The organism is Nonomuraea sp. NPDC049709 (assembly GCF_040674815.1).
In the GTDB taxonomy this organism is placed as follows: Bacteria; Actinomycetota; Actinomycetes; order Streptosporangiales; family Streptosporangiaceae; genus Nonomuraea.
In genome coordinates, this window is the sequence record NZ_JBFANM010000055.1 from 1 (window position 1) to 83,119 (window position 83,119).

The window sequence follows — 83,119 nt, forward strand, 5'->3', positions numbered from 1 at the left end:
TCGCCGGTGGTGTTGAGGAAGACGACGGCCTGGTAGCCGGCCAGGTTGGCGCTGGTGAAGGCGGTGGCGTCCTCGGTGGCGGTGACGGTGAAGCCACCGGCCGCGCCGAGCTCGCGGATGGCCTGCAGGCCCGCCGGGATCGAGTCGTGCCGGAACCCGGCGGTCTTGGAGAACACCAGCACCTGATAGGCCGGATCCACCGGAACGGCGGTCAAACCGGCCGCCACGAGCGCCAGGGTCAGGAGTCTGTGCAGCATCGCCGCCTACCTCGTGGTTGACAGGAAACCGTGACCGGAGGTTGTGGGTACGGGACTCGCTCTCGACCGTCGCCGCTCCGGCGGACTACGTCAAGACATGCGGGCCCCTTGCCCTGAAGGGAGATCGCGGAGACACTGCGTTCGAATCCGTGATCGAGACGGGACGGGAGGCGCCATGAGATGGCGTGCCGCGATCGCCGCGCTACTGATGACGCTCGTCCTGGGGGCGGCCGAAGCCCCCGGTGACCCCTCCTACGAGATCTGGCTGGTCGACCAGTCCGACACCGCCGGCCTCACCCACGGCGGCACCGTGTACGTCTACGACGGCGGCGACGTCACCAGGCGCCTGTCCGCCGCCCGCCCGGCCGCCGTGATCGACCTGGGGGGCGCCACGTCGTCCCTGTGCCTGGCGAGCACCGGGCGCAACCCGGTCCGGCCGCACATGATCGTGTTCAACAAGGCCGACACCCACGCGGCGCTCGCCTTCGTGGCCAGCGGCCATGTGGTGATCTTCGACGCCGCCGCCCGCCGCCCGCTGGCGTGCCTGTCCACCGAGGTGGGCGCGGGCGGGGCCCGGCAGGCGCACGCCCTGTGGCCCACCGAGGACGACCGGTACCTCGTCATCGCCAACCAGAACGGCAAGAAGCTCGAGCGCATCCGCACCGACTACGCGACCGGCGCGTTCGCCCAGGAGCCCGCGGCCACGCTCGACCTGGCGGGCTGCACCACCCCGAGCGGCGCGCCGTGCCAGGTACCGGGCATCCGCCCCGACAACGCGCCGATCTGCCCCTTCATCGCCTCCGACAACGGCCCCGTCTTCGTCAGCCTGCGCGGCGGCGGCATGTTCGTCGTGGACTGGCGGGCCACGCCGATGGCCGTCGTGGGGGAGTACGACGAGGACCACGTGCCCGCGAACGGCTGCGGCTTCGTCGAGGCGAAGGGCACCGTGTTCGGCGACGGGGGCGGCGGGACCGCGGCCAACCTCGACCAGTTCAGCGTCTTCCGGGTGCCGCGGAGCGGCTACTCCGCCTCGAACCCGCCGAACACGCCCGCCGTGCAGCGGCTCTACGACGACGACACACCCGAGCGCGACGCCCACGGGACCGCGGTCAGCGCCCGCGAACGCCACGTCTGGGTGGGCGACCGCGACGCCAACGTGGTCGAGGTCTTCGACGGCCGCACCGGCGCCCGCGTCAACACGGTGCCGCTGACGTCGCCGTACAGCGCCGACCCGACGGTGGACCTGTTCGCCTCGTCCCCCGACCGGGCCTGGGTGTTCGCCTCGACGCGCGGCCCGACCCCGCTCTCCGGCGACCCGCACTCCTCGCACGGCACCGATCCCGGCCTGCTGATCGTCCGCATGACGGACGAGGGGCGCGGCGGGCAGGTCCGCGGGCTGATCCCGATCAGCAACGTGGACGCGGCCGGCGCCGAGCGCGCCGACGCGCACGGCATCCGGGTGCGGAACCTGCGCTGACCCGCCGTCAGACGAGTTCGCTCTTGTAGAAGATGCTGGCCAGGCGCGCCTTCTCCACGCCCGAGGCCAGCCCGAGGCACAGGCGCGGGGCGCCGGAGACGATCTGGATCGCCATGCCCTCCGGCTCCCGGTAGTCCAGCGACTTGCCGGCCACGCTCCGCGCGCGCTGGACCTGCGACGGCTGGGCCACGTCGTGCAGCTTCGCCGGAGTGCCGGCCTTGACCGCCGCCAGCGAGTACACCGCGTAGCGGAACGTGCTTCCGCCCCGGTAACGCATGATCAGCCGGTTGGTCGACGGGTCGATCGCGCACGTGGTGTTGTTGGCGCCGGAGATCAGCGTGTACTTCGTGAGCGCCGACGACGTGGTCGTGAGCGTCTGACCGTTGACGAACCTGAACCGAGCCAGCCTGCTGCCCCGCGAGGTCTCGCCGTCGCTCACCCCGTCGGTCTCCGTCCACAGGTACGCGGACGTTCCCGCCGGCTCGACCCCGATCTGGACGCCGTGCCCGAACCCGTCGAGGGGGCGGTCAGGTCGAACCGGCCCTCCGCCGCGGCGGCCGAGGCGGGCGCGGCGGCCGCGAGCGCGGCGGTCGCGGCGGCTCCCGCGCCGAGCTTGAGCAGGCCCCTGCGGGTCACGGGTGCATGAGAGGTCATTTCCGCGTCCGCTCGGCCGGCCGGCATTGGGCGATCAATCACCCTAGCGGCCGGTTCGTGACCTGTGCTTACGGGGACAGGCCGAACCGCGTCAGCACCTTTCGGCCGTCCGTCACGACGACCTCGAGGCCGTCCTCACCCGCGGTGAGGGCGAGCTCGTCGTCCCCGTCGCCGTCGTAGTCCCCCGACGTCAGCGGCACGGCCAGGCCCAGCCCGCCGACGGCGCCGCCGGCGCGCAGGCCGCCCGCGCCGCCCCAGAACATCCGGACCGGGCGGGCCGGGGCGCCGGCGGAGCCGCCGAAGGCGAGGTCGTCGCGGCCGTCGCCGTCGAAGTCGCCGGCGACCGCCCGGCCCGCGGTGCCCTTGAACGCCTCCGTGCGGCCGTCCCCGTAATAGAGGGTCAGCGTCCTGTCGACCGAGGGCTCCTCCGTCTCGTAGCCGGGCTCGTTGTTCCGGCTGCCGTCGTCGCCGACGGCCACGTCCCGCGTGCCGTCGCCGTCGAAGTCGCCGAACGCGGCGGACATGCCCGGGTTCAGCCTGCGGCCCGCCTTCGCCAGGCCGCCGGGCCCGGCGTCGAGCAGCCAGCCGGCGGTCTGCTCGCCGTCGTCGCCCTCGTACACGATCAGCCCCGTCGCGCGCCGCCCGTCGATCCGGTCCACGCTCATCCGCCAGAACTCCCCGCCGGTCGGCGACGGCTGGACGCTCCGGCGGCTCGGGCTCCCGTCGCGGCCGAACGGGCCGTACAGGACCGCCAGGTTCGTGTCGGTCCGGCCGCTGCCGGGCGGGCTGGACATCGCCACGTCGGCGGCGCCGTCGCCGTCGAAGTCACCGGCGACGGCCCGGTAGGTCGCCACGTCGCTCTCGGCGGGCAACGCCACCGGGGTCGGCGGCCTCCCGGCCCCGAGGCCGCGCGGATCACCCCACATGACGTACGGGCGCATCTGCTCGTCGCGGTCGCCGGGCCGGCCGTAGCCCAGCACGTCACCGAAGCCGTCGCCGTCGAGGTCGGCCCTGATGCCGGAGTCGATCTGCCAGGAGAGGAACGTGTCCGGGGGGATCACCGTGCGTTCGCCCTTGCCCAGGCCCCGGGACGAGCCGTGGACGGCCACGAGGTGGCGCCGGTCCCCGCGCCGGTCGCCGACCTCGACGACCAGATCCGCGCGCCCGTCACCGTCGATGTCGTCGGCCCGCCCGCCCTCGGCATGGCGCGGTGCCGGGCTCGTGGGTGCGGGGGAGACCGTCGTGGACGGGGACTCGGACGCGGACGCGGACTCGGACGCGGGCGCGGATCGGGGCGCGCCGCCGCCGCATCCGGCGAGCGGCAGGAGCACCACCGCCAGCCAGACCGTCACCCTTCGCAGCACAGCCCTTGAGCTTAGTGCGCCGTCGCGACGGCCACCGTTCTTGCCGATGGCTGACCATTTGGTTAGTATGCTGATCATGCGGTCAGCCAACAACGACGAGGACCTCACAGCGCGGGCCCGGATCCGGAACGCGGCCCTGGAGCTGTTCGGCGCCGAGGGCGTCAACCGGGTCAGCCTGCGGGCGGTCGCCGCCCGGGCCGGCGTGTCCCATGCTCTCGTGCTGCACCATTTCGGCACCAAGGAGGGACTGCGCGAGGAGTGTGACGCCTACGTGATCTCGCTGGTGCGCGGCGGCCCGGGGGTGGAGGCGCTGGACGACGCGGCGGGGCTGGGGGCGCTGCTGGACGCGGGCACCTCCGTGCGGCGTTACCTGGCGCGCGCGTTCCTCGACGGCACGCCGGCGGCCGCCGCCCTGTTCGACGAGATCGTCGAGGTGACCGGGCGGTGGCTGGAGGAGGGCGTGCGCGAGGGGTGGGTGCACCCCAGCGAGGACCCGCGGGCCCGGGCGGCGATCTACGTGACGTGGCTGCTGGCCCCGCTGGCCTTCGGCGAGCACCTGTCCCGGGTGCTGGGCGTGGCCGACCTGCACGGCACGGACGCGACGCTGCAGTACTCCAGGGCCGCCATAGAGATCTTCACGCGTGGCCTGTTCGCCGACGACCGGGCCCTCGCCGCCTGGGACGCGGTCAGGAAAGAGCGGGGCGCACCGTGAAGGCACCGATCCTCCCCACATTGGAGCGACCATGACCAGCATCACCGGCCTGCTGACCGCCACCGACCGGGACGCGTTCCTGGCCGGCCTGGCCGAGGAGGGCCCGGTCCGTCCGGGCACGTATGTGGACGGCACCCCCATCTGGCTGGTGACCGGCTATCCGGAGAGCGTCACGGTGCTGACCGACCCCCGGTTCAGCAGCGACGTCACCAAGCAGGCCAAGATCGACCTGGCCGCGGCCGCCGGGCTGCCGGAGGACGTGGCGCCATACCTGATGCACACCCTGGGCGTGTACGACCCGCCGGACCACACCCGGCTGCGCCGGCTCGTTTCACGCGAGTTCACCGCCCGCAGGGTCGAGCACCTGCGCCCCCGGATCCAGGAGATCGCCGGTGAGCTGTTGTCCGGCCTGCCGGCGGAGTTCGACCTCATCGAGCGGTTCGCGTACCCGCTGCCGATCCAGGTCATCTGCGAGCTGCTCGGCGTCCCCGCGGCGGACCGCGACACCTGGCGGGCCTGGGCCGCCGACCTCGGCGCCCCCGACCTCGACCGGATCGCGTCCGGGGCCAGGGGGCTGGTCGGCTACATGCGCGGGCTGATCGCCGCCAAGAGGGCCGCCCCCGCCGGCGACCTGCTGTCCGGGCTGGTACGCGTGCAGGAGGACGACGGCGACCGGCTCAGCGACGAGGAGCTGATCTCCATGTCCATCAGCATCCTGGTCGCCGGCCACGAGACCACGGTCGGGCTCATCAGCCAGAGCGCCTGGCTGCTGCTCACCCGCTCCCTCGAACTTGGGGCCGTCCCCGAGGCGGTGGAGGAGTTCCTGCGCTACGGTGGCCCCGCCGAGATCGCCGTCATGCGCTACACCCTGGAGCCCGTGGAGATCGGCGGCGTGACCATCCCGGAGGGGGAGGCGGTGCAGGTGGTGTACGCGGCGGCCAACCGGGACCCGCGCCGCTTCGACCGGCCCGACCGGCTCGACCTCCGCCGCCAGGACAACGGCCATCTCGGGTTCGGGCACGGCATCCACTACTGCCTGGGGGCGGCGCTGGCCCGCGCCGAGACGCAGATCGCGCTCACCACCCTCCTCGACCGGTTCCCGGCCCTGGAACTGGCCGTGCCCGCCGGCGAGATCGGCTGGCAGCCGGGTTTCAAGCGGGCTCTCACCAGCCTCCCCGTCCGCACCTGACCGGCCCCTCCGGCGCGCTCACACGAGGAGGAGCATCAGGCTGACGTGATGGGTGAGGGTAGGGGAGATGGCGCCGCCGGTGGCCATCCACGCGCCGCCGAGCAGGACCGGCCCGGTGAAGCGGGAGTCCGGGGGCGTCTGCTCCAGCAGTGCCTGGACCCGGCGGGTGACGTGCGATCCGGCCAGGGCGAGCCCCCGGCGGGTGCGGTGCGGGTCGGCCAGGGTGGGCCCCCGGGAGTCGCTCGCCTGCGCCAGCGCCACCCGGGCGATCGTGCGGGCGGTCAGCACCCGATCGCCCACCGCGCGGGCGGCGTCCTCGTCGGCCCAGCGCTCCAGGGCGTAGCGCAGCGCCCGGTACGGATACGCGAGGCCGGGGAAGACGCGGGTGCAGGCCGAGCCGGCCATCAGGTAGAGATGGTGCCGGCGCCGGATGTGGGCGGCCTCGTGCCGGAGGACGACCTCGAGCTCGCGCCGGGACAACAGCTCGACAAGCCCCCGGGAGAGCACCACCCCGCCGTCGCGGCCCGGCACGGCCAGGGCGAAGGGCCGGTCACCGGGGACTACGCCCGTTCCGAGAGCCCTGGCGTCGCGGAACTCGGCGCGCCACTTCAGCACCGTACGCCCCACCGCCACGGTGATGAGCATCAGGAGGGCGGCGGCGGACACCCCCACGGGAAGGGGGACCCGGCCGTGATCGGCCAGGGCGCGGCCGGCCAGGGTGGCCTGGGCGGGCGACTGCGTGCTGATCGCCAGCACGACGAGGAAGGCCAGCGACCCCAGCACGGCCAGCGCGGAGGCGCCGGTGAGCAGGAGCAGGATCCGGGCCGTCCAGGCGGGGTGCATGCGCGGCTGCCGCCAGGCCACGACGAGGGTGCCGAGGGCCAGCAGCACCGTGGGCGCGTACGTCGTCAGGTTCACGGCCGGCTCCCCGGCTCGTCGAGCAGCGCGCGCAGGGCTTCCTCCTCCATGGGGCTCAGACCGTGGACGAACTGGCTGAGCACCGCCGACGGGTTGTGCGCCAGGCGCAGGTGGCCGAACATGCGCTCCGCCGCCAGCCCCGATTCGTCGGCGGTCAGCCGGTAGCCGTAGGCCCGCCCCCGCTTCTCGCGGTCCACCATGTTCTTGTCCAGCAACCGGAACAGGATCGTGTTCACCGTGGTGTAGGCCGGAGCGCCCTCCAGCCGGTCACAGATGTCGGCCGGTGAGAGGAACCCTTCGGCACCGGCCAGCACGGCGAGCACCTCGGCCTCCAGCTGTCCCAGCTTCCGACGCGACATCGACTGCACCCCGATCATCCTGTACTGAGCGTTCGAGCGCGTACTCCCGCCGCTTTTTGCCAAGCGGTTCGGATCGCACCCGCCAAATTTACGACATCTGTAATAGAACGGAGAGGGACGCGATCGGCGGGCGCGCACAACTATTACACGTGTAGTAGCTTGTGGTTCATGCCCCCGTTCCGGCCGCGTCAGGCGCGTCAGTCCTGCCCCCGCGTCCGCCGTCGGCCCGGATGCGATCCCAAGGAGCGACATGGCCAAGGCGGGCGACGCCCTCCATCGCGCATTCTTCGGCCTGCTGTCCCGTCTTCCCACCGCGAGCGCGCAGGCCTCGCTGCGCCGCTACTTCGACTGGTGGCACCGCAAACAGGACCCGTGGCACTACACCAGCGACACCTATGAGAAAGACCGGCACGCCGCCCTGCTCTCGTGCCTGCCCCGGCGCGACTACGGCCGCATCCTCGACGTCGGCTGCAGCGAGGGCTTCTTCACCGATCTCGTGGCCCTGTCCCATCCGGGCGCGGAGACGGTCGGCGTGGACGTCTCGTCGCAGGCCGTGCACAGCGCGACCGTCCGGGCCTCCTCGCCGGCCCGCTTCGAATGCCTGGACATCCGCCACCAGGCGCCCACCGGGCAGTTCGACCTGGTGATCTGCACGGAGATGCTCTACTACGTGGGCAACGGCCGCATCCTGCGCCAGGTGTCGCACCGGTTGAGCGGGCTGCTGAGCCCCGGCGGCGTGCTGGTGGCCTCCCATCCGTGGCCCGAGTCGAGGCGGCTGCACCGCCACTTCTCCCTGGCCGCGCCGCTGCGGCCGATCGGGGAGCGCGTCATGCCGCACGCCGACCGCTCCTACGCGATCTCCCTGTACGAACGCAACGGGCGGGCCTCCCGCCCGCGCGACGCGGTGGGCGACCGATGAAGATCACCGTCATCGCCGCCTCCGACCTCGGGGCCGGCGAGCTGGACGCCTGGCGGGCCCTGCTGGGAGCAGGGCCCGGGCTGGTCAACCCGTTCCTGTGCCCGGAGTTCACGGTCGCGGTAGCGCGGCAGCGGCCGTATGTCCGGATCGCCGTGATCGAGGACGGCGGCCGGATCGTGGGCTTCTTCCCGTTCGAGCGCCACCGGTTCGGCACCGGCAAGCCCGTCGGCGCGGGCCTGACCGACGCGCAGGGCGCCGTCCTGGCCCCCGGCGTCGAGCTCGAACCGGCCCGCCTGCTCAGCGCGTGCGGCCTGAGCGTCTGGGAGTTCGACCACCTGCGGCCCGACCAGTTCCCCGCCCACCACGCCAGCCGCCACCCCTCACCGATCATCGACCTGCGCGGCGGCTACGACGCCTACCTGGCCCACCTCACCCGGACCTCCGCCAAGACCTACTGGTCCACCGCCTACAAGGAGCGGAAGCTGGGGCGCGACGCCGGCGAGGTGCGGCACGACTTCGGCGTCGCCGACCCGGCCGTCCTGGGCACGCTGCTCGACTGGAAGAGCCGGCAATACCAGCGCACCGGCCGCACCGACCGCTTCGCGCAACCGTGGATCACCCGCCTGGTCCACGACCTGCTCCGCGTCGACACCCCGGGCTTCGCGGGCGTGCTCGACATGCTCTACGCCGGCGACCGGCCCGTCGCCGGCCATTTCGGCCTGCGCAGCGACACCGTGCTGGCCGGCTGGTTCCCCGCCTACGACCTCGCCTTCGCCCGCTACTCGCCCGGCCTCATCCAGCATCTCGCCATGGCGAGGGAGGCGGCGCGCGCCGGGATTCTCGTCGTGGACATGGGCCGGGGCGACAAGGAGTACAAGGACAAGCTCAAGAACGGCGAGTTCGAGGTCGCCGAGGGGCGGCTCGCCCGGCCGACCGTGTCGGCGGGCCTGCACTGGGTGCGCCGGACTCCGCTCCGGGGCCTGCGCAACACCGTGCTGAGCAGCCCGCGCCTGCTCCGGCCCGCGGACCGGATGCTCAAGGCTTACGGCCGGCTGCGCACGGGCCTGCGCGGCAGCTGACCAGAGCCTCCCCTCCGGCGGAAGGTCGAGCCTCCCCTCGGGCGGAAGGTCGAGCCTCCCCTCGGGCGGAAGGTCGAGCCTCCCCTCGGGCGGAAGGCCGGGGTGGGAGCCGGTGGCCGGTCAGATCACGCACGTGTCCCCGGGCTCGTCGTGCAGCGCGGTGGCGCTCTCGACCATGCGCCGGTAGTCGGGGCACTGGGTGAAGTCCTCGGCGCCGCACTCCATGAGGTGCTCGATCAGCCGCTTCGACGCCGCGATCTCCTGGAGCTTGCGTTCCAGCTCGGCGTGCTGCGCCTGGAGGAGCGCGCGGCGCTCGGCCCGGCCGGTGGCGTCGAGCACCTCCCGGATCTGCTCCAGGCTCATCCCGCCCGCCTTGGCCCGGATGATCGTCAGGACGCGCACGACGTGGTCACGGGTGTAGCGGCGGCGCCCGTTCACGCGGGCGGCCGGCGTCAGCAGGCCCATCGCCTCCCAGTGGCGCAGGACGTGCGGGGCGAGATCGAAGCGCTCGGCGAGCTCCCCGATCCGCATCGAATCGCTTGACCTCATGTTGACATTAACTTGCAGACTTGCCTCCACGTCAACCGAACGGAGGCCTGACATGGACGCAGGCATGTACGACGTCGCGATAGTCGGCGGCGGCCCGGCCGGCATGGCCGCCGCGCTCACCCTGGGCCGCGCCCACCGCCCGGTCCTCCTGGCCGACGCCGGGCACGGCCGCAACGCGCCGGCCGAAGCGGTGCACAACTTCCTGACCCGCGACGGCACACCCCCCGGCGAGCTGCGCGAGCTCGGCCGCAAGGAACTGGCCGCCTACCCCTCGGTCGTGATCCGAGAGGAACCGGTCGCCGGCGTCCGCGTCGTGGGCGGCGGCGTGTTCCGGCTGGAGCAGGAGGGCGGGGGGACAGCGGACGCGCGGCGGCTCCTGCTGGCCACCGGGCTGGCCGACGAGCTCCCCGGCCCGCGCGGCGTCGAGGCGCTGTGGGGCCGCTCCGCCTTCCACTGCCCGTACTGCCACGGCTACGAGTGCACCGGCAGGCCGGTCGCGGTGATCGGCGCGGACCCGGCCCGCGTACGGCTGGCGCTGCAACTGAGCCGCTTCGCCGGCGACGTCGCCCTGTGCACCGAAGGCGCGCCGCTCGACGCCACCGCGAGGGCCAGGCTCGAGGCCGCGGGGGTCACCGTGCGCTGCGAGGCCATCGCCCGCTTGGAGGCGACGGGCGACCGGCTCGACCAGATCGTGTTCGAGAGCGGCCCGCCGTTGGCCAGGGCGGCGGTGTTCGTCGTCAACGTGCCCCGCCAGCGGTCCGGACTGGCCGCCCTCCTCGGCTGCGCGTCCTTCCCCGACGGGTGCGTGGAGGTGGACGAGTTCGGCCGGACCAGCGTGCCGGGCGTGTACGCGGCGGGCGACATGGCGCGGCGGGCCACCGTACCGGTGCCGCTGGCCGCCGTGGTCAGCGCCGCCGCGAGCGGCACCGTCGCCGGCGCGGTCCTCGACCAGGACCTGCTCAGCGCCGACTTCGACCTGCCCGACCCGTTCGCCCGGAAGAAGGGGTGAGCCTCATGTCCGAATTCACCCGGACGGCGCCGCCGAAGGCGGCCAACGTGCGGCTCGCCACCGCCGGCCTGCTGATCGGCATGCTGCTGTCGGTGCTCGACCAGACGGTGGTGGCCATCGCGCTCCCCGACATCGCCGCCGACCTGGGCGGCCCGGACATGATCGGCCCGGATACGAGCGGCATGGGCACGAGCGGCATGGGCACGAGCGGCATGGGCACGAGCGGCTGGGTCGTGACCTCGTACGTGCTGGCGTCCACCGCGACCGGCGCGCTCTACGGCCGCGTCAGCGACCGGTTCGGCCGGCGGGCCGTGTTCGTCGGCGCGGTCGCCCTCTTCGTGGCGGGCTCCGCGCTGTGCGGGCTGGCGCAGACGATCGCGCAACTGATCGCCGCCAGGACCGTGCAGGGCATCGGAGCCGGGGCGCTGTTCGTGCTGCCCACGATCGCGCTGTCGGAGCTGTACCCGGCGCGCCTGCGCGGCCGGGTCCAGGGCCTGACCGGCGGTGTCTTCGCCGTGGCCAGCGTGGGCGGGCCGCTCGCCGGGGGCGCGATCACCGACGTGTGGGGCTGGCGCTGGATCTTCTACATCAACCTGCCGCTCGGGCTGCTCGCCATGTCGCTCGCCGCGTACGCGCTGCGGCTGCCCGCCCCGGGAGGTGGCGGCCGGGCCGACGTGGCCGGGGCGGCGCTGGTCGCGGGGGCCATGGTGAGCCTGCTGCTGGTGGCCGAGTGGGGCGGTCGCGTCCTCGCGTGGGGTTCCCCCGTGATCGTCGCGCTGATCGGCGCTTTCGCGGCTCTGGTGGCGCTGTTCGTGTGGTGGGAGCGGCGGGCGGCCGACCCGCTCTTCCCACCGCGGCTGCTGGCCGACCCGGCGCTGCGCGTCGTGCTGCCCGCCACCGCGCTGCTCGGTGCGCTGCTCGGCGGGTCGATCGTCTACCTGCCGACCTACCTGCAGGCCGCTTACGGCATGGGGGCCACGCAGGCGGGCCTGGCGCTCAACCCGTACGTCCTGACGTTCATGGCGGTCTCGTCGCTGGCCGGTGCCCGCATCGGGGCCGGTGGCCGGTTCAAGCCGTACCTGCTGGCCGGGGCGGCGATCGTGGCGCTGGCCTTCGTGCTGCTGGGCCGGCTCGATCCGGGCACCGCCTACGTCGTGCTCGCGGTGGAGCTGGGCGTGCTGGGGGCCGGTTTCGGGCTGCTGATGCAGAACCTGGTGGTCGTGGCGCAGAACGCGGCCTCTCCCGCTGACCTGGCCACCACGACCTCCGCCACGGTGTCCGTACGAGGGCTGGGCCTGTCGCTCGGCGTGGCGGTCTTCGGCACCCTGCTCACCCGGGAGCTCCAGGGCCGCGCGCCCGGCCCGCAGGCGACGGCCGCGGCCATCCCCGACGTCCTGATCTGGGGCGCTCCGGCGGCACTGGCCCTGCTGGCGCTGCTGGCCCTGCTCCCCAGGAGCGAGCGCCGTGCCGGCTGACCGGGCACGGTGCTCAGCGGAGGCAGGATCCTCGGACGGTGCTCAGCGGAGCGAGGGCGCTCGGACGGTGCTCAACGGAGCGAGGGCGCTCGGACGGTGCTCAGCGGAGCGAGATGAACAGTGCCTCGCCCACCTTCCGGTAGCCGACGCGGGCATAGACCTGCGCGGCGGCGTCGTCGGCGGGTGTGAGGTAGAGCGTCGCGATCTCGGGGCCCGCCGCCGCACGCGTCAGCGCCGCCGTGACCGCCCGCCCGATCCCCCGGCGCCGGTACGGCTTGCGCACCGCGATGCCGGCGACCTCGGCCACGCCCCGATGCGGGCTCCCGACCTGACCGCCGCCGACGACCTCCCCGGTCTCCGCGTCGACGGCGGCGGCCACGAGCCCACCGCCGTCCAGGACCCGCCGGAGGCGCTCGACGTCGTGGTCGGTCGCCTCCGGGGCCTCGAACGCCTCGTTCATCACCGCGGCGACCTGCCTGAGCCGCGGCTCGTCACGTACGAGCTCGACGCGTACCGCGCCCGGCCCGTCCGCATCCGCCACCCCGTCCGGCGAGCACACCAGCAGCGGGTAGCGGGCCTCGGGCGTGAACCCGGCCGCGAGCAGCGCGTCCTCCACCTGGGGCGCGGCGGCCGGCACGTATTCCAGCCGCGGCGTCCGGCCCCGCTCGCGGAACAGCGCGACCAGCCCGGCGACCTCGTCAGGGGTGGGCGCGCTGTCGTCGTCGGGGATGGCGTAGTTGAAGGGGAGCGCGTCGTCATGCTCGTCGATGCGGGCCACGAACGGCCCGGTCCGCCGGGCCTGCGGCCCTGCCATCGACCTGAGATAGGCATGTATGTCGGCTGCCAGCACGCGAGATCCCCCCGATACGTCGGTCAGCACAAGTTAGATCCCCGGCGGATCCGGCGACAACTGGTTTGCCGCGGCGGGCGGTCCGTGGCGCCGTGATCCGCTGCGGCGGGCGTTCGCGGCGCCGGCCTACCGCCCCTGGTCCGAGGCGATGCGGCCGCGCAACATCGCCTCCATGACCCGCATGAAGCGCTGCGCCCGGTCACGCCCGATGACGAACGGGTTCCCGCCGGACCCGCCGCGCAACTCCTCCATCCGGGTCAGGCCGTAGTCGCTCTGCCCGTGGTTGTTGAGCTCGACGTCCACGCCCGCCTGCCTCATCCGTGTGGCGAACGAGAGCACGGAGGAGAGATAGGTCCGCTTGTCCGCGGTGGCGGTGGGCGGGTTCGTCCCACCCCACAACATCGCGGTGTGCCGCCGGCCCTTCCAGCGCACGGGGAAGATCGGTGAGACGGTGCCCGGGGTGTGGCCGGGCGTGTGGTGGAGGGTGACCGTCGTGTCGCCCAGCGTCAGCCGCCGGCCGTCGGCGATCTCCAGGTCCCGGTCGGGGGCATGGGCCGGGGAGCCGGCGGCGACGAGGTCCCAGTCGGCCCGGGCCATCATGACGCGGGCGCCGTACCGGTCGGCGAGGTATTGTGCGCCGCCGAAGTGGTCGCTGTGGCCGTGGGCGGCGACCACGTACTTGATCGTCGAAGGGTCCACTCCCACGGAACGCAGCCCCGGGACGATGACCTTCCTGGCCTCGTCCGGCGAGCTCAGCGCGTCGATGAGGATCACGCCGGCGGACGTGAGGACCGCCGTGGCCGAGACGAAGCCGGTGCTCAGCACCGCCACGTTGTCGAAGATCCGCAGCGGCTTCGGAGCCTTCACGGACGGCGCCTGGCTGCCCGGGGTGAGCGCCCTGAGGAGGGCCCGCGACACCGGATCGTCGCCGGCCAGCCGGGCCGCGCGGGCGTAGTGGTCGCGTGCCGCCTCGGGCTCGGCGGCCGACGCCTCCGCCGCATGCCCGGCCAGCGGCAGGAGCGTCGCGGCCGCCAGCAGCGCACGGCGGGACGGGACGGACAACTCGAAGGACATACGGGCGATACCTGCTTTCACTTCGCGGCGGTGGACGTCGATCCCGCCCAGCAGAGCAGAGCCGATCATGTGGTGTCCAATATTGGTATCGCTCACGAGCCGATACGGGAATCCATATCGATCCAGGTCAGGACGGGCGTGTTCCGGCCGGTCGGCCGTCCGCGTCGTGCACGTCCCCGCCTCGGGCCGACAGCTGTCGCTACGGCAGGCGGTATCACGTCATGATCACAGTCATTTCCATAGATCGCCTTGGTAGCATGATCACGCAACTCTCCCCATGCAGAGAGAGATGGTCATGAGCGACAGTCCCGGACCTGTGGATCACAAGCAGGAAGCGCTCAACGCACTCGCCGCCGCTCGCAGTACGTACACCGACAGAAGCGACACCCCCAATGCGATGGTGGAGCTCATCGCCGACCAGATCCCCGCGCTCGTCCACGCCCTGCTGTACGTCGGAGATCAACTCGCCGCCAAGGGGGAGACCCCATGACCGCGGTGGCGGCGGCTGCGGCTTGTGCCCGCAGGGCGTAGAACACCCGCGATAGGAAATCTCGGGATTGGTTCGGCGACGCGTCATCCGCGCCGTTCGATCTCGCGAATGGACGGTCTGCTCGGCGATCTCGGCCGCGTTGCGCGCCCTCGTCGTGGCCGACCCCGACCCCACCTCCGTCACGACCGCGCTGTTCGCCCTGTCCCTGCTGCCCTGCCCCGACGAGGCGGAGGGCAGCCTCGCCACCCTGGCCGCCAGGGTCAGCCGGCGCCGCCTCCCGCCGACGCGCCCGCCCGCGCCGCCGCCCTCATCGCCAGGCCGGCGGTGGCCGAGCCGGTGGAGGCGTTCCCGATCGCGGGCGACCTCCTGGAGACCGTCCTCGACGAGCCCGGCGTGCTGCCGGACGAGCTCACCGGGACGCAGCGGGAGGCGCCGGCCGCCATCGCCGACCTGGGCGAGGAGGCGTGGAGCTGGCTCGACCTCTGGGAGATCCTGCGTTACTGGGGTGTCCCCGACGACCGCGACCGGCTGGCGGCCTACCTCGCGTAGACGCCCCCTCCGGCCGGGCCGGGCGGTGCGAACGGGAGGCCCTTAGCCCCCGTCCGGCCGGGTGAGCAGGCGTGCGGCCAGCAGCGACGTCCAGATCAGGACGAGCGCGATCGCGACGGCGAAGGCGATGTTGGCCGCCCGGGAGCCCTGCAAGGCGAACACCGAGACCCAGCCCGCCAGGAAGAGCGCCCCCGTCGCCGCGCTGAAGGCCGCCCAGCCCCGGTTGCCGGCCGCGGCGAACCGCCGGGCGAACACGAAGCACGCGGCGATCAGCGCGAGGAAGGCGATTCCGGCGACGAGGAAGTGCATCATCCCGCTCACGCTCACGGTCGTCGGCGGCCCGGCCGGAGTCCCCGGCGGGAAGCCGTCGGAGGGGTCGGCGGAGAAGAACGCCGCGGCGACCATCCCCGCACCGAGGACGCCGATCAGCAGCGGTCCCCACGTTCGCCCCGGCCCGGCCGCCCGGCGGAGCACCTGGCGCAGCCCGATCGCGCACGCCACGAACAGCAGGCCGGTGGCCATGAAGTTGGCGATCTGGATCCAGCCCTGCGCGCCGTTGCTCAGCATGCTGGCCGGGTGCCGGCTGATGTCGTACCCGTCCCTGGTGAGCATCTGCAGCAGGACCACGACGATGTAGAGCGGGCCGGCGACGGTTCCGGAGATCAGCAGCGCCCTGGTCGGCTCGCCGACCCTGGCGGTGGCGAGGTTGTCGGCCATCGGTCAGCCGCCCTGCTCCGGCGCGAACTGCTGCACCCCGAACGCGATCGCCGCGGCGATGTCCTCGTCGCTGGTTCCCCACGCGGCCTGGACCGCGGCGCCCCAGGCATGGCAGCTCCGGGTGGCGAACTCCTTGGCCTCCGAGGTGTCCTCCCAGGTCGCGGGGTCGAACGTGACGCCGCGGAGGTGGAGGTCGAGGCCGAGCAGCGTGAGGTCCCAGCCGCCGCCGATCCCGATCGTGCCGCCGGGCCCGTACGTGCGCACCAGCTCGTCGACGATCTCGGCGGGCGAGGAGTGCACCAGCTCCAGGACGGTGCCGCCGCCGTCGGCCGGCGCGAGGCGTACCTCGACCTCGGTGAGCATGCCTTCCCCCAGGGCCCAGGTCACCTTGATCAGGGTGGGCTCCTCGCAGCGCAGGATCGTGCCGCCGGCGTTGCCCTTGAGCTGGTACGTGCCGCCGAGCCGCAGGTCGCCGTCGATCGGGGCCAGCCACCGGCCGATCCTCGCGGGGTCGGTGCAGGCGTTCCAGACGTCGTCGATCGTGGCGTCGTACGTGCGGCGCAGCAGCAGCGAACGCCCCTTGCCGGTGGTGAGCGGATGGTCGCCGACCTCTCGGTGGGTGGCGTTGATCTGGTTGACGATGTCGATCACGGTTCTTCCTCGCTCTCCGTAGACGGTGGGCTGCCTGGAGACGGCGTCCCGGCACTGTCCTCAGGCTGCCGGCGGCGCTCACGCTTGCCGCGCGAGAGTTCGGTGGCCAGCGCGTCCAGGCGCTGGCTCCAGAACCTGTGGAGGCGCTCCAGCCAGATGTCGGCCTCCCGTGGTGGCGTGAGTCGACGGCGTACGGGTGCCGCTCTCGCACCGCTTCACCCCGGCACCTCGTACGGCACGACAATCTCACTCTCGACTTATATAAGTCAAGGGTGAACAAGAAGCCCCCGGTGTTCGGGGAGCGGGCGGCGCCTGCGGCGGCGACGAGCGGCATCCGCGCCCGGGCGCGGATCGCCGCTCGCGAGGGCGCGCGTCGCCAGGCGGGTGGGCGAGCGCGGAGATCTGGTCGGCGGCTGAGAGGGGGAGTCGATCGGCCGGCACGGCACGCCCAGCGGTGCCGCTGTACGGGGTGGGCCGAAGGGCGGGATCCGTTCCCGTCGCGCGACCACCAGCGGCTTCAGTGCCCGGATCTCCCCGGAACAGCATAAATGCGGGAATAGTGCGATTCATCGAATGTCTTGGCGCCGTCTTGGTCGCTCCCGCCGCGCCACGAGTCCGTCTCCAAGTCGGCGCCAACGGCCGGCGCCGAGTGGCGGGTGGGCCGGTGCGGCCCCGCCCTCCGGCGGAGGGGTGTCGGCGGCGGCGATGGGGCCGGGTGGTCGGCTGGGGCGCGTGTGCCCGCCAGGGAAAATGCGCGTAAATCACCGCAAAAATCTCATACCACGCAACGACAAAACTGATCCGTCTCCTACGCCGTGCACGGCGGGCGTGTGCTAGCCTGTTGGGCGTTGCAGTTGTGTTACCCATAAAGACTTTTTGTGCGCCTGAGCAGTGCTTGGGTTTCGGGCGCGTTTTGTTTGCCGGTCATTTCCGGATGGGCTCATCGCGGCGACACGGAATCCGCGCAGTGCGAATTTCGTTTTCCTGCACTATCTCAAGGAGATTGACATGGCAACCGGAACCGTGAAGTGGTTCAACTCGGAAAAGGGCTTCGGCTTCATCGCGCAGGACGGCGGCGGCGCCGACGTCTTCGCTCACTACTCCAACATCGTCGCCAACGGCGGCTACCGCGAGCTCACCGAGGGACAGAAGGTGTCCTTCGACGTCGTCCAGGGCCAGAAGGGCCCGCAGGCGGAGAACATCGTGGCCGCCTGACCTGGCGCATGCCATGAGGGAGCCGGGCCCGTACCTACGGGCCCGGCTTCTTCGCGTAGTAGACCAGGCGTAGACCAGGCCCGCTCCGTCATGCGGTCGGCCGCTCGTCCGGAAGCTGCACGGCCAGCAGCGCGATGTCGTCCTCGTTGGCCTTGTCGGCCAGGGTGATCAGCTCGTCGCAGATCGTCTGCACGTCCGCGCCGGCCAGCGTGCCCGCCTGCCTGCGCAACCTGGTCATGCCCCGGTCCAGCGGCTCGGTGCGGCGCTCGATCAGCCCGTCGGTGTAGAACAGGACCGTCGAGCGCGGCGGCAGCGCCTCGACCGCGTCGGCACGGGAGAGGGTGGGGTCGAGGCCGAGCAGCGCCGAGCGCCCCTCCTCCAGGAACCGGGTGCCGCCGTCACGGGTGATCAGCAGGGGCGCGGGGTGACCGGCGTTCGCCCAGCGCAACCGCCACGGGCCCGTCGCAGGGCCTTCCAGGTGGGCCAGCACCATGGTGGTGAGCAGGTTACCGCCCACTCCGCCGAGCACCCTGTCGAGGTGGGACACCACCTGGCTCGGCTTCTCGCGGCCGTCGAAGGCCAGCGCCCGCAGCATGTTGCGGACCTCGCTCATCTGCGTGGCGGCGGTGATGTCGTGGCCCTCCACGTCGCCGATCACCAGGGCGGGGGTGCCGTCGGAGAGCCGGAACGCGTCGTACCAGTCGCCTCCCACCTGCGACGACTCCCGGGCCGGCAGGTATCCGGCCGCCAGGCGGAGCGGGCTGATGTCGGGGAGCCTGGGCAGCAGGGAGTGCTGGAGCCGGGTGGCCATCTCGTGCTGCAGGCCGTACAGGCGGGTGTTGTCGACGGCGAGGGCGGCGCGATGGGCGAGATCCTCCACGATCGGGACATCCGCGTCGGTCAGGGGCGAGCCCGGTTCGAAACGGGCCAGGGTCAGCGCGCCGAGCGCGTTGCCGCGTACGCGCAGCGGGGCCACGATCGCGGAGTCGGCGGCCAGCAGGCGCCGCAGCCGCGTGCGCGCCTCTCCGAGCTCGACGTCGGCGGGGGTCGTCCCGGGAGCCGTGAGCAGCAGCGCGCCGGACGTGCGCAGGATCGGCAGGAGGAGGTCCTCCAACTCCAGGGGCAGCGGCCCGGTCTTGCTGTGCAGATGGGCGAAGCGCGTCTCCGGGCCGCTCATCGCCACGCTGACCCGCCGCACCGTCTCGCCCTCGACCAGGTCGACCGCGCACCAGTCGGCCAGACGGGGCACGAGGATCCTCGACAGCCGCCGCAGCGCGGTGTCGCCGTCCAGGCTGCTGGTCATGGCCAGGGACGCCTCCGAGAGCACGCTCAGGTAATCATGGATCTCCAGCCCCATCACCGCCTCCATCCCACCACGATCATTCCATGGCCACCGGGCGGGGAGACGCGACCCGCGAGCGGGATCGGGTGGCGCGAGACGGATCGGCTCCCCGAGCGACCGCCCGTGTCCTTGGCGTGCCTGCCCGCCGTGGGCGGGGGCGCGGGCATCCGCCGCTCGCTCGCGCCATGGGCGGGCTGTGGTCGGCCGGCCCGTGACCACGCCGAGCGGGCGCTGGGCCGGTACACCGAGCTCGGCGTACCGGAGCCGGCGGGATCGGGACGCTCCTGGCGGGGTTGAGCCGAGGCGCCGGGGCGGGAGGGTAGCCGCAGCCCTCCGGCCTGCAAAGACCAGGGAATGATCACCGCTGCCGGGCTACGGGGCGGCGCTGCCGGGGTAGGCCCACACGGGCCGGGAGCCCGCCACGGACGAGCGGGCGCGCGTGCTCGCTCGACGGGGGAGTGGCCTTGTGAAAGTCGTCGTCGACCTGACGCGCTGCCAGGGATACGGGCAGTGCGCCTTCCTCGCGCCGGACGTCTTCACCATCCGGGAGGAGTCGCTCCTGTACGACCTGGACCCCGGCGACGAGCATCGCGAGCACGTGCTGCGCGCGACCGCCGCCTGCCCGGTCCAGGCCATCCACCTCGACCGGTCGGACACGCTGCCCGTCCCGCCGCAGGAGCGCCCGCCGGCCGGGCGGAGCGGCGACGGCCGCATCGTCATCGTCGGGGGCTCGCTGGCCGGGGCCCGGGCCGCCGGTGTGCTCAGGCGGGAGGGCTTCACCGGGCCGCTGACGGTGATCGGCGGCGAGCGCCACGAGCCGTACGACCGGCCGCCGCTGTCGAAGCAGGTCCTCACCGGGCAGGTGCCGTCCGACCACACCATGCTGCCCCGCCTGCGCGAGGTCGAGGCCGAGTGGCTGTGGGGGACCAAGGCGACGGGGCTGGACGTGGCGGGCAAGCGGGTGCGGCTGGCCGACGGCCGCGAGATCGCCTTCGACCGGGTCCTGCTGGCCACCGGCACCCGCGCCCGGCCCTGGCCGAACGAGGCCGAGGCCGCGCTGGAGGGCGTGCACACGCTGCGTACCCTGGAGGACGCGGCCCGATTGCGCCAGGCGCTGGCCGCCCGCCCGCGCCGGGTGCTCATCCTCGGCGCCGGGTTCACCGGCTGCGAGATCGCCTCGGTCTGCCGCGAGCTGGACCTGCCGGTGACGGTCGTCGAACGCGGCCCCGCACCGCTCGTCAACGCCCTGGGCGGCGTGATCGGCGACGTGGCGGCGCAGCTCCAGCGCGAGCACGGCGTGGACCTGCGGTGCGACACGACCGTCACGGCCCTGGAAGGCGACGCGGACGGGCGGCTGCGCGGGGCCCGCCTGTCCGACGGCAGCACGGTGGAGGCCGAGGTGGCGGTCGTCGCGCTCGGCTCCATCCGCAACGTCGAGTGGCTGCGGGACTCGGGGCTGGCCGCCGGCGTGTGGGGCGTGGCCTGCGACGCCGGCTGCCGCGCCGTGGACACCAACGGCCTGGTCACCGACGACATCTTCGTCGCCGGCGACATCGCGCGTTTCCCGCACCCGCTCTACCAGTACCAGTTCATGACGCTGGAGCACTGGGGCAACGCGGTCGCCCAGGCCGAGATCGCCGCCCACAACATGGTCAGCGACCAGGCGCACCGCTGGCCGCACCTGTCGGTGCCGGTGTTCTGGTCCAGCCAGTTCGGCGTCAACATCAAGTCGGTCGGGGTGCCCACCTTCGCCGACGAGATCCTCATCACGCAGGGCTCGACGGACGAGCGGCGCTTCGTCGCCGTCTACGGGTACCAGGGGCGCGTCACGGCGGCGGTCACCTTCGACCAGGGCATGTGGCTGGAGTTCTACCAGCGGCTGATCGAGCGGGCCGCGCCGTTCCCGCCCGAGTTCCGCCACGTCGACCAGCGCGGGACGGCGGGGCCGGTGCCGGCGCGGGTGCCCGAACGGCTGGTCGCCACGGCGGGGGCGACCGTCGTGGTGACCGGGCACGACCCGGCCGAACGCCGCGCCTCCCTGCTGCACACCCCGCACAGCTGACCCCGATCGCCGGACAGCAGAGAGCCCGGACAGCACGGCGTTCAGACAGCACAGCGTTCAGACAGCACGGCGTTCACAGCACAGCGTTCAGACAGCACAGCGTTCAGACAGCACAGAGCCCAGGCAGGAGTGATGCGGGCCATGACATCGCAGAGCGTCTTCGAGCGGATCCTCGATCCGGCCGGCCGCGCCGATCCCTACCCGCTGTTCGGGCAGCTCCGCGCGACGCCGGTGGCGCGGCAGGAGGACGGCACGTACGTCGTCAGCACGTACCGCGAGATCGTCGAGCTGCTGCACGACCCGCGCGTCAGCTCCGACCGCCGCAACCTCGCCTCCGCGGCCGAGCCGCCGGATCGCTACCCGGCGTTCATCGGGCTCGACCCGCCCGAGCACGACCGGCTGCGCCGCCTGACCATGCGCCACTTCGGGCCGCCGCATTCGCCCGGCCTGGTCGACGGACTGCGGCCGGCGATGCTGCGGATCACCACCGAGCTGATCGACGGCATCGCGGGTAAGCGCCGGGCCGACCTCGTCGACGAGGTCGCCTACCCGCTGCCGGTCGCGGTGATCTGCCGGGTGCTGGGCGTGCCGCAGGAGGACGAGCCGCAGTTCCACGCGTGGGCCGACCAGATCATCGAGACGCTCGGGCCGGGCGAGGAGGACCGGGCCGAGCGGGAGCGGGAGCGCCAGGCCGTGTCCAAGCAGCTGGAGGGCTACCTCGCCGGGCTCGCCGAGGTCCGCCGGGAGCAGCCGGGGGAGGACCTGCTGTCCGGGCTCGTCACGTACCGGGGGGCCGACGGCGCCATGACGCCGCAGGAGGTCGTCTCCACCTCCGTGCTGCTGCTGATCGCCGGCCACGAGACCACGATCAACCTCATCGCCAACGGCATGCTCACCCTGCTGCGCCACCCGGACCTGCTGCGGCGCGTCCGCGACGAGCCGGGGCTGGTCGTGCCCACGGTCGAGGAGCTGCTGCGCTACGAGCCGCCCGTGCAGATCATCTCCTCGCGGACCGCCCTCGACGACATCACCATCGCCGGCACCACCATCCCGGCCGGATCGCCCATCGTCCTGGCGCTGGCCGCGGGCAGCCGTGACCCGGCCCACGTGAGCGACCCCGACCGCTTCGATCCCTGCCGCCCGCGCAACGAGCACCTGGGCTTCGGCGGCGGTGTCCACTACTGCTTCGGCGCGCCGCTGGCCCGGCTGGAGGCCCAGATCGTGCTGGCCGAGCTGGTCCGCCGGCTGCGCGATCCCCGGCTCGTCGCCGACCCGCCTCCGTACCGGCCGAGCCCCGTCCTGCGCGGGCCGCGGCACCTGCTCGTGGACTACGACGGCGTCGATCCCGCGTGAGAGGGTGAACGCGTTCGTCGACGCGCACGAGGAGCACAAATGAAGATCGTGGAGCTGACCTCGGTTGATGGGTACATCGCCTTCGACCTGGACTGCCCGTTGAGCGCGGGAGGCACCCGCCTGGCCCCCGACGTCACCCGTCACGAGGCCGAGCTGCTGGCGCGGGCGATGACGTACAAGTTCGCCGTGCTCGGCGAGCGGATCGGCGGGGCCAAGGCGGTGCTGCGCGCGAAGCCCGAGGAGCGCGCCGAGACGGTGGCCCGATACTGCCGGGAGATCGCCCCTCTCGTGGCGAGCAACACGTTCCTCACCTCCTCCGACCTGGGCACCCGTACGGAGGACTTCGCCACGCTGCCCGGCTACCGCGCGGACTCCGTCATGCACCAGGAGGCCGACGGCGCGCTGCTCGACACGACGGTGACCGGTCTCGGCGTGGTGGCCGCCGCCGACACGGCCCTCGGCGGACTCGCCGGGCGCACGTTCGCCGTCGAGGGGTTCGGCAAGGTGGGCGGCGCCGTGGTGCGGGAGGCCGCGCGGCGGGGGGCGCGGATCGTCGCCCTGTCCACCGTGTACGGCTGCGTGGCCGACGAGTCGGGCCTCGACGTGGCCGCGCTGCTGGAGCTGCGCGCCGAGCACGGGGACGCCTGCGTCACCCGGCTCGGCCTGCCCGTCCTGCCCGCCGGGCAGCTGTACGAGGTGGCCGCGGACGTCCTGGTGCCCGGAGCGAGGACCGGGGCGCTGAACGCCGCACGAGCCGCCCGGGTGCGCGCCCGCGTGGTCGCTCCGGCGGCCAATGTCCCCTACACCCCGTCCGGGCTGCGCACGCTGCGCGAGCGGGGCGCCGAGCCGCTGGCGGACTTCGTCTGCGGCGCCGGGGCGACGATCGGCTACCTCGCCGAGCTGGCCGGCCGGCTGACGGACGCCGACTCCCTGCGGGACCTCGTGGCGGAGAAGGTCGGCCTGCTCACGGCCACGGCCCTGGAACACCCCGGCGGCGCGTTCGCCGGCTCCCGCGCGCTGGCGGAGGAGTTCCTGGCCGCCTGGTGCGAGCCCGCCGGGCTGCGCGAGGGGCCGCCGCTCGCACCGGAGCAGGCCGTGGACGGCCGGGGTCAGGCGTACAGCCAGTCGACGTAGGTGTCGTCCCGGGGGTCGCGCACGCGGAACAGCTCGTTGCGCAGCAGCCGGCCGACGCCGTCGAGGTGCCACATGTCTCCCCAGATCCGCGCGGTGTCCTGCACCCGCGCGGTGCGGACGGTGCGCTCGGCCTCGTAGCTCTTGAGCGCGCCGGCCAGGTCCGGCTGCGCCCCCAGCTCGGCGGCCAGGCAGTACGCGTCCTCGATCGCCTGGCACGCCCCCTGGGCGAGGTACTGCAGCATGGGATGGGCGGCGTCGCCGGTCAGCACCAGGCGGCCGTCGGTCCAGCGGGAGATCGGCCGCCGGTCGTACATCGGCCAGCGCCGGTCCCGCCACAGGGACCTCAGGCTCTCGTGCACGGCCGGGCCGCAGTCCGCGAAGGCCGCGTCGAGCTCCTCCGGCCCGCCCCAGTCCTCGGCTCCCGGCTCGTAGGACGGCGACCTGAAGACGGCGACGGTGTTGAGGATCTCGCCCCGGCGCAGCGGATAGCGCACCAGGTGGCAGCCGGGGCCGATGTGCACGACCACGTTCCGGGCGGTCTCCGCGTCCAGGTCGCGGTCGAGCTCGGCGATGGGGAAGGCGCCGCGGTAGGCGACGTAGCCCGAGCAGATCGGCTCGTCGTCGCTGAACCTGGCGCGCAGCCGGGAGCGCAGCCCGTCCGCCACGACCACGAGCCCCGCCGCGTGCTCGCCCAGGGAGCTGTGCACCACGGCACCGTCCGCACCGGGGACGGCGTCGAGCACCGCACAGCCGGGCACCAGCTCGACGCCGGCCCGCAGGCAGGCGCGGGCGAGGATGTCGAGCAGGTCGCCGCGGTGGATGGCCACGTACGGCGCGCCGAAGCGGGTCTCGAAGGCGTCGTCGAGGTCCAGGTGGGTCAGGTCGGTCCCGTCGAGGGCGTCCTTGAACAGCAGCCGGCGCGGGGTGACGCCGGCGTCGAGAACCTGCCGCAGCAGGCCCCATTCCTTGAGGATGCTGGTGGCGTTGGGCGCCATCTGCAGCCCGGCGCCGACCTCGGCGAACTCCGGAGAGCGCTCCAGGACGCGTACGGTACGCCCGGCCCGGGCCAGGGCGTGGGCGTCGCGAACGGCCGGTCCGGGCCAGGGCGTGGGCGTCGCGAACGGCCGGCCGCCCAGGCCCGGGTTGGCCGGCGCGATCGCCCGCCGCTCGCCGCCGCGCCCCACCGGGACCAGCTCGCCCGCCCGCTCCGCCATCGGCAGCAGCGCGGTCCACCGCCACGGGTGGGGCACCGCCTTGGACCTCGGGGACAGCGGCATGAGGTCGCCGATCTCCGTCCACAGCGGGATCAGCATTTCTCGCTCGAAGCCGCGGTACAGCGCCTCCAGCTCCGGCGTGCGCTCGGGCTGGTCCGCGGCGTCGGACGCGACGACGGCCACTGGCGAGCCAACGGTGAAGGTCATGGGCCAGGGCCTTTCGTGGGGTCGGAGGGTTTCAGGATGTCCTGTTTTCTGCTCTCCGGATAAGCTCTTTCTGCTATGAGGAACAAGCCGCCGTACGCGCTGTCCTCCGTGGACCGCGCGCTGCTGCTTGCCGCGCTGCTGCAGCAGGAGGGCCCGATGCGGGTGACCGACGCGGCGGAGCGGCTCGGCGTGTCCGCGCTCCGGGACGGCCGGCTCACGGGCGCCCGGCCGGGCCGCACCCTGCGCCGCGCCATCTGATGTCACGTCTGATATCACATGCTCGGAGGGAGGGGGTTTGTTCCCTCGCGGCGAGTTCAGCCGACATCATTTTGCGCAATATATGCGGCATGACAGCGAATAAAGCGAAATCTTGCTCCTGCGGTCACGGATCCTCCTGCTCGTGCGCCAGCGGCTGCAGCTGCGGCTGCAACTCCTGATCCACGACGCCCGGATCAGCCGCTGGATCAGATGAGGCCCCCGGTGCGGACCGTGGCGGTGACGCCGCCGTCGACCAGCAGATCGGTCCCGGAGACGTAGCTCGTCGCGGGGTCGAGCAGGAACGCGGCGGCGGCCGCGATGTCGCCGGCGGTGCCGACGCGCTTGGCGTTGGAGGCCTCGATCATCGCCTTTATGACGGCGCCGTGCTCGCCGCTGAGCTCGGACTGTCCCATGAGCGTCGCGATGACCCCGGGGCTGATCGAGTTGACCCGGGCGCCCTGGCTCCCCAGGTGGTGCTCGCGGCCTGGACGCGTAGCAGGTTGGCCTGCTTGGCGAAGCCGTAGCCGTGGCCGGGGTGGGCGAAGTTCGACTCGGCGGTGATCGGCAGGGACAGCAGCTCGTCGGCCGGGGTCGTGGCCAGTCGCAGGGTGTCCTCGGGAGCGAAGGCGGGCTGGAAGTGACCGGCCATGCTGGCGATGACCACGCCGGCACCGCCGGGAGCGACGACCTGGCCGAACTCCTCCAGCACCAGGGCGACCCCGAGCAGGTCGACGGCCAGCACGGCGCGTACGGGAGCCTGCACCGGAGACAGCCCGGCGGTGTGCACCACGGACCGGACCTCGTCGAGCGAGGCCGCCCGCGCGGCGAGCGCGGCGACCGACTCGCGCGAGGAGACGTCGACCACCTGGGAGGTGACCTCGTACCCCTCGCCGCGCAACTGCCCCGTCACCGACTCCAGCAGCTCTTCGTTGAGGTCCGCCGCCAGGACGTGGGCGCCGGTGCCCTGCCGGCGGGCGATGGCCTGGCCCATCCCGCCGACGCCGATGACCACCAGCACGTTCCGCGTCATGGGGTCGCCCTCTTCCCGATGAGTGGCGGCGATGCCGAAGGGCCCCCGGCGTACACCGCCATAATCCGACAGATGCCGGTTTTCCGGCATCTGTCGGGGGAACAAAGCCTGTTCAGCAACCGTCGGACCGCCGCGTCCACCGTTCCCGTGCCGCGCTGGAGACCGCGCTGCTGGAGCTCATCAAGGACCGTGACCTGTCACAGATCACGATCCTCGACCTCACCAGGCGGGCCGAGGTCAACCGCTCGACCTTCTACGAGCACTACGGCAGCGTCGGCGACCTGGCGGCCGGGGCGTGCGAGGCGATGTTCGACGAGGTGATGGCCGCCGCCCCCGTGATCGGCGGGCACCGCGGGACCCTCGACGAGGGCCTGGCCGCCAACGCCCTGGCCGAGGTGTTCGCGCACGTCGCCGAGCACGCCCACCTGTACCGCGCGCTGGTCGGCGACGGCGGCAGCGCCCGCGTCATCAACCACATGCACGACCGGCTGGCCATCTCCATCCACGTCAACCTGAGCGGCGCCGGGGACGGCCGGGGCACCCATGCCGACGACCCGTCAGAGATCCCCCACGACCCCGTGGCGGCCTTCCTCGCCGGCGCTCTGCTCGGCAACATCCTCGACTGGCTGCGCCGTGGCTGCCCCGGCACCGCGGGGCAGATGAGCGCCGCGATCTGGCCCCTGCTCCACGGTGCCGCCACCGCGGCCGGGGCGGTGCCGGCCGCCCTGTGACGGCTGGCCCGGCCGCCCCGTGAGGCGGTGGTCGCGCCGGATCCAGGTGACGACGCGGGGGCCGGTCGGCCGGCCCGGCCGATCCCGACGGATCCGGGTGGTGGACGGTCGGTCCGCTTCCGGGCGGGGGCACCGGGGGCGGCGGGGCCGTTGGAGATTCATTCGGGCCTCCTCGAATCTTGACGGTTGCCAGGATCCGCCTCCTCGACGTACTTTGTCTATGGCTTAGGCTAAGTCGGCTATAAACGGTGAGGAGGCGGCATGCGAAGGGAACCCGGTAAGTGCCCTCCACCCGCGCGTGCGCCTCACCGTTCATGGAGGATCTCGAACGGGCCGGGAATCCCGGCCCGGCCCAGTGCCCGGATTCCGTTTCCGCCGCCTGAGAGGGATCACTCCGATGAGAAGAGCTAGTTGGGCGCTCGCCGCCGCGGGCTTACTCGTACTCACCGCCTGCGCCGGTCCCGGCCCCGAGGCGAACGCCGGCGGCGCCCCCAAGGAGCTGACCGTCTGGATCATGGGCGACAGCTCCGCCCATTTCGAGCAGCTCGTCAAGCCGTTCGCCGACCGGAGCGGCATCGGCGTCGACACCGTCGCCATCCCGTGGGACTCCGTCGACCAGAAGTTCACCACCGCCGTGGCGTCGGGCAACGGACCCGACGTCCTGCAGATCGGCCTGTCGAAGCTGCGCACGTTCGCCGACTCCGGGGCCCTGCTGGAGCTCGACGAGCGGACGCTGAAGGACCATCCGGGCCTCGCCGCGGCCAACTTCCTCGACGGCGTCGCCGGATTCGCCACGACGGACGGCGGCGACCCCGTGAGCGTCCCGTGGGTCAGCGACACCCGCGTGCTGTTCTACCGGACCGACATCCTCGCCGACCGGGGCCTCACCGAGCCGCCCGCCACCTGGGACGAGGTCCGCGCCCACGCCAAGGTCCTCGCCGGCCGGGGCAAGGGCCGGTACGGCTTCCACATCCCGCAGTGGGACAACGCGCTGCCCGTCATCATGACCTGGACGCAGGGCGGCCGGATCGTCGACGCCGCCGGTGCGATCGACTTCGACACCCCCGAGTTCCGCAAGGCCGTCGACATCTACACCGGCCTGTACGCCGACGGGAGCGTGCCGGCCGACCCCGACTTCGACCAGGTCCAGGGCTTCGTCTCCGGCGTGACCCCCATGCTGGTCTCCGGCCCCTACCTGGGCGGCGCCATCGCCGCGGCCGCGCCGGAGCTCGACGGCAAGTGGGCGGTCGCCCCGATCCCGGGCGGCGCCGCGCGTACCTCCCTGCTGGCCGGCTCCAACCTCGCCGTGTGGCGCGCCAGCGACAACCGGGACGGCGCCCTGCGGCTCCTCGACCACCTCTCCCAGCCACAGACCCAGCTGACCTGGTACGCGCTCGACGGCCAGCTCCCCGTGACCAAGGCCGCGCTCGGGGACCCGAAGCTCACCTCCGACCCGCTCACCGCGGTGTACGCCGCGCAGCTGGCCGACGCCAACCCCCTGCCGCCGGTGCCCAACTGGGACGGCGAGACCGGAAAGGCCCTCCTCGACACCCTCAACTCCATCGTCCTGACCGGCGCGAACCGCGACACCGCCCTGCGGGACCTGTACGCGGCGACCAGCGGCACGTCGGCCGGCTGACCGGCGCCGGGAACCACCATGAGACAGCCTCTCGCCCCCTACGCCTTCGTCGCCCCGGCGCTGCTCCTGCTGCTCACCTTCGGAGTCCTGCCGATCCTGGTCGCCCTCCCGGTCAGCGTCACCGACCTGAACCTCGGGGGCCTGGCCGACTGGTCCAGGGTCGGCTTCGCCGGCCTGGACAACTACCGCCGCCTGTTCGCCGACCACGCCTTCTGGCAGGCCCTGGCCAACACCGGGATCTTCGTGCTGATCGGCGTGCCCGCCGTGATCGCCGTCTCGTTCGTGGCCGCCCTCCTGCTCCACCGGAGCGAGAACCGCTTCTTCCGGGCGCTCAGGGCGTTCTACTTCGTCCCGGCGATCACCGCGATCGTCGCGGTCTCGCTCGTGTGGGGCTACCTGCTCAACACGCAGTTCGGCCTGGTCAACCATCTGCTGTCGATCGTGGGGCTGCCGCCGGCGCGGTGGCTCGGCGACCCCGTGCTGGTGAAGCTCTCCGTCACGCTCGTCGCGGTCTGGCGCGGCACGGGGCTGAACATCATCATCTTCCTCGCCGCGCTGAAGGCCATCCCCCGGGAGTACCTGGAGGCCGCCGAGCTCGACGGCGCCTCCGAGCTGCGCAAGGTCGTCTCGATCGTCATCCCGCTGCTGCGGTTCGCGGTCTTCTTCGTCGCCGTCACCACGGTCATCGCCTGGCTGCAGTTCTTCGACGAGCCCTTCGTGCTCACCAAGGGCGGGCCGCTCGGCGAGTCGACGAGCATCTCCCTGTTCCTCTACCAGAAGGGGTTCGCGGCCGGCCAGTTCGGCTACGCCGGCGCCGGGACCGTCGTGCTGTTCGTGATCATCGCCGGGGTGACCCTGATCCAGCTGCGCGCGCGGAGGTCCGATGCGGATCGTTAGCCCGCGCGGCCTGACCGTGACCATCGGCGTCGTCCTGAGCGCCGGGGCGCTGCTGACGGCGTTCCCGTTCCTCTGGATGATCTTCGGGTCGGTGAAGCCGCACTCCGAGGCGGTCGGCCACCCGCCCCGGATCCTGCCGGAGGAGCCCACCCTCCGGTATTTCGCGCAGCTGTTCGGTGAGCTGGACTTCGCCCGCTACCTGATCAACACCGTCGTGGTCGTGCTGATCAGCATGGCGGGGGTGGTCCTCATGGCGATGGCCGGATACGGGTTCGCCAAGTTCCGCTTCCGGGGCCGTGGCCTGATGTTCTTCCTCGTGCTCGCCACGATGATGGTCCCGGTGCAGGTGACCATGATCCCCACCTATCTCGTCCTCAACGGCATGAAGCTGACCGACACCCTGGTCGGCATCGCGCTCCCGGGGCTGGTGTCGGGGTTCGGCGTCTTCCTGTTCCGGCAGTTCATGGTCACCGTCCCCACCGAGATGATCGAGGCGGCGCGCATCGACGGGGCCGCCGAGGCGCGCATCTTCTGGCGGATCGTCCTGCCGCTGTCCAGGCCGGTCATGGCCGTCCAGATCATCCTGACCTTCATCGGGGCGTGGAACAGCTTCCTGTGGCCGCTGATCATCGCCGGCGACGAGCGGCTCTACACCCTGTCGGTCGGGGTGTCGCTGCTGAACCGGCAGATCGCCACCAGCCCGTCGCTCCAGATGGCCGGCTCGACTCTCATGGTCGTGCCCGTTCTGATCGTCTTCGTCCTCTTCCAGCGTCACATCGTGCGGGGATTCACCCTGTCCGGTCTCAGGTAAGGCCCTCTAGGAACACAAGGAAGCTCCATGACCAATCGTTTCGCCGGCTTCGTCCGTGCCAGCGGCACCGAGCTCGTCGACGGCTCGGGCACCCCGCTGCTGCTGCGGGGCATCGGCCTCGGCAACTGGCTGCTCGCCGAGGGCTACATGTGGAGGTTCGGCGACGAGATGAATTCGGCCCGCCTGATCGAGCGCCGGGTGGAGTCCCTCGTCGGCCCCACCCGGGCCGCCGAGTTCTGGACCAGGTTCCGCGCCGCCTTCGTCGCGGAGGAGGACATCGCCGCCATCGCCCGCATGGGCTTCGACCATGTCAGGGTCCCGCTCAACTCCCGCGAGCTGATCGACGCGGACGGCGCCTTCCTCGGCGGCTTCGCGTACATCGACGACCTGCTGCGCTGGTGCGCGACCCACAACCTGTGGGTGCTGCTCGACCTGCACGGGGCGCCGGGCGGGCAGACGGGCACCAACATCGACGACTCCCCGAACGGCATGCCCGAACTGTTCATGGACGAGCGCTACCGGCGCCTGACGATCCGCCTCTGGGAGGAGATCGCCCGGCGGTACGCGGACAACCCCGTCGTGCTCGGCTACGACCTGCTGAACGAGCCGCTGCCGAACGAGTGGCAGCACCTCTACCCCGACGAGCTCGTCGCCCTCTATCGCGACCTGACCGCCGCGATCCGCGCGATCGACCCCGCCCACCTGATCATGTACGAGGGCTCCCACTGGGCGACGAACTGGTCGATCTTCACGGAGGTCTTCGACCTCAACTCCGCCCTGCAGTTCCACCGCTACTGGTGCCCGCCCGACCGGGCGAGTATCCAGCCGTACCTCGACGTCCGGGACCGTCTCGGCGTGCCCGTCTACATGGGAGAGGGCGGTGAGAACACCCCGGAATGGATCTACACCGCGCACCGGCTGTACGAGGGGCACGGGATCGGCTGGAACCTCTGGCCGTGGAAGAAGCTCGACACGCTCACCTCGCCCGTCTCCGCCCCGCTCCCCGAGGACTGGTCGCTGATCGCCGATCCGGACACGACGGTGGAACCCGGCCGGGCCTGGAAGATCCTCGAGGGTTTCCTCGACTGTGTGGCGCTGGCCGCCTGCCAGGAGCGTACGGAGATCGTCAACGCCGCTTTCGGGCGGGCCCCGCTGCGGATCCCCGCGTGGGGGTTCGTCGACGGGTCGCCGGAGTACCGCGACAGGTTCGCCGGGTTCGGCCTCGAGGGCATCTGGCACCGTTCCTCCGGCCGGCCGTACACGGAGGCGGAGCTGATGCCCATGACCCTCGACGCCGGGGACGAGCTGCACTTCCCGCTCGAAAGCCGGCCGGCCGGCTGGCAGGCCGACTCCGACGAGCCGGCCGCGTTCGAGATCTCCTGGCAGGAGGGCCGCCTGGTCGTCCGCGCGACCAGGACCGCGCGACTGCGCGCCCTCGACGTGACCGCGGCCGGCTGAGACGGGCGAGGAACATGAACGTCGAATCCGGCGGCGGCCGGCGCGTCACCTCGCTCCCCGAGGTGTCCACGGTCACCACCCTGCGGCAGCGGAACCGAGCGCTGGTGCTCAAGCAGGTCATCCTCGCGCAGGAGACCACCCGCGCCGACATCGCCAGGGAGAGCGGCCTGTCCACGGCCTCGGCCGGCAACCTCGTCGCCGAGCTGATCGCCGCCGGCCTCGTCGAGGAGCGCGGATCGGTGTCCTCGCGGGGCGGCCGCCCGATCACGCTGATCGGCCCCCGTGCCGAGAGCGCGATCACGATAGGCGCCGACATCGGCGAGCGCGGCGTCGCGGTGGAGATGTTCGACCTGGCGATGAACCGGATCGACCGCGAGTTCCGCGGCGGCGCCGAGGACGAGGACCCCGAGCGGATCGGGGTCGACATCCACGAGGCCCTGGAGGCCCTGCGCGACCGCAACGCCCGCCGGTGGCCGACCCTGCTCGGCATCGGCCTCGGCCTGCCGGGCATCGTCGAGACCGCCCCTGACGGAGGCCAGATCCTGTACGCCCAGAGCCTCGGCTGGCCGCCCGTCCCGGTCCGGTCCCTGTGCGACGTCGGAAGCATCTCCGTCCTGGCCGAGAACGGCGCCAAGATGCAGGCCCGGGCCGAGCACTGGTTCGGCAACGCCCGCGGCACCGGCCACGCCCTGGTCGCGCTGCTCGGCAGGGGCGTCGGGCTCGGCGTCGTCACCGGGGGCCAGGTGGCCTACGGCGCCCACTCCAGCGCGACGGAGTGGGGGCACATGGTGATCGAGCGCGGCGGCCGGGTGTGCCGGTGCGGCAACCGGGGGTGCGTGGAGGCGTACCTCGGCTCCGACGCGATCCTGTCCGCGTGGCGGGCCAGGGGCGGCGTCTTCGAGGGCACCGGCTGGCGGGCCGTCGGCGAGCTCATCGCCACGGCGCACCGCGGCGACCCGGTCGCGGGCGAGATCGTCGAGGACGTCGTCGACTGCCTGGGGGCCGTGCTGGGCGGCATGGTCAACCTGGCCGGTCCGGAACGGATCGTCATCGGCGGCTGGGTCGGCCTGCGGCTCATGGAGTCGCTCGGTGACCGCATCACCGCCGCGATCAAGAAGTACAGCCTGTCCAGACCGGGCGGCCAGTTCCAGTTGCTGGTCGCCAAGTTCGGGGGTGACGCCGTGGCCACCGGCTCGGCGCTGTTGCCCCTCGAAGCGCTCATCGCCGCCGATCCCATGTCCGAAAGGGGACCCAGATGAACGGCTTACGCGAGGCGAGCTCCTCCCTTGGACGACTGACCATCGATCCGCGTCCCGCGCATCGTACGGTCCTCACCCCCATGCTGGATCCCCGCCGGGCCGAATGCGAAAGGCTCGACCGGCTGGTGGCAGCGGTCCGCTCCGGCGAGAGCCAGAGCCTGGTGTTGCGCGGAGAGCCGGGCGTGGGCAAGTCGGCCCTGCTCGAATACCTGGTGGATCGGGCCGAGGGATGCCGGGTGGCGCGCGCCGCGGGCATCAGGTCCGAGATGGAGCTGCCGTACGCGGCGGTGCACCAGCTCTGCGCGCCGATGCTGGACCGGCTCGACCGGTTGCCGGAGCCGCAGCGGGACGCGCTGGCCATCGCCTTCGGCCTGTCCGCCGGGCCGCCGCCCGACCGGTTCCTGGTGGGATTGGCCGTGTTGACCCTGCTCACCGACGTGGCGGAGGTCCAGCCGCTGGTGTGCGTGATCGAGGACGCGCAGTGGCTCGACCGGGCCTCGGCGCGGACGCTCGCGTTCGTCGCGCGGCGGCTGTCCGCCGAGTCGGTGGCGTGCGTGTTCGCCGTCCGCAGCGGCGGCGACACGTACGACCTGGCCGGCCTGCCGGAGCTGGCGATCGGCGGCCTGCGGGAGGAGGGCGCGCGGGCACTGCTGCACTCGGTGCTTCCCGGCCCGCTCGATCCGCTGGTACGGGACCGGATCGTCGCCGAGGCGCACGGCAACCCGCTGGCGCTGCTGGAACTGTCGCAGGCGATGACACCCGCCGAGCTGGCCGGCGGCTTCGGCCTGCCGGACGTGCAGGCGCTGCCCGGCTGGATCGAGGAGAGCTACCGGCGGCGCCTGGACCCGCTGCCGCCGGACACCCGCTGGTTGCTGCTGGTCGCGGCCGCGGAGCCGCTCGGGGACCCCGTCCTGGTCTGGCGGGCGTCGGCGCGGCTCGGCGTCGGCACGGTCGCGGCGGGTGCGGCGGTGGCGGCCGACGTGTGCGAGTTCGGCGCCCGGGTGCGGTTCTGCCACCCGCTCGCGCGTTCGGCGGTGTACCGGGCCGCGGCGCCGGAGGAGCGCAGGCGGGCGCACCACGTACTGGCCGAGGCGACCGACGCCGGGACCGACCCGGACCGCCGGGCCTGGCACCGCGCGCACGCCGCCGCCGAGCCCGACGAGGAGCTCGCCGCCGACCTGGTCCGCCTGGCCCCCTGCGCGCAGGCCCGCGGCGGCCTGGCCGCGGCGGCCGCGTTCCTCCAGCGGGCGACCGAGCTGACCCCCGAGCCCGCCCGCCGCACCGAACGCGCGCTCGCCGCGGCACGGGCCAAGCAGGACGCGGGCGCGCCGGAGGCCGCGTCCGGCCTCCTCGGCGTGGCGCTCTCCGGCCCGCTCGACGACCGGCAGCGGGCCCACGCGGCCATGACGCACGCCGGGATCACGTTCACCGCCGACCACGGGAACGCCGCCCCGCCGCTGCTGCTGCAGGCCGCGCACCGGCTCCGGCCGCTGGACCGGGCACTGGCCCGCGGGGCCTATCAGGAGGCGTTGACCGCGGCGATGTTCGCCGGCCGGCTGGCGTCCGGGGACGGGGGCCTGCTCGACGTCGCCGCCGCCGTCCGCGCGGCGTCGGCCGCTTCCCCGGTGCCCGGGCGCGCCGAGGACTTGCTGCTCGACGGGCTGGCACTGCTCTTCACCGCGGACGCGGGCACGGCGGCACCGGTGTTGCGCCGCGCCGTGTCCGCCTTCCTCGACCCCGCAGCCCCCGACCCTTCGGGACCTACGGGAGCCTCCGTCGCTCCGGGACCCACCGGACCTGTCGAAAGCCCCCGAGGAGATGAACTCCAGCAGCTCGGCCTCGCCTCCATCGCCGCCGTGGCCCTGTGGGACGGTGACGCCTGGAGGGAGCTGGCGGAGCGGCACGCCGGCCTGGCGCGGGACACCGGCGCGCTCGCCGAGCTGCCCCTCGCCCTCGGCTCGCGCATCACGGTGCACCTCTTCGAGGGCGAGCTGGACCAGGCGGCGTCGCTGAGCGCGGAGGTACAGGCGATCACCTCGGCGACCGGGCTGCGGATGACCGACCGGGGCGCCCTCGCGCTCGCCGCGTGGCGCGGCCGTGCGGCGGAGGCCGAGGAGCTGATGCGCACGAGTTCGAGCGAGGCGGCCTCCCGCGGGGAGGGCGCCGGGATGACGGTCGCCGACTGGGCGAGAGCCGTGCTCTGCAACGGCCTGGGCCGGTATGACGAGGCCCGGGCGGCGGCCGGGCGCGCCTGCGCCGACCCGCAGGCCCCGGGCGCCCCGTCCCAGTGGGCGCCGGCCGAACTGGCCGAGGCCGCCGCCCGCAGCGGTGACCTGGAGCTGGCCCGCCGGGCGGTCAAGCAGCTCGCCGAGGCGACCCGTGGCAGCCGGAGCGACTGGGCTCTCGGGATCGAGGCCCGTGCGCGAGCGCTGGTCAGCGAGGAGGGTGCGGCGGAGAGTCTCTACCTGGAGGCGATCGACCGGCTCGGCCGCACCCGCCTGCGCCCCGACCTCGCCCGCGCCCACCTCCTCTACGGCGAATGGCTCCGCCGCGAACGCCGCCGGGTCGAGGCCCGCCAGCAGCTCCGTACCGCGCACCGGCTGTTCACCACGATGGGCATGGCGGGCTTCGCCGAGCGGGCGGAGCGGGAGCTGCGGGCCACGGGGGAGAACTCGCAGCGGCGCGGCGTCCCGTCCGGTGGCGACCTCACCCCTCGCGAGGGCCAGATCGCCCGGCTCGCCACCGAGGGCCTGACCAACTCGGAGATCGGCAGCCAGCTGTTCGTCAGCCCGCGTACCGTCGAATACCACCTCAGCAAGATCTTCGCCAAGCTCGACATCACCTCGCGCAGCCAGCTCGACCGCGTCCTGACCGACGACCACGTCCATGGCCGCCGCGCGGGCTGACCGCCCGGCGGCGCGCTGCGGGTGCTTCACGCGCTACGGACGCGCCGCGTACGACGGGTGCTCCGCGGCCTCCCCGGGACGCGCGGCGGCCCTGCCTGCCGCCCGCGCGCCCCGGAGAATCCGCGGACAGAGCCGTACGCGCGCCATGCCGGCGCGGCTTTCCCACGGCGTGCTGGCCGAGGCTGATGCGAACCGGTAGCTTGCTGCGTCGGCGAACGTGTGTGCTGACAGTGGGGATGCGATGCGATTAATCACGGGAACCGTGCTGCTGCTAGCGGCGGTCGGCGGGTGTACGGTCACGCCGATCGAGCCGCTGGACCCCGGCGACTACGTCACGTCGAGGCCGCCGGTCGACCTCCGATCCATCGACCCGCCCACCCGCTTCGACGACGCCGCCGCCGGGCCGCTGGAGGTCTCCACGGACGCGGACGAGGTGCTGCTGCACGGCACCACAGCGATCGTCCCGATCCACGGCAGCAAACCGACCGCGTCCTCCGGAGAGGAGATCCGCCTGGTCGACACCCGCACCAACAAGGTGCGGGAGGTGATCAAGCCGGCCCACCCGCAGCCGAGATCCGTCACGGTGATCGCGCTGCCGACGCTCACGTCCGTCCAGGGCCGGCCGACCGTGCTCGCGGCGTTCCTCGGCGAGGCGCCGGGGCAGGGCACCACCCCGGGCCGCCCGCTGGTCGAGGTCGTGTCGATCGACCCGGAGAACGGGAAGACCGACTGGCGCGCCGAGATCCCCGTCAAGGGGTGGACGGGGACGGGCTCTCCGAGCGACGTCGAGGTCTCGTTCGCGGGCGTGGCCGACGGGGTGGGGATCGTCCGGATCGTGGACCCGTCACTGTCGGCTCGGCGCGGCGACACGTACGCGCTGGACCTGAGGAGCCGCAAGGTGCGGTGGAGCAGGCGCGGGTTCGAGGCCCGGGCCGTGGCGGCGGGGGTGGTGACGGGCCGGCAGCCCGGAACCGGGCGGACGCCGAAGATCGAGGTCCGCGGGATCGACGCCCGGACCGGCCGGCCGCGATGGGCCTCGCCCCGCGACGCCTTCTCGGTCGAGGTGTTCCCGGCCGGCCCGTCCAAGGCAGTCGTCCGGGGACGCACCGACCCGGACGGGAAGCCGTACGTCGACGTGGTGGAGATCGCGACGGGACGGGTGGTGGCCGCCACCAAGGGGAAGCCCGGCAAGCCGGTCCCCCATCCGTCGAACTGCCGGTACGACGAGCAGGCCATCACCGTCTGCTCGGGCGGTGACTGGGTCGGCGCGCTCGACGCGCGGACCGGCGCGTGGCTGTGGTCGATCACGAAGAGCGGCGGGCGCCTGGTTCCGTACGTGACCGGAGCCTGGCACGGGGTCGTCTACGGAAGGACCGACAACGGGCCCGTCGTCCTCGACGGCAGGACCGGAAGGGACCGGGAGACCCGACCGGGAGTCGCACCGTCAGTGGTGAACAGCTCCATGGCGATCGGCCCATGGCCCGGCGGGGGTCTCGGGTCGAGCAGCTACCCGGTGATCGGCTGAGACAGTCCTCGCCATCGCCCTGCTGGAGAACGGCGAGGGCGTTGTGGAGCGCCTGCCGCCGGGGTCCGGCCTGGGGCGACGTGTCGTGCGGAACCCTTCGAGCCGACCGGTGCGCCGGCTGCCGGCTCGCGAACCGGTCGGTCTGTGCGGGCTTCTCCGGGGCGTCCGCGGATGCGGCGGGGATCTCTCGTAGGGCGCGGTAATCGGTGGCCGGCCAGGCCGGCGCCTTCGCCGGGAGGTCATGCTGGGGTTTTGAGGTGACGGGCGCGTAAGCTGCGGCGTTCGTCGGGGGTGGTGCCGCCCCAGACGCCGTCGGGTTCGCCGGTTCGCAGGGCCCAGTCGAGGCAGGCCGCTCGTACGGGGCACGCATGGCAGATGCGGCGCGCCTGGTCGAGGGTCTCGGTTGCCAGGCCGTCCCAGGTGAAGGGGAAGAACAGGCCGGGGTCGGCGTCCTTGCAGGCGGCGCGGGTCGCCCAGTACAGATGCGGTCGTGGCTCGTGGAGCTGGTCGGTCTGGTCAAGGTGGATGGTCATGATCACCGCCTGGTGGATGATGAGGAGCGGGTGCGCGGTCGGGGTGACGGGCTGCGGGGGATCGTTGGTGGTTGATCTCCCTGCGACGACACGTCTACGGTCGCGTGTGCGGGTCCCCCTTCGCATCCGGGAACCCCCAGCCACTCACCGGGGTGGCCGCCTGGCCACGGGGTTTCGGCCCGCCGGCGGGAACGCCGGACGGATGCCGGGGGTCGGCGCCGGGCGCCTACGGCTGTGCGATACGGGTGAGGGCGCCGCCCGCCCCGAAGGGGACGCGGTCATGCCCGAGCGCGTCGGCTCCAGCCGGGCCGCGGAACCGGCGGTGATGCGCTTCGACGACGTGAACGAGTACCTGAGCGGGATGATCAGTGGCGTGCACACCGCCTACGACGTGGGCGTGCCCGGGGGCCGGGCGGATGGCCGCGGACATGGTGTTGAAGATCCCGGAGGGGGCGGGCCCGCCGGTCAGGCTGGTGGAGCTGTTGCGGGCCGCCGCGGACCATCCCGCCGAGGCGTTGCTGATCCGGCCCGACGGGTACGTGGCGTGGGCCTCCGAGGCCGCCGGACACCCGCTGCGCGACGCGCTCGAACGCTGGTTCGGCCCGAGCACCCAAAGTGACAGCGCTCAAAGCGACAGCGCCCAAAGCGACAGCGCTCAAACGTGACAGCAGGCCATCATCGCGGCCTCGCCGGTTCGCGCCATTTCCGATGACACCTGATCAGCGCCGAAGTTCTTTTTCCTGTCACAAACCATGAATCCTGCACGTCTTCGGCCCGCTGAATTCATGACAACGCATGTGGGGCGCACTTTTGTGCCCTGCACATCCTTGACATCGTGGAGACGGTCAGCTCGAAGAAAAGCATGTTGAGGGGACGCCGTCTCTATGGAGATCAAGGTTCTGGGCCCGCTGGTCGCACGTGAGAACGGAATGTCGATCACTCCCATCCCCCGCAAGCCCCGGCAGGTGTTCTCCCTGCTGGCGTTGCAGGCAGGCAACATGGTGACGGTGCCGGCCTTCATCGAGGAGCTGTGGGGGATGCATCCACCCGCCAGCGCCCTGTCGACGTTGCAGACGTACATCCTGCAGGTGCGCCGCGGGATCGCAGCCGCGCTGGGCGCGAACTGCACCGACTCGGCCAAGGACGTCCTGAGCACCTCCTACGGGGGCTACCTGCTGGACATCGACCCGGCCGACGTCGACGTCAACCGCTACGAGCACCTGGTAGCCGCGGGCAAGCACGCCTTCGAGGCCGGCCAGTGGGAATCGGCCTCCGCGCTGTTCAACGAGGCGCTGGACATGTGGCGCGGCGAGGCGCTCGTCGACGTGCACGCCGGCCTGCGGATCGGGGTCGAGGTGGCCCGCCTGGAGGAGAGCAAGCTCGGCGTGCTGGAGGCGCGCATCGAGAGCGACCTGCGGCTGGGCCGGCACGTCGGCCTGCTGGCGGAGCTGTCGGCGCTGACCGCGCGCTACCCGATGCACGAGAACTTCTGGGCCCAGTTCATGATCGCGCTGCATCGGGCGGGCCGGAAGAGCCAGGCACTGGAGAACTTCGTCAAGCTCCGCACGACGCTCGTGAACGAGCTCGGCGTCGAGCCGTCGGCTCGCCTCCAGCACCTGCAGCAGGCGCTTTTACGTTCCGACCCGAAGCTGGACGCCGGCCGGGTCTACGTATGAGGAGGGGGTCGTGCCGACCTATGTGTGGAATTACCTGACGGAATACCAGCAGGAGCGCGCCGACATTCTCGACGCGGTCGAGACGGTCTTCGAATCCGGCCAGCTGGTGCTGGGCAACAGCGTCGCCTCGTTCGAAGCGGAGTTCGCCGGATATCACGGCGTCCCGCACTGCGTGGGCGTCGACAACGGCACCAACGCGATCGTGCTCGGCCTCCAGGCGCTCGGCATCGGCCCGGGCGACGAGGTGATCACCGTGTCGAACACGGCGGCGCCCACGGTGGTGGCGATCGACGCGGTCGGCGCGACGCCGGTCTTCGTCGACGTCAGGGCCGAGGACTACCTGATGGACACCACGCGGATCGAGGCCGCGATCACGTCGCGTACCCGCTGCCTGCTCCCGGTGCACCTGTACGGCCAGTGCGTCGAGATGGCGCCGCTGCTGGAGCTGGCCGGGGAGCACGGGCTGCGGGTGCTGGAGGACTGCGCGCAGGCCCACGGCGCCCGCCATCACGGGCGGCTGGCCGGCACGATGGGCGACGCCGCGGCCTTCTCCTTCTACCCGACCAAGGTGCTCGGCGCGTACGGCGACGGCGGCGCCACGATCAGCTCCGACCCCCGCGTCGAGGCGAACCTGCGCCGGCTGCGCTACTACGGCATGGAGGAGCGCTACTACGTGGTCGATACGCCGGGGCACAACAGCCGGCTCGACGAGGTGCAGGCGGAGATCCTGCGCAGGAAGTTGCGCCGCCTCGACGCGTACATCGAGGGCCGCCGCGCCGTCGCCCGCCGCTACCAGGAGGGGCTGGGCGACATTTCCGACCTGGTGCTGCCCTCGCTCGCGGCCGGCAACGACCACGTCTACTACGTGTACGTCGCCAGGCACCCCGAGCGCGACCGGATCATCGAGGCGCTCAAGGCCTACGACATCCACCTCAACGTCAGCTACCGGTGGCCGGTGCACACGATGACCGGCTTCGCCCACCTCGGCTACGAGAAGGGGGCGCTGCCGGTGACCGAGCGGCTGGCCGACGAGATCTTCTCGCTGCCGATGTACCCGTCGCTGCCGGCGGAGACCCAGGACAAGGTGATCTCCGCGGTGCGTTCCGTACTGGACGTCTGATTGACGGGAGCGGGGGCGGCGCTCAGGCCGTCCCCGCTCCCGTGGAGGCGGACGTGGAGGCGGACCACATGGCGTGCACGGACTCGCGCAGGCCGATGCGCGGCTCCCACGACAGGGCGCGCCGGGCCAGGCCGATGTCGAGCTGGGTCCAGTCGCCGCCCTTGCTGCGGACCTCCCGGTCCAGCTGCTTGATCCGGTCGCGGGGGAAGCGGGAGGCCTCGATGAGCCACCCGACCAGCGAGCTGATCGGCACCGCCTCGCCCCGGCCGATGTTGATGACCCGGCTGTCCAGGGGCGCCGTGGCGGCCCGGACGATCGCGGCGGCCACGTCGCGTACGTCGATGAAGTCCCGCCGGGCGTCGGCGACGCTCAGCTCCAGCACCTCGCCGGCCGCCAGCGTGCGCTTGATGCGCAGTGTCAGGGCCGCCAGGAAGCTCTCCTGCGGCGGGTAGGGCCCCGACATGTTGGCCGCCCGCAGCACCACCGCGTCGATCCCGCGCTCGTCGGCGGCCGCCAGCACGGCCTGCGACGTCGCCAGCTTGGCCTGCGCGTACGGCGTGACGGGGCGGGGGACGACGTCCTCGCGCAGCAGCGTGCCGTGCGGGACGGGGCCGTACTCGTGCACCGAGCCGACGTGCACCAGCCGCGGCCGGTGCGCCACCAGGGCGAGTCCCTCCAGCAGCCGGTCGACCAGCCGGAGGTGCGAGTACGTCATCTCCTCGGGCGTGTCGCCCCACCCGCCCGCCGTGTTGACCACGGCATCGGCCCTCGGCGTGCCGAACAGCTCGGCCAGGCGCCGGGGGTCGGCCGCGGTGATGTCGAGGGCGGTGAACGGGGTGCCCGCCAGGTGCGGCGCGGCCGACCTGGCCACGGCCAGCACGTCCCAGCCGTCGGCGGCGAAGGCCGCGCACACCTGCCTGCCGACGCTGCCGGTGCCGCCCAGCACCACGACGCGCGGTGAGGTCATACCCACAGCGCCCGCTCCACCGCTCGGGAGGTCTCGTAGCTGGGCAGCAGCCCGGCCACGCGCGCCTCCTCCAGCGTCGGCGCCACCCGGTCGCGGTCCGACAGGAGCGGCTCGCCCCACTCGGACGGGATCGGCAGCCCCAGCGCCGGATCCAGCGCCGACAGCGCCAGCTCGTTGGCCGGGGTGTACTCCTCGGAGAGCATGTACGCCATCACGGTGTCGTCGTCCAGGGCGATGAAGGCGTGCCCCACGCCGACGGGGAGGTAGGCGCACTGGAACTCGTGCGGGTCCAGCAGCACGGCCTCCCATCTGCCGTACGTCGGCGAGCCCTCGCGGACGTCGACGACGATGTCGAGCGAGCGCCCCTTCGGGCAGTAGACGTATTTGGCGGTCCCCGGCGGGGTGACCGTGTAGTGGATGCCGCGCACCACACCCAGGCGCGACCTGCTGTGATTCGTCTGCCGTACCGGGAACAGGGGGTGCCCGACGGCCGCCTCGAACGCGGTGTGCTGGAACGGCGAGACGAACAGGCCGCGCTCGTCGGGGAAGATGTCGGGCACGAACTCGTAGGCGCCTTCGACGGCCAGCTCGCGGGCCTTCATCGCAGGGCCTGCCCGCTGAGGTAGTCGACGCCGCCGGCGTAGTTGTAGGGGTGCATGAACCCGCCGGCCCGGACGTCCCTGTACAGCCGCGACAGGGGATGGGAGCCGGTGTAGGCGGCCCCGCCCACCACGCTCAGGCAGTCGTCCACGACGTCCACCGCGTGCCGGTTGACCAGCAGCTTGGCGTACTGGAACGGCGTCATCATGGCCCGCCCGCGCTCGGCCGGATCGCCGCTGTGGTCCTCGGCCAGCCGGTCGGCGTTGTCCAGCGCGGCGGCGACCGCGCAGCGCAGCGCGTAGAGCCTGATGTCGATCTCCGCGATCTTCGTCAGCACGGCGGGCGCCGCCCGGCCCCGCTTGCGCACGTGCGCGACGGTCAGCTCCCGCGCGGCTTCGGCCAGCGCGGTGTAGATCCCGAGCATCGTGATCGAGCTGACCGTCTGGCCGGCCAGCGCCGCGTCGTCCGGCTCGCCGAGCGCCCCGCGCGGCAGCACGTGGCTCTCGGGCACGGGGACGGCGTCGAAGGTGATGTCGACGCTGCCGGACGAGCGCATGCCCATCCCGTCCCAGTTGTCCTCCACGGTCAGGCCGGCGCTGTCACGGGGCACCACGGGGGCCGCCATGCGTACCGGATCGCCGTTCTCGCGCACCTGCGCGGAGATCACGAAGTGGGTGGCGATCGGCGCCATGCTGACCAGCGTCTTGCGCCCGGTCAGCGTGTAGCCGTCGCCGTCGGCCTTGGTCAGCGTGGTCGGCTGCCCGACGTCCTTGACCGCGCCGCACACCACCGCCTCGCCCGCGGCCATCTGCCGCAGCAGGTCGTCGGCCAGCGCGCGGGACCGCGGCGGGCCGTGCCGCCATTCGTAGGTCAGCGTCAGACCCCGGCTGAACTGCATGTGCAGGGCCAGCGCCACCCCGGCGTCGGCCTTGGCCACCTCGCCGAGCGCGACGGCGACGTCGTGCATGGAGGTGACGCCCAGCCCGCCGTGCCCGGCCGGTACGGTGGCGCCGAGCACGCCGTCCTTGCCCAGCTGGGCGAACAGGTGCGCGGGCAGCTGCGCCGCGCGGTCGTGCGCCTCCGCCTCGCGCTCCAGCACCGGCAGGTGCGGTCGCAGCAGGGCGAGGAGCCGGCGTCCCTCGGGGGTCACGGGCGCTCGCAGATCAGGTGCCATGGTCGCTCCGTAGGCTCGTCGGGTAGGTCGGGTGAACCGTCGGGATCAGCCTGGGCGATGGCGCTGGAGAAGCGCTTTCGAGTGTTTGGTCCACCGGCGCTCCAACCACACTCCAGCGGCAACCGCTGTGCTCGAAGACGACGAATCGAGTGGGCGGATCGAGTGGGCGGGAGGCAGCCGGTGCGGTTGGTCGACATCAGCAGCTCTGTGGACGCGTCAGCGTGGGAGCCCGACCCGATCGGGCACGAGATCCTCACCCCGGCCCAGGGGGCCGCGCACATGGCCGAGGAGATGCGGGAGCACTTCGGGGTGGTGTTCGATCCGGCCGAGCTGCCCGACGGGGAGTTCCTGTCGCTGGATCGCCTCTCTCTCACCTCGCACACCGGCACCCATGTGGACGCGCCGTCGCACTACGGCTCGCGCGCCCGCTACGGCGACGGCCGGCCGCGGGACATCCACGAGCTGCCCCTGGAGTGGTTCTACGGCCCGGGGCTGCTGCTCGACCTGACCGGCTGCGAGGGGTCCGTCGCGGGCGCGGCCGACGTGGAGAAGGCCGTCGAGCGGGCCGGCCGCCGGCCCCGGCCGGGCGACATCGTGCTGCTCAACACCGGCGCGTCGGCCTGGGCGGGGACGCAGCGGTACTTCACCGACTTCACCGGGCTCGACGGCCCCGCGGTCCACCTCCTGCTCGACCTGGGCGTACGGGTGATCGGGACGGACGCCTTCAGCCTGGACGCGCCGTTCGGCGACGTCATCGCCCGCTACCGGGCCGGCGGCGACCCCTCGGTGTTGTGGCCGGCGCACGTGGCCGGGCGCAGCAGGGAGTACTGCCAGATCGAACGGCTGGCCAACCTGGACGCGCTGGGAGAGCCGTACGGCTTCCAGGTGGTGTGTTTCCCCATCAAGATCACAGGCGCCGGAGCGGGCTGGGCCCGAGCGGTCGCCATCTTCGCGGAGTAGAGCAGGAGCCCGATGTGAGCAAATGTCGTGTCTGTGAAGGTGAAGTCAGGAAGTTCTTCGACTTCGGAAAGCAGCCGCTGTCCGACACCTTCCTCACCGAGCAGGAATCCGGCGAGGCCTACCACTTCCGGCTGGCCGTGGGGCTGTGCACCCGGTGCACCATGGTGCAGCTGCTCGAAGAGGTGCCCAGGGACCGGATGTTCCACCACGACTACCCGTACCACTCCTCCGGATCGCGGCGCATGCGCGAGCACTTCGCCCAGACCGCCCGCGACCTGCTCGCCACCGAGCTGACCGGCGAGGACCCGTTCTGCGTGGAGATCGGGTCCAACGACGGGGTCATGCTCGGCGTGATCAAGGACGCGGGGGTGCGCCACCTGGGCGTGGAACCCTCGGGCGGGGTCGCCGAGCTGGCCAGGAAGGACGGCGTACGCGTACGCACCGACTTCTTCGAGGAGACGACGGCCCGGCTGATCGCCGGCGAGGACGGCCCGGCGGACGTCATCTACGCGGCCAACACCATCTGCCACATCCCCTACCTGGACTCGATCTTCCGCGGGGTGGACGCGCTGCTGCGCCCCGGCGGGGTGTTCGTCTTCGAGGACCCCTACCTGGGCGACATCGTGGAACGCAACACCTTCGACCAGATCTACGACGAGCACTTCTTCCTGTTCACCGCCCGGTCGGTGCGCGGCGTGGCCCACCGGTTCGGCTTCGAGCTGGTGGACGTGCACCGGCTGCCCGTGCACGGCGGCGAGGTGCGCTACACCATCGCCCGCAGGGGCGAGCGGGCGCCGAGCCCGGCCGTCCCGGCGCTGATCGCGGAAGAGACCAGCCGGGGGCTGGCCGAGCTCGGCACGCTGGAGAAGCTCGGCGACGGCATCGACCGCATCTGCGCGGACCTCGTCGCGCTGCTGCGCGACCTGCGCGGGCGGGGGCTCAGCGTCGCGGGATACGGCGCCACCGCCAAGAGCGCGACCGTCACGAACTACGCGGGCATCGGCCCCGACCTGCTGCCGTGCGTCTACGACACGACCCCGGCGAAGATCGGGCGGCTGATGCCCGGCTCGCGCATCCCGATCCGGTCGGCGGAGGAGTTCGGCCGGCCGTACCCGGACTACGCGGTGCTGTTCGCGTGGAACCACACCGAGGAGATCCTGGCCAAGGAGGAGGAGTTCGCCGCCCAGGGCGGCAAGTGGATCGTCTACGTGCCCGAGGTCCGCGTCCTCTAGGGGGGTCCCACACGACATCGCCGGGCGGATCCCGCCCGGCGATGTCTTCTGCTGCGCCGTCTGCTGTGCCGTCTCCTGCCGCGTCAGGGCAGCCGGACCGACAGGGCGTGGCGGAAGGTGTCGCTCGGGTCCCAGCGGGCCTTCACCCGCTGCAGTTCGGCGTAGTTGTCGCGGAAGTACAGCCGGTGCCAGGGGACCCCGCTCCGGTTCAGCTCCGGGTCGGCGAGGTCGGCGTCGGCGTAGTTGACGAACGCGCCGCCGTACCCGCGGTCCGGGTCGGGCACGCCGCCCGCCTCGGCGAACAGCCCGTGGTAGGTCTCGCGGATCCAGCTCAGGTGCAGGTCGTCCTCGCGGGGGTCCCACCAGAACACCGACCCGTACGCCTTGAGCACGGCGTCGCGGTGCGCCATCGCCGTGTCCGCGGGCCCGGCGGCGTTGATCGCCCCGCCGTGGGAGAGCAGGTAGAAGGCGGCCGCCGGGTTCTGGTACCCCGACTCGTCGGTGAGCCGGCGGTAGAGGCCGGCGATCGTCTCCTCCGACCACGACGAGCGCAGGAACGCCGCCTTGGACTTGAAGCGGCCCTTCACTCCGGCGTACTCGTCGGGGACGAGCGCGGCGGCCAGGAACGGGCTGGTCGAGACCTCCGTCTCGGGCTCCGCGCGCACGGCGCGGCGGACCTCGGCGAGGAAGGCGTCGGCCAGGCCGGCGTGGCCGTCCTCGACCGCGCTCTCCAGGGTGACCGGCCCGCCGCCGGCGCGGGGCAGGGTCAGGCTGTTGTCGAGCCGGGCGCCGGGGCTGCCGGGCGCGCTGTTGTGCTCGTGCCAGGCCGAGAACGCGCGCACGAGCCCGACGAAGCCGTCCTCGTCCAGGTCCGCCCACTGCCAGCGGACGGTCTGCTTGGTCACGGCGGCCGGCGGCGCGGGCAGCGACAGCTCGCCGCCCGGCGAGCGGAACAGGAAGCGGGTGACCACGCCGAAGGCGCCGGCGCCGCCCCCGGTGCAGGCCCACCACAGGTCGCGGTGGGGGTCGTCCGGCTCGCGGGTCGCCAGCACGGCGCGGGCCCGCCCCGACTCGTCCACCACGACGACCTCCACCCCGTAGAGGTGGTCGACCGACAGGCCGTGCGCGCGCGAGAGCGCGCCGCCCCCGCCGCCCGGCACGTGCCCGCCGACGCCGATCTCGGGGCAGCGGCCCGCCGGGACGGTCACGCCCCAGCGGAGGAACAGCGTCCGGTACATGGCGCCCAGGGTCGCGCCCGGCTCCACCGAGAACGCCTTCAGCTCCGGGTCGAAACCGACCGCCTTCATCTCCGACAGGTCCAGCACCGTCCGCGTCCCGGGATGGTCGACCAGCGCCTCGAAACAGTGCCCGCCGCTGCGCACGGCCGGCCGCTCGCCCGCCCTGACCGCGTCCTCCACGGCCCGGACCACGTGCTCGGTCTCGCCGGCCAGGACGATCTTCGCGGGGTCGGCCGGGAACCGGGCGTTGATGCCGCGGCCGGCCAGGTCCGGGTAACGGGGATCGGCCTTGTCGACGGTCACGGGGTACATGTCGCTCCTCACAGGTCGGAATGCCAGCCGGGGTGGTCGGCGTACCAGCGGACGGTCTCGGCCAGCCCGGTGTCGAAGCCGACCGCCGGGCGGTAACCCAGCGCGCGCAGCTTGGCGTCGTCCAGGGAGTAGCGCCGGTCGTGGCCCTTGCGGTCCTCGACGTACTCCACCAGCTCCCAGCCGGCGCCGCAGGCGGCCAGCAGGCGTTCGGTCAGCTCCAGGTTGGTCAGCTCCGCCGTGCCGGCGACGTGGTAGACCTCGCCCGGCCGGCCGGCCTCGGCCACCAGCCGGATCGCCGCGCAGTGGTCGCTGACGTGGATCCAGTCCCGCACGTTGCCGCCGTCGCCGTACAGCGGGACCTTGCGGCCCCGCAGCAGGCGGGAGACGAACAGCGGGATCATCTTCTCCGGGTACTGGTACGGCCCGTAGTTGTTGCCGCAGCGGGTGATCGAGACGTCCAGGCCGTGGGTGATCGCGTACGCGCGGGCGAGCAGGTCGCCGCCCGCCTTCGAGGCCGCGTACGGCGACCGGGGCCGCAGCGGCGCGTCCTCGGTCCACGAGCCCTCGTCGATCGAGCCGTAGACCTCGTCGGTGGAGACCTGCACGACCTTCGGCACCCCGGCCTCCAGGCAGGCGTCGAGCAGGGTCTGGGTGCCCAGCACGTTGGTCCGCACGAACACGGCGGCGCCCTCGATCGAGCGGTCCACGTGCGACTCGGCGGCGAAGTTGACCACCAGGTCGTGGCCGGGCACCACCTCTTTCAGCAGCCCGGCGTCGCAGATGTCGCCCTGCGCGAACGTGTACCGCACGCCGTCCAGGTTGGCGAGGTCGCCGGCATAGGTCAGCTTGTCGAGCACGGTGATCTCGGCGTCGGGGAGGGCCCGGGTGAAGTGCGAGCCGATGAACCCGGCGCCGCCCGTGACCAGCACCTTCCTCATGAGCTCAGCTGGACCTTGCTGTGGTCGCCCAGCACGAGCCGGTGGGCGCGGGGGGTGTCGGGCGCGGGGGTGACCTGGACCTCGTGGCCGATCAGCGACGCCTCGACCCTGGACACGCCCGTGATGGAGGCGCGGGGCAGCATGATCGAGTATTCGATCTCGCTGCCCACGATCGCGCAGTCCGGCGAGATCGAGGTGAACGGCCCCACGTAGCTGCCCGACACCAGGGAGCCGGTGCCGATGATCGCCGGGCCGACGACGCGGGAGCGCTCGACGACCGCGCCCGGCTCGACCACGACCCGGCCGATCAGCTCGCTTTCGCCGTCCACCCGCCCGTCCACCCGGCTCTCCAGCGACTCCAGCACCAGCCGGTTGACCTCCAGCATGTCGGTGACGTTGCCGGTGTCCTTCCAGTAGCCGGAGATGGTGAGCGACTCGACCCGCCGGCCCTCCTCGATCAGCCACTGGATGGCGTCGCTGATCTCCAGCTCGCCGCGGGCCGACGGCTTCAGCTCGGCCACCGCCTCGTGCACCTCCGGGGTGAACAGGAAGACGCCGACGAGCGCCAGGTCGCTCTTGGGCTCGCGCGGCTTCTCCTCCAGGTTGACCACCCGGCCGCGGTCGTCGAGCTGGGCGACGCCGAACTGGCGCGGGTCGTTGACCCGGGTGAGCATGATCTGGGCCGAGGGCCGGTCCCTGACGAACCGGGCGACGATGTCGTCGATGCCGCCGACGATGAAGTTGTCGCCGAGGTACATGACGAAGTCGTCGTCACCGAGATAATCGCGGGCTATCAATACGGCGTGGGCGAGCCCGAGCGGCTTGCGCTGCCGTAAATAGGTCACCTCCAGGCCGAATTGCGAACCGTCGCCGACGGCGGCCTCGATTTCGGCATGCGTGTCACCCACGACCATGCCGAGTTCTCGGATGCCCACGTCGGCGAGCGCCTCCAGGCCGTAGAACAGCACGGGTTTGTTGGCCACTGGCACGAGTTGTTTGGCGGAGGTGTGCGTGATGGGGCGCAATCTGGTGCCCGAACCTCCGGCAAGCATGAGTCCCTTCACCCAATAATTATAGAAATCGCCGTTGACCAGGCGTAATGGCGAATATTCACGGGCATGCGTGAAGGAATCATCTTGACGGCAGGCGGCCGGCGTTCCACCGGATTGCGGCCGGATTCTGACCGCAACGCGTGCCACGATGGGGTGCATGGCTAACACGCCACAGCGCATGCTGCGCCTGCTGTCACTGCTCCAGAACAGCCGTTACTGGACGGGGCCCGACCTGTGCGAACGTCTGGAGGTCAGCCCGCGCACGCTGCGCAGGGACATCGACCGGCTGCGCGAGCTCGGCTACCCCGTGCACGCGACGCCGGGGGCGAACGGCGGCTACCGGCTGGAGGCGGGCACGGCCATGCCGCCGCTGCTGCTCGACGGGGAGGAGGCGGTGGCCGTCGCGATCAGCCTGCGCACGGCGGCGGGCGGCTCGGTGGCCGACATCGAGGAGACCTCGGTGCGGGCGCTGGCCAAGCTGGAGCAGGTCCTGCCCGGCCACCTGCGGAGCCGGGTGAACGCGCTGCAGAACTACACCGTCCCGGTGACCGTGGCGGGGCCCGTCGTGGACCCGGAGTGCCTGATGGTGATCGCGCAGGCGTGCCGCGACCGCGAGCGGCTCAGGTTCGCCTACGCCAAGCGCGACGGGAGCGAGAGCAACCGGCTCGTGGAGCCGTACCGGCTGGTCCACGTCGCCAGGAAGTGGTACCTGATGTCGTGGGACCTGCAGCGGGAGGACTGGCGCACGTTCCGGATCGACCGGCTCTCCGCGCCGTACGCCACGGGGGTGCGCTTCAAGGCGCGCGAGCTGCCCGCCGAGGACGTGGCCGCGTACGTGGCGGAGTCCATCACGTCCTCGCTGGCCCGCTACCGCGCGCTGATCACCTTCCACGCGCCGATCACGCAGATCGCCGAGCGCATCAGGCCGCGCGACGGCATCCTCACCGAGGTCGACGACAGCACCTGCATGCTGCGCACCGCCGCCGACTCGCTGCAGTGGCTGGCGCTCACGATCGGCATGTTCGACGTCGAGTTCGAGGTGCACGAGCCGCCGGAGCTGATCGAGTACATCCGGCTGCTGTCGGGCCGGCTCATCCGTGCGGTGTCCGGGCCAGCACCCTGGTGAGCGCGGCGCGGACGGCGGCCTCGGGATCCGGAGCGGGGCCCGTCGCGCGCCAGGCGACCACGCCGTCCGGGCGGACCAGGCTCGCACCGTCGCGGCCGATGCCGTAGAGCCGGGCCACCTTTCCTCCGGGGTCGGAGAGGTCGCGGCCGAGGGCGTGGGCCCGCAGGGTGACGCCGAGGTCGCGGGCCGCCGCCGAGGCCGCCTCGGCCCAGCCGGCGTCGCCGATCAGGACCCAGGCGTCGCCGTACAGCTCCACCGTGGAGAGGCGGACGCCGTCGCGCTCCACCCAGACGTGCGGGGCGCGGAAGCCGGGGCGGCCCGTCGGGCGCAGCGGGTCCTCGACGGGGGCCGGGTCGTCGTCCTCGCTGATCACCGCGCCGGAGCGGTAGCGGAAGCCCATCAGCACCTCGGCGGTGCCGCGGCCGCGCGGCACGCTGTCGGCCAGGTGCGGCGCCATGCGCTCGGCGTAGATGCTCAGCGACTCGTCCACCACGAGCCGGGCCACCTGCCCGCGCTCGTGCCCGTAGCTGTCGAGCAGGCCGTCGCCGGCCTCGCCGCGCAGCACCGCGGCCAGCTTCCACGCCACGTCGAAGCCGTCGCCGACCGCCGTGTTGCCGCCCATGCCGCCCGTCGGGGGAGTGACCTTGGCCGCGTCGCCGGCCAGCAGCACCCTTCCCGCGCGCCACCGGTCGGCGATCAGCGCGGCCATCTCCCAGGTCTGGATGTCCAGCAGCTCCGGCCGCAGACGGGGGGCGTCCACCGCCAGGCGGATCAGCTCGGTGCAGTGTTCCGGGGTGTAGTCCTCGGGGCGCTGGCCCTGTTCGGGGTCGTACTGGACGTAGAACGTGTGCCGGTCCGGGCGGTCGGTCGGGCCGAAGGTGCCGGTGAACTTGGGGTTCTGCAGGTAGTACCAGCCCGTGGAGTCGGGCGGCAGGACCGCCGACAGGTCGGCCTCGAAGATCACGCCGACGAAGTGGGCCAGCGATCCGAGGCCGTGCCGGGGGATGCCCAGCTTCTCCCTGACCATGCTGCGCGGGCCGTCCGCGGCCACCAGGTAGCGGGCGGTGACCGTGCTCTCCTCGCCGGTTGCCGGCGCGCGCAGACGGGCCGTCACATGGTCCTCGGTCTGGGAGAAGTCCGTCAGCTCGGTGCCGAACCGGATGTCGGCGCCGTACCTGGCGGCCTGGGCCAGCAGGATCGGCTCGACCTTGTCCTGGGAGGCCAGCGCCCACGGCATGGGGGTGCAGTCCTCGGTGGCGCCGACCAGCTCCTCGAAGCTCTCGGCGAAGGTGTGCAGCGTCCGGCCGCCCACGGTCTCGGCGACCTTGATGGTGAAGTCGCCCTGCCGGCCACGGATGTCGACCGTCTCGGCCACCTGCTCCGCGACGCCGCCGATGCGCATCAGCTCCATCGTGCGCGGATTCTGCCCGGCCGCCTTGGGATAAATGGACGTGCCGCCGTGCCGTTCGGCGAGCACGACGCGGATTCCCCGGCGGGCCAGGAACATGGCCGCCGACAGGCCGGCCAGCGCGCCGCCGACCACGATTACCTCAAATTCCACGCCGGCCTCCTGACTCGAACGGAATCCCAGGGTCGGATTATTTGGTCGAGTTTCCGCTGAGTATCGCTGGAGAAATCGGCTGCGCCGGACAATGCGGTCAGGAACTGACCGCGCTGCCGGGTTATCGTCGGAAGCATGAGGAATAACGGCACGCCAGCTATAGAAACCGCGGGCCTGCGGAAGAGCTTCGGCGAGACGAAGGCCGTCGACGGGATCGACCTCATGGTCCCGTCCGGTGTCGTCTACGGCGTCCTCGGCCCCAACGGTGCTGGGAAGTCAACGTTAATCCGCATGCTCGCGACGCTGCTCTACCCCGACGGCGGCACCGCCACGATCTTCGGCCACGACGTGGTCCGCGAGTCCGACACCGTACGCCGGCGCATCAGCGTCACGGGGCAGGCCGCCTCGGTCGACGACGCGCTCACCGGCACGGAGAACCTGGTCCTCATGGGCCGGCTCCAGGGCTACGGCTGGCAGCGCGCGAGGGAGCGAGCCGCCGAGCTGATCGGGGCCTTCGAGCTGACCGACGCCGGGGACCGGCTGGTCAGCACCTACTCGGGCGGCATGCGCCGGCGGCTGGACATCGCCGCCAGCATCGTGGTCACCCCCGACCTGCTCTTCCTCGACGAGCCCACGGCCGGGCTGGACCCGCGCAGCCGCAACCAGGTGTGGGACATCGTCAAGGCGCTGCTGGCCTCCGGCACCACGATCCTGCTCACCACTCAATACCTCGAGGAGGCCGACGAGCTCGCCAGCCGCATCGCGGTCATCGACCACGGCAGGGTCATCGCGGAGGGCACCACGGGCGAGCTGAAGTCGTCGGTCGGCTCGATCGCCCTCCAGGTGCAGCTGCGCGAGCCCGAGCTGCGGCCCAGGGCGCAGGAACTGCTCGGGCGCGAGCTCGACGTGCCCGTGCACCTCGAGACCGACCCGGCCCGCCTGTCGGCCAGGGTGGACGACAGCGCACGGGTCATCCCCGCCCTGGGCGCCCTGGCCACGGCGTCGATCGAGACCGTCGAGTTCGCCGTGCGGCAGCCCAGCCTCGACGAGGTGTTCCTCACGCTCACCGGACACAAGGCCGACGACACGCCGGTCAGGGAGGAGAGCAAGGCATGACACAGTCCACCCAGCGAGTCGAGGACCCGGTCAGGGCGGCGGTGTCGGTGCGCGAGCGCCCGCCGCGGGCGAGCGCGCTCTCTGCCACGGTGACCCACCTGTGGCGCGGCGCGATGGCGTTCAAGCACTTCCCGGCCCAGCTCATCGACATGCTGCTGCTGCCGATCATCTTCCTGCTGCTGTTCACCTACATGTTCGGCGGGGCCTTCGCCGGCTCCACCCAGGAATACCTGCAGTTCTTCCTGCCGGGCATCGCCGTGCAGAGCGTCATCCTGATGACCGTCTACACCGGCACCGCGATCAACACCGACATCAACAAGGGCGTCTTCGACCGGTTCAGGACGCTGCCGTTCTGGCAGCCGGCGACCATCGCCGGCAACCTGGTCGGCGACATCGTCCGCTACGTGATCGCCCTCTCGGTGACCGTCGGGCTGGGGCTGCTGCTCGGCTTCAGGCCGGCCGGCGGGATCACGGGCGTGCTCGCGGCCATGGCCGTGCTGATCGTCTTCGGCTTCAGCATCAGCTGGATCTTCGCCGCGATCGGCGTCGTGGCCAGCGTCCCCGAGCGGGTCTCGGGCACCAGCATGATCGTGATCTATCCGCTGGTGTTCACCAGCAACATCTTCGTCCAGCCGGAGACCATGCCGTCGTGGACGCAGACGCTGGTGCAGCTCAACCCGATCAGCCACGCGGCCACGGCGTCACGCACGCTGATGCACGGCACGGCGGGGTTCTGGGACGTCATGTGGGCGCTGATCATCGCGGCGATCACCACGCTGGTGTTCGCGCCGCTGGCGGTGCACCTCTACCGGAACAAGAACGCGCACTGACGCCCTCACCTCCTGGAGATCAGGGCGTCGATGCCGTCCAGGACGCGGGCGAGGGCGAACTCGAAGGAGCGGCACGGATGGCCCGGCTGCCCCGCGTCGTGGCCGGCCATGCCGTGCACCAGGCCGTTGATCAGCGTCAGGACGGCGTCCATCTCCAGGTCGGTCAGGCCGATGCCGTCGATCGCGCGTAGCTCGTGGTCGTACTTGGCCAGCGCGTTCGGACCCAGCGCCGGCCGGCTGGTGGCGACCCGCAGGAGCCAGGGGTGGCGGAGGTGCAGCTCCCGGTTCTCCCTGGCGATCCGGGCCAGGCGGGCCCGCCAGCCGCCCCCGGTCCCGCTCCGGTGCGCCTCGCCGTAGACGAGGTCGAGCATCACGTCGAACAGCTCGGCCTTGCCCGGCACGTACGTGTAGAGCGACATCGTGCCCACGCCCAGGCGCTCGGCGACGCGGCGCATGGACAGGGCGTCCAGGCCCTCCTCGTCCGCCACCTCGATCGCGGCTCGGGCGATGCGGCCGACGCTCAGCTCGGACTTCCCCCTGCGCCCGACCGGCTCGGCCGTGCGCCACAGCAGCGCCAGCGTGCGCGCGGGGTCACCGCTGCCGGTGTACTCGAAAGTCACTCGATCGTCATCGCCTTTACCGCCAGGGACAGAGAAAGCCGCGCCGGACGGGGCGGCCACGGCCGCGCGACCAGCGACTGTCACTGTTCGCATTGACGCGTGCGGATCGTGATATTCGCCTGCGGGCATGTGATGCCGTCATGGGGGTACGGGCCGCGGGGAAACGTGCGGCGACATTCCTCGCTAAGGAGAAACTAACCTCCATGGATTCGAGTTTCAACAATCAGCCGGGGAATCAGGACGGCTTGCCGCGGCCGGCCGGCTCGCCCAATGGCATCGGGCCGGGACGGCGGCCCGGCCGAGGGCCGCTCGGAATGGACGCCGGTATCCAGGCCGGAACCGTCGAGCTGCGCATTCCCACGGGGCTGACCCTCGAATCCTGGGGCCGGATCGGACGGCACCTGAAGCGGATCACCGACTCCTCGGCGTGGTGGCTGGGGGATTGGCTGTTGTACGGGGAACGGACATTCCCCGACCGCTACCGGATGGTGATCGAGGAGACCGCCCTCGACTACCAGACATTGCGCAACTACGCGTGGGTGGCGCGGAAATTCCCGGTGTCCCGTCGACGGGACACGCTGAGCCTCCAGCACCACGCCGAGACGGCTTCCCTGCCGGAGCAGGACCAGGACGACTGGCTGGCCCGAGCGGAAAAGGAAAAATGGTCGGTGAAACGTCTCCGCCGGGAACTCCGGGAACGCCGGAGATTACGCGGGGGCGGCGAGCGGAATCCGGCACAGGTGGTCATCCCGCTGGATTCCGAGCGCGCCGAACGCTGGTCGCAGGCCGCCGAGGCGGCCGAGCTGCCGCTGGTCGACTGGATCGCGACGACCCTGGACGACGCCGCGACGGACGACGCCCCCGACCTCTAATCGGCATCAAATGCCAATCAAATGTGCAGGCAGTGCTACCGCGTATTTCGCCGGTGCCTGAATCGGCGCATTCATGTCGGTTGACATGCCCGAACGTGAATGTTTGTATTGCATTCCTGGAGATCAGAGAAATGCCCGGATAATTCACGGCTGCAATTTGGAGTATGTGATGACCTCAGTCGCGCAGCCGATTCGCGACATCGACGCCCACCGCCGCATCGACATGCTGGTCGACCCGGGCTCCTTTCTGGAATTCGGCAGCCGGGCACGGCACCGGGTCACCGCCTTCGGGATGGAGGCCAAACGGCCCGTCGGCGACGGGGTCGTGACGGGGAACGCGACCGTGGGCGGCCGCCCGATCGGGCTCTTCGCCCAGGACTCGGCCGTGCTCGGCGGCTCTCTGGGAGAGATGCACGCCGCGAAGATCGTGGGCACCCTCCGGCGCGCGGAACGCGCCAGGATCCCGGTGGTGGGGCTGCTCGACTCCGGCGGCGCCCGCATCCAGGAAGGTCTGGCGGCGCTGGACGGCTACGGGGCCATCTTCCGGGCGAACGCCCAGCTCTCCGGCCGGGTGCCGCAGCTCAGCCTGATCCTCGGCAACTGCGCCGGGGGAGCGGTCTACTCGCCCGCGCTGACCGACGTGGTCATCATGCTGCGCGAGAGCGCGCACATGTTCCTCACCGGGCCGCAGGTCGTCAAGGCCGTCACCTTCGAGGACGTCACGCCGGGCGAGCTCGGCGGATCCGAGGTGCACGCGCGTCAGTCGGGCGTGGTCCACCTGGTGGCGGACGACTCCGCGGCGGCGATGGACCTGGCCCGCCAGGTCCTGTCGTACCTGCCGGACTCGTGCTGGTCCGAGGTGCCCATGGGGGAGCCGGTCGGGCCGGGACCCCTTCCCGTGTTACCACGCAACCCGCGCACCGCCTACGACGTCCGCCAGGTGATCGGCGGGATCGTGGACCGCGGCAGCTTCCTCGAACTGCAGGCGCGCTTCGCCCGCAACCTGGTCATCGGGTTCGCCCGCATCGAGGGGCGTTCCGTGGGCATCGTCGCCAACCAGCCGCAGGCCCTGGCCGGCGCCCTGGACATCTCGGCCTCCGAGAAGGGCGCACGATTCGTCCGTCTCTGCGATGCGTTCGGAGTGCCGCTGGTGACCCTGGTGGACACCTCGGGCTTCCTGCCCGGCACCAAGCAGGAGTCGAACGGCGTGATCCGCAAGGGCGCCAAGCTGCTGTACGCCTTCTCCGAGGCGACCGTGCCGCGACTGACCGTGGTGCTGCGCAAGGCGTTCGGCGGGGCGTACATCGTGATGAACTCCAAGTCGCTGGGCGCCGACGCGGTCTTCTGCTGGCCGGGAGCCCAGATGGCCGTCATGGGCGTCGAGGGGGCGGTGGACATCGTCTATCGGCGCGAGCTGGGCCGGGATCCGTCCGCCCGCCAGGACCTGATGGCCTGTTACGAGCGCGAGGTGATGGCTCCCCACCTGCCCGCCGAGCGGCTGTCGGCCGACGAGATCATCGAGCCCGAGCAGACCAGGCCCGTCCTGGCCGCCACGCTGCGTACGCTGGCCAGCGCCGTACGCCCGCGCTTCCGACACGACAACCTCCCGCAGTGAAGGTCACCGACATGTCCGCCAGAAGAGACGACGTGATCCGAGTCATCATCGCCGAAGACATGGACATGCTCCGAGGCGCGCTGGTCGCCCTGCTGGACCTCGAGGCCGACATCGAGGTCGTCGGCGCGGGGCCCGCGAGCAAGGAGATCGTCGCCACGGCCAAGCACCAGAACCCGCAGGTCGCGGTCATCGACGCCGACATCCACGGCAAGGACGGCCTGGAGGCGGCGGTCGAGGTGAAGGAGAACCTGCCCGACTGCGAGACCCTGCTGCTCAGCAGCCTCGCCAAGCTCCCCACCGTGCGCCAGGCGCTGTCGGCGGGGCTGGGCGGGCTGATGCTGACGAAGTCGTCACCCGAGGAGCTGGCCGACGCCATCCGCCGGGTCGCGGCCGGCCACCGGGTCTTCGACACCGACGTCACCCTGGCCGCGTGGGGCTCCATCGGCTGCCCGCTGACCGAGCGCGAGCTGGAGGTCCTCCAGCTCACCGCGGAGGGCGACGAGGCCAAGGAGATCGCCGGCCGCCTCTACCTCTCCCCGGGGACCGTCCGCAACTACCTGACGGTCATCGTGAACAAGCTGAAGGCCCGCAACCGCATCGACGCCATCCGCATCGCCAGGGAATCCGGCTGGATCTACTGACCGGCCGGGTCTACCGGCCGTCCGGGGTGAACTGCCCGAAGCGTCCCTGGTGGTAGAGGAGCGGCTCCCCGCTCTCGGCGATCCGCGTGCCGGTGACCAGGCCGACGACCAGCACGTGGTCGCCGATGTCCGCGGTGGTGTACGGGGAGCAGGTCAGGTGCACGGCCACGCCGTCCAGCAGCGGGGTGCCCAGGTGGTCGGTACGCCAGAGCGTCGGCGGGCCGAAGCGGTCGCCGTTCGCGCCGGCGAAGCGGGCGGCCAGGTCCGCCTGGTCCCCGGCCAGCACGTTGACCGCGAACCGGTCCGCCTTGCGCAGCCACGGCCAGGTGGACGACGACTGGCCGATGTAGAACGACACCAGCGGCGGCCGCAGGCTGACCGAGGAGAACGAGGTGGCGGTCAGCCCGACCGGCACGTCCTCCACCGCCGCGGTGACGACCACCACCCCGGCCGCGTGCCCGGCCAGCGCCCGGCGGAACTGCTCCTCACTCACATGTTCGCCGTTCATCAGCAGCCGTTCATCAGCAAGGGTGCGGGCTCATCCGGGAACGGCGATGCGCCACGGTCAGGTCCTCCAGCGTCGGCACCACCTCGTTCGGCGTGGGGCAGTCGAGCATCTCGTCACGGATGCGGGCCGCGCCGTCCTGGAACGAGCTCTGCCCCAGCAGGTGGGCCAGGCTGTCCCGGACGCTGCACGCCTCGCGGGCCGGGCCGGGCGGCAGGTACATGCCGGCGCCCAGCTTCTCCATCTGCCGGGCGCGGTAGACGTCGTCCCACTGCCAGGCCAGGTTCAGCTGCGGCACGCCGTAGAAGGCCGCGCTCGCCCAGGTGCCCGCGCCCCCGTGGTGCAGCACCGCGGCGCAGTCCGGCAGCGCCACGTGCAGCGGGATGTTGTCCACCACGCGCACGTTGCCGGGCAGCGGGCGCAGGCCGTCGCTCTCCTTCACCGTCGCGATCACCTCGACGTCGAGCTCGGCGACCGACTCCAGCAGCTCGGCCACCGCGTCCAGCCCGGAGAAGCCGGTCGTGCGCGCGGTCATGCCCTGCGTGACGCACACGCGGGGCCGGTCCGGGGCGGACTGCGACCACGGCGGCACCACGGCCGGCAGCGGCCCGTTGTACGGGATGTACCTCATGGGCACCAGCGGCTGGTCCAGATCGAACCGCACGCTGGCGGGCATCTGGTCGATCGTCCACTGCCCGGTGACCACCTCGGGGCTGAACGAGCACCCGAAACGGCCGAGAGTCCAGGTCAGCCACTCTCGGATGGCGTCGTCCCGGCGCTCGGCGGGCTCCGGCGCCAGCAGGTGCAGGAACCGCTGGTACGCCTGCAGGAACAGGTCGGGCCCCCACAGCAGGCGGGCGTGCGCGGCCCCGGTGACGTGTGCCGCGACCGCCCCCGCGAAGGTGAACGGCTCCCAGATCACCAGGTCGGGCTCCCACCAGCGGGCGAAGCCGACCAGGTCGTCGATCATCGAGTCGTTGTTGATCTGGGAGTAGAAGGTGGCCGTGAGCATCGTGGTCGAGGCCTCGAGAAAGGCCAGGTCCAGGAGCTCGGAGCGGCCCTCCAGGTAGTCCGGGTTCTGGTGCAGCGCGAACACGCCGGGGGCGGCCGCCGCCATCACCTGCTCGACCTGATGGTCGCCGCCCACCGGCACGGCGGTGAGCCCCGCGCTGGTGATGCTGTCCGCCAGCCTCGGCTGGCTGGCCACCCGGACCTCGTGCCCGGCGGTACGCAGCGCCCACGCCAGCGGCACCATCCCGTTGAAATGGGCGTCCATGGCGAAGGCCGTGATCAACACACGCATCGTCATCCCCCTGTCGACATCGGCAGCTTCAGCACGGCCTGCACCACGGGCGAGCGCATGCGGCGCAGGAGCGCTCCGTCGGTCCTGAGGCCGGGCAGCCGGGTGGCCACGCCCCGCACCGCCTCGGTCGCGATCAGCCGGGCCAGGGGCGCCACCAGTTCCTCGTACCCGCCGCCGGTCAGCGACAGGTTCAGCGCGTTCTTCCTGGCCGGGTCGAAGCGATCGGGGTCGGGGCCGGCCGAGGGGTCGCGGTTGGCGGCGCCGACCAGGATCACCACGTGGTCGTCGGCGTCGATCTCCTGGCCCGCGATCGCGATCGGCTCCTGGGCGATCCGGCTGACGATGCGCACCGGCGGCGCCCACCGCAACGTCTCCTCGACGGCGTCGGCGGCCAGCCCTGGGTCCTGCCGCAGGGCCGCCCACCGGTCCGGGTGGCCGAGCAGCGCCACGACCGCGCCGGACAGCGTGGCGGTGGCGATCCCGGCCCCCGCCACCAGGTGCAGCAGGCAGACCTGGGTCACGTCGGCCCGGTCGTGGCCGGTCGCCAGCAGGGCGCTGACCGCGTCGTCCCGAGGGCCGGCCGCCCGCTCCTCGACCAGGTCACGCGCCAGCTCGCGGGCGCGGGCGGCGGCCTCCGCCAGCTCGCCGGCCACCGGGAGGCGGGGCGGGCAGAGCACGGAGTCCGGGGCGACGCCGAGCCGGGGCAGCAGCGTGGCCAGTTCGGCGGCCGCCGGGTCCGGGAAGCCCAGTACTGCGGCCAGGGCCGCCGCGACGGCGGGTCCGGCCAGGTCGGTGACCAGGTCGAAGCGGGGGCCGAGCGGGTCGAGCACGGTGGAGAGCGCGCGCCGGACGTCGGCGCGCCAGGAGCCGGCGACGCGGGGACCCAGCACGGGGTCGTTGAGCCGGGCGAGCCTGGCGTACTCGGCCAGCGGCAGCGTGAGCGGCGTGCCGCTCAGCGGGGTGACGTGGCAGGTCCGCCAGGTCTCCCACAGGTTCTCCCGCACGTGGTCCTGGCCCGCGCCCGGGTGGCCGGTGTCCAGCCGGGGCTCGCGCAGCAGCGCGGCGGCCACCTCGGCGTCGGCCGTGACCCAGGGGCCCAGCTCGCTGCGGTACAGCGGGCCGCGCTGCCGGATCTCGTCGCCGATGGCGTCCGTGCCGTCGCCGTCCCCGTGCAGCAGCCGCGCGTAGGGGTCGCCGAGGGCGCCGAGCACGAAATGGAAGCCGCGGATCGTCAGCAGGTGGCGGCCGAGCTCGCTCTCCGAGACGGGTGTCATCGTGGTGGTCGTCATCGTGGTGCTCCTCCCGTGATGACCTGATGGGCAGCTTGGTGGGTGTGCTCGCAGATCGCCGCGGCCAGGGGCAGGTGGACGGCGGAGGCGAGCGCGTGCCCCATCCCCGGCATTTCCCGTACGCGCGCCCCGGGGATCAGCTCGGCGACGTGGCGGGCGTGCGGCGGCGGCGCGGCCGGGTCGTGCACGGCCTGGATCGCCAGCGTGGGCACGGTCACGCCGGCCAGCTCCGCCCCCCGCGAGACCGGCGGCTGGGCGATCAGGTGGTGCGTGATCGGCTCCTGGAACGTGCCCGCGTGCGCGATGGCCCGCAGCTCGCGGCGGCGGAACTCCTCGTCGTCGAACGGCAGGTCCGCGCCGTTGAGCAGCCGCCACTTCTCGACCCTGCGCTCCAGCTCGGCCTCCGGCCCGTCCACCGGCTGCGACATCAGCGCGATCACGTCGAGGAAGCGCTGAGTGGGCGGTGGCAGGCCGTCGGCGGACGGCCGCCCGGCGGTGGCGTGCTCGATGGCGGCGTCGAAGTCGACGTCCAGCGCGCCGCCGAGCATGACGGTGAGGCTGAGCAGCCGCCCGGGATGGTCGAGGGCGAGCAGCTGGCCGATGGTGTGGCCCAGCGACATGCCGACGACGTGCGCGGCGGCGACCTCCCACGCGTCCAGCACGGCGACCGCGTCCAGGACGAGCTCGTCGAACGTGTAGGGATGGCTCGCGAAGTCGACGCGGGACGAGCGGCCGGTGTCGCGGTGGTCGTAGCGGATGACGTGGTGCCCGCGCGCGGCGAGCAGCTCGACGAACTCGTCGGGCCAGGACATCGCCGACAGGTTGCCGCCCGCGACGAGCAGCATGGGCGGGTCGGCGGGGTCGCCGAAGCCCTCGCTCCACAGGGTGACGTCGCCGCTGGTGATCATGCGCGTGCTCATGGGGCCTCCCCGGCAGGAGCGAGAACGAGCAGGGACAGGTCGAAGGGGATGGTGGGGGAGGGCAGCCGGTGCACGGCCTCCACGTCCAGCCCGGCCCGCGCGGCCAGGTCCCACCAGGCGTCGCGGGTGCGCAGCCGGCCTCCGAGGAACACCAGCATCCGCAGGTCGAGCTCGGTGAACAGCTCGTTGCTCGAGCTCTCCTCCAGGTCGTCGCGCTCGTAGACGAGGATCCGGCCGCCCGGCTCCAGCGACTCGGCGCAACGTTCCAGGATGCGTACGGCCTCCTCGTCCGGCCAGTTGAGCAGCACGAACGACAGGATCATCACGTCGGCCGCGCAGGGCAGCGGCTTGAAGAAGTCGGCCTCGACGACCTCGACGCGCTCGGTCAGCCCCTCCGCGGCCAGGTGCTCGCGGGCGGCGGCCGCGGTGCCGGGCAGCTCCACGACGGTGGCCGTGACGTGCGGGGCGAGGCGGGCGATGGCGGTCACGAACCCGCCGGTGCCGCCGCCGACGTCGCACACGTGCCGGACCCCGCTCCAGTCGTAGGCCGCCGCGGGGGCGTCGTAGGCGACGTCCTGGTCGCAGGCCATCAGCGTGTCGAACGACTCGCGCAGGTCGGGCCGGTCCGCCAGGTCGTCGTAGAAGGTCTTGCCATAGAAGTCGGCATAGGTCGGGCGGCCGGTGTGGACGGCGTCGAGCAGCCGGACGAATCCGACGTCGGCCCTGGCCACGATCTGGTTCAGGTCGTGCCAGGCCCGCTGGGCGGCCGGGTGGTCGTCGGCGAGCAGCAGTCCCACCTCGGTCGGGGCCAGCCGGCCCGGCGCGCTCTCCTGGAGCACGCCGATCGCCACCAGGTGGCGGACCAGCCGGGCCAGCGCGTCGGGGTCGGTGCCGGTCCGCTCCGCCAGCTCTCCCGCGCTGGTGGCGCCGGCCCGGATGTGGTCGACCAGGCGCAGCGTGGCCGCCACCCGCACCGCCATCGGGGTGTGCAGACTGCCCAGGCGGATCAGCGTCCTGAGCGCTTCGAGGTCCTTCATCAGGGTCGCCAGCCGCCGTTCTCCGGCCAGGGCTCGCCCAGTTGCCGGTACGTGCCCAGGTAGTCGGGCCAGTCGCGGTGGTCGCGGATCTTGCCGTCGACGATCCGGATCAGGTGGATCTGCTCGCCGGAGAAGCGGCGGCCGGTCGCCGGCATGCCGACGAGGTTGCCGACGTGGCGGCCGTAGAGGACCAGCTTGGCGCGGACCCATTCGCCGTTCTCCTCGTAGCCGACCTCCTCCAGGTGCGCCTCGGGGGAGAAGGCGTACTTCAGCCATTTGACCGCGCCGGCGAACGCCTCCGGGCCGCGCGCGTCCGGGTAGTGCTCCAGGGCGCCGGGGTTGAGATATTCGGGGTGAATGTACTCCGCGACATCGCCGGTTTCACCGGTGTTGTAGGCGTTGACCATGCGGCGGACGGTGGCGATCTGCTGACTCATCACTTACTCCGCTCCAATGGGGAAATCTCTCTTTGATTATTTGCGCCCGGCGTTCGTTCGGACAATGTGACTACACCCGTTCTCAACCGGTTCTCCAGGGCTGCTCGAATACTGGGTATGCGTGGACACATCGACGTACAAACAACAGATCGCAACCGTCTTTCACGCCGCGGCGGCGAAGTACGACAAGATGGGGGTCGAGTTCTTCACCCCCATGGGCCGGCGGCTGGTCGAACTGGCCGCGCCCGCCCCCGGCGAACGCGTGCTCGACGTCGGATGCGGCCGGGGGGCCAGCCTCTTCCCGGCCGCGGAGAAGGTGGGCCCGAGCGGTCACGTGCTGGGCATCGACCTGGCCCCCGCCATGGTCGCCGAGGTGCGCGAGGAGATCGAGACCCGCGCCCTGGGCAATGCCGAGGCGCGGGTGATGGACGGAGAAAGGCCGGAGCTGCCCGCCCGGTCCTTCGACGTCGTGCAGGGCGGCTACAGCATCATTTTCCTGCCGGACGCCCCGGCGGCGCTCTCGCGATATGCCGGGCTAATCGCCGACGGCGGGCGGCTGGCTTTCACCAGCCCCGTCTTCAAAACCGGGGAGTTTCCGTTCCTGCCACCCGAGTTCACCCCGCTCATTTCTCCCGAGCTGCTCCGTCACCTGCCGCCGGAATGGCAGCCGGAATCGCTGGTGCGCCGTTTCAACAGCTGGCTCGAGCATCCGGCGGACCTGGCGGCGACGCTGGAGCGGGCGGGCTTCGACGAAGTCGTCGTGCTGGACGAGCCGGTACGGATGACCGCCGCCACGGCCGAGCAGTGGGTCGACTGGTCGCACACCCAGGGCATGCGGCTGCTGTGGCAGCACCTGCCGGAGCCTCAGGCCGCCGAGCTGCGCGAGCGCCTCATCGCCGGGCTCGACGCGCTACGCCAGGGGAGCGGGCCGCTCGTCATCGACGTGCCGGTCCGCTTCGTCACGGCCCGCCTCACCCGGTAGAGCGGTGAGCGCGGTCGCGAACGCCGCTCTGTCAGCCGCCCTGCCCGCCTCCGGGCCCGCCTCCGGGCCACCCGCCCGGGCGGGCAGCAGCGGCACCACCCTGCCCGGCCCCTTGCGCACGGCCCGGTGCCGCCGCGCGATCGTGCTCAGCCCCTGCCCGGGGCCGGCCTCGACGCAGACCACGCCGTCCTCCGGGGAGCCGGTGGACAGGATCTCGTCGAGCGCCGGCCAGAACCGCACCGGCGCCACCGGGTGCCGGGCCCAGTAGCCGGGATCGGCCGCCAGCTCCAGCGTCATCGGCCGGGCCGCGTACCCGGAGTACAGGGGGATCCGCGGCGCGCCCACCGGCGTGCCGGCGAAGCTCTCCACGGCCGGTGGGACGGTGGCCGCGAGCGAGGGGCTGTGAAAGGCGATCAGCGTGGGCACCGGGGCGCAGGTGAAACCCTCCGCCCGCAGCGCCCGCTCCACCTCGGCCAGCGGTTCGCTGGGCCCGGCCACGATCGTCTGCCGCGGCGCGTTCTCCGCCGCCACCACGACGTCCTCGGTCAGCAGGCCCTCCAGCGCCGCCACCCCGGCCGAGACCGCCAGCATGCCGCCGGGCGGCGAGGCCGCCAGCAGCCGGACCCGCTGGCGTACCAGCGCCACCGCGTCGGCCAGGGTGAAGACCCCGGCGAGCACGGCGGCGGCCATCTCGCCGATGCTGTGTCCCAGCATCACCCAGGGCCGCACCCCGCGCTCCAGCAGGGTCCTGCCGAGCGCGTAGTCGATGGCGAACAGCAGCGGCTGCGAACGGGTGACGTGGTCCAGCGGCACCCGCGGGCGCTCGCTCAGCCAGTCGCGGCGCAACTCGGCGCCCGCCTCGCCGAAGGCCGCGAACACCTCGTCCATCGCGGCGGTGAACCCGGGCTCCTCGCCGTACAGCCCCCACGCCATCCGCGGGTGCTGGGACCCCTGCCCGGGGAACATCAGCAGGACCGCTTCCATGTCAGGACCTCTCCTCCTCCGGCGCCCACGAGGGGCGGCTCAGCATCTCCACGACCGCGCAGGACCAGGTGAAGCCCGCACCGACGCCGGCCAGCAGGCACAGCCGGCCCGGCCGGAGCGCGCCGGTCGACACCAGGTGGTCGAGACCGGCGATCGGGTCCCCCGCGCCCAGATGCCCGACGTGCCTGCTCCACGGCCAGGTGGTGCGCTCGGGCTCGATGCCGAACCCGGTGAAGTAGGCGGCCTTGAGCCGGCGCAGGCCCAGGTGGGGCAGCGCGAACCAGTCGATGTCGGCCAGCTCAGCGCCCGCCGCGTCCAGCGCGCCGTACAGGGCGGCCTCCTGGCCCGCGCGCACCTTCGCGGCCGTCGCCGCGGTGCCGATCTCGCGTACGTAGTTGCGTTTGTGCAGGCCGAGGTCGACGGTGGGCTGCTCGTCCGGCGACGGGTCCCCGTACGGGTCGCCGCCCCTGTGCATGCCCTCCAGCGCGGGGTCGGAGACCGTCGTCAGGCTGCGCAGCCGGGCGAACCCGGCCGAGCGCGACAGCACCAGAGCCGTGCCGCCGTCGGCGTAGACCGTGCCCGGGTCGCTGCGCCAGCGGTCGAAGCCCGGCGGGGTCATCCGGTCGCCGGTCGTGATGAGCGCGCCCGTGCCCGGGTAGCGCCGGACCAGCTCCAGCGCGGCCATCCCGCCGTTGGAGACCTGCCTGACCTCCATCGCGGGGCAGGAGTTGCCGACCGCGACCCGCTGCACGTAGGAGGCCGGCGCCCAGAGGTGGTGCCCCTGGAAGTACAGGCTCGCGTGCAGGACCAGGTCGATGTCGGCCGGGCCCGCCCCGGCCCGGTCGAGCGCGGTACGGGCGGCGCGGGCGGCCATCTCGGGCCCCGTCTCCTTGCCGGCGGTGGCCACCGCGGCCATGCCCGTCGAGGACGCCAGAGCGGCCTCGCACTCGCCCGACGCCAGCGCCTCCCGCACCGGCACGGCGGGCGGCAGCCAGGTCCCGCAGCCGGAGATGTACAGCTCGCCGCTCATGCGCGCACGACCATCGCGCTGTTGAACCCGCCGAACCCTCTGGCCACCACCAGCGCGGCGGTGCCCGAAGCCGGCCGGGGCGCGCCGAGCACGAGGTCGACGGGCAGCTCCGGGTCGACGTCCGTCACGTTCGCGGTCGGCGGCACCACCCCGTCGCGCAGCGCGAGCAGCGCGGTGAGGATGTCCAGCGGCCCGGCCCCCGAGTACAGCCGCCCGGTCAGCGTCTTGGGGGCGGTCACCGGGACCCCGCGCGGCCCGAACACCGCCGCCAGCGCCTCCGCCTCCGCCACGTCGAGCTCGGGCACGGCGGCGGCGTCGGCGATCACCATCGCCACGTCGGCCGGCGCCACGTCCGCGTCGCTCAGGGCCGTCTCGATGGCCCTGACCAGGGTGGACGGGCGTCCCGAGCCCGGCGGGGGGTCGAAGCTGGCGCCGTACCCGGCGATCCGGCCGTACCCGCGCCGGCCCTGCCCGTCCGCCTCTTCCAGGGTGAACATCGCGCCGCCCTCGCCGGGGACATGGCCACGCGCGCGGCGATCGAACGGGAGGTAGGCCGTGGCCGGGTCGGAGCCCGTGCTCAACCGGCCGGAGCGCACCTGGGCGGCCAGGCCGTACGGGCAGAGGGAGGAGTCCATGCCGCCGGTCACCATCAGCCGCGCGCCCGCGACGACCTTGCGCCGGGCGTGCGCGACCGCGTCCAGGCCACCCGCCTGCTCCGTCACGAGCACGCCGACGGGCCCGCGCAGGCCGTGCCTGATCGAGATCTGGCCGGTGTTGACCGCGTAGAACCAGGCGAACGACATGTACGCGCTGACGTGGTCGGGCCCCTCGCTCCACAGGTGCTGCAGCTCGCGCTGGCCGAAGTCGAAGCCGCCCGAGGCGCTGGCGGTGATCACCCCCATGTCCAGCGGCGCGTCCGGTTCGACCCCGGACTCCTCGATCGCCCGGCCGGCGGCGAACAGCGCGTACCGCGTCATGGGGTCCGTCTGCGGCAGCAGCCGACCGGGCAGGTGCTCCTTGGCCACGAACGCATCCACCTGCCCGCTCAGCGGCGCGGGTGAGGCGACCGGGCCGGTCGCGGTCGTGGGCCGGATCCCGCTGCGGCCGTTCAGCACGGCCGTCCAGTAGTCGCCGGGGCTGAGCCCGTTGGGGGCGACCACTCCCGCCCCCGTCACCATCACGTCGGTCATCGGCTCACCCCTCGAACTCGCGCAGCACCATGGCGCTCTGGAAACCGCCGAACCCGCTGCCCACGGTCAGCGCCGTGCCGACCGGCTGCTCCCGCGCGGTCACCGGCACGTAGTCCAGGTCCAGCTCGGGGTCGGGCTCGCGCAGGTTCGCGGTGGGCGGGATCGCGTCATGGGCCACGGCCAGCGCGTTGGCCGCCACCTCCAGCGAGCCGATCCCGCCCAGGGAATGGCCGATCATGGACTTGATCGAGCTGATCGGCACCCGGTAGGCGTCCGCGCCGAGCGCCCGCTTGAACGCGGCGGTCTCGTGGCGGTCGTTCTGCTTGGTGGCCGTGCCGTGCGCGTTGACGTAGGAGATCTCGGACGGGTCGCAGCGGGCCTCGTCCAGCGCCGCGGTGATCGCCGCGGCCATCTCCGCGCCGTCGGGCCGCAGGCCGGTCATGTGGTACGCGTTGCTGCGCGAGGCGTACCCGGCGATCTCGGCGTAGACGCGTGCCCCCCGCCGCCGGGCCGACCCGGCCTCCTCCAGCACGAGGATCGCGCCGCCCTCGCCCAGCACGAACCCGTTGCGGGTGCGGTCGAAGGGCCGCGAGGCGGTGGCCGGGTCGTCGTTGTAGCTGGAGGTGGCCTTGATCGCGTCGAAGCAGGCGACGGTGATGGGCGCGATCGGCGCGTCGGTGCCGCCCGAGATCATCACGTCCACCGTGCCCTCGCGGATCAGCTCGGCCGCGTAGCCGACCGCGTCGATGCCCGAGGTGCACCCCGCCGACACGATCGACACCGGCCCCTCCGCGCCGGCGGCCCAGGCCAGCTCGGCCGCCATGGAGCTGGGCACGAAATAGTCGTAGAGGTGGCTGGAGGCCCGGGTGTGGTCGACCTCCCAGGTCGCGCCGCCGCCGCTGATGGCCACGTACTCGGACTCCAGCTTCTGCGTGCAGCCGACAGCGCTGCCGAGGGCGACCCCGGCCCGGTGCGCGGCGGCCTCGTCGATGCGCAGCCCCGCGTCGGCCACCGCCTCGCGGCAGCCGACCACGGCGAACTGGGCCGCCCGGTCCAGCCGGTCGGCGTCCTGCGCGGACAGCCCGGCCAGCTCGGGGTCGAAGTCGCACTCGGCGGCGATCTGGGAACGGAACGGCGACGGGTCGAACGTGCTGATCGTCCGGGTGGCGGTGGCGCCGGACAGCAGGAAGTCCCAGAACGGCTTGACCCCGATGCCTCCCGGGGCGACCACGCCGAGCCCCGTGATCACCACGCGCCTCCCCGCGCCGGCTCCCTTCGTCCCGGCCCCGTTCCCGCCGGCCCTGCTCATGCCGGCTCCGTGACGGCGGTGCGCGTCTGGCGCGTCTCGTACAGGGCGGGCTCGCTGGTGGCCAGCTCGCGCAGCGCGGCGGCGTGCGGCCCGAAGCCGGGATGCGCCACCGCGGCCCGGAACGCCTGCGCGTCCCGCCAGGCCGCCACGTTCACGTAGCGGCCGTCCTGGTCCGATTCGAGGGGCCGCAGCAGCATGTGCCACAGAAAGCCCGGTTGTGCGGCCATGAACTCCGACGTGGCGGCGAACACGCGCTCGAACTCCTCCGCCGGCGCATGCAGCAGGAACCTGTTCACGAAAGTGACGTGTGGCATTCGTGCTCCTCGGTCGACAGCGTTGTCCGTTCAGCACGACGCTGCGCCACGTCTCTTGGGGCGCGCTCGAACTCAGGTCGTCCACCGCCATTCGAGCGGGCGGTGCGACTCTGACGCCGACCGAAGGGAGAACTCATGTCCGACCAAGGCCCCCACGCGCTGGTCACCGGCGGTACCAGCGGCATCGGTCTGGCCATCGTCCGCGCCCTCGGAGGTGACGGCGCCCGGGTGTTCCTCTGCGCGCGGGATGCCGACGCGGTCGCGCTGACCGTCAAGCAACTGCGCGAGTCCGGGATGGACGTCGACGGGACCGCGTGCGACGTACGCGACCCCGCCGCGATCGAGGAGCTGGTCCGCGCGGCGCGCGACCGCTACGGCCCGATCGACATCCTGGTCAACAACGCCGGCCGCGGCGGCGGCGGAGTCACCGCCGAGATCGCCGACGAGCTGTGGCTCGACGTCATCGAGACCAACCTCAACGGCGCCTTCCGGGTGACCAGGGCGGCGCTCACCACCGGCGGCATGCTGGAGCACGGGCGGGGGCGCATCGTCAACATCGCCTCGACGGGGGGCAAGCAGGGGGTCGTGCTGGCCGCGCCGTACTCGGCGTCCAAGCACGGGATCGTCGGCCTGACCAAGGCGCTGGGGCTGGAGCTGGCCAAGACGAACATCACGGTCAACGCCGTCTGCCCCGGCTACGTCGAGACGCCGATGGCACAGGGGGTGCGCCAGCGGTACGCGGCCTTCTGGGGGACCACGGAGGAGGAGGTGCTCGCCCGGTTCGAGAACAAGATCCCGCTCGGCCGCTACTCCACACCCGAGGAGGTCGCCGGGATGGTGCGCTACCTGGTCTCGGACACGGCCGCGTCGATCACCGCGCAGGCGATCAACGTCTGCGGCGGACTAGGGAACTACTGAGAGACCGGAGAGACCCATGGCGACGTCAGCCATCCACGAGACCGAACATCAGATCACCGTCTCCGCCGAGCCGGCGGCGGTGTACGCGGTGCTCGCCGACGCGGGCACGTGGCCGGCCGTCTTCCCGCCCACCGTGCACGTCGAGCTGCTCTCGCACGACGACCACGAGGAACGCATCCGCATCTGGGCGACCGCCAACGGCAAGCCGAAGGGCTGGACGTCCCGGCGGGAGTTCGACCGCGAAAGGCTGCGCATCCGCTTCCGCCAGGAGAAGTCGTCGCACCCCGTGGCAGCGATGGGCGGCGAATGGATCGTCGAGCCCGACGGCCGCGGGAGCACGCGGGTACGGCTGACGCACGACTTCCGCGCCGCCGACGACGACCGCGCGTCGGTGAGGTGGATCACCAACGCGGTCAACCGCAACAGCGAGGCCGAGCTGGCCGCCCTGCGCCGCGCCGTGGAGAGCCCCGGTGACCGGCTCATGACCTTCGAGGACTCCGTGACCGTGCGGGGATCGGCGGCCGGCGTCTACGAGTTCCTCCACCGCGCCGACCTGTGGCACGAGCGGCTGACCCACGTGGCCGGGATCACGGTGACCGAGGAGACGCCCAACCTGCAGCTCATGGAGATGGAGACGCGTTCGCGCGACGGGTCGACGCACACCACGACCTCGGTGCGGGTGTGCTTCCCCGACCACCTCATCGTCTACAAGCAGCTGCGCACCCCGCCCCTGCTGTCGCTGCACACCGGCCGGTGGACGGTGCGGCCGGACGGCGACAGCACCGTGGTGACCTCGGCGCACACGGTGGGCATCGCCGCCGACCGGGTCACCGACGTGCTCGGCGCGCAGGGAACCGTGGCGCAGGCCCGCGACCTGGCGCGCAAGGCGCTGAGCGGTAACAGCATGCTGACGCTGAACGCGGCCAAGGACTACGCCGAGAGCCGCGTCGGTGCGAGCCCACGCTGACGATCACGTGACCGCCGGCGTGGGCTCGCCGGCGGTCACGTGTCTGTCGGTCATGTGACGGACGTCATGTGACGGACGTCATGTGACGGACGGTCATGTGACGGACAGGGCGCCGTCGACGGCGAGGACGGCGCCACTGGCGTACGCGGCCTCGGGGGAGGCGAGCTGGGTGATCCACCAGGCGACCTCCTCCGGCGTGCCGATCCGGCCGGTGGGCACCCGCGAGCGCATGCCGTCCAGGAAGGCGGCGTAGGCGGCCTCGGGCATCCCCGCCCGTACCCCGGCGGCGGTGTCGATCACGCCGGGCGCCACCCCGACCACGCGGATCCCGCGGGGGCCGAGCTCCACGGCCCACGACCTGGTCAGCAGGTCGAGCCCGGCCTTGGTGGCGCCGTACACCGCGTTGTCCGGCCAGGAGCGCAGCCCGAGGGCGCCGGCCGAGCCGATGTTGACCACCACCCCCCGGGCCGCGGTCAGCGGGCCGAGCAGCGCCTGGGTGAGCAGGATCGGCGCGACGAGGTTCGTGGCGACCTGCGCCTCGACCTGCGCCCGGCCGAGGCTGCCGAGCCCGCCGAAGATCCCGATCCCGGCGTTGTTGACCAGCACGTCGACCCGGCCGAAGCGCTCCATGGCCGCCGCGGCGACGCTCTCGGGGGCGCCGTCCGCGGTCAGGTCGGCCTCCAGCGGGTGAACGGTGTCGTACGGGGCGGCGGTCTCCTTGAGCGCGCCGGCGTCGCGGCCGACGATCAGGACGCCGCAGCCCTGCTCGGCGAAGGCGTGCGCGGTGGCGCGGCCGATGCCCGACCCACCACCGGTGACGATCACGGTCCGGTCCATCGATCTCTCCTCATCCTCTTCGCAACGCGGTCAGCCGTTCCAGTACCGGCACGATGTCGTTCGGGCTGGGCGTGCCCACGATCTCCGTCCGCATCCGCGCGGCTCCGGCCGTGTAGGCGGGATCGTCCAGCAGCGTGGTGATCCGCTCGCGCAGATGGTCGGGGGAGAGCTTCTCCTGGTCCTGGATGACCAGGCCGGCCCCGCTGGCGGTCAGCGCCAGCGACTTCTCCTTGGAGTCCCACATCAGGTCGGGCACGACCAGCTGCGGCACGCCGTGCGCCAGCGCGGTCATGAAGGTGCCCGAGCCGCCGTGGTGGATGATCCCGGCGCATGACGGCAGGAGCGCGTTGAGCGGGACGAAGTCGACCGCGCGCACGTTCTGCGGCATCGTGCCCAGCCGCTCCCGCAACTCCGCGGGGAGCGCGGCGACGACCTCCACGTCCAGCCCGTCCACCGCGGCCATCAGGTCGCCCGCGGCCACGGTCCCGCCGTCCTCGACCTCGCCGAGCGAGACCCCCAGGGTCAGGCAGACCCTTCTGGGGTACGGGGGCTCCTCGCGCAGCCAGCCGGGCAGGGCGGAGCGCCCGTTGTAGGGCACGTACCGCACGTTCACGTAGTGCAGGCCGAGCGGCGCCCGCATGGAGGCCGGGGTCGGGTCGATCGTCCACTGGCCGCACACGAGCTCCTCGTCCCACTCGTCGAGGCGTACGCCCTGGCGGGCCAGCGACCAGACCAGCCACTCGGCCAGCGGGTCGTCCCGCAGCTCGGGGGGCCGCTCGTCCAGCAGCGCGCGGAAGGCCAGCCGGTTACGGGCCATCTGGTCGGGGCCGAACAGCAGCCGCGCGTGCGCCGCGCCGACCGCCTTGGCCGCGACCGGTCCCGCCAGCGTCAGCGGATCCCAGACGACCAGGTCGGGCCGCCAGTCGCGGGCCAGCCGGACGAGGTCGTCGACCATCTGCTCGGAGCAGACGTTCTGGAAGACGAAGGCGGTCATCGCGCTGAACATGCCCAGCCCGCGTTCCCACGGGAAGGGATCGTGCCTGGAGTTGCTCATCGCCAGCCCGCCCAGGTTGCGGTCACCGGCGAAGCTGGAGGTGGCCTGCTGCGTCTCGGGCTCCAGGTCGAGCTGCGGGCCGACGGCCACGGCGGTCAAGCCGGCGGCCGTGATCGTGTCGATCAGGTCGGGCTGGCTGGCCACGATCACCTCGTGGCCGGCCGTGCTCAGGGCCGAGGCCACGGTGACCTGGGCGTAGAAGTGGGAGGGTGCGGCGAACGTGGTGAACAGGACGCGCATCAGGACTCACCTTCTGACCTTGGCGGCGACGGACGGCGCGGACAGGCTCTGCAGGCAGGCCACCAGGCTGCGGGCCTGGACGTTCAGGTAGTTGCTGTGTTTCAGCAGGTCGACCAGCTGGTGCAGGGGCATCCAGCGGTAGTCGGCGTCGTCGTCCACGTCCGCCTCGACGATCACGTACGTGTTGATCGCGTTGAGGAAGCGCCCGCCCTCCTCCGACAGCGCCACCGAGTAGCGCACCTGCTCGGCGGGGGCGTTCAGCACCACGTCCAGATACCGCGGCCGGGCCTGCGGCGGCAGCACGCGCAGGTTCTCCGGGGTGCACTGCACGGTGGGCGCGAGCTCCACCACGTTGACGTAGCCGGGCTCGACCCTGGCGTGCACCAGCGCGTGCAGCACCCCGTCGATGCGGCGGACGACGAAGGCCACGATCCCGTTGCCGCACGGCTCGATCATCGGCTGGCTCCAGCCGGTCACCTCGCGGGACCCGGTGGTCACGTCGACGCCGATCACGTCGAAGAACAGCCCGCTCTCGTGCGAGATCCGGCCCCCGGCCCGGTGCCAGTGCGGCATCCCGGCCAGCGGCACGACCTTGGCGCGCACCTCCGACTGCGCCCGGATGCCGGTGATCCAGCTGAGGATCTCCGGCATCGCGTGCAGGCTGCCCTCCGCGCCGCTGCACGAGCGCGTCAGCGCGAGGTGGAAGTCGTCCTCGGGGGCGTCGCTCAGCGGGTGCCGGTCGAGGCCGGTGAACGGCAGGCACGACAGCACCGTGCGCGCGTCCATGTTGATCAGGTTCTCCACGCCGAGCAGCTGGTGCAGCTGGCCGAAGGTGAGCCAGCGGAAGTTCTCGCCCACCGGCACGTCCTCGTCGACCTCCACGATCATGTTGCGGTTGCACTTCTGGTAGAACCAGGCCCCCTGCTCCGACTGCAGCACGTCGGCCAGCACCCGGTGGCGGGCGCAGTCGCGGAAGTAGTCGAGGTAGGGGACGGCCTTGCCCCGGTGCACCCGCTGGAAGTTGCTCCGCGTGGCCTGGACCGTGGGCGACAGCTGCAGCCCGTTGGCGTTGCCCGGCTCGAACTTGGCCTGCATCAGGCAGTGCAGCACCCCGTCGAACTCCTTGACCAGGATGCCGAGGATGCCGATCTCGGGCTGCACGATGATCGGCTGGCTCCAGTGCGGCACGGGCGCGCCGGGAATGGTCACGTCGATGCCCGTGACGCGGAAGAACTTGCCGCTGTGGTGGCCGTAGTCGCCCGTACCCGGGTCGCGGCTCCAGCCCGGCAGCTCGTCGAGGGAGGCCCGTTCCACGTGGTGGGTGGTCTGCGCGGACCGCTCGGTGAACCAGGCCCAGAACTCCGCCGGCCAGTCGTCGGCCAGCATGGACCGGACGATGCGCTCCGTCAGCCGGCCGTCCGGCCGCGACCGGATCGAGTAACCCAGGTTCAGGCTCATGCCGGGTCGATCCCGTCCCGGGTGACCCGCCGGTGCTTGACGCGCCAGCCGTCCGCCGAGCCGACCAGCAGGTCGGTGCAGACGGTGCTGCGCCGCGGCACCACGTCGCCCCCGGCGGTGATCTCCAGCACCAGCGCGTAGCTGCGTGCCCTCAGCCCCTCGGGGTGCGGGTCCACGGCCAGCATGCCGATCCAGTGCCTGCGGGTGATGTCGGCGTCGGCGAACTCCTTGGCCGTCTTGCGTGCGGCCTCGGCGATGTTGTCCGCCCCGCGGACCACCATGTCGCCGACCTCGAAGACGCCGTCGGCGGCGAACGTGCCGGCCCACTCGTCGGTGGCCCCGGAGTCCAGCAGCTGCATCTGGCGCGCGTAGAACTGCTGCGCCTCTTCATAGTGCGCATTCATGCGGCCACGATCGCCATTCCGGCTAGAGGGGCGCCTGACTTGTGATGGTCCATTGCCGTTCGAGCGTGATTGCACGGCCAGCGGCGAAGCTGAGCGCGGGCGGACCAAGAGGTCCGGGCATCGCCGACGAAGAAGAGGCAGGAAAATGGCTCAGTTCAGCCTCGAGGACCTGAAGCAGATCATGCGTCAGGTCGCGGGTGACGACGACGACATCGAGCTGACGGACGACTTCGAGACCACGACGTTCGAGGACCTCGGCTTCGACTCGCTGGCCGTCTTCGAGACCATGCACCGCGTCGAGCGCGCCTGCGGGGTCAAGCTGCCGGAGGACGAGCTCGCCGAGATCACCACCCCGAAGGAGTTCCTGGGCTTCGTCAACGAGATGGAACGGACGTGACCGGGCCTGAGCCGGCCGCTCGCACGGAGCCCGGGTTCACCGGTCACACGGTGGTCGTCACCGGCGCCACCTCGGGGATCGGGCGGGCGGCCGCGCTGGAGTTCGGCCGGCGCGGTGCGACCGTGGTCGCGGTCGGACGCGATCCTGAGCGGCTGGGGTCGGTGGTGAGCGAGCTGACCGAGGTCTCCGCCGCCCCGCCGTACGGCATCCGCGCCGACTTCGCCCGCCTGGACGACGTCCGCGAGCTCGGCGCCCGGCTGTGCGAGCGCTTCGAGCACATCGACGTGCTGGCGAGCAACGCGGGCGGCATGTTCCGGTCGAGGATCACGACCCCCGACGGCTTCGAGACCACCATCCAGACCAACCACCTGGCGGGCTTCCTGCTGGCGTGCTCGCTGCGCGACCGGCTGGCCGGCGGGCGGCTGATCCTGACGTCGTCGGGCGCGTACACCGAGGGCAGGCTCGACCCCGGCGACCTCAACGCCGAACGGGCCCCGTTCAGCTCGGGCCGCGCCTACGGCACCTCCAAGCAGGCCAACATCCTGTTCGCCGCGGAGGCCGCCAGGAGGTGGCCGGACGTGCTGCCGGTCAGCTTCCATCCCGGCCAGGTCCGCACGCTGGTGGGCCGGGGCACCATCGCCTCCTGGTACTTCCGCTACAACCCGTTCCTGCGCAGCCCCGAGCGGGGCGCCGACACGCTGCTCTGGCTGGCCACCGCGCCGGAGGACCGGATCGAGCGCGGCGCCTACTACTTCGACCGGCGGCCGGCCCCGATCGAGGGGCCGACGGCCGAACCCGACCTGGCCGCGCGGCTGTGGGACGCCAGCGCCGCGGCAATCAGCGAAAGGGAATCATTGTGAGCAGATACGCCCCCGGCTCGCCGTCCTGGTTCGACCTCGGCTCGCCGGACGTGGCCGCCTCCGTGACCTTCTACACGCAGCTGTTCGGCTGGACGGCGACCGAGGTCAGCGAACCGGAGGCCGGCGGCTACACGACCTTCCACCACGACGGCAAGCTGGTCGCCGCGGTGGCCTACCACCAGATCGACACGCCCTACCACCGGCCCTACGGCCCCGACGGCCAGCACGGCATGCCGGCCATCTGGACGGTCTACTTCACCACCGACGACGCCGACGCCCTCACCGAGCGGGTGACGCTGGCCGGCGGGGAGATCATCATGACCCCGATGGAGGTCATGGGCCTGGGCCGGATGGCGGTCTACGCCGACCCTGCGCAGGCGGCCTTCGCCGTGTGGCAGCCGCTGAAGATGGACGGCGCCGAGGAGATGGGCGGGCCGGGCTCCGTACGCCGGGTCGAGCTGGTCACCACCGACCCGACCAGGTCCGCCGCCTTCTACCGCGACACGCTCGGCCTGACGGCCGTCTCCGGGGACTGGCAGGTCGACGGCCGGACCGTGGGCGGCACCCGCGAGCTGGGCGTCACGGGCGCGGTGCGCCCGCACTGGGCGGTCACGTTCGGGGTGAGCGAGGTCGAGCAGACGGTACGCCGGGCCGTCGAGCTGGGCGGCAGCGTGGAGAACCCGCCGGCCGACACCCCGCTGGGCCGCCGGGCGGACCTGCTCGACCCGCACGGCGCCGGATTCTCGGTGCTGTCATGAACAGCAAGCTCGCAGTCGAGGTGAACCCCTTCGAATGCCCGATGCAGTCGATGCGGGACAAGCCGCGGGTCCACGACGAGCTGCGCGCGGGCGGCCGGCTGGTGCGGGCCCAGGCGCCCGCGGGCGGCCCGGCCTGGGTGATCACCGACTACACGCTGGCCAAGGCGGTGCTGGCGGACCCGAGGATGGTCAAGGATCCCGCGCTGGCGCCGGAGTCCTGGCACGGGGTGGACGACGGCCTGGACTGCCCGGTCCCGGAGCTGCGCCCGTACACGATCATCGCGGTCGACGGCGACGACCACCGGCGGCTGCGCCGGATCCACGCGCCCGCGTTCAACCCGCGCCGGCTGTCCGCCGCGGAGGGCCGCGTCGCCACCATCGCCCGCAACCTGTTCACCGAGCTGGCCGAGGAGTCCGAGGCCAAGGGCGAGCCCGCCGAGCTGATCAACGGCTTCGCCTACAGCTTCCCGCTGCTGGTCATCTGCAACCTGCTCGGCGTCTCGGTCACCGACCCCGTCACGGCCAGAAAGGCCGTCAGCGCGATGAAGGCCATGGCGCTGGGCACCGCGGACGAGGCCGAGGACGACACATCCTCGCTGGAGGAGCTGCTGGCCGAGGCCGTGCGGGGCGCGATGGAGGGCACCGCCGACAGCATGACCAGGGTGCTCTACGAGCGCGCCCGGGCGGAGTTCGGCGAGGTGTCGGCCGACCACCTGATCTACATGATCATGGGGTTGATCTTCGCCGGGCACGACACGACCGGGTCGTTCCTCGGGTTCCTGCTGGCCGAGACGCTCGCCGGGCACCTCGCTCCCGGCGCCGACCCGGCGGAGTTCGTGGAGACGATGCTCAGGGAGCACCCGCCCGTTCCCTACACGTTGTGGCGCTTCGCCGCGGAGGAGGTGGTGATCGACGGGGTACGGTTGCCCAAGGGCGCGCCCGTGCTCGTGGACATCGAGGGCATCAACACCGAGCTGCGGGACAAGCGGCTGACCTTCGGCGACGGCGCCCACTACTGCATCGGGGAGCAGTTGGCGCAGTTGGAGTCGAGAGTCATGATTTCGGTGTTGCGTACGGACTTTCCCGAGGCGCGGCTGGCCGTACCTTTCGAGAAGTTGCGCTGGGGGCGGAAGGGATCGCAAACCGCCCGGCTGACCGAGCTTCCCGCCTGGTTGCGGCCATGAATTGACCGCAATGTCTTCTAGCGTGGATGGTATGCAACCGAAATTCATCACGATCGCCGGAGCGCGCGAAAATAACCTGAAGAACGTCTCGATCGAGGTGCCGAAACATCAGATAACGGTTTTCACCGGCGTGTCCGGATCCGGGAAATCGTCACTGGTGTTCGACACCATCGCGGCCGAATCGCAGCGGCAGCTGAACGAGACGTTCACCGCCTTCGTCCGCAACCGGCTGCCCCGATACGGTCAGCCGGACGCGGACGTCATCGAGGGCCTGTCGACGGCCATCATCATCAACCAGAAGCGCATCGGCGGGAACTCCCGCTCCACCGTCGGCACCATCACCGACCTGTACGCGCTGCTCAGACTGCTCTTCTCCCGCGCGGGCGAGCCGCACGTCGGCTACTCCAACGCCTTCTCCTTCAACGACCCGGCCGGCATGTGCCTCGACTGCGAGGGCCTGGGCCGGCGCATGCAGCTCGACCTGGACAAGCTCCTGGACAAGTCGCGCTCGCTCAACGAGGGAGCCATCGACCACCCGGCCTTCGCCGTGGGCGGCTGGTTCTGGAAGCTGTACGCCAACGCCGGCCTGTTCGACAACGACAAGAAGCTCGGCGACTACAGCCGCGAGGAGTGGGACGCGCTGCTCCACGGCGCCGACAGCTCCATCGCCCTCGACTGGCAGGGCGGGCAGATCAACTCCAAGTACGAAGGTCTGCTGGAGAAGTTCGACCGGCTCTACCTGCGCAAGAACCCCGACGAGATGAGCGCCAAGAACCGCAGGGCGCTCGAACGCGTGGTCTCGATCTCGGTCTGCCGCACCTGCGAGGGCCAGCGGCTGAACAAGGAGGTGCTGGCCTGCAAGATCAACGGCCGCAACATCGCCGAGTTCGCCGCCCTGGAGGCTGACGACCTGATCGAGGCCGTCAGGGAGATCACCTCCCCGCACGTGAGCACCGTCGTGCAGAACCTGCTCGAACGGCTCGGCCACCTCGTCGACCTCGGACTCGACTACCTCACCCTCAACCGCGAGACCTCCACCCTGTCCGGCGGCGAGTCGCAGCGGATCAAGATGATCCGCCACCTCAACAGCTCCCTCGTCGAGGTCGCCTACATCTTCGACGAGCCCACCATCGGCCTGCACCCCCAAGACGTGCGCCGGCTCACCACGCTGATGCGGCACCTGCGCGACAAGGGCAACACGGTGCTGGTGGTCGAGCACGACCGCGACGTCATCGAGGTCGCCGACCACGTCGTCGACCTCGGCCCGCGCGCGGGCAAGCACGGCGGCGAGATCGTGTACGAGGGCGACGTCAAGGGGCTCTACGCCGCCGACACGCTGACCGGCGACTGCATGCGGCGGAAACTGGGGCTCAAGCCGGAGTTCCGCCGGCCGACCGGCCACCTCCAGGTGACCGACGCCTCGCTGCACAACCTCAAGAACATCACCGTCAAGATCCCGACCGAGGTCCTCACGGTGGTGACCGGGGTCGCCGGGTCCGGCAAGAGCACCCTCATCCACCAGGTCTTCCGCGCCCAGCACCCGTCCGCGGTGATCGTCGACCAGTCCGCGGTCACCACCAACCGGCGTTCCAACCCGGCCACCTACACCGGCATCATGGACGAGATCCGCCGCCAGTTCGCCAAGGAGAACGGCGTCAGCGCCTCGCTGTTCAGCTTCAACTCGGCCGGGGCCTGCCCCAACTGCCAGGGCGAGGGCATCATCTACACCGACCTGGCCTTCATGGACCCGATGATCACCGTGTGCGAGGTGTGCTCGGGCAAGCGGTTCACCGAGAAGGTGCTGGAGTACACCCTGCGCGGCCGCAACATCAGCGACGTGCTGACCATGAGCGCCGCCGAGGCGGCCGACTTCTTCACCGAACCGAAGATCGGCAAGAAGCTGCGGTCGGTGGTGGACGTCGGGCTCGGCTACCTCCAGCTCGGGCAGCCGCTGAACACGCTGTCCGGTGGCGAGTGCCAGCGCATCAAGCTGGCCACCGAGCTCGGCAAGACGGGCACCGTCTACGTCCTGGACGAGCCCACCACCGGGCTGCACATGTCCGACATCAACAGCCTCCTGAACATCATCAACACGCTGGTGGACCACGGGAACTCGGTGATCGTCATCGAGCACAACCTCGACGTGGTGAAGAACGCCGACTGGATCATCGACCTCGGCCCGCGCGGCGGCCGGTCGGGCGGCGAGATCATGTTCGAAGGCACCCCGCGCGAGCTGCTGGCCGCCCGCAACTCCCTGACCGCGGAGTCCCTGCGCGACTCCCTCCCGGAGGGCTGATCAGCCCGGCCGAGGAGCGGCGGGCTCAGCCGGCGGACGAGCTCGACGGCGTCCGCCCGGCAGAGCGACCCCCGGTCCCTGGCCCTGCTGTACGGGAAGAGGCGGCGAACGCGCCGGCACGAGGGCGAGAGCGGCGAACAGCAACAGCGGTCTTCGCCCCATGCCCCATCGTGTCGCGCCGCCCCCTCGATCGCCGGACGAGACGGACGGCGATGCCGTCCCGCCCTGATGCCTTCTACGGGGCCGGATAGTCCGTGACGTACACCGGCGCGCCCACCTTGGTCATGTCGGCCGCATCCCCCACGCCGTTGACGACGTGATCGATGGTTCCCGCGCTCAGGTTGACCGTCATGATGTGGTGCAGGCGGACGCCCGGGGTCTGCGGCACCTCGAACCCGTTCTCCGTGTGGATCTCCGGATTGTTCTGGTTGAACACGTACACCCCACCTCCGTAGAGGCGGTGCGTCTTCACCCGGTTGCCGACCTTGTAGCCGGCCCAGCCCTCCACGTCGCCGTTCATCCAGTCGGCCTGCGTCGGCGGGTCGTAGGGCAGCTCGTTCTGGTAGAGGATCGTGGTGCCGTCGTCGCCGTTCCAGACCGTGTTGTACTGCTGGAAGTGCTCGACGAACAGGCCGGTCGCGGTCACGTGGTCGCCGTTGATGACGGCGCCGTTGCGGCCGGTGTTGGTGTTCCAGCGCTGGGTGTCGGTGAAGCCCTCGACGCCGTGGTCGGCGCGCCACACCCACGCGTGGTCGATGAGCACGTGGTCGCTGTTGACCTCCAGCGCGACGTCGGTCTTGCCGACGTGCGGGCCGCCGACCCGGAAGTAGACGTCGGACAGGGTGGTCGGGTTGTCCGCCGAGCTCCGGCGCTCCCCGTGCTTCTTGCCCACCCGCAGCAGGACCGGCGACTTCGTGAGGCCCGCGTCGATGGTCACGCCGGCGATGACGACGCCGGGCACGTCCGCGACGTCGAGCGGGGTCGAACCGTGCACGGCGGTCAGCGTGGCATGCCCGAGGCCGAGGACGACCGTGTTCGGGCGCTTGATCTCGATGCTCCGCGCGATGTCGTACACGCCGGGCGTGAGCAGCAGGTGCTTGCCGCGCGCGAGCTGGCTGTTGATGACCTGCACCGGGTCCGACGGCCTGGCGACGAAGAAGTCGCCGATCGGCAGCGTACGGCCCGGCGTCATGCCGCCGGCCCACGTGATGCCCCGGGTGCCCTTCTGGGCGGCGGGCACGCGGACGTTGAGCCTGCCCCGCGCGTCGGCGTACAGGTAGGGCTTCTCCCGGCTGACGGGAGTGGTGTCGAGCGTCGTGTACGGCGGGTTCGGGAACGCGGCCTCGTCCGGTGCGCCGACGACGCCCGCGAAGACCTGGTTCCACACGCCGTTCGACCAGCCGGCGACCTCGCTGTTGCGGGTCAGCCACTGCTGCTGCGACCCGTTCGTGACGGACGGCAGCCTGGAGTCGGCGATGAAGCCGCCGCTGGCGTACTGGGGGCCGGCGGTGCAGTAGTCCATCAGCGACAGGTTGCCGCCGCTGATGTCGAGCCGGCGCAGGGACACCGCCTGGGAGACGGCCCAGAAGTTCGCCGACGCCCGGCAGCCGTCCTGCCCGGCCGCGTTGACGTTGATCGACAGGTTGGACAGGGTGCGCCAGAAGTTGACCAGCGCGAGGCAGTTGCCGGTGCCGCCGTCCGCCAGGCAGCGGTTGTAGACCTCGACCTTGCCGTTGATGACGACGTCGGTGGGGGAGGCGCCCAGGCCGGCGATCTCGGTGTAGTAGCCGACCTTGATCTGCAGCGGCTGCTCGGCGGTGCCGTACGTGCCGGGCTTGAACAGGTAGGCGTGCCGCGTGCTGCCCATCTCGTCGTCGACCTGGGCGGTGTGCGCCGCGTCGAGGGTCGCCTGGATCTGGCCGACCGGCATGCCGGGATCGAAGACGGTGACGTTCGGACCGAGATCCGGAGCGCCCGCGCCGCCGGGGCCGCCGAAAGGCGGTGTGGCGGCGCCTGCGGCCGGCCCCGCCGACAAGACGGCGGTCGCCAGCACGAGACCGAGCGTGACCGCCCGGCCGAGGCGCGGGCGGCGACCGGGAGGCTGGGTCGTCATACGGTTGTTCCTTTCGCTGCGGCCGCAACTCCGAGAGAGCGCTCTCTCGGTACGCCGAGCTTCTGTCGAGGTCCGAAAAATGGGGTCGGCTGTTTCTACCGCGTTACCCGGCCGGATCACAAGACGTGGGCGTTCGAAAGGGCGCGGCGAAACATTCTCCATCTATGCGGCGGAAAACGAGCACCCCGCTTCACGTCAAGAACATGTTGTGACGTTATGATTTCCATTAGGCCTCAAATATGCATCATTGCTACGATCCATGCGAACAATGGATAATTTTTGGCTGCGTGAACCTGGTGGCGAATGACGGGGAAGCGGGTCGGCCAGTGGAGGGCATCATCGCCAGACTGCATGAACTGGCCCCTTCGATGCCCGTTGCCCAGCGGACCGTCGCCGCGCGCGTGCTCGCCGACCCCGATGCGGTGGCGCGCATGACCATTGTCGATCTTGCCGATCAGTGCGGGGTGTCCACCGGCAGCATCACCCGCTTGTGCCGGGTGCTGGGGCTGGGCGGATACGCCGAGATGCGGATCGCGCTGGCCTCCGACAGCGGCCGGATCAAGGCCGAGCCGTGGAGCTCGAGGATGGGCGCCGATGTGCGGGAGGGCGACGGCATCCCGCGCATCGCCGAGGTCGTCTCCGGCGCCATCAGGCAGGCGGTGAGCGACACGCTGGGCGGCCTCGACCTCGACGTCGTCGAGCAGGCGGCGCTGGCGGTGGCCGGAGCCCCTCGGGTGTGGGTGTTCGGCATCGGCGGCAGCGGCACGGTTGCCTCGGAGCTCCAGCAGCGGCTGCACTTGATCGGCAGCCCGGCATG

General features: G+C 72.1%; 82 protein-coding genes. 42 read left to right on the forward strand and 40 right to left on the reverse strand.

The features are described 5' to 3' along the window. On the reverse strand, positions 1-257 hold a 257-nt coding region (locus AB0J69_RS41485), incomplete at its 3' end, for a ThuA domain-containing protein (protein ID WP_364129626.1). A 175-nt stretch (positions 258-432) separates the two neighbouring features. Here AB0J69_RS41485 and AB0J69_RS41490 point away from each other — a divergent pair. Next, positions 433-1,734, forward strand: a complete 1,302-nt coding sequence (locus AB0J69_RS41490; protein ID WP_364129629.1) for a hypothetical protein — start codon at positions 433-435, stop codon at positions 1,732-1,734. Between the two features lie 7 nt (positions 1,735-1,741). Here the strand turns inward: AB0J69_RS41490 and AB0J69_RS41495 are convergent, their stop codons facing one another. The 3 genes from AB0J69_RS41495 to AB0J69_RS41505 form a co-directional block, all read right to left on the reverse strand. Next, on the reverse strand, positions 1,742-2,173 hold the full coding sequence (locus AB0J69_RS41495; protein ID WP_364129632.1) for a hypothetical protein: 432 nt from the start codon (positions 2,171-2,173) through the stop codon (positions 1,742-1,744). Continuing rightward, complete coding sequence (locus AB0J69_RS41500) at positions 2,170-2,370, reverse strand: hypothetical protein (protein ID WP_364129635.1); 201 nt, start codon at positions 2,368-2,370, stop codon at positions 2,170-2,172. The genes AB0J69_RS41495 and AB0J69_RS41500 overlap by 4 nt, the downstream gene beginning before the upstream one ends. A gap of 86 nt (positions 2,371-2,456) precedes the next feature. Further along, positions 2,457-3,752: a VCBS repeat-containing protein gene (locus AB0J69_RS41505; RefSeq protein WP_364129637.1), complete on the reverse strand. Its 1,296-nt coding sequence runs from the start codon at positions 3,750-3,752 to the stop codon at positions 2,457-2,459. 76 nt (positions 3,753-3,828) lie between these two features. Between AB0J69_RS41505 and AB0J69_RS41510 the strand changes: the two genes are divergently transcribed. Next, the gene (locus AB0J69_RS41510) at positions 3,829-4,464 is read left to right on the forward strand and encodes a TetR family transcriptional regulator (protein WP_364129640.1); all 636 of its coding nucleotides are present in this window, start codon (positions 3,829-3,831) and stop codon (positions 4,462-4,464) included. A gap of 31 nt (positions 4,465-4,495) precedes the next feature. Then, entirely contained in the window at positions 4,496-5,653 is a 1,158-nt protein-coding gene (locus tag AB0J69_RS41515; RefSeq protein WP_364129642.1) for a cytochrome P450, read from the forward strand. An 18-nt stretch (positions 5,654-5,671) separates the two neighbouring features. On the opposite strand, the gene AB0J69_RS41520 is transcribed toward AB0J69_RS41515, so the two are convergent. Then, positions 5,672-6,571 (reverse strand): M48 family metalloprotease, encoded by a 900-nt coding sequence (locus AB0J69_RS41520; RefSeq protein WP_364129644.1) that lies wholly within the window; start codon positions 6,569-6,571, stop codon positions 5,672-5,674. After that, positions 6,568-6,930 carry a BlaI/MecI/CopY family transcriptional regulator gene (locus AB0J69_RS41525; RefSeq protein WP_364129647.1) on the reverse strand — a complete coding sequence of 121 codons (363 nt, stop codon included), beginning with the start codon at positions 6,928-6,930 and terminating at the stop codon, positions 6,568-6,570. The genes AB0J69_RS41520 and AB0J69_RS41525 overlap by 4 nt, the downstream gene beginning before the upstream one ends. A 250-nt stretch (positions 6,931-7,180) precedes the next feature. Between AB0J69_RS41525 and AB0J69_RS41530 the strand changes: the two genes are divergently transcribed. Both AB0J69_RS41530 and AB0J69_RS41535 read left to right on the forward strand, forming a co-directional pair. Next, complete coding sequence (locus AB0J69_RS41530) at positions 7,181-7,849, forward strand: SAM-dependent methyltransferase (RefSeq protein ID WP_364129649.1); 669 nt, start codon at positions 7,181-7,183, stop codon at positions 7,847-7,849. Then, positions 7,846-8,928, forward strand: a complete 1,083-nt coding sequence (locus AB0J69_RS41535; RefSeq protein WP_364129651.1) for a GNAT family N-acetyltransferase — start codon at positions 7,846-7,848, stop codon at positions 8,926-8,928. Before AB0J69_RS41530 ends, AB0J69_RS41535 begins: the two co-directional genes overlap by 4 nt. 120 nt (positions 8,929-9,048) lie before the next feature. Here AB0J69_RS41535 and AB0J69_RS41540 read toward each other — a convergent pair whose 3' ends face one another. Continuing rightward, the gene (locus AB0J69_RS41540) at positions 9,049-9,477 is read right to left on the reverse strand and encodes a MerR family transcriptional regulator (protein ID WP_364129653.1); all 429 of its coding nucleotides are present in this window, start codon (positions 9,475-9,477) and stop codon (positions 9,049-9,051) included. Positions 9,478-9,529: 52 nt separating this feature from the next. On the opposite strand from AB0J69_RS41540, the gene AB0J69_RS41545 reads away from it, so the two are divergent. Beyond that, entirely contained in the window at positions 9,530-10,486 is a 957-nt protein-coding gene (locus AB0J69_RS41545) for an NAD(P)/FAD-dependent oxidoreductase (RefSeq protein WP_364129656.1), read from the forward strand. 5 nt (positions 10,487-10,491) lie between these two features. Further along, on the forward strand, positions 10,492-11,961 hold the full coding sequence (locus AB0J69_RS41550; protein WP_364129658.1) for an MFS transporter: 1,470 nt from the start codon (positions 10,492-10,494) through the stop codon (positions 11,959-11,961). Between the two features lie 100 nt (positions 11,962-12,061). Here AB0J69_RS41550 and AB0J69_RS41555 read toward each other — a convergent pair whose 3' ends face one another. Both AB0J69_RS41555 and AB0J69_RS41560 read right to left on the reverse strand, forming a co-directional pair. Beyond that, positions 12,062-12,775, reverse strand: a complete 714-nt coding sequence (locus AB0J69_RS41555; protein ID WP_364129660.1) for a GNAT family N-acetyltransferase — start codon at positions 12,773-12,775, stop codon at positions 12,062-12,064. Positions 12,776-12,937: 162 nt separating this feature from the next. Beyond that, positions 12,938-13,954, reverse strand: coding sequence for an MBL fold metallo-hydrolase (locus AB0J69_RS41560; RefSeq protein ID WP_364129663.1), 1,017 nt, complete (start codon positions 13,952-13,954; stop codon positions 12,938-12,940). A gap of 247 nt (positions 13,955-14,201) precedes the next feature. On the opposite strand from AB0J69_RS41560, the gene AB0J69_RS41565 reads away from it, so the two are divergent. After that, a complete protein-coding gene (locus AB0J69_RS41565) occupies positions 14,202-14,375 on the forward strand; it encodes a hypothetical protein (protein WP_364129665.1) in 174 nt (57 codons plus the stop codon). Between the two features lie 324 nt (positions 14,376-14,699). Beyond that, complete coding sequence (locus AB0J69_RS41570; RefSeq protein WP_364129668.1) at positions 14,700-14,924, forward strand: hypothetical protein; 225 nt, start codon at positions 14,700-14,702, stop codon at positions 14,922-14,924. 42 nt (positions 14,925-14,966) lie between these two features. On the opposite strand, the gene AB0J69_RS41575 is transcribed toward AB0J69_RS41570, so the two are convergent. Then, the gene (locus AB0J69_RS41575; protein ID WP_364129671.1) at positions 14,967-15,641 is read right to left on the reverse strand and encodes a DUF998 domain-containing protein; all 675 of its coding nucleotides are present in this window, start codon (positions 15,639-15,641) and stop codon (positions 14,967-14,969) included. Between the two features lie 3 nt (positions 15,642-15,644). Continuing rightward, positions 15,645-16,292 (reverse strand): SRPBCC domain-containing protein, encoded by a 648-nt coding sequence (locus AB0J69_RS41580; RefSeq protein ID WP_364129673.1) that lies wholly within the window; start codon positions 16,290-16,292, stop codon positions 15,645-15,647. A gap of 1,008 nt (positions 16,293-17,300) precedes the next feature. On the opposite strand from AB0J69_RS41580, the gene AB0J69_RS41585 reads away from it, so the two are divergent. Further along, positions 17,301-17,507: a cold-shock protein gene (locus AB0J69_RS41585; protein ID WP_139637865.1), complete on the forward strand. Its 207-nt coding sequence runs from the start codon at positions 17,301-17,303 to the stop codon at positions 17,505-17,507. Positions 17,508-17,595: 88 nt separating this feature from the next. On the opposite strand, the gene AB0J69_RS41590 is transcribed toward AB0J69_RS41585, so the two are convergent. Next, entirely contained in the window at positions 17,596-18,876 is a 1,281-nt protein-coding gene (locus AB0J69_RS41590) for a GAF domain-containing SpoIIE family protein phosphatase (RefSeq protein WP_364129676.1), read from the reverse strand. A gap of 439 nt (positions 18,877-19,315) precedes the next feature. On the opposite strand from AB0J69_RS41590, the gene AB0J69_RS41595 reads away from it, so the two are divergent. The 3 genes from AB0J69_RS41595 (at position 19,316) to AB0J69_RS41605 (ending at position 23,398) form a co-directional block, all read left to right on the forward strand. After that, on the forward strand, positions 19,316-20,911 hold the full coding sequence (locus AB0J69_RS41595; protein WP_364129679.1) for an FAD-dependent oxidoreductase: 1,596 nt from the start codon (positions 19,316-19,318) through the stop codon (positions 20,909-20,911). Between the two features lie 141 nt (positions 20,912-21,052). Continuing rightward, positions 21,053-22,264 (forward strand): cytochrome P450, encoded by a 1,212-nt coding sequence (locus AB0J69_RS41600; protein WP_364129682.1) that lies wholly within the window; start codon positions 21,053-21,055, stop codon positions 22,262-22,264. A gap of 39 nt (positions 22,265-22,303) precedes the next feature. Next, positions 22,304-23,398 carry a Glu/Leu/Phe/Val dehydrogenase dimerization domain-containing protein gene (locus AB0J69_RS41605; protein ID WP_364129685.1) on the forward strand — a complete coding sequence of 365 codons (1,095 nt, stop codon included), beginning with the start codon at positions 22,304-22,306 and terminating at the stop codon, positions 23,396-23,398. Here the strand turns inward: AB0J69_RS41605 and AB0J69_RS41610 are convergent. Further along, positions 23,374-24,819, reverse strand: coding sequence for an FAD-dependent monooxygenase (locus AB0J69_RS41610; RefSeq protein WP_364129688.1), 1,446 nt, complete (start codon positions 24,817-24,819; stop codon positions 23,374-23,376). The genes AB0J69_RS41605 and AB0J69_RS41610 overlap by 25 nt on opposite strands. A gap of 75 nt (positions 24,820-24,894) precedes the next feature. Between AB0J69_RS41610 and AB0J69_RS41615 the strand changes: the two genes are divergently transcribed. Beyond that, complete coding sequence (locus AB0J69_RS41615; RefSeq protein WP_364129691.1) at positions 24,895-25,077, forward strand: hypothetical protein; 183 nt, start codon at positions 24,895-24,897, stop codon at positions 25,075-25,077. Between the two features lie 206 nt (positions 25,078-25,283). Here the strand turns inward: AB0J69_RS41615 and AB0J69_RS41620 are convergent, their stop codons facing one another. Then, positions 25,284-25,490, reverse strand: coding sequence for an SDR family oxidoreductase (locus AB0J69_RS41620; protein WP_364129694.1), 207 nt, complete (start codon positions 25,488-25,490; stop codon positions 25,284-25,286). Beyond that, the gene (locus tag AB0J69_RS41625) at positions 25,448-26,107 is read right to left on the reverse strand and encodes an SDR family NAD(P)-dependent oxidoreductase (RefSeq protein ID WP_364129696.1); all 660 of its coding nucleotides are present in this window, start codon (positions 26,105-26,107) and stop codon (positions 25,448-25,450) included. The genes AB0J69_RS41620 and AB0J69_RS41625 overlap by 43 nt, the downstream gene beginning before the upstream one ends. Positions 26,108-26,412: 305 nt before the next feature. Between AB0J69_RS41625 and AB0J69_RS41630 the strand changes: the two genes are divergently transcribed. The 8 genes from AB0J69_RS41630 to AB0J69_RS41665 all read left to right on the forward strand — a co-directional run bounded on the left by AB0J69_RS41630 (position 26,413) and on the right by AB0J69_RS41665 (position 37,333). Beyond that, the gene (locus tag AB0J69_RS41630; RefSeq protein WP_364129698.1) at positions 26,413-26,838 is read left to right on the forward strand and encodes a TetR-like C-terminal domain-containing protein; all 426 of its coding nucleotides are present in this window, start codon (positions 26,413-26,415) and stop codon (positions 26,836-26,838) included. Between the two features lie 397 nt (positions 26,839-27,235). Then, positions 27,236-28,477 (forward strand): extracellular solute-binding protein, encoded by a 1,242-nt coding sequence (locus AB0J69_RS41635; protein WP_364129700.1) that lies wholly within the window; start codon positions 27,236-27,238, stop codon positions 28,475-28,477. An 18-nt stretch (positions 28,478-28,495) separates the two neighbouring features. Then, positions 28,496-29,374 carry a sugar ABC transporter permease gene (locus tag AB0J69_RS41640; RefSeq protein WP_364129703.1) on the forward strand — a complete coding sequence of 293 codons (879 nt, stop codon included), beginning with the start codon at positions 28,496-28,498 and terminating at the stop codon, positions 29,372-29,374. Further along, positions 29,361-30,185 (forward strand): carbohydrate ABC transporter permease, encoded by an 825-nt coding sequence (locus tag AB0J69_RS41645; RefSeq protein WP_364129705.1) that lies wholly within the window; start codon positions 29,361-29,363, stop codon positions 30,183-30,185. Before AB0J69_RS41640 ends, AB0J69_RS41645 begins: the two co-directional genes overlap by 14 nt. 27 nt (positions 30,186-30,212) lie before the next feature. Then, the gene (locus AB0J69_RS41650; protein ID WP_364129708.1) at positions 30,213-31,643 is read left to right on the forward strand and encodes a cellulase family glycosylhydrolase; all 1,431 of its coding nucleotides are present in this window, start codon (positions 30,213-30,215) and stop codon (positions 31,641-31,643) included. A gap of 14 nt (positions 31,644-31,657) precedes the next feature. Beyond that, on the forward strand, positions 31,658-32,902 hold the full coding sequence (locus AB0J69_RS41655) for an ROK family transcriptional regulator (RefSeq protein ID WP_364129711.1): 1,245 nt from the start codon (positions 31,658-31,660) through the stop codon (positions 32,900-32,902). Continuing rightward, positions 32,899-35,808, forward strand: a complete 2,910-nt coding sequence (locus AB0J69_RS41660) for an AAA family ATPase (protein ID WP_364129714.1) — start codon at positions 32,899-32,901, stop codon at positions 35,806-35,808. Before AB0J69_RS41655 ends, AB0J69_RS41660 begins: the two co-directional genes overlap by 4 nt. Before the next feature lie 241 nt (positions 35,809-36,049). Further along, positions 36,050-37,333: a hypothetical protein gene (locus tag AB0J69_RS41665; protein ID WP_364129716.1), complete on the forward strand. Its 1,284-nt coding sequence runs from the start codon at positions 36,050-36,052 to the stop codon at positions 37,331-37,333. 239 nt (positions 37,334-37,572) lie between these two features. On the opposite strand, the gene AB0J69_RS41670 is transcribed toward AB0J69_RS41665, so the two are convergent. Then, complete coding sequence (locus AB0J69_RS41670) at positions 37,573-37,866, reverse strand: WhiB family transcriptional regulator (protein ID WP_364129718.1); 294 nt, start codon at positions 37,864-37,866, stop codon at positions 37,573-37,575. Positions 37,867-38,294: 428 nt separating this feature from the next. Here AB0J69_RS41670 and AB0J69_RS41675 point away from each other — a divergent pair, with 428 nt between their 5' ends. From AB0J69_RS41675 to AB0J69_RS41685, 3 genes are all read left to right on the forward strand, one after another. After that, positions 38,295-38,531 carry a hypothetical protein gene (locus AB0J69_RS41675; protein WP_364129720.1) on the forward strand — a complete coding sequence of 79 codons (237 nt, stop codon included), beginning with the start codon at positions 38,295-38,297 and terminating at the stop codon, positions 38,529-38,531. A gap of 219 nt (positions 38,532-38,750) precedes the next feature. Beyond that, positions 38,751-39,542, forward strand: a complete 792-nt coding sequence (locus tag AB0J69_RS41680; RefSeq protein ID WP_364129723.1) for a BTAD domain-containing putative transcriptional regulator — start codon at positions 38,751-38,753, stop codon at positions 39,540-39,542. Positions 39,543-39,552: 10 nt separating this feature from the next. After that, positions 39,553-40,662, forward strand: a complete 1,110-nt coding sequence (locus tag AB0J69_RS41685) for a DegT/DnrJ/EryC1/StrS family aminotransferase (RefSeq protein WP_364129726.1) — start codon at positions 39,553-39,555, stop codon at positions 40,660-40,662. Positions 40,663-40,684: 22 nt separating this feature from the next. Here the strand turns inward: AB0J69_RS41685 and AB0J69_RS41690 are convergent, their stop codons facing one another. From AB0J69_RS41690 to AB0J69_RS41700, 3 genes are read right to left on the reverse strand one after another with little or no spacing between them, the layout of a single operon-like run. Next, positions 40,685-41,629: an NAD-dependent epimerase/dehydratase family protein gene (locus AB0J69_RS41690; RefSeq protein ID WP_364129728.1), complete on the reverse strand. Its 945-nt coding sequence runs from the start codon at positions 41,627-41,629 to the stop codon at positions 40,685-40,687. Next, the gene (locus AB0J69_RS41695) at positions 41,626-42,231 is read right to left on the reverse strand and encodes a dTDP-4-dehydrorhamnose 3,5-epimerase family protein (protein ID WP_364129730.1); all 606 of its coding nucleotides are present in this window, start codon (positions 42,229-42,231) and stop codon (positions 41,626-41,628) included. The genes AB0J69_RS41690 and AB0J69_RS41695 overlap by 4 nt, the downstream gene beginning before the upstream one ends. Further along, on the reverse strand, positions 42,228-43,403 hold the full coding sequence (locus AB0J69_RS41700; RefSeq protein ID WP_364129732.1) for an acyl-CoA dehydrogenase family protein: 1,176 nt from the start codon (positions 43,401-43,403) through the stop codon (positions 42,228-42,230). The genes AB0J69_RS41695 and AB0J69_RS41700 overlap by 4 nt, the downstream gene beginning before the upstream one ends. Before the next feature lie 180 nt (positions 43,404-43,583). Between AB0J69_RS41700 and AB0J69_RS41705 the strand changes: the two genes are divergently transcribed. Then, entirely contained in the window at positions 43,584-44,363 is a 780-nt protein-coding gene (locus tag AB0J69_RS41705; protein WP_364129735.1) for a cyclase family protein, read from the forward strand. 14 nt (positions 44,364-44,377) lie between these two features. Beyond that, positions 44,378-45,595 (forward strand): class I SAM-dependent methyltransferase, encoded by a 1,218-nt coding sequence (locus AB0J69_RS41710; protein ID WP_364129737.1) that lies wholly within the window; start codon positions 44,378-44,380, stop codon positions 45,593-45,595. A gap of 83 nt (positions 45,596-45,678) precedes the next feature. On the opposite strand, the gene AB0J69_RS41715 is transcribed toward AB0J69_RS41710, so the two are convergent. The 3 genes from AB0J69_RS41715 to AB0J69_RS41725 are packed head-to-tail and all read right to left on the reverse strand — an operon-like array spanning position 45,679 to position 49,147. Continuing rightward, positions 45,679-47,145, reverse strand: a complete 1,467-nt coding sequence (locus AB0J69_RS41715) for an FAD-binding protein (RefSeq protein WP_364129739.1) — start codon at positions 47,143-47,145, stop codon at positions 45,679-45,681. Positions 47,146-47,153: 8 nt separating this feature from the next. Next, positions 47,154-48,083, reverse strand: a complete 930-nt coding sequence (gene rfbB / locus AB0J69_RS41720) for a dTDP-glucose 4,6-dehydratase (protein WP_364129741.1) — start codon at positions 48,081-48,083, stop codon at positions 47,154-47,156. Further along, a complete protein-coding gene (locus AB0J69_RS41725; RefSeq protein ID WP_364129743.1) occupies positions 48,080-49,147 on the reverse strand; it encodes a glucose-1-phosphate thymidylyltransferase in 1,068 nt (355 codons plus the stop codon). Before AB0J69_RS41725 ends, rfbB begins: the two co-directional genes overlap by 4 nt. Positions 49,148-49,292: 145 nt before the next feature. Here AB0J69_RS41725 and AB0J69_RS41730 point away from each other — a divergent pair, with 145 nt between their 5' ends. After that, on the forward strand, positions 49,293-50,261 hold the full coding sequence (locus AB0J69_RS41730; protein ID WP_364129746.1) for a YafY family protein: 969 nt from the start codon (positions 49,293-49,295) through the stop codon (positions 50,259-50,261). On the opposite strand, the gene rdmE is transcribed toward AB0J69_RS41730, so the two are convergent. Continuing rightward, positions 50,227-51,822, reverse strand: a complete 1,596-nt coding sequence (gene rdmE / locus AB0J69_RS41735; RefSeq protein WP_364129748.1) for an aklavinone 12-hydroxylase RdmE — start codon at positions 51,820-51,822, stop codon at positions 50,227-50,229. The two genes, AB0J69_RS41730 and rdmE, sit on opposite strands and share 35 nt — an antisense overlap. A 135-nt stretch (positions 51,823-51,957) precedes the next feature. Here rdmE and AB0J69_RS41740 point away from each other — a divergent pair, with 135 nt between their 5' ends. Next, positions 51,958-52,938 carry an ATP-binding cassette domain-containing protein gene (locus AB0J69_RS41740; protein WP_364129751.1) on the forward strand — a complete coding sequence of 327 codons (981 nt, stop codon included), beginning with the start codon at positions 51,958-51,960 and terminating at the stop codon, positions 52,936-52,938. Continuing rightward, entirely contained in the window at positions 52,935-53,768 is an 834-nt protein-coding gene (locus AB0J69_RS41745) for an ABC transporter permease (RefSeq protein WP_364129754.1), read from the forward strand. Before AB0J69_RS41740 ends, AB0J69_RS41745 begins: the two co-directional genes overlap by 4 nt. A 5-nt stretch (positions 53,769-53,773) precedes the next feature. Here AB0J69_RS41745 and AB0J69_RS41750 read toward each other — a convergent pair whose 3' ends face one another. Then, positions 53,774-54,388 (reverse strand): TetR/AcrR family transcriptional regulator, encoded by a 615-nt coding sequence (locus AB0J69_RS41750; RefSeq protein WP_364129757.1) that lies wholly within the window; start codon positions 54,386-54,388, stop codon positions 53,774-53,776. A 140-nt stretch (positions 54,389-54,528) separates the two neighbouring features. On the opposite strand from AB0J69_RS41750, the gene AB0J69_RS41755 reads away from it, so the two are divergent. The 3 genes from AB0J69_RS41755 to AB0J69_RS41765 all read left to right on the forward strand — a co-directional run bounded on the left by AB0J69_RS41755 (position 54,529) and on the right by AB0J69_RS41765 (position 57,516). Further along, the gene (locus tag AB0J69_RS41755) at positions 54,529-55,260 is read left to right on the forward strand and encodes an LmbU family transcriptional regulator (protein WP_364129759.1); all 732 of its coding nucleotides are present in this window, start codon (positions 54,529-54,531) and stop codon (positions 55,258-55,260) included. Positions 55,261-55,429: 169 nt separating this feature from the next. Continuing rightward, entirely contained in the window at positions 55,430-56,875 is a 1,446-nt protein-coding gene (locus AB0J69_RS41760) for an acyl-CoA carboxylase subunit beta (protein ID WP_364129761.1), read from the forward strand. Between the two features lie 11 nt (positions 56,876-56,886). Continuing rightward, on the forward strand, positions 56,887-57,516 hold the full coding sequence (locus AB0J69_RS41765; RefSeq protein ID WP_364129763.1) for a response regulator transcription factor: 630 nt from the start codon (positions 56,887-56,889) through the stop codon (positions 57,514-57,516). 10 nt (positions 57,517-57,526) lie between these two features. On the opposite strand, the gene AB0J69_RS41770 is transcribed toward AB0J69_RS41765, so the two are convergent. From AB0J69_RS41770 to AB0J69_RS41795, 6 genes are read right to left on the reverse strand one after another with little or no spacing between them, the layout of a single operon-like run. Continuing rightward, positions 57,527-58,024, reverse strand: coding sequence for a flavin reductase family protein (locus AB0J69_RS41770; RefSeq protein ID WP_364129766.1), 498 nt, complete (start codon positions 58,022-58,024; stop codon positions 57,527-57,529). 13 nt (positions 58,025-58,037) lie between these two features. Continuing rightward, positions 58,038-59,324: an activator-dependent family glycosyltransferase gene (locus tag AB0J69_RS41775; RefSeq protein ID WP_364129769.1), complete on the reverse strand. Its 1,287-nt coding sequence runs from the start codon at positions 59,322-59,324 to the stop codon at positions 58,038-58,040. 2 nt (positions 59,325-59,326) lie between these two features. Next, positions 59,327-60,613, reverse strand: a complete 1,287-nt coding sequence (locus AB0J69_RS41780) for a P450-derived glycosyltransferase activator (protein WP_364129771.1) — start codon at positions 60,611-60,613, stop codon at positions 59,327-59,329. Further along, a complete protein-coding gene (locus AB0J69_RS41785) occupies positions 60,610-61,533 on the reverse strand; it encodes an alpha/beta fold hydrolase (RefSeq protein WP_364129774.1) in 924 nt (307 codons plus the stop codon). The genes AB0J69_RS41780 and AB0J69_RS41785 overlap by 4 nt, the downstream gene beginning before the upstream one ends. Beyond that, positions 61,530-62,570, reverse strand: a complete 1,041-nt coding sequence (locus AB0J69_RS41790) for a methyltransferase (protein WP_364129776.1) — start codon at positions 62,568-62,570, stop codon at positions 61,530-61,532. Before AB0J69_RS41790 ends, AB0J69_RS41785 begins: the two co-directional genes overlap by 4 nt. Further along, complete coding sequence (locus AB0J69_RS41795; RefSeq protein WP_364129779.1) at positions 62,570-63,007, reverse strand: ester cyclase; 438 nt, start codon at positions 63,005-63,007, stop codon at positions 62,570-62,572. Before AB0J69_RS41795 ends, AB0J69_RS41790 begins: the two co-directional genes overlap by 1 nt. A gap of 121 nt (positions 63,008-63,128) precedes the next feature. On the opposite strand from AB0J69_RS41795, the gene AB0J69_RS41800 reads away from it, so the two are divergent. After that, on the forward strand, positions 63,129-63,989 hold the full coding sequence (locus AB0J69_RS41800) for a methyltransferase domain-containing protein (protein WP_364129781.1): 861 nt from the start codon (positions 63,129-63,131) through the stop codon (positions 63,987-63,989). Here AB0J69_RS41800 and AB0J69_RS41805 read toward each other — a convergent pair. The 5 genes from AB0J69_RS41805 to AB0J69_RS41825 are packed head-to-tail and all read right to left on the reverse strand — an operon-like array spanning position 63,918 to position 68,816. After that, entirely contained in the window at positions 63,918-64,973 is a 1,056-nt protein-coding gene (locus tag AB0J69_RS41805) for an acyltransferase domain-containing protein (protein ID WP_364129783.1), read from the reverse strand. The genes AB0J69_RS41800 and AB0J69_RS41805 overlap by 72 nt on opposite strands. A gap of 1 nt (position 64,974) precedes the next feature. After that, positions 64,975-66,003 carry a ketoacyl-ACP synthase III family protein gene (locus AB0J69_RS41810; RefSeq protein WP_364129786.1) on the reverse strand — a complete coding sequence of 343 codons (1,029 nt, stop codon included), beginning with the start codon at positions 66,001-66,003 and terminating at the stop codon, positions 64,975-64,977. Next, positions 66,000-67,193 carry a ketosynthase chain-length factor gene (locus AB0J69_RS41815; RefSeq protein ID WP_364129788.1) on the reverse strand — a complete coding sequence of 398 codons (1,194 nt, stop codon included), beginning with the start codon at positions 67,191-67,193 and terminating at the stop codon, positions 66,000-66,002. The genes AB0J69_RS41810 and AB0J69_RS41815 overlap by 4 nt, the downstream gene beginning before the upstream one ends. Positions 67,194-67,197: 4 nt before the next feature. After that, a complete protein-coding gene (locus AB0J69_RS41820; RefSeq protein ID WP_364129791.1) occupies positions 67,198-68,502 on the reverse strand; it encodes a beta-ketoacyl-[acyl-carrier-protein] synthase family protein in 1,305 nt (434 codons plus the stop codon). Further along, on the reverse strand, positions 68,499-68,816 hold the full coding sequence (locus tag AB0J69_RS41825; protein ID WP_364129794.1) for an antibiotic biosynthesis monooxygenase family protein: 318 nt from the start codon (positions 68,814-68,816) through the stop codon (positions 68,499-68,501). Before AB0J69_RS41825 ends, AB0J69_RS41820 begins: the two co-directional genes overlap by 4 nt. 135 nt (positions 68,817-68,951) lie before the next feature. On the opposite strand from AB0J69_RS41825, the gene AB0J69_RS41830 reads away from it, so the two are divergent. Both AB0J69_RS41830 and AB0J69_RS41835 read left to right on the forward strand, forming a co-directional pair. After that, a complete protein-coding gene (locus AB0J69_RS41830) occupies positions 68,952-69,734 on the forward strand; it encodes an SDR family NAD(P)-dependent oxidoreductase (protein ID WP_364129797.1) in 783 nt (260 codons plus the stop codon). 16 nt (positions 69,735-69,750) lie between these two features. After that, positions 69,751-70,701 (forward strand): aromatase/cyclase, encoded by a 951-nt coding sequence (locus AB0J69_RS41835; protein ID WP_364129799.1) that lies wholly within the window; start codon positions 69,751-69,753, stop codon positions 70,699-70,701. A gap of 93 nt (positions 70,702-70,794) precedes the next feature. On the opposite strand, the gene AB0J69_RS41840 is transcribed toward AB0J69_RS41835, so the two are convergent. The 4 genes from AB0J69_RS41840 to AB0J69_RS41855 are packed head-to-tail and all read right to left on the reverse strand — an operon-like array spanning position 70,795 to position 74,694. Beyond that, positions 70,795-71,538 carry an SDR family oxidoreductase gene (locus tag AB0J69_RS41840; RefSeq protein WP_364129802.1) on the reverse strand — a complete coding sequence of 248 codons (744 nt, stop codon included), beginning with the start codon at positions 71,536-71,538 and terminating at the stop codon, positions 70,795-70,797. Positions 71,539-71,548: 10 nt separating this feature from the next. After that, on the reverse strand, positions 71,549-72,832 hold the full coding sequence (locus AB0J69_RS41845) for an activator-dependent family glycosyltransferase (protein WP_364129805.1): 1,284 nt from the start codon (positions 72,830-72,832) through the stop codon (positions 71,549-71,551). Positions 72,833-72,838: 6 nt separating this feature from the next. Further along, positions 72,839-74,290: an NDP-hexose 2,3-dehydratase family protein gene (locus tag AB0J69_RS41850; RefSeq protein ID WP_364129808.1), complete on the reverse strand. Its 1,452-nt coding sequence runs from the start codon at positions 74,288-74,290 to the stop codon at positions 72,839-72,841. Continuing rightward, complete coding sequence (locus tag AB0J69_RS41855) at positions 74,287-74,694, reverse strand: nuclear transport factor 2 family protein (RefSeq protein ID WP_364129810.1); 408 nt, start codon at positions 74,692-74,694, stop codon at positions 74,287-74,289. Before AB0J69_RS41855 ends, AB0J69_RS41850 begins: the two co-directional genes overlap by 4 nt. A 145-nt stretch (positions 74,695-74,839) precedes the next feature. Here AB0J69_RS41855 and AB0J69_RS41860 point away from each other — a divergent pair, with 145 nt between their 5' ends. Genes AB0J69_RS41860 through AB0J69_RS41880 form a run of 5 tightly spaced genes read left to right on the forward strand, consistent with a single transcriptional unit; the run spans position 74,840 to position 80,189 of the window. Continuing rightward, positions 74,840-75,091: an acyl carrier protein gene (locus AB0J69_RS41860; protein ID WP_364129813.1), complete on the forward strand. Its 252-nt coding sequence runs from the start codon at positions 74,840-74,842 to the stop codon at positions 75,089-75,091. After that, on the forward strand, positions 75,088-75,951 hold the full coding sequence (locus AB0J69_RS41865; protein ID WP_364129816.1) for an SDR family NAD(P)-dependent oxidoreductase: 864 nt from the start codon (positions 75,088-75,090) through the stop codon (positions 75,949-75,951). Before AB0J69_RS41860 ends, AB0J69_RS41865 begins: the two co-directional genes overlap by 4 nt. Next, positions 75,948-76,709: a VOC family protein gene (locus tag AB0J69_RS41870; protein ID WP_364129819.1), complete on the forward strand. Its 762-nt coding sequence runs from the start codon at positions 75,948-75,950 to the stop codon at positions 76,707-76,709. Before AB0J69_RS41865 ends, AB0J69_RS41870 begins: the two co-directional genes overlap by 4 nt. Beyond that, positions 76,706-77,893 (forward strand): cytochrome P450, encoded by a 1,188-nt coding sequence (locus AB0J69_RS41875; protein WP_364129822.1) that lies wholly within the window; start codon positions 76,706-76,708, stop codon positions 77,891-77,893. Before AB0J69_RS41870 ends, AB0J69_RS41875 begins: the two co-directional genes overlap by 4 nt. A gap of 31 nt (positions 77,894-77,924) precedes the next feature. Further along, complete coding sequence (locus AB0J69_RS41880; protein WP_364129824.1) at positions 77,925-80,189, forward strand: excinuclease ABC subunit UvrA; 2,265 nt, start codon at positions 77,925-77,927, stop codon at positions 80,187-80,189. Between the two features lie 235 nt (positions 80,190-80,424). Here AB0J69_RS41880 and AB0J69_RS41885 read toward each other — a convergent pair whose 3' ends face one another. Then, complete coding sequence (locus AB0J69_RS41885) at positions 80,425-82,302, reverse strand: adenylyl cyclase (protein ID WP_364129827.1); 1,878 nt, start codon at positions 82,300-82,302, stop codon at positions 80,425-80,427. A gap of 287 nt (positions 82,303-82,589) precedes the next feature. On the opposite strand from AB0J69_RS41885, the gene AB0J69_RS41890 reads away from it, so the two are divergent. Beyond that, a partial coding sequence (locus AB0J69_RS41890; RefSeq protein WP_364129830.1) for a MurR/RpiR family transcriptional regulator occupies positions 82,590-83,119 on the forward strand: 530 nt, incomplete at its 3' end.

Bases quoted from the DNA above. Each gene is read 5' to 3' on its own strand.
- AB0J69_RS41775 (WP_364129769.1), bottom strand. From the start codon at position 59,324: ATGCGTGTGTTGATCACGGCCTTCGCCATGGACGCCCATTTCAACGGG.
- AB0J69_RS41540 (WP_364129653.1), bottom strand. From the start codon at position 9,477: ATGAGGTCAAGCGATTCGATGCGGATCGGGGAGCTCGCCGAGCGCTTC.
- AB0J69_RS41575 (WP_364129671.1), bottom strand. From the start codon at position 15,641: ATGGCCGACAACCTCGCCACCGCCAGGGTCGGCGAGCCGACCAGGGCG.
- AB0J69_RS41625 (WP_364129696.1), bottom strand. From the start codon at position 26,107: ATGACGCGGAACGTGCTGGTGGTCATCGGCGTCGGCGGGATGGGCCAG.
- AB0J69_RS41690 (WP_364129728.1), bottom strand. From the start codon at position 41,629: ATGACCTCACCGCGCGTCGTGGTGCTGGGCGGCACCGGCAGCGTCGGC.
- AB0J69_RS41560 (WP_364129663.1), bottom strand. From the start codon at position 13,954: ATGATCGGCTCTGCTCTGCTGGGCGGGATCGACGTCCACCGCCGCGAA.
- AB0J69_RS41555 (WP_364129660.1), bottom strand. From the start codon at position 12,775: ATGGCAGGGCCGCAGGCCCGGCGGACCGGGCCGTTCGTGGCCCGCATC.
- AB0J69_RS41590 (WP_364129676.1), bottom strand. From the start codon at position 18,876: ATGGAGGCGGTGATGGGGCTGGAGATCCATGATTACCTGAGCGTGCTC.
- AB0J69_RS41645 (WP_364129705.1), top strand. From the start codon at position 29,361: ATGCGGATCGTTAGCCCGCGCGGCCTGACCGTGACCATCGGCGTCGTC.
- AB0J69_RS41840 (WP_364129802.1), bottom strand. From the start codon at position 71,538: ATGGACCGGACCGTGATCGTCACCGGTGGTGGGTCGGGCATCGGCCGC.
- AB0J69_RS41850 (WP_364129808.1), bottom strand. From the start codon at position 74,290: ATGAGCCTGAACCTGGGTTACTCGATCCGGTCGCGGCCGGACGGCCGG.
- AB0J69_RS41860 (WP_364129813.1), top strand. From the start codon at position 74,840: ATGGCTCAGTTCAGCCTCGAGGACCTGAAGCAGATCATGCGTCAGGTC.
- AB0J69_RS41680 (WP_364129723.1), top strand. From the start codon at position 38,751: ATGGAGATCAAGGTTCTGGGCCCGCTGGTCGCACGTGAGAACGGAATG.
- AB0J69_RS41535 (WP_364129651.1), top strand. From the start codon at position 7,846: ATGAAGATCACCGTCATCGCCGCCTCCGACCTCGGGGCCGGCGAGCTG.
- AB0J69_RS41670 (WP_364129718.1), bottom strand. From the start codon at position 37,866: ATGACCATCCACCTTGACCAGACCGACCAGCTCCACGAGCCACGACCG.
- AB0J69_RS41650 (WP_364129708.1), top strand. From the start codon at position 30,213: ATGACCAATCGTTTCGCCGGCTTCGTCCGTGCCAGCGGCACCGAGCTC.
- AB0J69_RS41810 (WP_364129786.1), bottom strand. From the start codon at position 66,003: ATGAGCGGCGAGCTGTACATCTCCGGCTGCGGGACCTGGCTGCCGCCC.
- AB0J69_RS41845 (WP_364129805.1), bottom strand. From the start codon at position 72,832: ATGCGCGTCCTGTTCACCACGTTCGCCGCACCCTCCCACTTCTACGCC.
- AB0J69_RS41660 (WP_364129714.1), top strand. From the start codon at position 32,899: ATGAACGGCTTACGCGAGGCGAGCTCCTCCCTTGGACGACTGACCATC.
- AB0J69_RS41745 (WP_364129754.1), top strand. From the start codon at position 52,935: ATGACACAGTCCACCCAGCGAGTCGAGGACCCGGTCAGGGCGGCGGTG.
- AB0J69_RS41815 (WP_364129788.1), bottom strand. From the start codon at position 67,193: ATGACCGACGTGATGGTGACGGGGGCGGGAGTGGTCGCCCCCAACGGG.
- AB0J69_RS41655 (WP_364129711.1), top strand. From the start codon at position 31,658: ATGAACGTCGAATCCGGCGGCGGCCGGCGCGTCACCTCGCTCCCCGAG.
- AB0J69_RS41525 (WP_364129647.1), bottom strand. From the start codon at position 6,930: ATGTCGCGTCGGAAGCTGGGACAGCTGGAGGCCGAGGTGCTCGCCGTG.
- AB0J69_RS41605 (WP_364129685.1), top strand. From the start codon at position 22,304: ATGAAGATCGTGGAGCTGACCTCGGTTGATGGGTACATCGCCTTCGAC.
- AB0J69_RS41830 (WP_364129797.1), top strand. From the start codon at position 68,952: ATGTCCGACCAAGGCCCCCACGCGCTGGTCACCGGCGGTACCAGCGGC.
- AB0J69_RS41490 (WP_364129629.1), top strand. From the start codon at position 433: ATGAGATGGCGTGCCGCGATCGCCGCGCTACTGATGACGCTCGTCCTG.
- AB0J69_RS41510 (WP_364129640.1), top strand. From the start codon at position 3,829: ATGCGGTCAGCCAACAACGACGAGGACCTCACAGCGCGGGCCCGGATC.
- AB0J69_RS41630 (WP_364129698.1), top strand. From the start codon at position 26,413: ATGTTCGACGAGGTGATGGCCGCCGCCCCCGTGATCGGCGGGCACCGC.
- AB0J69_RS41615 (WP_364129691.1), top strand. From the start codon at position 24,895: ATGAGGAACAAGCCGCCGTACGCGCTGTCCTCCGTGGACCGCGCGCTG.
- AB0J69_RS41790 (WP_364129776.1), bottom strand. From the start codon at position 62,570: ATGAAGGACCTCGAAGCGCTCAGGACGCTGATCCGCCTGGGCAGTCTG.
- AB0J69_RS41760 (WP_364129761.1), top strand. From the start codon at position 55,430: ATGACCTCAGTCGCGCAGCCGATTCGCGACATCGACGCCCACCGCCGC.
- AB0J69_RS41695 (WP_364129730.1), bottom strand. From the start codon at position 42,231: ATGAAGGCCCGCGAGCTGGCCGTCGAAGGCGCCTACGAGTTCGTGCCC.
- AB0J69_RS41665 (WP_364129716.1), top strand. From the start codon at position 36,050: ATGCGATTAATCACGGGAACCGTGCTGCTGCTAGCGGCGGTCGGCGGG.
- AB0J69_RS41740 (WP_364129751.1), top strand. From the start codon at position 51,958: ATGAGGAATAACGGCACGCCAGCTATAGAAACCGCGGGCCTGCGGAAG.
- AB0J69_RS41780 (WP_364129771.1), bottom strand. From the start codon at position 60,613: ATGACGACCACCACGATGACACCCGTCTCGGAGAGCGAGCTCGGCCGC.
- AB0J69_RS41855 (WP_364129810.1), bottom strand. From the start codon at position 74,694: ATGAATGCGCACTATGAAGAGGCGCAGCAGTTCTACGCGCGCCAGATG.
- AB0J69_RS41620 (WP_364129694.1), bottom strand. From the start codon at position 25,490: ATGGGACAGTCCGAGCTCAGCGGCGAGCACGGCGCCGTCATAAAGGCG.
- AB0J69_RS41730 (WP_364129746.1), top strand. From the start codon at position 49,293: ATGGCTAACACGCCACAGCGCATGCTGCGCCTGCTGTCACTGCTCCAG.
- AB0J69_RS41700 (WP_364129732.1), bottom strand. From the start codon at position 43,403: ATGGCACCTGATCTGCGAGCGCCCGTGACCCCCGAGGGACGCCGGCTC.
- AB0J69_RS41675 (WP_364129720.1), top strand. From the start codon at position 38,295: ATGGTGTTGAAGATCCCGGAGGGGGCGGGCCCGCCGGTCAGGCTGGTG.
- AB0J69_RS41530 (WP_364129649.1), top strand. From the start codon at position 7,181: ATGGCCAAGGCGGGCGACGCCCTCCATCGCGCATTCTTCGGCCTGCTG.
- AB0J69_RS41875 (WP_364129822.1), top strand. From the start codon at position 76,706: ATGAACAGCAAGCTCGCAGTCGAGGTGAACCCCTTCGAATGCCCGATG.
- AB0J69_RS41825 (WP_364129794.1), bottom strand. From the start codon at position 68,816: ATGCCACACGTCACTTTCGTGAACAGGTTCCTGCTGCATGCGCCGGCG.
- AB0J69_RS41545 (WP_364129656.1), top strand. From the start codon at position 9,530: ATGGACGCAGGCATGTACGACGTCGCGATAGTCGGCGGCGGCCCGGCC.
- AB0J69_RS41785 (WP_364129774.1), bottom strand. From the start codon at position 61,533: ATGAGCACGCGCATGATCACCAGCGGCGACGTCACCCTGTGGAGCGAG.
- rfbB (WP_364129741.1), bottom strand. From the start codon at position 48,083: ATGAGGAAGGTGCTGGTCACGGGCGGCGCCGGGTTCATCGGCTCGCAC.
- AB0J69_RS41795 (WP_364129779.1), bottom strand. From the start codon at position 63,007: ATGAGTCAGCAGATCGCCACCGTCCGCCGCATGGTCAACGCCTACAAC.
- AB0J69_RS41515 (WP_364129642.1), top strand. From the start codon at position 4,496: ATGACCAGCATCACCGGCCTGCTGACCGCCACCGACCGGGACGCGTTC.
- AB0J69_RS41765 (WP_364129763.1), top strand. From the start codon at position 56,887: ATGTCCGCCAGAAGAGACGACGTGATCCGAGTCATCATCGCCGAAGAC.
- AB0J69_RS41755 (WP_364129759.1), top strand. From the start codon at position 54,529: ATGGGGGTACGGGCCGCGGGGAAACGTGCGGCGACATTCCTCGCTAAG.
- AB0J69_RS41805 (WP_364129783.1), bottom strand. From the start codon at position 64,973: ATGGAAGCGGTCCTGCTGATGTTCCCCGGGCAGGGGTCCCAGCACCCG.
- AB0J69_RS41880 (WP_364129824.1), top strand. From the start codon at position 77,925: ATGCAACCGAAATTCATCACGATCGCCGGAGCGCGCGAAAATAACCTG.
- AB0J69_RS41820 (WP_364129791.1), bottom strand. From the start codon at position 68,502: ATGAGCAGGGCCGGCGGGAACGGGGCCGGGACGAAGGGAGCCGGCGCG.
- AB0J69_RS41835 (WP_364129799.1), top strand. From the start codon at position 69,751: ATGGCGACGTCAGCCATCCACGAGACCGAACATCAGATCACCGTCTCC.
- AB0J69_RS41610 (WP_364129688.1), bottom strand. From the start codon at position 24,819: ATGACCTTCACCGTTGGCTCGCCAGTGGCCGTCGTCGCGTCCGACGCC.
- AB0J69_RS41640 (WP_364129703.1), top strand. From the start codon at position 28,496: ATGAGACAGCCTCTCGCCCCCTACGCCTTCGTCGCCCCGGCGCTGCTC.
- AB0J69_RS41635 (WP_364129700.1), top strand. From the start codon at position 27,236: ATGAGAAGAGCTAGTTGGGCGCTCGCCGCCGCGGGCTTACTCGTACTC.
- AB0J69_RS41715 (WP_364129739.1), bottom strand. From the start codon at position 47,145: ATGTACCCCGTGACCGTCGACAAGGCCGATCCCCGTTACCCGGACCTG.
- AB0J69_RS41600 (WP_364129682.1), top strand. From the start codon at position 21,053: ATGACATCGCAGAGCGTCTTCGAGCGGATCCTCGATCCGGCCGGCCGC.
- AB0J69_RS41885 (WP_364129827.1), bottom strand. From the start codon at position 82,302: ATGACGACCCAGCCTCCCGGTCGCCGCCCGCGCCTCGGCCGGGCGGTC.
- AB0J69_RS41770 (WP_364129766.1), bottom strand. From the start codon at position 58,024: ATGAACGGCGAACATGTGAGTGAGGAGCAGTTCCGCCGGGCGCTGGCC.
- AB0J69_RS41550 (WP_364129658.1), top strand. From the start codon at position 10,492: ATGTCCGAATTCACCCGGACGGCGCCGCCGAAGGCGGCCAACGTGCGG.
- AB0J69_RS41585 (WP_139637865.1), top strand. From the start codon at position 17,301: ATGGCAACCGGAACCGTGAAGTGGTTCAACTCGGAAAAGGGCTTCGGC.